This window comes from Sphingosinicella sp. BN140058, from assembly GCF_004135585.1.
Taxonomy (GTDB): domain Bacteria; phylum Pseudomonadota; class Alphaproteobacteria; order Sphingomonadales; family Sphingomonadaceae; genus Allosphingosinicella.
This window is the reverse complement of the sequence record NZ_CP035501.1, coordinates 2,733,846-2,849,188: the sequence shown is the minus strand read 5'-3', so window position 1 is coordinate 2,849,188 and position 115,343 is coordinate 2,733,846. Positions and strand designations below refer to the sequence as shown.

The following is a 115,343-nucleotide window of genomic DNA, read 5'->3' as shown; positions in this document are numbered from 1 at the left end:
CTTGACCGAGAGCTCGGGACGGCGGCCATATTCGGCGAGGACGACGCCGCGCTCCGCCTCGACAATGGCGGGATCGAAGGTGGCGGTGTCGGCCATGCTGGCGAGGATCTTCAGACTGAGTTCCAGCGAGGCCGGGTCGTTCTTCGGCAGATCGAGCTGGTAGACGGTCTGGGTCGGCTGGGTCGAGGCGTTGGTATCGCTGCCGAAGCTCGCACCCAGCCGCTGCCAGGTCTGCCGCGCCTCGCCGTCATGGTATGCGGCGGTGCCGCGGAACACCATGTGCTCGATATAATGCGCCCAGCCGCGCTCCTGATCCCCTTCGGCAAGCGAGCCGACGTCCATGCGCAGACGGATCGAAACCTGGCCCGCCGGCAAGGCATTGCGCCGAACGGCATAGCGAAGACCGTTGGGAAGCGTGCCGAAGGTCCACGCCGGATCGGGCGCGATGTCGCTGCCGCGGTAGAACCAGCCGCTGTCGCCTGCGGCCGCGCGGGCAGGCGCCGTCAATCCCGGGGCGGCGACGGGAGCGGTGGCGAGGAGGAGCAAGGGAAGGATCGAACGGCGAAGAGAGGACATCGGGATCGGGATCTCGTTTCACAGGCTCGGACAAGCGCTGCCCTAGATAGGGAGGGCTGCGCCGCTTTGGAGGACCGCCGCGCTGCGGCGGCTTGCGGGAAAATACCTACGCCTTTGGACTGCTTGACTCCGGCTGAACGACAGCGGAACATAAAGGGAACAAGTGAGTCTGAGTCACCATGGTCCCGATCCCCGCCCGTTCCGAACGCCTGGAAGCCCTGAGAGCCGAGGTGCGCGCGATCGAATCGGCCGGCATTGCCGGAGACCGCGAATGCCTGCCTTTCGGCATCGAGTCCATCGATGCCCGGCTGGCCGGGGGCGGTCTCGCCTGCGCTGCCTTGCACGAAGTGGCACCGGATCGGTCCGGCCTGTCAGACGATGCCGCCGCAACCCTGTTCCTCGCCTCGATCGCGGCCCGCCGCTGCGACGCCAACAACATGGTGTTGTGGGCGCTCTCCCGACGCGATCTGTTCGCCCCCGGGCTCGCCATGGCCGGTCTTTCCCCGGACAACGTCCTCTATGCCGAATGCGGCCGCGACGAGGATGTGCTGGCGGTGATGGAGGAAGGGCTGCGTCACGGCGGCCTCGCCGCCGTCATCGGCGAGGTCCGCAAGGTGCCGATGGCGGCGACGCGCCGGCTCCAGCTCGCCGCCGAGGAAGGCGGCACGATGGCGTTGATGCTGAAAAGATGGCGCCGCCAGGAGGAGGATCCGCTCGCCGCTCCCTCCGCCGCGGTGACTCGCTGGCGGGTCGGCTGCGCCCCGTCCGGGGCGCTGCCGGTCGCCGGCATCGGCCGCCCGCGCTGGCGCCTCGATCTTGCCCGTCAGCGCGGCGGCGAGCCCCACCACTGGATCATGGAGGGCCCAGATGCGAAGGGTCGCCTCGCTCTGCCTGACGGCCCTGAGCACCGACCGCATCCGGCAAGAGCGGCGGCGTAACAGCGGGCCATCCGCCCGTTCCTCCGCTTCGCCTGCCGCGACGCCGCCTGCCGACCGCACGTCGACGATGCCGCTCGGCCGGCCTGCCGGGCCGCGCACGATCGCGCCCGCACCGGCGCCGGATCGGCCTGCAGGGGCGGAACCCGAGCCCGGCACGCGTCTTGGCGATTGCTCCTGCCCGCGCGGCGGCGGCTGGCGCCCCGGTGCGCGCTGGTCGCGCGAAGCGGTGGTGCAGGAAGCGGAGGCGCTGCCCGCGCACCAGCGCCCGACGATGCGCGAGCTCGGCCGCCGCACCGAAGCGGCCGAGACTCCCTTCCGTGCCCGCAACGTCGAGGATATTCAGCGGCGCATCGCCACCCGCGACGTCCTGCCGTCGGTGGCACCGCCACGCGCCAGGTCCAAACCGCAATCCTCGGCCGAGCCGCCGCTCATCACCGTCGCCCGCACCGGCAACCGCGTGCTGGTCGCCTCAGTCTGCGAGAATGCCCGGGCGCTCGGTCTCCACCCGGGCATGGCCGCGACCCAGGCCCGTGCCCTGGTGCCGGGCCTCGACGTTCGCGACGCCGATCCGGACGGAGACAAAGCGCTGCTCGGCGCGCTTGCGCTCTACGCCGCGCGACGCTGGACTCCGCGGGCATCGCTGTCGGGATCGGACGGCCTGTTCCTGGACCTGACCGGGGTCAGCCATCTGTTCGGCGGCGAGGAGCGGATGTGCACGCATATCCTCCGCTTCTGCGCACGGGCCGGTTACCGCGCGCGGATCGCCGTCGCCGGCACGCCCGGCGCGGCCCATGCCCTCGCCCGCTTCGGCCCGGCACCGCTCCATCTCTGCCGCCCGGGCGGTGAAGCCGAGGCGATGGCACCATTGCCGATCGCCGCGCTGCGCCTGGAGGAGGATGCGCTCGCAACCGCGCGGCGGCTGGGCCTGGAACGGATTGGCGACCTCGTCGCAATGCCGCGCGGGCCGCTCCAGCGTCGCTTCGGCCGCCAGGTTCTGACCCGGCTCGATCAGGCGCTCGGCGGCGCGAGCGAGCCGATCGAGCCGGTGGTGCCCGAGGAGACGCCCGGCGCCGAATTGCGTTTCGCCGAGCCGATCGCCACGCCCGAAGCGATCGAGCAGGCGATGACCACGCTGATGACCCGCCTGATCGAGACGCTGGCCAAGGCCGGGCTGGGCGCACGCATCCTCACGCTGATCGGCGACCGGGTCGACGGCGAGGCGCAACGGATCACCATCGGCACCGCACGCGCGACCCGCGACGCCAGGCACCTCCTGCGCCTGCTCAGGATGAAGATCGAGACGATCGAGCCCGGTTACGGCCTCGACGCGCTCCGCCTGATCGCCCTGCGCGCCGAGCCGCTCGGACCGGAAGCGCTGGCCGGCGCGCTGACCGGAGAGGCGCCTTCGGCCGATCTCGCGCCGTTGGTCGACCGACTCGCCAGCCGGCTCGGCGCACGCGCCCTGTTTCGCCTGTCCGCGGTCGAGAGCGACGTCCCCGAACGCAGTGTCCGCCGCACCGCACCACTTGGGGCAACGCATCCCTGGCCGGATTTCCCGCGGCCGGTGCGCCTGCTCTCGCCGCCCGAGCGGGTCGAGAATGTCGTCGCCCTCCTCCCCGATCTGCCGCCCCGCCGCTTCACCTGGCGCGGCCGCCCCTATCGCATCGCCCGCGCCGACGGACCGGAACGGATTTTCGGCGAATGGTGGCGCCGAAGCGCCGAGGCCGATGCGGTGCGGGACTATTTCCAGGTGGAGGACGAAAGCGGCGAACGCTTCTGGCTCTACCGCCGCGGCGACGGTGTCGATGCCGCGACCGGCGATCTGAGCTGGTATCTGCACGGGGTGTTCGCGTGAGGCGGTTGTCGGCCGGGTTCCCGCCTCGCTCCTCCCCAAACACGGGGGAGCAGCGCTCCTTGTCGGCCACGCAATCAGCGCAGAAGGCTTTCTTACGCCCCTCCCTGGCAGGGAGGGGACAGGGGTGGGTAGACGCGAGGCTGCTCGATGCAGCCGAGCGGCTTTCGATCGCACGTAGGCGCTTTCACGCCCATCGAGGGCACTCAGTCGCAACCCACCCCCAACCCCTCCCTACGAGGGAGGGGCTGCTAAAGCCGTGCATCGCGCGCGGCGACATGGCCTGCGCCCGCATAGTCCAGGATCCGTTCGTCTGCGGTGAGCAATGGGCAGGCGAGGAAACGCGCCGTGGCGATGATCATGCGGTCCGCCGGGTCGCCGTGGATGATGCCCGGGAGGCATCCCGCATCGATAGCGATCGCCGACTCAAGCGCGATCAACCTGATCCCGCGTCTGGACAGCAGGGTCTCGATCCAGCGCCGCACGCCGGAGGCGAAGACGATCCGGCCCTTGTCGGCGAGCATCGCGATTTCCCAAAGCGTGATCGCCGAAACGCACAGGCTGCCGGAGGCCGCCGCCGTCTCGACCGCCTCGATCGCTCGAGGGCCGAGCCGGTTGCTGCCTTCGACCGCCCAGATCAGGGCATGCGTGTCGGAGACGATCAGGGCTCCGGCTCCCACAGGCCCTGCTCGGCATCCCAGGGCTTTTCCGATGCCGGATCGAACGAACGATCATGCAGAACGAGCGAGCCCTTCATCGATCCGATGAAGTCCCGCTCTTCCTGTGCCGCGATCGGCGTGACTTCGGCCACGGCGCGACCGCGCTTGGTGATGGTCACACCCTCACCGCTGCGCGCGATCTCATCGAGAATGCGCAGGCAATGCGCCTTGAACTCCGCCGCTCCGATCGTCTTGCCCATCGCCTGCTCCATGGATGTGACCAGTTCATGTAGTCACCCCGCAAAAGGCGGGCAATACGCCACCCGCCCAACAGCCACCCGCTCGAGGGAAAAGGCTCTCTTGCTCCCCTCCCTGGCAGGGAGGGGACGGGGGTGGGTAGACGCGAGGCTGCTCGATGCAGCCGAGCGGCTCTCGATCGCAGGCGGGCGCCTTCACGCCCATCGAGGGCGCTCAGTCGCAACCCACCCCCAGCCCCTCCCTGAAAGGGAGGGGATGAAAGATCGGCGCCTCCCTGCCGGGGAGGGGCGGAGAAGCCGCACCCACGGACATGCGCCGTGACCTACCACGAGCTTCAGGTCACCTCGCATTTCAGCTTCCTGCGCGGGGCGTCGGGGGCGGAGGAATTGTTCTCGGCGGCGGCCGTGCTGGGGCTGCCCGCGCTCGGCATCGTCGACCGCAATTCGGTCGCCGGCATCGTCCGTGCCTGGGAAGCGTCAAAGGCGACCGGCGTCCGCCTGGTCGCCGGTTGCCGGCTCGATCTCGCCGACGGCACCGCTTTGCTCGTCTACCCGATCGATCGCCCCGCTTGGTCGCGGCTCACCCGCTTGCTGTCGATCGGCAAGGCGCGCGCCGGCAAGGGGGCGTGCACCCTGCATTGGGGCGACGTCGAGGCGCATGCCGAGGGGCTGATCGCGATCCATCTTCCCGAAGCGGCGGATGCCGAAAATGGCCGCCTGCTCCAGCGGCTGAAATGCACGTTCGGCGATCGCGGCTACCAGGCCCTGACCATCCGCCGCCGTCCCGGCGACGCGCTGCGTCTCCACCGCCTCGACGGCCAGGCCCGCAACGCCAGGGTAAAGAGCGTCGCCTGCGGCGACATCCTCTATCACAGCCCCGAGCGGCGGATGCTGCAGGACGTGATGACCGCGATCCGCGAGAAATGCACGATCGACCAGCTCGGCTTCCGCCGAGAGCGCCATGCCGACCGGCATCTGAAAAGCCCCGAAGAAATGTCCCGGCGGTTCGCCGCTTACCCGCACGCGATCGAGGCCAGCGCCGAGATCGCCTGCCGCTGCACCTTCGATCTTTCCGAGCTTCGCTATCAATATCCCGAGGAAGCGGTGATCCCCGGCCTGACCGCGCAGGAAGCGCTGGAAAAGATGAGCTGGGACGCGGCGCGCGACAAATATCCGGACGGCGTGCCCGAAGCGACCGCGCGGCAATTGCGCCACGAGCTCGAGATGATCGATCAGCTCGGCTACGCGCCCTATTTCCTGACCGTCAATTCGATCGTCCAGTTCGCCCGATCGAAGGGCATCCTCTGCCAGGGGCGCGGATCGGCGGCGAACAGCTGCGTCTGCTATCTGCTCGGGATCACGTCGATCGATCCGATCCAGCACGAATTGCTGTTCGAGCGCTTCGTCTCGCCCGAGCGGCCCGAGCCGCCCGACATCGACGTCGATTTCGAACATGAGCGGCGCGAGGAGGTGATCCAGTGGATCTACGACACCTACGGCCATCACCGCGCCGCGCTGACCGCCGTCGTCACCCGCTATCGTGCCCGCGGCTCGGTGCGCGAGGTCGGCAAGGCACTGGGTCTGCCGGAAGACATGACCGCGGCGCTCGCCGGCCAGGTCTGGGGCTGGTCGAATGAGGGGGTCGAGGATCGCCATGTCGAAGAATTGAACCTCGACAGCGAGGATCCACGCCTTGCCCTGACGCTCGAATTGTCGCGCCAGCTGATCGGCACGCCGCGCCACCTTTCCCAGCATCCCGGCGGCTTCGTGCTGACCCAGGCTCGGCTCGACGATCTCGTGCCGATCGAGCCGGCGGCGATGGAGAATCGGCGGGTCATCGAATGGGACAAGGACGACATCGAGGCGCTGAAATTCATGAAGGTCGACGTGCTCGGCCTGGGCATGCTCGGCTGCATGCGCCGCGCCTTCGATTTGCTGCGCGATCACAAGGCGATCGATATCGGCCTCGCCGATCTCCAGGATGACGATCCGGAGGTCTTCCGCATGATCCAGAAGGCCGACACGCTCGGCGTCTTTCAGATCGAGAGCCGCGCCCAGATGGCGATGCTGCCGCGGATGAAGCCGGTGCGCTTCTACGATCTCGTCATCGAAGTCGCGATCGTCCGACCCGGGCCGATCCAGGGCGACATGGTCCACCCCTATCTGCGCCGCCGCGAAGGCAAGGAGGTGCCGGAATATCCGCGGCCCGAGCTCCGCGCGGTGCTCGAAAAGACGCTTGGCGTACCGCTGTTCCAGGAGCAGGCGATGAAGGTGGCGATCGTCGGCGCGGGCTTCACCCCGGCCGAGGCCGACCAGCTCCGCCGGGCGATGGCGACGTTCAAATATACCGGCGGGGTCAGCCACTTTCGCGACAAGCTGATCGAGGGGATGGCCGCCCGCGGCTACCAGCGCGAATTCGCCGAGCGCACCTTCAAGCAGATCGAGGGCTTCGGCAGCTACGGCTTTCCCGAGAGCCACGCCGCCAGCTTCGCCAAGATTGCCTATGCCTCCAGCTGGATGAAATGCCATCATCCCGACATCTTCTGCTGCGCCCTGCTCAACGCCCAGCCGATGGGCTTCTACGCCCCCGCCCAGATCGTCCGCGACGCGCGCGATCATGATGTCGCGGTGCGGCCGATCTGCATCAACGAGAGCCGCTGGGACTGCACGCTGGAGGAGCTCGCACATTCATGTGCCGCATCGAGCGCGCCCCTCCCCCTGGCATGTCGACCCGCCGACACCCCATTCCCGACGCGTCCAGCGCGCCGGGAAGATCGCTATCTCCCTCTCCGCCTCGGCCTGCGCATGGTGCGCGGCCTCTCCAACCTCCACGCGGCGCAGATCATCGCCGCGCGCGGAGAGACGCCGTACCGTTCGATCGAGGAGGTATGGCGGCGCTCGGGGGTGCCGCTCGCGGCGCTCGAGAAACTGGCGGATGCCGACGCGTTCGCATCGCTCGGCGTCGATCGCCGCCAGGCTTTGTGGCAGGTGCGCGGCCTCGGCGAGACGCCGCTGCCGCTGTTCGCGGCGCTGGAGGGGCGCGAGCCGGAGGTGGCGCTGACCTCGATGTCCGAAGGACGCGAAGTGGTCGAGGATTATCGCGCCGTCCAGCTGAGCCTGCGCGCCCATCCGGTCGCCTTCCTTCGGCCCGAGCTCGACCGCCGCGGAGCCACACGCTGCGGGGATCTTGCCCGCACCAGGGACGGCAAGGCCGTTGAGGTCGCCGGCGTGGTGCTGATCCGCCAACGCCCCGGATCGGCCAAGGGCGTGCTGTTCATCACCATCGAGGACGAGACCGGTGTCGCCAACGCGATCCTCTGGCCCGACCGTTTCGAAGCGCAGAGGCGGATCGTGCTGTCCGCCGCGATGCTCTCGATCCGCGGCGTCGTGCAGAGGGAAGGCGAGGTCATTCACGTCGTCACCGCCCGCATGGAGGATCTGACGCCCCGGCTCCATGCCGTTGGCCAGATGGACTTCCCGCACCGCACCGGGCCTGCCGACGGCGCCAAGACCGGCGGCTACGATGCCCGTGACCGCAAGACCGGACCGCATGCGCCTCTGCCTCTCCCAGCACCTGCAGCCGATTCCGCGCCGGCGGAGAAAGCGGAGCCGACGATCCGCCTCAAGGCCCGCAACTTCCACTGACCGCCGCCGGAGTCCTCCCCATGTCACACTGTCCGCTTATCCAACGGCTGCGCTCGCGGCGACGGAAACGATCGAAGCCGGATGGGCGCGCGCGAACGCCACGGACGATTGCAATGCTGGAACTCGCCCATCTCTTCCTGCCCCTCGCCCGCCGCCCTTTCTGGATCACGCTCGGCGCCTTCACGGCCTTGCTGACCTTTGGCCTGGTGACCCTGCTGCGCTGACGGCAACGAAGCGGCCGCGCTCCCGCGCACGGGCGCCGCTTGGCTTGATCACACGCTTGGGGTTAACTGCGCCATGATCCCGCTCGACTCGGTCACCCAGCCAAGCGCACTCACCAGCGCCGTTTCGTGGTTCGAAGGACTCCTGCTCGGCTCGGTCGCCACCGCCGTGGCGACGATCGCGGTCGCCGCGATCGGATTCATGCTGCTCACCGGGCGGATCCACTATCGGGATGCAGGGCGGGTGGTGATCGGCTGCTTCATCCTGTTCGGCGCGCCGACAATCGTGGCCGGCATCCATGCCGCTTCCGCGCAGCTTGGCAGAGGCTCAGGGAACGCCCCCGAACCGAGATTCGTCACCGCGCCAGTGTCGGCGCCGATGCCCGCCCCGCTGCCGACCCAACCACGCGGCAATTACGATCCGTTCGCCGGCGCCTCGGCACCGACCAACTACGGAACCTGCTGCGACTGAGCAGGCCCGCCGGCACGCACCATGCCCCCGGCATGACGCGAGTCCTCCTGGCGGCCGCTCCGCGGCCGTGCACCGGCACGCACCATGCCCCCGGCATGGCACGAGTCCTCCTGGCGGCCGCTCCGCGGCCGTGCACCGGCACGCACCATGCCCCCGGCATGGCACGAGTCCTCCTGGCGGCCGCTCCGCGGCCGTGCGCCGGCACGCACCATGCCCCCGGCATGGCACGAGTCCGGTGCACCCGGCAAAAAATTCCTACCTTGGCGCCGCCCTGCGGCCGCCCCGTCCTATGATGTCGTGGAGGAGGCACCAGGCCTCCGATTGATTGGGGCCTTTTCCTTGGACGGATTGCGTAACCTTGCCGCTCAGATCGGCACCAAGCGGCTGATGCTCATGGGCGGAGTCGGCGGAGCCCTGCTCCTTCTCCTCGGCTTTCTCGCGTTTCGCGAGCCGGCGCAGGAACTGGGCTATCTCTACACGGATCTCGATCCGGCCGCGGCCCAGTCGATCACCGAGAAGCTGAAGGCGGACAACATCCCCTTCCAGATCAGCGCCGACGGCACCGGCGTGATGGCGCCGCAGAACCGGCTTGCCGAGCTGCGCATGAGCCTCGCCGGCGAGCAGATGGGCGGCAAGATCGGCTATGAAGTGCTCGATCAGGAAGAGCCGTTCGGAGTCTCCTCGTCGCGCGCCAAATTGAACGAGACCCGCGCCATCGAAGGCGAACTGGTCAAATCGATCGAGAGCCTCGAGGCGGTGCAGAAGGCCCGGGTGCACATCGTCATGCCGGAACGTCCGATGTTTGCTGCCGAAGGCCGCAAGGCGTCCGCCGCGGTGACCGTGAAGACTCGCGGCCACCTGCCCAACCAGAGCATCCAGTCGATCCGCTACCTCGTCTCGTCCTCCGTTCCGGAATTGTCGCCGGAGAGCGTGTCGATCGTCGACCAATCCGGCGCCCTCCTCGCCCGGGCGGGCGAAGCAGGCGGCGCCGACAGCTCCGAGATCGAGGAGCGCCAGGCGGCCATGGAAGCGCGGATGCGCGACCAGATCGAGGCCCTGGTCGAGCCGATCGTCGGCGAAGGCAAGGTTCGCGTCGAAGTCGCCGCTCTGCTCGAGCGCGATCAAAGCCGCGAGGAAGCCAATGTCTACGACCCCGACAAGCAGGTCGTGAAGCACCAGATCACCGTCGAATCCGGCGACGAGAGCCAGGAGAATGACGCCGCCGCGGAAGGCGCCACCGTCGCTACCCAATTACCCGAGAACCAGGGCCAGCCCGGCGGCGCGGCCGGCGACACCCGCCAGTCGCGCAAGAACGAGAGCTCCGAAGACACGACCTACGACAACAGCGCGACGCACACCGTCACCGTTCGTGCGCCAGGCAAGGTCAATCGCCTCACCGTCGCGGTGCTGGTCGATGGCGGCCCCCGCGGCGTACCGCAGGCGCAGATCACCCGGCTCACCCGGCTGGTCGAGAATGCCGTCGGCTTCGATGCCGAACGTGGTGACAGCGTTGCCGTGGAGAGCATGGCCTTCGCCGCGCCGGACGACCTTGGCGAAGCGGACGGCATGCTGTCCAAGCTGCCCTGGGACCAGATCTTCAGTGTCCTGAAGGTGCTGATCGTCGCCGCCGTGATCCTGTTCGGAGCCCGGATGTTGCGCGATCGTCGCCGCGGCGGCGCCCCCGAGGGCGAGGCGGCCACCGCAATGGCCCTCGCCGGTCCGGACGGCCTTCCCGCTCTGCCCGGTGCAGTCGGCCCCGATGGCCAGTCGCTCGAGGAGATGGAAGCAATACGTTCGGCGCAGAGCGAGCTTGCGATGCTCGATCAGGAGATCGCGCTCGCGCAGGTCGACGGCCGGATCAAGCTTTCGGCGCTGAAGCGGATCGGCGACGCCGTCAAGGCGAGCCCCGGTGAATCCGCTTCGGTTGTCCGCCAGTGGATGAACACGTGATGGAGAATATGATGAGCGAGGATTTCGCACCGCGCCAGTTGGTGCCGGCGCAGCTCGAAGGCGAAACGCTTGAATTCCCTGGCGACGACGTTGCAACCATCGGATCCGCAGCGCCGACCGGAACCCCCGAAGGCCTGGAAGCGGTGTTCGACGTTCCCGTCAAGGTTCAGGCCGTGCTCGGGCGTTCCCGGATGGAAATCGGAGAATTGATGCGGCTGAAGCCGGGCGATGTCGTCGAGCTCGATCGCCGCGTCGGCGAGCCGGTCGACATCTACGTCAACAACCGCCTGATCGCCCGCGGCGAGGTCGTCCTGATCGACAATGCGCTCGGCGTCACCCTTACTGAAATCGTGCGGCAGGATCGATGAGCACCCATTCCATCAGCCTGCTGCTCGTCGGCATCGAGGGAAGCGAATTCCGGCTCGCGGCCGAGATGGCTCGCGCCAACGGCGCGGACGTCTCGACTGCGGACACCGTCGACGCCGCTTTGACCCACCTGCGCACCCACGGCGCGGACCTGGTGATGATCGACATCTGCCTCGACGCAATTTCGTTCCTGGAACGGATGCGTTCGGAACGGCTGAGCGCACCGGTGATCGCCTGCGGCATCGATGCTCCGGCCCGGCTCGCCGTGGCGGCGATCCATGCCGGCGCCCGCGACTATCTGCCGCTGCCGCCCGAGGCGGAACTGATCGCAGCCGCGATCCAGACCTTCGCCAACCGCATGGCGGCACCGATCGAGATCGAGGCCCTCGTCGGCCATACGGTTGCCGACGTCGAGCGTGAGCTGATCCTGCAGACGCTGGAGCGCTGCCACGGCAACCGCACCTCGGCGTCGACCATCCTCGGCATCTCGGTGCGAACGATGCGCAACAAATTGCGTACGTTCATCGAGGCAGGCATCCCGGTCTCGCCGGCGGCCTGAGCCATGACGAACCGGCAGTGGGCGGCGTGACCGCCAACCGTTCCGGTTCCTGTTGATTGCGGCATCTCCCAGGCGCTCCCTGCGCCGCCGGACGATGCTTTAGCTGGAGCGAAACATGCCCTCGCAGTTGAACGGCATATTGCAGCGCCTCGGATCCGGCCGCGACCTCGCGCTCGCATTCGGCGTGATGGCGATCATCGGTATGCTGATCCTGCCGATGCCGAGCTTCCTGCTCGATTTCGGCCTGTCGCTGTCGATCACCGTCTCGGTGATGATCCTGATGACCGCCCTGTTCATCGAGAAGCCGCTCCAGCTGTCGTCCTTCCCGACGATCCTGCTGATCGTGACGATGCTGCGCCTGGGCCTCAATCTGGCCTCGACCCGCTTGATCCTCAGCCACGGCCACGAAGGGCATGATGCCGCCGGCGGTGTCATCGCGGCCTTCGGCGAATTCCTGATCGGCGGACAGACGGTGATCGGAATCACCATCTTCCTGATCCTGATCGTCATCAACTTCGTCGTGATCACCAAGGGTGCCGGCCGTATCGCCGAAGTCGCCGCGCGTTTCAGCCTGGACGCCATGCCCGGCAAGCAGATGGCGATCGACGCCGATCTGTCCGCCGGCACGATCACCGAGGATCAGGCGCGCGAGCGCCGCACCGAGATCGAGGCCGAAAGCGGCTTCTTCGGCGCGATGGACGGTGCGTCCAAGTTCGTGAAGGGCGACGCCGTCGCCGGCCTGCTGATCACCGGCATCAACGTCGTCGTCGGCCTCATCATCGGCGTCGCCATTCACGGCGTTCCATTCGGCGAAGCGTTCCAGACCTATACCATTCTCACCGTCGGCGACGGACTCGTCAGCCAGATTCCGGCGCTTATCGTCTCGACCGCGGCCGGTCTGCTCGTCTCCAAGGGCGGCATCTCGGGCAAGACCGGCGAGGCGCTGTTCGATCAGCTCGGCCGCTTCCCCAAGGTGTTCGGCCTTGCCGGCTTCCTGATGATCGCGCTCGCCTTGCTGCCGGGCCTCCCGTTCATCCCGTTCGCCTCGCTGGGCGGCCTCAGCTGCTTCATGGCCTGGAAGATGAGCGAGCGTGCCACCCAGCGCGAAGCCCAGGAGCGGCTGGTCCGCGCCAGCCAGGAGTTGCAGACGGTCGACCCGGAGGAGCCGATCTCCCGCACCCTCGCCATCGACGCGCTGCGCATCGAGCTCGGCTACGGCCTGCTGCCGCTGATCAACGACACCCAGAGCGATCCGCGCCTGGACGATCAGGTCCGCGCGCTGCGCCGCCAGTTCGCCGTCGATTACGGCTTCGTGCTGCCGTCGGTGCGAATCCTCGACAATATGGGGCTGAAGCCCAACGAATATGTGGTCTACGTCAAGGAGACCGAGGCGGCGCGCGGCGAATTGCGCATCGACAAATTGCTGGTGATCACGCCCGGCGGCGCCAATGTCGGCCTGCCCGGCGACGAGACGACGGAGCCCGTGTTCAAACTGCCGGCACTGTGGATCGATCGCGATCTGCGCGACGAGGCGGGCTTCCGCGGGGTGACCGTCGTCGATTGCGGCACCATCATCGCGACCCACCTGACCGAGCTGATCAAGGACAACATCTCCGATCTTCTCTCCTACACCGAAACCCAGAAGCTGCTGAACGAGGTGCACAAGGAGTCGGAGAAATTGGTGTCCGACATCGTGCCGTCGAAGATCTCCGTCTCGGGCGTGCAGCGCATCCTTCAGAACCTGCTGTCGGAAGGAGTGTCGATCCGCGATATTCCGACCATTCTCGAAGGCATCGCCGAGGCGAGCGCGATGACGTCGAACCTCACCCAGATGACCGAGCATGTCCGCGGCCGCCTTGCCCGCCAGATCTCGGCGCAGCAGGCGCGCGAAGGTGCGATCCCGATCATCACCCTGTCGCCGCGCTGGGATCAGGAATTCGCCGAGAGCATCATCGGTTCGGGCGACGAGCGCCACCTGGCCATGGCACCCTCCAGCCTTCATGCATTCATCGGCTCGGTCCGCGAGACCTACGACCGCCTCGCCGGCGAGGGCGAGATACCGTGCATGCTGACCAATCCGATGATCCGCCCGTTCGTCCGCTCGATCATTGAGCGTGTCCGCCCGGCAACGGTGGTGCTGTCGCAGAATGAGATCCACGCCCGTTCGCGCATCCGCAGCCTCGGCATCGTCGGCTGATCGCAACGGATCCGTTCTTTCTTTCTACAATGAGACGAGGCCGCACGGGCCCGAACAGGATGCCCTTATGATGATCGCTTCCACGCCCACCGCAACGACGCCATCGGCCGCTGCAGCAGCTCTCGGCGGCATGGCATCCGGTACCACGGCGGACGGGTTCGCGCAGAGCCTACAGGCGGCGACCGCGGGAACGCCTCCGACGGCGCTCGTCGCCCCCGCCGCCCAGCCGCACGTCGGCAGCCCGATCGTGCCGTCGCTTGCCGCCACGGCGCCGCCGGCACCGATCCTCCAGGCCGTTCCAGAAACCCAGGCGCAGCCCGCCTCCTCCGCCGAGGCGGCTGCGCCTCCGACAACGCCGCAGCCGCAGACCGTTCCGGCCGCCCTGCAGGCCGAAGCGGAGCTCGCTGCCGCGTCGCCGATCGCTTCCCCGATTGCGCAACAGCCGTCGCCGGCCACCGGTGAAGCGCCGGCGGCGATCGCAGAAGCGCGTCCGCAGCCGGCCACGGTCGAAGCGCCGAGCGCCCCCCTAGCGGCGCAGCCGGAGAAATCTGCCGCGACGGCCGGGCCGCAAGTGCAGCTTCGGCCTGCCGCGCCGACCGACGCTGAGGCCCCGCAACTCGTGTCGCCTTCAGCCGACATCGAACCGGCCGCTTCGGCTCAAACCCAGGCACAGGCCCCAGTCGCCGCACCCGCTGCCGGGGCTTCGACAGTCGCCGAGCAGGCCGTTCAGCCAATTGCCGCGAGGCGGGAGCCGGTCGGCGAAGCTGCGCCCAAGAAGAGCGGCAAGGCCGTCGCATCCCTGCCGGCCTCCGGCGCCGCGGCGGCGCCGATCGAGGGCACGAGCGTCGATGCACAACCGGACGCCGTCGCGGCCGTTGCCTCCCTGCCCCTGACCAACCGCGCCCCGAAGCAGGAGGCTGCGGACGAAAGCAGCTTTGCCCAGCAGGACGCCTCGCCTGCCGCGGCGGCCACACCGAATGCGGAGATCGTCCAGCCTGCGCGCATCGCCGACAATGCCGACGCGAAAGCGGCACTTGCCGCCGGCCCGTCGCGCAGCATCGCGGCCGTGGCGGATGGATCCACACCGGCTCCGTCCGTGAATGCGGAGCCGGCCGCGGCCCGAACGGCGGATCGTGCGGAGACCGCGACCTTTGCGCTCAGCGCGGACGATGCGGCGCCGATGCCGGACACGGATGGCCTTCCAACCCCGCTGCTCGGTCAAACCTTGGCACCGTCACCCAACCGTCCGGCCAATGCGCAGCTCGTCTACGCGGCCCAGCAAATTGCGCAGCAGCCACAGCCTGGCACCGTGACGGCGCAGCCCGGCCGCTTCGGCCGCGACATGGGCGTCGAGATCGCGCGCCGTCTCTCGGCGGGCCAGGAAGAGATGCTGGTACGCCTCAATCCCCAGGAGATGGGCCGCATCGACGTCCGGGTCTCCTTCGACGACAGCGGAACCGTCCGGGCCGTCCTGGCGACCGACAGCCCGGCCGCGCTGGACCTGCTTCGCCGCGAATCTGGCGACCTCGTCCGCTCGCTTGCCGATGCCGGGGTCCGCTCCGACTCCCAATCGTTCCGCTTCGACCGGGGCGGCACCGACGGCGGTTCGCAGCGAGGCCAGAATGGCAGCGGCAATGGATCGCACCAGCAGAGCCGCCAGGATGCCCGGTTCGAAAACGCCGCAGCCGACACCGAACACGACAACATTGCCTACCGCCAGCTGCGCAGCAGCGGCCAGGTCGACGTCATAGCCTGAAGGATTTCACCATGACCACGGTCAACACCACGGCCAACACCGCCGACACCAACACGCTGCTCAATCAGGCGGCGCAGAGCAAGAACGGCGTCGGCGCCGACTTCAACATGTTCCTGAAGATGCTGACGGTCCAGATGCAGAACCAGGATCCGCTCGATCCGATGGATACGTCCGAATATACCAAGCAGCTCGTCCAGTTCTCGCAGGTCGAGCAGTCGATGCAGCAGACCGGCGTGCTGAAGGACATCCTCAGCCGCGTCTCCGGTCAGGACATGGCGCAGGCCTCCGCCTTCATCGGCCGCGAAGCCCGCTTCGACACCAACGTTTCGGGCCTCGGCGCCAGCGGCGCTGCAAGCTGGACGCTCGCGCCGGCGCGCACCGCGGGTTCGATGACGGTCAGCGTCACGGACGCTGCCGGCAAGGTCGTTCATCAGTCCACCGTCGATCCTTCGACCAGCCGCTTCTCGTGGGACGGCAAGCTGGCCGACGGAACGCGCGCTCCGGAAGGCGCCTACAAGCTGGCCGTGACCGCAAAGGACAGCGCCGGCGCTGCCGTCAACGTCGGCATCAACGGGGTCGGTATCGTCAAGGACGTAATCACCGACGGCACCAATGTCACGCTCGGCATCGGCGGCGCCCGCATGGCGCTGACCGAGCTGGTCGCCGTTTCCGCGGCAGCTTGAAATAGCGCCTCCAACCCGCACGGCGGGTCGGAACACCTGCTATAATGAAGAAGAGGCGCGCCGGCGGTCTCCCCCAATACCCGCCGCGCGCCTCGACCTTTGCCCTCGCCGCCGATCGCATGCTCGGATCAGGGCGAGTCAATCTGATCCGCCAATCATGCTCTCGCCCTTGGTTCAAAGGCGAAACGCTCCCCTCCCCCGGAGGGTCGAGCCGGCCGGTCTCTTTTCGAAGACGCCGCTGCCGCGAGGCGATTACGCCGAAGCTCCGAACAGCTCATGATCGCCCGACGCGGCACCCCGTTTTCCGTATCCCGCCCTGGCGCATGCCGTCGCGTGAGCGACAAGCCCGCGGAAGCGCAGCTCGCTTGCGCCGGTCGGCGGCTCGTGGATCAGGAATTGCACCGGGCGATCGCTTTCCGACGCGATCAAGGGTCAGATTGCGGCGATCTCGAGGTCTTGCAGCAAGCAGCCGGGTACAGCGACGGGGCCCGTCAGCATCGCGATGCAGCCGGCGATCGAGAGATCCTCGCAGGGACCGATGACCTCGTAGACGTCGGCAGGATCACTGCCTGGAGCGGCAAGCCCGCGCTGTGCCGCGGCCGCTTATAATGCGGCGATATCGGACACCGTGAGCGTCAAGGTGACCTGGTAGCCGGGCCGACCTATGTGCGGTCCGCAAACGTCATTCCATCCCCCTCAGCGGCGCCCGCGAGCCCGATCGGCGCGGCCATGCCATGGCCTGCCGCCAAGTCGATCGGCAATTAAGGGGAACACGTTAGCCTTGCGCCGAGAACGTCGTCGCGGCCGGTGGCGGCACGCGATCATTCGCTGCCGCCCGTCAGGATTAGTGGACGAGCGCCTTGGCGAAGGTGTTGCGGGTGAACTCCCGGGCGTGGGGGATGACGAGGCAGAGCTCGGCGTAGAGCTTGTCCCAGAACGGCGCCGGGATCTCGAGGCTGATGCCGGTCGATTGCTGGCGGATGCGGATCGACACTTTCGGCTCGTGAGTCAGGCTGAGCTCGGAAGGAAAGGCCCCCTCGCAGCGTTCGTCGGGCAGCGGGTGCGGCAGGGCCAGCCGTGCTGCCATGATGAAGCCCGACAGCAATTCACCGCCGTAGCTGTCGAGGTGGACGCGGGGACGCCCCGGCGCGTCGTGGCGCTCCAGGGCGATCATTGCGCCCCTGGGGTGCGGCTCTACGCTGATGCGAAGTCGGAGGCCGAACGGATCGGTAAGCTCCCGGATTCTGGACGGCACGATCAAACTCCTCTCTCCCTTCATTATAGGCGCTAAATTGCGACCTGGCGGGAGTTCGGCAGGCTTAGGATCACTACCTGCGCACGAAGTCTTGCGCGCCTTGAAGCGGTTCTCGGGTCGCTGGCGGCCCGGCGAAAGGGTGCGACCGACATCACGCCGGCGCCGGCCAGGGGCCGCACGCGAGGGCCGGCAGGCGCGCAGCCGATCGGGTTTGGCCGCCTGCAAACGACAAAGGCCGGAGCGGTTGCCCGCCCCGGCCTCTGCCGCCAGCACCTCGGGCCGGAGCCCGAGGAGCCACTTCGTGCCGATTAACGGAACAGCGAAGTGATGGACTGCGGCGCCTGGTTGGCGATCGACAGAGCCTGAACGCCAAGCTGCTGCTTGACCTGCAGAGCCTGCAGACGCGCCGATTCCTTCGCCAGATCGGCGTCGACGAGATTGCCGATGCCGCTCTCGACCACGTCGGAAAGCTTGCTCGTGAAGGCCGACTGAGCGTCGATCTTGCGCGAAGCGGCACCGAGGGTGCTGAGCTTGCCGTTGAGGTTCTTCGCGATCGAGTCCAGATCGTTGACCATGGTCTTCGCAGACGCGGCCGTGTCGATCTTGCTGGTGGTGGTCAGCTTCTCGAACGTGCCACCGGACTTGCCAAGGTCGAGCTCGAGGTTGGAAACCGAGAGCGAATCCGGGGTGTAGGTGCCGGAGTTGCTGTCGGTGTCGGTCAGCGACTGCAGCGCCGTGACGGTGCCGCCCGAAGCCTTCAGAAGGTTCGTGCCGTTGAACGAGGACGAGTCGACGATGGTCTTGATCTGGTCGCGAAGGGCTTCGAAGTCCTTGTTGATCGCAGTGCGGCTCTCGGAGTCGATACCATCGTCAGAAGCCTGCTTGGCCTTCTGCTTCATCTGGTTGACGATGTCCGAGATCGATTCTGCGCCGGCAACCGCAACGTCCGTCACGCTCTTGGCGCGCGACAGCGAGGAGCTGACAGCCTGCAGACCGCCCTGGTCGCCGCGAAGCGTCTGGGCAATCGTGTAGGAAGCGGAATCGTCCTTCGTCGACGCAACCTTCAGGCCGGTGTTGATGCGGCTCTGAACCTGGTCGAGGCCCTTGTTGGTCGCGTTGAGGCTCTGGAGAGCGGCCATCGCGCCGGTGTTGGTGTTCACAGAAAATGCCATGATAGTGTCCCTTCTAGGATGAAGGCCGAGTTCTGCGGCCTGAACCGGAAGCGCCGGTTCTCGACGAAGAGAGTTGCCCCCTCTCGCACTTACATTCTGGGAAGAAAAGCGGGGCCACCCAAATCGGAGAGGTACTTTTTTACGGTTAACAACACGTTAGTGTTCTTTTGTTGATCTTGAGGAAGAACGCAGATCCGAAATCCGTAGCTCTAAGAGAACACAACAGAATGCAATAAGGCCGCGGAGACTTGCGTCTCCGCGGCCTTATTATTTGGAGCAGGCGTTACTTAGAATGGGAACAGCGCATCGTAGATCTGCTGCCCCCAGCGCGCCTGCTGCACGTCCGTCAGCTGGCCGCGGCCGCCGTAGATGACGCGCGCTTCAGCGATCTGGCTGTGCCGGATCGAATTGTCGCGGGCGATATCCTGCGGCCGGACGATGCCGGTGATGACGAGCTCGCGGAGCTCGAAATTGACCCGCACTTCCTGCTTGCCGCGGACCATCAGATTGCCGTTGGGCAGTACCTGGGTGACGATGGCCGCCATCGTCATGTTGATCTGCTCGCTGCGCGTGGTGTTGCCGGTGCCGTTCGAGCTGGAGGTCGATTTGGCATCGACCAGCTTCGACGTGTCGTTGTCGCCCGGCAGGATCTTCTTGAGCGGATTCTCCAGGCCGAGCAGCGCGCCGAGGCCGGCGGTTTCGCCATTCGTCCTCGTTCGCGTCGTCGAATTGTCGACGCTCGCCTTGTCCTGGATGTTGATCCGGATGGTGACGATGTCGCCGAGGCGCGCCGCGCGCTGATCCTGGAACAGGGCGCCGCCGCCCGGGCGGAACAGCGAAGCGCTGCTCACCTGCGCCTGACCCTGGCCGGGCTGACGGGTGCCGTTCGGCCGGGCCGACCCGATCTCGCCGAGCGAGGGTTCGATCTCGCCGGCATAGACTTCCTCGGCGGCGCTGAGCTTCGGGGCCTTGCCGACGGCCTTGAGCCTGCCCACCGAGCCGCAACCGGACAGCAGCAGAGCGATCGTCAATGCGGACGCAATCTTCTTCATGGGAAACTCCGCTTCGGTCAATTGGCGGCGATTCGAACGCTGCCGGTCTTCTCGACGATGCCGTCGAGCGTGCGATTGGTGGTGGTGTTGACGACCCGGATCAGTTCGCCCTTGGCACCGCCCGACAGCGCGCGGCCCTGCGCCGTGATGGTGAGGCCGCCGCTGCGAACGGTGATCGACACCGGCTCGCCGCGACGAACCAGTTGGGGCTTGATCAGATCGCCCGACCGGACGATCGATCCGGCCCGCAACTGGCGGAGCGCTTCCTTGCCGGCGGCACTTTCGATCTCCAGCGCGCCGCGCGCCTGCGACGCCGGACGGGGTTCGATCGCGAAGTCGGACGCGGACAGCAGCTCGCCCTTGGCGACGTCACGGACCAGTACCGGCACCTCGATCTGGGCCGCCGCGCCCGGCGCGGTCTGCGCGGCCGCGGGAACGGCGCCGCCGAGCAAGGCGGCGAGCAGGAAGGCGCGCCGCAGGCTCACCGCAGCTGCGCCGAGGTTGCGAGCATTTCGTCCGCGGTCTTCACGACGCGGCTGTTCATCTCGTACGCGCGCTGGGCGGTGATCAGAGCGGTGATTTCGGAGACCGGATTGACGTTCGACGCCTCGAGGAAGCCCTGAACGACGGTGCCGAAGCCCGGCTCGCCGGCGGCGGCGACGGTCGGCTGCCCCGATGCCGCGGTCTGCAGGAACATGTTGCCGCCGACCGCTTCAAGACCCGCCTCGTTGACGAAGGTGGCAAGCTCGAGCTGTCCGACATCCTGGAGCTCGGCCTGGCCCGGCATCTTGACCTGCACCTGGCCGGTCTTCGAGATGCTGACGTCGAGCGCGCCCTGCGGAATGGTGATGCCCGGCGCCACCGGATAGCCGTCGGTGGTGACCAGTTCACCCTGATCGGAGAGCTGGAACGAGCCGGCGCGGGTATAGGAAATGTCGCCGTTCGGCATCGTCACCTGGAAATAGCCCTGACCGTCGATCGCAACGTCGTAGCGGTTCGATGTCTGGGTCATCGCACCCTGCTCGGCGATGCGGTAGACGCCGCCTGTCTTGACGCCCGAGCCGATCTGGATGCCGGACGGTGCGCGGTTGTCGGCGCCGCCGGCGGCCGCGCCGGGACGCGAGACCTGCTGATAGAGAAGGTCCTGGAACTCCGCACGCTGCCGCTTGAAGGCGGTGGTGTTCATGTTGGCGATGTTGTTCGAGATGACGTCGACGTTGGTCTGCTGCGCGAGCATGCCGGTGCCGGCGATGGAAAGCGATCGCATGGACGTGCCTTTCTGTGGGCTTTAGAGACTTATAGGATCAGTTGGTCCGTCCGAGCCGATTGATCGCGGTTTTTCGCAATTCGTTAAGGCTTTCGGACATTTTCATGCTGCTCTGATAGGAGCGCAGGATCTCGACCATCGCCGTGGTTTCGACGATCGGCTGCACGTTCGAACCTTCGACGCCGCCCACCTTCAGCCTGGTCTCGGCCGCGGTCAGCAAGCGCCCGCCCTGTCCGTTCATCATGCCGTCGCCGCGCGGATCCACTCCGCGTTCGTCGTCGAACATCGTGATCCCGATCCGGCCGGCCGCTCCACCCGGGCCGACGATGGTGCCGTCGGCGGTAATCGCGAGCGCGCGGCGCTGCTCTTCGGGAATGTTGATCGGCTGGCCGTTGTCGCCGAGCACCCGCTGGCCGCCGGACGTCACGAGATCGCCGCTCTCCGCCACCTTGAGCATGCCGGCACGCGTATAGGCGACGCCGCCTTCCGGGGTTTCGACCGAGAAATAGCCGGGGCCGTCGATCATCACGTCGAGCGGATTGCCGGTCGCCTGGAAGGCGCCCTGCGACGCGTCGTGAACGGCGCCGTAATCGAGTACGAACGACGTGTTCTTGGCGTCCTTGACCTGAGCCTCGTCCGCCTTCTCGACATATTCGTGGAACAGCGGCTGCTCGCGCTTGAAGCCGATCGTGCTGGTGTTGGCCATATTATTGGCGGCGACATCGAGCCTGCGGCGGAGCGCCTGTTCATGGCTGAGCAGGACATAGGCTGAAACGTCCATTCGGCACCTTTTCAAAAATCTTCGGCAAAAGCGTCGGTAGGCAAACTTTGCCGCCCACCCATCCTATAATAGCGGGGAAGGGACGAAGAGCGGCGCCGCGCGCACTCTTTTTCCGACAGCCAGAAGGACGAACAGTGTCAGAAGCACTCAAGGACGAAGCGGACGAGACCGTTTCTTTGGAAAAGGTCGAGCCCCCCAAGAAGCACAAGAAGAAGCTCGTGGTGATTGCCGCGGCCGCTCTCGTCGTGCTTGCGGGCGGAGGCGGCGCCGCGGCCTGGCTGATGGGCGGCGAAGGCGGTCACGAAAGTGCCGAGGCTTCCCACGAACCGGCAGAAGCCGGCGCCTATGTCGAAGTTCCGCCGATGACGGTGAACCTGCGCAGCGGCGACGGCAAGCCACGCTTCCTGAAGCTCCGCTTCATCCTCGTCGCGGGCAATCCGGAGAATGAGGAAAAGGTGACCGAGAAGCTGCCGCTCATTCTCGACGGGTTCCAGCCGTTCCTGCGCGAGCTGCGCCCGGAAGACCTTGCCGGTTCCGCCGCGGTCTTCCGCTTGAAGGAAGAAATGCTGTCCCGCGCCGCACGCGTCGCCGGACCCGGCATCGTCACCGACGTTCTCATCCAGGATCTCATCCAGCAATGAGCGAAGCGCAGGACATCAACGCCGATCCGGCGACGGACGAAGCCGCGATCGAGGACGCGCTCGACTTCGCCCGCGGCGCGGCCGAGCCCGAGTTCATCGACGACGTCGCGGTCGCTGCGGGGCCGGCGGCGGATTTCGAAGAGATCCCGCTGCCCGGCGACGAACCGGCCGCGGATTTCGAAGAGATCCCGTTGCCCGGCGACGAGCCGACCGCCGCGTTCGAAGAGATCCCCCTGCCCGGCGATCAACCGACCGCCGCGTTCGAAGAGATCCCCCTGCCGGGCGAGCGCTCGAGCTCGGACTTCGAGGAAATCCCGCTCCCCGGAGCAGCCCGCAGCGCTGCGTTCGAGGAAATTCCGCTGCCCGGCGCCGGGCCGTCCGACGATTTCGACGACTTCGATCTGCCGGAGCCGCCGATCGCATCGCTGGATTCCGACAGCCCGTTCGATCAGGCGGACATCGACGCCCTGTTCGGCTTCGACAGCGCGATGTCGGCGCCGAAGAAGAGCGGCCTTCGTGCCGTTATCGAATCGAAGGTGATCAACCACGAGCGTCTGCCGATGCTCGAAGTGGTCTGCGAGCGCATGATCCGGGTGTTCGCCACCAGCATGCGCAATCTCACCTCCGACGCGATCGACGTCAGCCTGGAAGACATCACGTCGGTGCGCTTCGGCGACTTCATGAGCCGCGTCGCGCTGCCCGCCATGATCGGCGTGTTCAACGTTCGCGAGTGGGAAAATTACGGCGTGATGACCGTCGAATCCTCCCTCATCTACGCGGTCGTCGATGCTCTGCTCGGCGGGCGCCGCGGCAACGACACGATCCGCATCGAAGGGCGCGGCTTCACCACCATCGAGACCAACTTGGTTTCGAAGATGCTGGTCCTGGCGCTGCAGGATTTCGGCGCGGCGTTCGAGCCGATCACGCCGGTGACGATCGATCTCGAGCGCATCGAGACGAGCCCGCGCTTCGCGGCGATCGCCGGTCCGACCAACATCTGCGCGGTCGCGACCTTCCGCGTCGACATGGAAGGCCGCGGCGGCAAGTTCAGCCTGCTGCTCCCCTATGCGACGATGGAGCCGGTCCGCGACAAGTTGCTCCAGCGCTTCATGGGCGAAAAGCTCGGCCGCGACCGGATGTGGGAGGATCACATGGCCTCCGAAATCCGTCAGACCGAAGTCTCCGTGGATGTCGTGCTCGGCGAACAGGTGCTTGCCCTGCGCGACGTGATGAACCTCGAAGTCGGCCAGACCCTCGCGCTCGCCAGCGGTCCGGACGATCCGCTGGAGGTCCATTGCGGCGGCGTTCCGCTCGGCCGCGCCCATATCGGCCAGCGCAACAACAGCATCGCCGTGCGCATCCTCAATGATATTTCGAAGGGGCTCCCGAAATGACGTTCGCCACCTTGACCAACATCGTTCTCATCCTGCTCTGCGGCGCGGTGCTCGTGCAGAGCGTCCGCATGATGCGCAGCTTCGAGACGATGAAGAAGGGCGGCCTCAAGGAGGTCGTCGAAGCGCTCGACAAGGCGACAGGGCAGGCCCGCCACGTGCTCGGCGATCTCAAGGAGACGCTGCGCACCGAAGGCGCCGCCAATGCCCGAACCGTCGCCAAGGGCGAGGAGATGCGCGAGGAACTGGTGATGATGGTCGGCATCGCAAACGCGGTCGCCGAGCGCATCGTTCAGACCGTCGAGGCCGCTCCCAAGGCCCCGCAGGCCGATGCCGAGATCACGGCCGAGAGCGACACCAAGCCGGCGCGGCCGAAGATTCCTGCCAAGCCGGAACGCGCCAAGACCGAACCGGCGAAGCGTGCCCCGCGCCGCCCAGCCGGCAAGTCGGCTGCCGAAGCCGGTATCGCTGGTGAGGCGGAAAGTGCCGCGCCGCTGATGGCTGCCGCGGTTGCTGCCGCCGTGGCCGAGGCGGCGTGATGGCCAAGCGTATTCCTTTGCTGCCGCTGCTCGCCGGTGTCGCCGGCATCGCCATCGTCGCCAACGGTGCGGCGGTGTCGGCGCCGGCCGCCCCCGAGACCCGCATGGGTGTTTCGATCAAGGAATCCGTCACGGAGCGCGATCGCGCTGCGGCCGGGCGCAACCGGGCGCTCGACCTGCGCGAGCAGGCGGCCCGCGCCGCCGAAGAGCGCCTGAAGGCCGACATGCAGGCCCGTCAGACTGCGCCCAAGCCTGGAACCGGCAAGGAGACGGAAGAGGAAGGGCCCTATGACGGCCTTGCCCGCATTTATCAGACGATGAAGCCGGCGAAGGCCGCGCGCGTGTTCGAGCAGCTCGAGCTCGACGTTCAGGTGCAGGTGGCGAAGCGGATGCGCGATCGCGCCACCGCCTCGATCCTCGGGGCGATGAGCGCGGATGCCGCCGCACGGCTGAGCATGGCGATGGCCGGCAAGTCGGCCCACCCGCCGCGCCCCGCGGCGCGGCCGGTGCCCGCGCCCACCGCCACCGCCGCCCGCAAATAAGAAAGGGGGCGCTCCGCGGAGCGCCCCCTTTTTTTGTCCTGCGAAGTTCGATCTTCGCGATCGAGGCGAGCGCCGTCGGATCAGGGTTAAGAAATCCTGACCGGCATGCACGACGATGATTTTGCGCCCGCGCGATTCAGACCGGAAAAGCGGAGACTTCGGTCACCAGCACCCGGCCAACGGCGGGATTGGCCTGCTTCAGTGCCGCGGTCATGTCACCACGCAGCCGCTCGGCGTCCACCGGCGCGAGTGCCGAAGCGTAGAGGCGCGAATATTCGACGGCGGCAGCAAGGGTGGCCGAGCGCAATTCCGGCAGCCGGTCACTGACCTTGGCGGCCTCGCTCTCGTCCTTGGCCTCGATCACCATGCTGACGCGCAGGGTGCCTTCGACACGGTTGCTGCCGATGATCGGCACGACGACCTCGTCCAGCGGCACGAAGGCGGCGCCGACCGGCGCATCGCCGTCCGACGCGGTTGCCATGCCGGCCCCGCCGGCGGCTGCCACGGCGAGCAGGCCCGCAGCGAGGGCGAGACGTTTCGGCTTGAGCGGCACTTCACTTCCCCTGGTTACTCAACGCTGGACAGCCCGAGCAAACGCATGATGCGCACCGGGCCGCCTGCCGCCCTTTTCATCCTATAATAGAAACAAATCGTTACCCGGAGGGCTGGGATGAGCCGCGACCAGAAGCCAGGAAAAGTCAGAGTCATCGGTCAGCGCGACGGCGGTGCACCGCCGCATCCGCTGCGTCGGGCGACCGATTTCGACCCCAACGCCATTGCCGGTTCGATGGACGATCGCGGCACCGGGCTTGCCGGCGGCGCCGCTGCGGCCGATGCCAAGAGCGGGCTTTCGCTGGTCCCGATCTTTCTGTTCCTGATCGCCTGCGCCGCGGGCGCGGTCGGCTTCACCATGTTCATCCTGCCGGGGCTTGCCCGATGAAGGCACAATTGCTGCTCGCAGCCGCGGCGGCCGCTGTGTCGGCGGCGGCGCTCTCCGCCGCCGAGACGAACCCCGGAGCCGAGGGCAACAGCCTGTTCGCGGCCGCCGCGCCCCAGCCGCAACAGCGCCCCGAGGGCCGCCTGCCGGGCTTCGCGACCGAGCTTGCCGAGCGCCCCCTGCCGAAGGGCAACGAAGCCTGGACGGTGATCGGCCACGAGGAAGCCTGGAAGGCGCTCGCCCGCGCCGATGCCGAGAACCGCCAGCGGACACGCTGGCGCTACGCGACCAGCCTGATCGGGCAGGAACTCGGCAGCGAGGCTGCCGGCGTGCTCGAAGTCATGGAATCGGACGATCCCGATCTCGCTCTGGTCGACACCTTCCGCCTCGCAAAGGGCGCCGCTTTTGCGCAGATGCGGCGCCCGCAGCAGGCGCTGGAAGCGCTGATCGGCCCCGCTCTCGCCAACAACGCCGAGGCCTGCGCCTGGCGGCTGCTGGTCCTCGCCGAGGCCGGTTTCGGCGAGCAGGCGCTGGGTCAGCTGAACTGCGCCCTGCCGGCGCTCAACGCGCGCCCGGCGGAACAGCGCAATCGCTTCGTCCTCGCCACCGCGGAGGCGGCGCTCGAAACCGGTCGCGCCGATCTCGCCATGTCGACCCTGCGCCAGATCCGCTCCGGCGACCCGGCCGGCGATCTGCTGCGCGGCCGCGCCTTCTACGCACTCGGGAAGCCTGGAGAAGCGCGCATCCAGCTTCGCCGGGTGGCCAAGAGCGGCACCGAGGAACAACGCCTCGACGCCGAGCTTGCCGGGATCGAAGACAGCGTCGCCCGCAAGGACATCGCGCCCAATGCTGCGATCGAGAAGCTCAACCGCATCCGCTACGGCTGGCGCGGCGGGCCGATCGAGCGCCGCGCGCTCGAACTCAGCTACCGTCTCGCGACCGACTCCGGCGACACGCGCGGAGCGCTCTCGGCGGGTTCGACCCTGTTCAACTATTTCGAGCTTGGTGCCGAAGGGCCGCCGCTTGCGGCCGCGCTCCAGAAACAGCTCGCAAGCGTGCTCGATGCAGCGAACCGGATGCCGCTCGATCAGGCACTCGGCCTGTACTGGGATTTCCGCGATCTTGCGCCGCTTGGGGCGGAGGGAGACCTCCTCGTCAACCACTTTGCCGATCGCCTGCAGAGCGCCGGCTTGTACGCCAAGGCCGCCGAACTGCTGGAACATCAGCTCTATGTCCGCGCCCAGGATCTCGCCAAGGGGCCGCTATCTGCAAAGGTCGGCCGCCTCCACATCCTCGCCGGGCGCCCGGACATGGCATTGAAGGTGATCCGCGACACGGCGAACATCGTCTATACGCCCGAGATGCGGGCCGAGCGCCACCGCGTCGAGGCGGTCGCCCTGACCCAGCTCGGCAAGACCTCGGAAGCGCTGGCGGTGCTGCAGGAGGTGCCGGACGGCGCAGGCCTTCGCGCCGAGATCCTCTGGAAGGCGCGTGCCTGGGCTGCCTTCGCCGCCGAGGCCGCCCCGGCTCTGCCGCCCGCCGGCAAGCTCAGCGAGGTCGGTCAGGCGACGATCCTTCGCCATGCCGTGGCGCTGGCGATGACACATCGCGAGCCGGAGATTGCCGCGCTTCGTGCACGTTATGCAGGCGCCTTCGCGACGCTGCCGACCGCGGCCGCGTTCGACGCGCTGACCAGCGATCCGGCCTCGGTCGATCCGGAGCGCCTCGGCAAGGCAATGGCGGCAATCCCGACGGCAAGCCCGGCCGGCGACATCGCCGACCTGCTCGAAGTCCGCAGGAACAGCTGAGCCCGCTCGCGTCCGAATGCAGTCCAAGGGCCGCGCGGCATTGCTTGCCGCGCGGCCCATTTCGTTTGCGCCCCGCATCCGGGCCGAACATGCGCACGAAAAAGGGCCGGGCGCTTAGCGCACCCGGCCCTTCATAAGTTTCGCGGAGCCGTCGGGATCAGCGCAGATAGTCGGTCAGCGACAGCGTCGAGAGCTGCGAGAAGACCGAGAAACTCGCCTTGAGCGTCGTCTGCTGAATGTTGAGGTCTATCGCAACCTGGGCAAGATCGGCGTCCTCGTTCTTCTTGATCAGGTCCTTGAGCAGCACCGCGCGATCGTCGGCGCGGGTGCCGAGCGTCTCGATCTGCTGCTGCTTGCGGCCGTTCTCCGCATTGATGTTGCGAACGTTGACGAGACCGTCGCCGAGCATGCTCAGCGCCTCGTTGAGCGCCGTGTTCTGGGCATCGGTCGGCTTCTCGCCGATGTCTCCGGCCGCGGCGAGCTTCTGGAAGGCAAGGAACAGCTTGGTTCCGACTTCGTCGGCGCCGGCACCATATTCGACGTCGACGCCGTCGGCGACGTGCGCCGACGCGCGTACGCCGTCGTTCGAGAAAGCGTCGGACGCCGCCATCCCGACCGTGTCCGCCAGTTTGGCCGGCTTGAACGGCAGGGAGTCGGTCTGGGAGCCGGCAAAGAGCGGCAGACCGCCTTCCGACGCGTTGAGCGACGCGCGAAACTGCTGGAACGTCTGCTCGATCGCTTCCTGCAGGCCGACGGACTGACCAGTGCCGACCGCCGTCAGGATAGATTTCTGGAGATCGCTGACCGAGCTGTCGATGGCCGTGATGTTGGCATCGTAGAGGCTGAGGGTCGTGCCGACCGTGTTGGCGACGGTGCTTTGCGCCTCCTGCCGCGAGAGCAGGCTGCGGGCCGAGATCTGGCGCACGGTCTGCGTACCCAGCGCCGCATAATCGCGCGCTTTCTTGCCGCTGGCGAGCTGGAGCTGGGTTTCAGCGAGCTGCTGCTGGCTCTTCTGGATGGCCGTGGACAGGTTACGCTGCATTGGGATGGTGGCGACGCGGTTCATGAAAGCCTCTCTCAGCGGACCATGTTGATGAGTGTGTCGTACATTTCGGTGGCGGTGGAGATCACCCGCGCCGCCGCGGAATAGCTGTTCTGGAGCACCACCATCTGGGCGAGTTCCTCATCGATGCTGACGCCGGAAAAGCCGTCGCGGCGGTTGACCGCATCGTCGCGGCGCGCCGATGCATCTTCGAACGCCTCGGTCGCCTGCGCGGCTTCGGTTCCCGCGCCGCCAAGAAGCAGCCCCGAGAAGCGCTCGAGCGTGGCGACGCCGCCGGAGCCGAAATCGACGAGCTTCGCGAGCTCCTCGACGAAGCCGGTTCCGCCGCGCAGATCGCTCTGCCCAAGCGCGCGCTCGCCGACTGCGACATTGGTCTGCAGCCGGGCCAGCGGCATCAAAGCGGCGTTCATCCCGATGTCGGGACGGACCTGGCCGGTGCCAAGGCCCATCGAGGCGCCGGTGAGCGCGGACAAAGCGGAGAAGGACTGGCCGGTGCCGAGACGATCGGTCGAATCCGAGACGATGGTCAGCGACGCGCCGGATACCGCTGCATCCGGCTGGAACTGGATCCGGCCCTTGCTGTCGAGCGCGAAATCTCCGTAATCGGCAAGCGGACTGGCGTTCAGCTGACCGACGAGATCGTTGAACGTCGTTCCCGCCGGCGACAGCGTGAACTTGGTCAGCGACCGGCCCGAAGCATCGCGCAGCACGATGTCGGTGGTCTGCCCCGGCGCGAAACCGTGCGGGTCCGTGCCGACGAAGCCGGACGGCACAAGCGGGCTGTCCTTGCTGCGGATGAGATCGTTGAGACCGAAATATTGCGAGAAGCCGACGCCGGCGCGGCTGCTCGGATTAGCCTCGTCCTGCGCGAGCGCGACGCCGTTGCCGGAGGCACTCGCGGCGATGACGAGCTTGCCGTCGGCGAAGGTCGCCGTTCCGGCGCCACCGAGCCCGGCATTGATCGCGGCAACCGCGTCGTCGACGGTGGCCATGCCCGAGAAGTCGATCGTGGTCTTGGCGACCAAGTCGCCGTTCGACTTGGTCACGGCGAAGGTGGCCGCGCCGGTGAAGCCGAGGCGGTCGGTGCCGACGACGCCGGTTGGGCGGCCGTCGAGCCGCGCCGGCGGCGGCACGGCGGTGCCGGCATTGGCCGCGGCGTTGAGCGTCTGGGCCAGACCGCCGAACAATTGCCCGAGCTTGTCGGCGAACTGGGGCAGAGCCCGATCGCGCAGATCGATGAGGCCGCCAAGCTTGCCGCCGATCGCCGCGCTATCGATCTTGTCGCCGGTCGCGGCGCCGAGCGTACCGTTGGACTCGGCGAAACGGATCCCGATCGATGGGTAGACGGGCTGGGCGACCCCGGTTCCGGCCGAGGAATAATCGAGCTGACGAAGCCGGCGGTCGAGCAGGGTTGCGCCCTGCGGCGTTTCGAGGATGACTCGGCCGTCCGGCTGATCGCGAACGCTGACCTTGACGAGGGTGCTCAGCTCCTCGAGAGCAGCGACCCGCTGGTCGATCGCGCCGGCCGGGCTCTTGCCCAGGCCCTGCAGGCGGGCGACTTCGTTGTTGAGTTCGTAAACGCGCGACAGCAGGCCGTTGGTGCGTTCGACCGTGTAGCCGACTTCGGATTCCACGTCCGTTCGCAGGCTCGAAACGTCACCGTCGAGGCGACGGATGGAGGTGATCGCATCCTCGACATCGCCGACGAAGGCGGCGACATTCTGATTGGCGGCCTGGCCGCTGGTCAGCCGCACGGCCGAGGCGGAAATGGCATCGAGCCGCGCCGGCAGCCCGGATTCGGACCCCGGCTCACCGAGAAACGCCTGGAGGCGATCCATATAGGATGCGGTGACCTCCGACTGACCCATGTCGCCGGAGCGCTTGTAGACACTGAGTTCGAGGAAGCGATCGGCGACGCGCTCCGGCTCGCCGACGATCACGCCGTTGACACGGCCGTTGGTCACGGCCGTGGTCAGGCCGACGCGCTCGCGCGCATAGCCGGCAGTGCCCACGTTGGCGATGTTGTTCGACACGGAACGCAGCCCCGATTGGGACGCATTGAGGCCGGATATTGCCGATCCGAGGATCTCGTTGAGGGACACGCCGATCTTTCCTTCGAACTTCAGGATAGTGAGGGCCCGGCCGGGATCGGCCGGGCCGATGGCCGCTTAGCGCTTCAGGTTCGACACTTCCTGGAGCATGTCGTCGACGGTCGTGATGATCTTCGACGACGCGCTGTAGGCGCGCTGAAAGCGGATCATGTTGGTGAACTCGCCGGCGAGATCGGCATTGGACGCCTCGAGCGAGCTGCTTGCGATCTGGCCGGCACCGAGGGCGCCCGCCTTGTTGATCGCGTAATTGCCGGAATTGGCCGACATCTGGAAGGCGTTGCCCGACATGCGGGTGAGGCCGTCCGGGTTGGCGAAGGTGGCGATCGGCAGCTGGAACACCTCGCGGGTGGTGCCGTCGTCGAACACGGCGCTGACGCGGCCGGTCTTCGAGACTTCGATCGAGGCGAGATTGCCGAGCATGCCGCCATCGACGATCGACGAGATCAGCGCCGATTCGCTGCCGAACTGGGTGAGGCCGTTGAGCGCATTCGCATCGCCGAGATTGAAGTCGATGGTGAGCGGGTCGGCCTTGTTCTGCCAGCCCAGGGTGAGCTTGTCGAAGCTCGCCGGAAGCGACTTCAGGCTGCCGTCGCCGTTGAACTCGACTTGGCCGGCGGCGATCAGACCCGGGATCGCCGGGGTACCGATGCCGTTGGTCACGTCGGTCGGGGCACCATAGACTTCGGCCTGCCACTTGTTGGCATCGGACTTGATGAAGCCGACGGTCACGCGGTGGGCGGTGCCCTGCGCGTCATAGACGTCGATCGAACGCGTGAATTGCGGCGTAACGGTGCCGTTGGCAATCTGGCCAGCAGCGTAGGTGCCGCCGGTGACGGCAGCGTGAACCGGGGTGGTCGACTGCAGGTTGGCACGGATTTCCAGCTTCGAGGTCGGCATCGCGGTGCCGGTCAGGTCGCTGAGACGCACCGGCTCGAGCGTGTCGAGGCTGCCGGTGTCCACGTAATTGCCCTGGGTGTCCAGGCGCCAGCCCTGCAGCATCAGGCCGCTGGTGTTGCGCAGGAAGCCTTCGGGATCCGGCTTGAACGAGCCGGCGCGGGTGAAGCTGACTTCGCTGCCCGGGCTGTTGTCGGAACGCACGACGAAGAAGCCGGCGCCGTCGATGGCGATGTCGGTGTCGCTCGACGAGGATTGCAGCATGCCCTGCTTCGAGATCAGCGACTGCGGCGCGGCAGTGACGCCGCCGGCGGCGTAGCTGCTCTTGGCATTGCCGTCGGTGACGAGGGTGCGGAATTCGGTCTGTACGGCTTTGTAGCCGACCGTGTTGATGTTGGTGATGTTGTCAGCGACACCGGCCATCGCGCTGGACTGCGCGGAAAGGCCCGAAACGCCGGCATAAAGCGCGGAATAGAGGCTCAACGTAAATCTCCTGAAAATAAGTCGGCCGGCGTTCTGCGCCCATCGTTCCCGATCATTGTAGGATGAGGTTCGGGGCGAACCAACAATGGGCAAAAATTGCCTAGTTCCGCGTCAAGCCTCGGCAACGGTCCTATAATCCAGTCAAACGGCTGAAGGATCGAGACGATGTCGCTTCGTATTTCCCTGCGCGACGGTGAAAAAGTTATCGTGAACGGTGCAGTGCTGCGCTCCGTAGGACGCACCGATCTGCGTCTGGAAAATGGCGCAAGCGTGCTTCGCGGCCGCGACGTGATGGCCCCGGAAGAGGCGAACACGCCCGCCCGCCGGCTCTATTTCGCGTGCATGATGGCCTATATCGATGGTGGCGACCGCACCGTCCATCAGGACAATATCATCGATCTGGTCCGCGAACTGCTCGCGGCGCTCAAGGCGCCCGAAGCCCAGGCCACCTGCGTCAGCTTCGCCCAGAAGGTCGCCTGCCAGCAATTCTATACGGCACTGGCCGATTGCCGCTGGCTGATGAATTACGAAGCCCAGCTCCTCGGCATCGCCGAAGCGGCCTGAATCCGATGCTTGCCGCCGCCGCTTCCGCAATCCGCGAACTCTCGCCCGATCTTCGGTTCGGCCGGGTCGTCGCGGTGCGCGGCGCCCTGATCGAAGTCGAAGGCCTCTCAGGAGCGGCACAGATCGGTGCGCGGATCAGGATCCAGGGCACCGAACAGCCGCTCGAGGCGGAAGTTACCGGGCTCGATCGCGGCATCGCGCATTGCCTGCCGTTCAGCGACCCCCAGGGGATCACGTCCGGCTCGCGTGCCGATTTGATGGCGGGACGCTTCTCGCTTCGTCCCTGCGAAGCCTGGCTCGGCCGCATGGTCGACGGGCTGGGTCGTCCGGTGGATGGCAAAGGCGTTCTTCCGCGCGGCGAAGTGCCGCGCCCGATCAAGGCGGCGCCGCCGCCGGCCGCAGCCCGGACCCGGGTAGGTGCCAAGATCGAAACCGGCGTTCGCGCGCTCGACATCTTCGCGCCGCTCTGCGTCGGCCAGCGCCTCGGCCTTTTCGCCGGCTCCGGCGTCGGCAAATCAGTGTTGCTGTCGATGCTCGCCCGCTGGACGGAGTGCGACGTCGCGGTCATCGGCCTGATCGGCGAACGTGGCCGTGAGGTTCAGGAATTCGTCGAAGACGATCTCGGCGAGGACGGCCTTGCTCGCAGCGTCGTCGTCGTCGCCACATCGGACGAACCCGCGCTGATGCGCCGCCAGGCGGCCTGGACGACGCTTGCCGTCGCCGAGCATTTCCGCGCCCAGGGGCTTCGCGTCCTCTGCCTGATGGACTCCGTAACCCGCTTCGCGATGGCGCAGCGCGAGATCGGCCTCGCGAGCGGCGAGCCGCCGGCGACCAAGGGCTATACGCCCACCGTTTTCGCCGAGTTGCCCCGCCTGCTCGAACGCGCCGGCCCCGGACGGCCCGGCGAAGGCAGCATCACCGGCCTGTTCACGGTGCTCGTCGACGGCGACGATCATAACGAGCCGGTTGCGGACGCCGTGCGCGGCATTCTCGACGGGCACGTCGTGATGAGCCGCCGGATCGCCGATCGCGGCCGCTACCCCGCGATCGACGTGCTCAAATCCGTCTCGCGAACCCTGCCGGCCGCCCACACGCCCGAGCAGAACGTGCTTCGCAATGCGGCCAAGACGGCGCTTTCTACGTATGGCGACATGGAAGAAATGATCCGGCTTGGCGCCTATAAGGAAGGAACCCGCGACGAAGTCGACCGGGCCATCCGCCTCGCCCCCGCGATCGAGACTCTGCTCAAACAGGGCAAATCCGATCAGGGCCATGCCGACGAGAGCTTCGCAGCACTCGAGGCGCTCCTCGCTCCCGAACCGCAGGGTGACGCATGAAGACTCCGTTCGACACCGCACTTCGCATCCAGCAGCGCGAGATCGACCGCGTGGGAATGGCGATCGGCGCGGAGACGAGCCAGCTGGTCGCCCTCGAGCAGGCCAAGCAGGCCGCGCTCGCCACCGCCACCGCAGAAGTGCAGCTGGCCGGCAGCGATCCGATGATGTCCAGCTTCGCTTACGTCAGCCGCATGCGCATGCTGCGCGAGCGTCTGGAGCAGGACCGCTCCGCGTCCGCCGCCCGCCTCGACCGGCTGCGGGATGAAGCGACCGACGTTTACGGCTCGATGAAGGCGATGGAAACCGCCGCCGACGGCTATCGGGCCTCCGCCGCGCTCGCCGCCGCGACCGCCGAGCAGGCGATGATCGACGACATTTCCAACGCGGCGCTGCTGCGCGCGCGTCGCACGGCCGCGCGGGAGCGCCGCCCATGATCGGCCGGATCGAGATCGAGCGGCTCCGCCCCGAGCAGAAGGCGGATCTGATCTACACCCAGGCCCGCAACGATCTCTCGAGCCGCCTCTGGCGGGCGGCACTGGGGGACGGCGGCACGCCGGAAGCGTCTGGCGAACTGGCGCCAAGCGGAGGCGGGCCGAATCTGGAGTCGCTGCTTGCCGTGCTGACGCAGCAACCGGCAGCCGCCCCGCGCCAGCCGGTGGCGACCGCCTCTCCGGGGCTCGGCCGGCTCGAGGGCCTCACCTTGCCCAACACCGAGCCTACGGCCGCTCCGGCCACCGAGGCCGAACCCCAGGAGGTCGGTCGCGCCGGCGGGCTCGGCCCCAACGCGCAGCACCAGGGAAGCCTGGAGCGCGCAGCCGCGCGCACGGGCATTCCTACTGCGGCGCTGGCGGCGATCGTCGATGCCGAGGCGGCGAAGGGACGGGACGGCAGCTGGAAGCTCTACTCGCGCAACCCCCGATCGAGTGCAGCCGGGCTTGGACAATTTCTCGCCGGCACCTGGGTCGGGGAAGCGCAACGCAGCGGTACCTGGCTCAATCAGGTGGCGAAGAATCGCGGCTGGCTGAACGAGTCCGGCAGGGTCGAAAAGGGTGCCCAGGCCGAGCTGCTTGCGCTCCGCTACGACGGCGAGACCTCGATCCATGCCATTGCCGATTATGCCAAGGGCAATCTCGACCGTCTGCGCAAGGCGGGCGTCGACATCGGCGGCGGTGTCGCGAAGGTGGCGCAGGCCGCCTATCTCGGCCATCATCTCGGCGCCGGCGACGCGGTCAAGTTCCTCAAGGGGGGACTCGACAATGGCCGCGCCGCAACCTTGCTGCGCGCTCAGGTCGGCGCGGCAAGCGCGAACGCACGCCTCGCCCAGGCCGGCAACGCCACCACGGCCCATCGACAATGGCTGCTCGGTTTCGTCGAGCGCCACATCCGCCCGGAACGTTTCCAGGCCTGAGTCTTTCGGCTGCGGACGAGATCGCCAGGTATTGGGCGCTTGAGGCCCGGACGACACCAGCCGTGCGACCATCTTCGCGGACCGCATCTCCGCGCTCGTCAGACGGGCGGCTCTCTTGCAGCCATGTGAATCCGGATCTGCGATTCGCGTTCGCTGAACCCCGTCAGAAAAAAGGAATCGGCAACCGGGTCAGGCCCTGCAGCCCATCCTATAAGATAAGCATTAGTACTGAGCGTTCGCCGTCGGGCTCCCCCCGAAGCTGCCAACGCCCTGCAGACAGGCGGTTTTTTCGAGAACCCCTGAGATCCCCCGGGGCCGCTTACGTACAACCCCGCATATAGGATTACCAAGAAGGTTAACTCTCCTCCTGCATTTCAGGGCTCGTAGACGGAGCCGGGGAGCGCAGGGTGCGTTCCGCTCCGGGGGGAGTTACCAATGTCCAAGACCACCATCGCGCTGGAAGCCTTGGTTGCCGACGTCATCGCGAACCGCGCCGCCGAAGGCGCGAAGCAGACTGCCCGCCAGCGCCTCAACACCGATCGTGCCTTCGCCTCGATCCTCAAGCTGATCGCACCCCGGATCCGGCATTTCATCCGCCAGTATGGCCTCGTTGCCCATTGGGAAGATGCCGAGCAGGCGGCAGCCATCGCCGTCCACCGGGCGATCGAAGCCTATGACCCCGAAAAGGCGCAGTTCACCACATTCGTCAATTGGCAGATCCGCGGCGAGATGCAGAGCCTGCGCTTCCGCCTGATGACCGACCAGCGTTCCTCCGCGAAGAAGGTCGAGGCGCTCACCGTCTCCCTTCAGGATCTCGGCCGCAGCCAGGACGGCGAGGACATGGCGTTCGAAGCGACCATCGAGGACGAAGACGCGCTCGACGCCACCGAAGCCGCCGCGTCCGACTATCTCGCCCAGAATGCGACCGGCGCGCTGATCGACGAATATATCGAGCATCTTCGTGCCGTCGGCATCGAGCAGCTCAAGAAGCGGCCGCGCGCCAAGAAGGCGATCGCCAATCAGCCGGGCGACATCAACGACCAGATCCCGTCCCGCCGGCCGCGCTTCCGGGAAGTGGATCCGGTCGAGCTCGCCAAGCTCGAAGAGAAGCTCACCCGCAACCGCGAGATCGTCGAGCGCCGGGTGTTCGACACGGGCACGCTCGATGCGCTCGGTCTCGACACCGGCCTCACCAAGGAACGAGTCCGCCAGATCACCAAGCGGGCGGCCAAGACCATGGGCGAGCTCGTCGCCAGCAGCGCGAAGTTCCAGGTGATGGCCGATTACAAGGTGGCTGCCGCGACCGGCGCCCGGCCGCGTACGGCGTCTGCCCCGACCGCAGAGGCTCCCTCGGCGATCATCGAAGCGCTGCCCGCGCTGCTTCCCGATCCGAGCTCGCCGCACAACCGCCTGACCAGCCTTGTCGCGATCGGCCAAGAGGCCGCGGTAGAGCAGGAGCAGCCGGTGTCGCTCGGCCTCCCCAGCGAGATCGCCCGCAAGGCTGCCTGATCGCAGCGTACGGCCGGTCACCCGAGCCTCGCAAAGGGGGTGACATTGGTTCGGCTGCGGCACGATCCGTGGTCCGAGCACGCCGCGGCTCCCATTCGATCCTATAATGGCCTCAGGCGGGGGCATCGTGCCCTCAATAGGGGGGTTGTAGGTGGTTCCGGGCAAGCCGCAATGGCGATCGGGAGACGTCGACGAGGATGCGCTCCTGCGCGCCTCCTCCGAGCCTGCGCTGCTCGGCGCAGGTCTGGCGATGATTCCGCACGCGGCTCGTTTGCTGACCCGCATCGACGCGCCCCTCCTCACCGTCGCCACGTTCCGGGGCGACGCTACCATCAGGCTGATCCCGTGGAGCGCACGTCTGACTCCGGGCACCGCATTGGACATGAGCGAAGCGGCGTTCTGGCCGGAGGTCGAGCCTCTGGTCGAGTCCGGCTCGGAGGCGCTTCGGCAGATTGCCCTGCGCTGGCCTGGTTACGCGCTGCCGCCTGTTATCGGCTTGGTCACCGACGGCACCGGCCTTGCCGCGTCCGGCGACGATCCGTCGGGGTTGTCGGCGGAGTGGCTCCTAGACCGGGTCCGATCCTCCTCGCCCGCTTCGGTCCTCGTTCCGTTCGCTCCGACTGGTATCTGGTCTCTGTTGTCGCCGGACATGGTACCGGCCAATATCGGCTGCTGTCATTGACAGACTGACAGGAGCGGGAATGACCGTCTCTTCGTCCAGAACAGACATCGGGGGGAGACGATGGCGAGGCGCGGGCTCCGTCAGAGCTTCGAACCATTCAGGATGACTTGCTGCTCGACATCGACAACCCGGCTTCGACATCGCGAGGTGGGCCGGATCAGGCCAGCACGCCCGTACCTTGGACGGCGAGCCCGCCGCGTTCGCAATCTCCGGGACGGGCGCGTGGATCCGCCTATCATGGGACGGACGAAGCCGGATCGTGCCGTATCGAGCATGGCTCTTCAACGATGCGTCGCACCGATTTTCTCGGCAGATGCGATCGGGCTCTATTCAAAAGAGTAAGCCTTAAGGTCTAGGGCAGACGCATGATTCTCTGGATGGGTAGGCCGATGCGGTCATGACCGGCATGGACGAACAGGCAGAAAAGCGCCGGCTCTTCGCCGCCATCGGCGAGACAATGTTCGCGCGCGGTCTCGACCCGAGCCCCGAGAATTTCGCAGCCGTGCATGCCGAACTCGCAGGTGCCTGGGCCCCGCCCGGGACCGCGATCGTGCCGGCCGCGCAGGCGCGCGGGCGGGACGTCGCACAGGATCTCATCCACGTCGCCCGCCGCCAGGTCGAAGCCTTTGCCAACGTCGCTGCCTCGACCCGCGAGGAGGTGCGCGATTATCAGGGCGATCTCCAATTCGGCGCGGAGCAGCTCGCGGCCGGTGCCGGTCCCGCCTCGATCGCGGCCCTGGTCGGCCTGACCGAGACGATGATCGAGCGTAGCCGTCTGGCCGAAGCACGCCTCGAACAGGCCACGGAGGAAGCGAATGCACTCCGGCAGAAGCTGCTCGACGCCCAGTCGGAAGCGCGGACCGATGCGCTCACCGGCCTGTCGAACCGCCGCGCGTTCGAGGATCGCTACGCTGCCCTGAGCGAGGCCGGCGTCCCGATCAGTGTTGCGCTTTGCGACATCGACCGCTTCAAGTCCATCAACGACACTCACGGCCACGATGTCGGCGACCGGGTGCTGAAGCTGGTCGCACAGGTGCTCAAGGCGACCTGCGGCGGCGCGATGGTCGCACGCTACGGCGGCGAAGAGTTCGCCGTCCTGTTCGCGGCAAGCAATTCCGCGGTGACCTCAAGGTTGGTGAATGCGTCTCGTGAGACGGTCGCGGCCAGCCCGTTCAAGGATCGCGAGACCGGGACCCCGATCGGCCAGATCACCTTTTCCGCCGGCGTGGCCACGGCCCGTCCCGGCGAAACCGAGCATGCGGTCATGCGACGCGCCGACCGCCTGCTCTACAAGGCGAAGGCGAGCGGCCGCAATTGCGTGGAGGTCGACACCGGTATCCGACCGCCGCCGAGCGCAAGAGCACGTGCGCCCGGCTGAGCCGGCGCGGCCGATCAGGCGCTCGGCACCAGCCCGGCCGTGAACGCGATGCGCAGGATATCGGACAGGTTGGTGACTTCCAGCTTATCCATCAGGTTGGCCCGATAGATTTCGATCGTACGCGGGCTGAGATCGAGATCGTAGGCGATTACCTTGTTCGATCGCCCGGCGATCAGGCCGTGCATCACCTGGACCTCTCGTGCGGAAAGCTTCTCGATCTTCGCCTTGGCGGCGTCGACCCGCGCAGTCTGCTCGCTGCTTTCCTCGAGCTGGCCGCACGCGCTGTTCAGGACTTCGATCAGTGCGTCATGCTCGTACGGCTTCTCGAGGAAGTCGAGCGCACCGGATTTCATCGCCTCGACCGCCAGGCTGACTTCGCCATGCCCGGTCAGAATTACCGCGACGAACTTCGCCCCGTAAGGCTGGATGGCCTTCAGCACGTCCAGCCCGGTCGAACCCGGCATGTGATAATCGAGCAGGATTACGCCGGGTCCGAGCTCCTCGGCGCGCTCGAGGAAAGCGTCGCCCGACCGGAAGCCCCAGACCAAGGTGTTCGGCAGGACGGAGAGAAGAGACTGGAGAGAGAGACGGACATCGTCATCGTCGTCGACGACATAGATGGTACGCGTGGTCATTCCTGGCCTCCTGGTCTTGTTCGCAGCGTGAACCGGAAGGTCGCGCCGCCATCCTCGTTATTCTCGGCCGTCAGCGTTCCGCCATGGGCCTCCACGATCCGCTTGCAGATCGAAAGCCCGACGCCCATGCCTCCCTCCTTACCCGACACGAACGGCGTGAACAGCCTGTCAAGCATCTCGGGGCTGAGACCCGGGCCGGTATCGCGCACCGCGATGGCGAGACGCTCGGCATCGGCTTCGGGTTGCGCGGAGACGACGATCCGACGCTCTTCCTGCGGCATTTCGCCCATCGCTTCGGCCGCGTTGCGCAGCAGGTTCACCAGAACCTGCTGGATCTGGACCCGATCGGCGAAGACGCGGAGATCGGGATCATCCGCCTCGACCCGCAGATCGACGTCATTGCGGCCCCGGCTTGCCAGCGCCAGCGCCACGGAATCCCCGATCAGTTCGCCGACCGGAGTCAGTTCCTCCTGAACGGTCCCGCGCGAGACGAAGGTGCGCAGGCGGCGGATGATCTGCCCCGCGCGTAGCGCCTGCTGGCTCGCGCCTGCCAGAAGATCGTCAATCTTGCTGTCGTCGCCGGCGCTGCGCAGCACCTTCGCGGTACCGAGAAAATTGACCACGGCGGTGAGCGGCTGATTGAGCTCGTGCGCGAGCCCCGAGGCCATTTCGCCCATCGCGCTGAGGCGGGAGACATGCATCACCTCCTCCTGAAGCTGGGCCAGGCGGCTCTGCCATTCCTCCCGCTCTGTGACGTCGATGTAGAGCGAGATCATCCGGGTCAGCTTGCCGTCCGCATCGTAGAAGCAGGCGGCGCTCGATTCGAGCATGCGCCGGCCGCCGTCCGGAGTGATGAAGCGATAACGGAAGCGGACGCGTGGGGCTTGTCTCGCAATCGCAGCGTTGATCGTCTCGAAGACACGGGCACGGTCCGCCGGATCGACATGCTCGCGCCACGAGCCCAGATCGGCCATGGTCCCCCGCTCCACACCTAGGGTCGGGCAGCTCCCGGTAGACTCGGTGAATCGGCCGGTGACCGCATCCCATTCGAGAATGCCGATGTCGCTCGCTTCCATGGCCAGCATCAGCCGGGCTTCGCTGGCTTTCAATGCCGCTTCGGCCTCGGTGCGCGCGCTGATGTCGGTCATCGACAAGACGTAGATCGGCTCGCCGCCGTGCCGGGGCTCGAGCCGGCGGGCCCGCTCGAGCACGTTCAAGGTCGATCCGTCGCGGCGACGTTCGATCAACTCCTCTTCCCAGCCCTCCGCGTCGGGATCCCAGTCGACGGTGCCTTCCGCCGCACGCGAGCCGAGCAGGTCGTGCTTCTGCCGTCCGCGTGCCTCCTGCTGAGTCCAGCCGTACAGCTGCTCACAGCCCATCGACCAGTGGATCACGGCGCCGGACGTATCGGTGAGCGCGATCGGCGCGGAGTCCAGCGCTCGGGTCAGCGCACGGCGGGCGCGTTGCTCGCGCGACGCCCTGCTCGTCACCCAGATCAGCAGCGCCGCCATCGCGGCAATGTTGAGCGCCGTCTCCAACGCGCCGGAGATGGATGAATCCACGCCCAGCGACTTGACCCGCTCCTCCACCCACTCGGTCGCCACCGGCGTGACGACGAGCAGCGGCAGCACGACCTGCAGGATCGTGCGGTCCATGCCGAGCCCGGAAAATAGCCCTTCCCACACCGAGCCTCTCCAGCCGAGCAGCGCGACCGAGAGCACGGCGCCGCAGATCAACGCGGGCAGAGGCGCGGCGACATAGCGAAGGACGGGATCGCTCACCGGCCCCGAGAGCGGCATCGCGGCGCCGGCGACGGCGATCGTTCCAAAGGCGGCGATCGCGAGAGCGGCCACGGCCTGCCCGGCGCGCAGGCCTGGCCGCATCGCGAGCAGCAGACCGGCCGAGAGAAACAGCAGGGTTACCGCCACGGCAATGGTCGGCCGCCCGGGCGTGGCCAGTTGCTGCTCGGCGACACCCGTCGGGAACAGCCATGAATCGGCGCCGATCGAGGTGCCGGTCGCATCCTGGAGCAAGGTCGTCGCAGCGACCAGCAGGGGCACGATCAGCAATGCTGCGGCCAACCGCGCGTTGCCGCGCAGCGCCGCCAGCATCGCCACGGAAAGACAAAGGTAACCGAGTGCCGACAGCGGCTGCGTCGGGTAAGGGCCGCCGAGGGCAGCCAGGCTGGTGACGTTCATCGCCCAGGCAGCGAGCACGAAGAGCGCACACGTGCCGCCGATGACACAGAGCGCCACCGCCGCCTTGTCCTGCGCCTCTGTTGCCATTGCCGCTCCCCCATCGGCCGAAATGCCGCCCACGGCGGGCGCTGTGGCTGACACTTGCGATTCAAACAACCTACGGGATGTACTGTACAAACCACATAAGCGACGATCCCGGCAAACAAAAGTTCCTGTCAGCTGGCTGCGCCAGGAAGCAGCAACACGCCCCGGCGCCGGCTACGCGCAGCCCAGCGCCCGCGCACGGCACGCAGGGCATCGCCCCCGAACCAGCCGACGCAGCGCAGACCCGCGGTGACCAGAGAGACAGGCGACACCCGGAGGCGCAACCACCCCCGCCGGGCGCCGCGACGCGCCGGCTTGGAGGCCGGGGCGCTACGGGCTGCCGGTGCACTTCCCGGCCAAACCACCCGCAGACCCTTCGGAACGGCTTGCCAATCGCTGCCGGTACGGATCATGTCCTCGCCGCAATTGCGGCAGGTGCTGAAGTAAAAGCCCTGATTGTAGATCGCGCTGGGCTGCGCCTGGTGCTTGCGGAACCGGCACGATGTGGTGCGGCGCGGGCGCAGCGCTTTGCCCGCCGCCGCGTCGAGGCCGGTGGCGATCACCGAGACCCGGATGCGACCGTCCATCGCGACGTCCTGCGAGGAGCCCCAGATGATCTGTGCTTCCGGATGAACGCGGCTGGTAATGTAGCGGGCGGCTTCGTCGATCTCGACGAGCCGCATGTCGTCACCGCCGACGATCGAGATGATCAGGTGATTGGCGCCGTCCAGGGCGCCGTCCAGCAGCGGATTGGCGACCGCCGCCTGCGCTGCCTTCACCGCACGATCGGCACCCTCGCCTTCCCCGGTTCCAAGCACTGCCTTGCCCATGCCTTCCATGATCCCGCGAACATCGTTGAAGTCGAGGTTCACGATACCCGGATTGACGATCAGATCGGTGATCGAACGAACGCCTTGCTCCAGCACCGCGTCCGCCGCCTCGAAGGCTGCGGTGACGGTTGCGTCGGGCGCCGCGCCGTGCAGCAGATTCTGGTTCGGGATCACGATCAGCGTGTCGACCGCGCGCCGCAATTCCTCGATGCCGCGCTCGGCGGCGAGATAGCGGCGGCTGCCCTCGAACCGGAACGGCTTGGTCACGGCTGCGACGGTCAGGATGTTGTTGCGGCGTGCCCAGCAGGCGATGCGGATCGCAGCACCGGTTCCGGTTCCGCCGCCCATGCCGGCCGCGATGAAGCACATCTGCGCACCCCGCAGGGCCTCGGCGATATCGTCGTCGAGTTCGCGGTCGGCGGGTGACTGCCGGCGCGGGTCGGCTGCGATGCGTCCGCTGACCTTTTCGCGCAGCAGGATGCGGGTGGACGCCGGCGACGCATCGAGCGTCTGGACGTCGGTGTCTGCAGCGACGAAGTCGACGCGCTCGAGGCCGTTTCGGATCATGTGCCGGACGGCATTGCAGCCGGCACCGCCGACGCCGACGACGCAGATCCGCGGTCGAAGCTCGGCCATCGCGGCCGGCTCCCGGTCCGCCTGATCGGATGTCGGATTCTTGAACAGCATGTTCAGCACCATGTGCGTGGTCCTTCGAACAGAGTTTCTTGGAGAGACGAGCGACTGCTCGCCGCAATAGGATTTACCCGACTCAGTGCCAGCGGCTGCGTCCATCGGCATCGCCGCGGGCGAGCATCGACAGGCGCTCGAGAAGGCTTGGACCCCGCTGCGGCAGGGCGCGCGTCGCATCGATCCGAGTCACCGGCCGTGTGCGGGCCGGTGGCTGATAACGATGGAAATCGAGGTCTGCCGATCCAGGCTCGGAGAGGATGACGCTATCCTCCGGCACCATCGGAGCAGCGGGCGCGCAGGCGGTGGCTCCGGGCGCCGTCATCACGATCGTGTCGGTCGCCGCATAGCCGTCTTCCCAAGGCGCGGAAATCTGGACGTGGTAGGTGCCGGTTTCGGGCAGGGCCGGCAGGGCGGCCGGCTCCTCGTCCTCGATCGGAAACGCAGTCACAGCCAGCCCGGCCGTCACCGAAACCGCGGTTTCAGGAGGTGCAGTGAAGCCAAGATCGGCCTCTTCGACGGCGCAGGTGCAAGCGGAGTCAATTTCCTCCATCGGCGGAGCAACACTTGCCGCGGGGGCGCGGTGACGCGCCGGCTTCGGCGCGTCGGAATCGATCCCGGTGGCAAGGATCGAAACCCGGATCCGGCCTTCGAGCATGGGATCCACGGCCGAGCCCCAGATGATGTTCGCTTCGGGATCGACTTCGTCCCGTATCCGCATCGCTGCTTCATCGATCTCCATAAGCCGCATATCTTCGCCGCCGGTGATCGAGATGATCAGCCCTCGCGCGCCCTTGATCGCACCGTCGAGCAGGGGGTTCTGAATGGCGCGATGTGCCGCTTCGGTTGCACGGTTTTCGCCGCTCGCTTCGCCGGTGCCGAGCATCGCTTTGCCCATCGCCAGCATCACCGTCCGCACATCCGCGAAATCCAGGTTGATGAGGCCGGGCATGACGATCAGGTCGCTGATGCTGCGAACACCCTGTTCGAGCACCTGGTCGGCGAGGCGAAACGCCTCCCGAAAGGTGGTGTTCGGCGAGATGACCCTGAAAAGATTCTGGTTCGGAATGACGATCAGCGTGTCGACTTCGTCGCGCAGCTCCTCGATGCCGGACATTGCCGACGCAAGGCGGCGGCGTCCTTCGAAGCCGAACGGCGTGGTGACCACTCCGACGGTGAGAATGCCCTTGGCGCGTGCCGCTGCCGCGATCACCGGAGCGGCGCCAGTGCCGGTCCCGCCGCCCATGCCGGCAGCGATGAAGCACATGTGGGCACCATCCAGTGCGGCTTCGATGTCGTCGATCGACTCGAGCGCTGCCAGCCGGCCCGCCTGGGCATCGGCGCCCGCGCCGAGACCTTCCGTTACCATGCGACCGAGCTGAACTGTCCGCTGAACCGGGGATGCATTGAGCGCCTGCGCATCTGTATTGGCGACGATGAAGTCGACCCCGTTTACCCCGCCCTGAAGCATGTTGGCGACGGCGTTCCCACCGGCACCGCCCACTCCAACGACACAAATCCGCGGCAAGATTGCAGTACCGTAAGTGTTGAGGCGATCAGACATCTTGCAATTTCACCCTACAGACGGGATCGGCAAACGCTCACCGACTCCAGCTTCGTTAGTGAAACGTTAACTACTTGCTTGCAGACCAGATCACCTATTGCGGAAACGTACCTAGCGTGATTCTACGGATGGCGACGAGCTTGGCCGTAGCGGCGCAGCATCGCGCCCTCGCTTGCAGAACGCTGTAGTTTTACGGGTGGTGCATTAGGCGTCGGGGAGGTGTAGGCCCCAGCAATGCCAACCTCGTCCGAGACCGGAGGACAGCTGCTCGCCGCAGTGCTCGACACCGCTCTCGATGCGGTCGTCGTGATGCGCTCCGATGGAACCATCGCTGCATGGAATCAGATCGCCCAGCGCATGTTCGGCTGGAGCGCCGCGGAAGCGATGGGTCAGGATCTTGGCGATCTGATCATCCCGGAGCGCCTGCGCGCAGCACACAAAGCTGGGTTGGACAGATTCCTTCGTGCCGGTGAGGTCGGGATCCTCGGACGGCAGATCGAAACGGTCGCGCTGAAGAAAGATGGCAGCGAGATGCCGGTCGAACTGGCGGTGATGCTGACCGGGCGATTTCAGGAAATCCTGTTCCTCGGCTTCATTCGCGACATCAGCGCCCGCAAAGCGGACGAGCAGAAGATTGCCGAGCTCCAGGCCGATCTCATTCACATGTCGCGCGTGAGCGCGATGGGAGCGATGGCGTCGACCGTCGCTCATGAACTCAACCAACCGCTTGCCGCCATCTCCAACTATCTCGCTGCCTGTGAAATGGCGCTCAAGTCGGAAACGCCCGACATCGCGAAGCTGGCCGAACTGGTCGGCTCGGCCAGGCAAAATACCACGCGTGCCGGCCAGATCGTGCGGCGGCTCCGCAACATGACGGTGAAATCGAAGTCGGTTCGAGAGCGTTTCGATGTCGGCGAAGCGATCGAGGAAGCCGCGAACATCGCGCTGATCGGGCCCGAGGGGCGCGACGTGCGGCGGGCGGTTCGCTGCGAGCCCGGTCTGTTCGTGCAGGTCGATCGCGTGCAGCTTCAGCAGGTGCTGATCAACCTCGTCCGCAACGCCGTCGAGGCGATGCAGGGTTCTGAGCGCAAGCAGCTTTCGATTGCGGCCTACCGCACCAACGAAGAAGTGCGGATCGATGTCCGAGACACGGGCTCAGGGCTCAGCGCCGAGATGCGGGAAGCCCTGATCACCCCATCGGGAATTCCCAAGCAGGAGAAGATGGGCATCGGGCTTTCCGTGTCGCGGATGATCATCGAGGCGCAGCACGGACGCTTGTGGGCCGAAGATCCCGCCGAAGGCGGCGCCTGTCTTTCGATCGCAATCCCGGCGGCGAAGGACTGATCGCTTTTCCGAACCCCGTACTACCCCTACCGAAATCCTACTAAGTGCCGGAAAAGATTGCGGGAAAGCCAAACGCGGAGAGCCGGGACGTCTAAGAGGTCAGAGCGCCACCCTTTCGTCCAAGCAGGATCCACCCGTTGATTCATGAACCCGACGAAGTCTTCGCCCGCGGAGCCAGCGCGAAGAATGCTCGTCCCGACATCGATCCCCAGCGCGTGACGCAATTGGTGGACGATCTTGCCAGCCTTTCGGACGATCTTTGCGCCGCACAGCGGATTGCCAAGCTTGGGATCTGGCGCTGGCGCGTGGGCACGCAGGATTTCACCTGGTCGCACGAAATGTTCCGGATCGCAGGGCGGCAAGAAGCGGATTTCACGCCGACGCTCGAATCCTCGATGGCCTGCATCCACCCGGACGACCGCGCTTCGATGCGGGGGCGACTGCAGGGCTGCATCAACAGCCGAACCCATTCGGCGGCGGAGTTTCGAGTCGTCCGTCCCGACGGCGAGATCCGTTATTGCTGGGCCGAAACGCGCCCGATTCTGGATTCCTTCGGCCGGGTGCTGTCGGTCCGCGGCATTTGCCAGGACATCACCGATCGCAAGACGATCGAAGGCGCATTGCGAGAAAGCGAGGAGCATTACCGCTACACGCTGGAGCTCAGCCCGCAGATCCCCTGGGCCGCCGACCCTGCAGGCCAGATCATCGAGGTCAGCGCCCAAGGCTTCGACGCGATCGGCCGGACACCGGACGAAACGCTCGGCGACGGCTGGCTTGCCGTCGTTCATCCGGACGACCGCGCCCGCACCCTCGTCAACTGGCAGCATGCGTTGCGCACCGGCGAGCCGCTCGACACCGCGTACCGGCTGATGCGTCACGACCAGGAATATCGCTGGGTTCGCGCCCGAGCCGGCGCGCGCCGCAGCGCCGATGGATCGATCCTGCGCTGGTATGGCACGCTCGACGACATCGACGACCAGAAAAAGGCGGAGGCGGCCCTGCTCAACATGCAGGAGCTGTACCGCCTGGCGGTGCGCGCGACCGGGCTCGGCATCTGGGACTTCGATCATGAGACCGGGGCGCGGCGATGGTCCGGCGAGCTGCGGGCGATGCTCGGGCTGGGGGCCGATGCGCCGGCCGACGCATCACGGTTCCTCGGCCTCGTTCACCCGGACGATCGCGATGCGGTAATCGCCTCGATGCAGAGCGAGGACGAAGTCCATGCCGAGATGACATTCCGGATCCGCCGCGCCGACACCGGGACGCTGCGCTGGCTCACGATCGACATCCGCGCGATGTCCGCCGAGGGCGACACCGGCGGCAGCGGCAGCCGGACCATCGTTGCGTTTCGCGACGTGACCGATCGCAAGGCGGCGCAGGATCATGTGGAATGGGCGGCACGCCACGATCCGCTTACCGGTCTCGCCAATCGCGTTCTCTTTCAGGAGCAGCTTCAGGCGGCGGTTTCGGCCAGTCTCGCCGGAGGCGAGCGGTCGGCACTGCTGCTGATCGATCTCGACGACTTCAAGCTGGTCAACGACACGCTTGGTCACGATTCCGGCGACCAGTTGCTCCGTCTGTCCGGGCAGAGGATTGAAACCGTCGTGCGCCCCGGCGACACGGTGGCGCGTCTCGGCGGGGACGAGTTCGCGATCGTGCTGCCGCAGATCGGATCGGAAGACGAGGTGCTGGACATTGCGGAGGCAATCCTGGCGGCCCTCGGCGCACCGGCCCGGGTCAATGGTCAGCTCGTCGACATCCGCGCCAGCATCGGGGTCACCACGTCCGCGGATGGCGAGGGCGGCGCCGAGGAGCTGCTGAAGCATGCCGATATCGCCCTCTACGTCTCCAAGGGGGCCGGCCGTGGCCGCGTGACGCTGTTCCACCCCGAAATGCGTGCGTCTATTCAGCAGCGCGCGTCGATGCTCAGCCTCGCACGCTATGCCTTGTCCGCCGATTTGGTCGAGCCCTTTTATCAGCCGCAGGTCGACCTCTCGTCCGGCGCGCTGATCGGCTTCGAAGCCCTGCTGCGCTGGCGGCACCCGCGCCTTGGCCTGCAGCTGCCGGGAAGCGTCGCCGCGGCCTTCGAGGACAATGAACTGGCGACCAGCATCAGCGACCGCATGTTCGAACGAACCATCGCCGACATGCGCTGCTGGCTTCAGGACGGCCTCGATTTCGGCCACGTCGCGGTCAATGCCTCGGCAGCCGAGTTTCGCCGCGACAATTTCGCCGAGCGCGTGTTGACCCTGCTTCGAGCCGGAGACGTTCCGCCGTCGCGGCTCGAACTGGAAGTGACCGAGACGGTGTTCCTGGGCCGCGGCTCGGAGCTCGTCGATCGCGCACTCAACCTGCTTTCCTCGGAAGGGGTCAAGATCGCGCTCGACGATTTCGGCACCGGCTATGCGTCGCTATCGCATTTGAAGCGCTTCCCGGTGGACATCATCAAGATCGATCAGAGCTTCATCCGCGACATCGAAGACGATCCGGAGGATGCGGCGATCGTCAGCGCCTTGATCACGCTCGGCAACAGCCTTGGCCTCAAGACGGTCGCAGAAGGCATCGAGACCGAGCGTCAGGCGAGGTGCCTGACCGCTCAGGGCTGCACGATCGGTCAGGGTCATTATTTCGGGCGGCCGATGCCGACGAATATGGCGCGGCAGCTGGTGGCCGACTGGCCGGCACTCGGCCACCGCCTGACCGCAGCCCGCTGAGATCTGCAGGCCCGCCCGCCACAGCGTCTGGGACGGCAGCCTCAGCCTTGTTCGCCGGGGGCCGCGCGGCGCATGCCGGCGGTCGCAGCGAGAAGTACTGCGTCGGCGAGCGATTTCGCGTTCAGCTTTCGCATCACGCTGGCACGGTGCATTTCGACCGTGCGGATGCTGATGCCGAGATCGTCGGCAATCTGTTTGTTGGACGATCCGTTGAGCAGCGCCTGCAGCATCTGAACCTCGCGCGGGGTCAGGCTCCGGACCAGGGTCAGGGCTTCGCCCCGATCGGCTTCATCCTCCTCTATCGCCCGCAATGCGGTAGCCGCGCGCGCCAGGGCTTCGAGGAGCGCCGTTTCGCGGAACGGCTTTTCGAGAAACTCGATCGCGCCGAGCTTCATCGCGGTCACGGCGAGCGCCACTTCGGCGTGGCCGGTCATCACGATCACCGGCCAGCGATAGCGCCGCGCATGCAGCTCGGAGAGGACCGCAATCCCGTCCGATCCCGGCATCCGGATATCGAGCAGGATGCGGCCCGGCGGCAATTCGGCGAGCGCCGCGAGGAAGGCGTCGCCGGTGGCGAAGCCACGGCATTGCAGGCGGTTGACGTCGAGCAACACGCCGAGGGATGTTCGGATCTGCGCATCGTCGTCGACAATGTACACCGGATATTGGTCGTTCATCGAAGACCCCCCGTTCCTGCGACCCGACCTTCGCCCCAGAAGCACGCGTCGCAGATCAGAGCGTAACCGAGCCTGCGATCCTTCCGAAGCGAAATCGTGCCGGACCCGCGCATTGCGCGCACGCACAATCGGCTCCGAAGTGAACCGGACGTCGTCGTCAGGCCGCGCTCCCCTGCCCGAGGATCTCGAAGCCGCGGGCCAAAGCCGCGAACAGCTCCTCCTCTCGGCATGGCTTCTCGAGGAATTCGATCGCGCCCCGCTTGAGCACGGCAGCGGCGATGCCGGGATCCGGATGTCCGGTCATCACCAGCACGGGCCAGTCGATGCTCTGGTCCGCCATGTGCTGGAGGACGGCGATCCCGTCCATGCCGGGCATCCGCATGTCGAGCACGACGCAACCCGGCGCGAGACCCGCGAGCGACCCGACGAAGGCGCTGCCGGACGCGAATTCGGTAACCTCGATGTCGGCGAGCTGGAGCAAAGCCGAGAGGGATGCGCGAACGGCATCGTCGTCCTCTACCAGGTAGACCGTCGCCGGCACCATGCAGCCCCCTTCATTGTCGAGCTTGAGCATAGCCCAGCCCTCCCGCACCGCAAGACCCGGATCATCAAAGCCACTGCTTTATCGCTGATTTTGTGAGAAAAAGGACCGGCGGAGCGATTTCCCGGGCGATGCCCTCGCTCCCCGACGATCAGGCGGCGAGTTCGCTCGCCGCCGCATCAGCCGCGCGTTCGAGCGGCTCGAGTTCCGCCTCGATCGCCAGCCGGATCACGTCCGACAGAGCATCGCAATTCATGTCCCGCATCATGTTCGCCCGGTGCATCTCCACCGTGCGCGGGCTGATCTCGAACCGGCGTGCGATCTCCTTGTTGGTCATGCCGGCAAGGAGCCCGCGCAGGATCTGGGTCTCGCGCTTAGACAGGCGCGCGAGACGCGCGGTCGCTTCGCTGCGTTGCGCGCGGCGATTCTGGTCGCGCAGCGAGTTCGCCGTTGCCTGCTCGATCGTGGTGACGAGCAGAGTTTCCTGGAACGGCTTCTCGAGGAATTCGAACGCGCCAAGCTTCACCGCCTTGACGGCGGAGCGGACGTCGCCGTGGCCGCTCATGATGATCAATGGCAGATCGACACCGCGGCGGATCAGTTCGGCCTGAACAGCGAAGCCGTCCATGTCCGGCATGCGCAGATCGAGCAGGATGCAGCCGACGCCGAGCCGCGCTTCGGTAAAGAACTCCTCCCCGCCCGAATAGATCTGCGTGGCGAAGCCGTGGCTGCGCAGCAGATAGCTGGTTGACGCGCGGACGGAAGGATCATCGTCGATGATGTGGACTACCGGCTGCAAGATCGTAGGCTCCCCGCGCATTTCAGATCAGCCTATAGCGCGTTCAGGGGTCTCAAAACGATACTGTACTAACCCTGATCAGCTGACAGGCGCTGGCGAGGGCGGTCGCAGCTGCCTGTAGCCCCTTGATTATCTTGACTAACCATTTATTCCGTTTCGGATACAAGTGGTCGGGGCCTCGCCTGGCGCCGTTGCCCCTTCCGGATCAAAGCGCCGCATGAGCCTGAAGACGCTCCTCTACGTCAGCGAGAGCCTCTTGCGGCTCCCCGAAGAAGCTGGTCGACTGCGCAACATCCTCGAAACCTCCCGGTCCCGAAACGCCGCACTCGAGGTCACCGGCGCGCTGGTGGCCGCCCGCGGCCATTTCGCCCAGGTGCTCGAAGGCCCCGACGGCGCCGTCGCCTCGATCATGGCAAGCGTCTCTCGCGATCCCCGGCACCGGCGGGTGACGACGGTGCTCGAACGGGCGATCGCGCACCGCCAGTTCGAAGCCTGGTCGATGTGCCTCGCTTATTCCGGCAACTCCTTCTACGTCGACCGGCACATCGCGCCGCTGCTCGACGCGCCGGGCGGAGGCGCCGGGGCACCCCCGTTGCTGGCCTCCCAGCTTTTCTATCTGATCAGGGAACTTACCCTCGCCGCCCGGCGGTGATCCAGGTCAGGCCGCCTCGAAATAGCCCGAGCGCATGACGAAATCGCCGAAATGCTCGCCGCCCGCACGCTCGGCGGCGTAGCGGCCGAGCATCTCGCCCAGTATCTCGAGGATGGCGGCCTCGCCGATATTCTCGCGATAGAGACGGTTGAGGCGCTCGCCGTGGAAGCCCCCGCCGATGTAGAGATTGTACTTGCCGGGCGCACGCCCGGTGAACGCGATCTCCGCCACATAAGGCCGCGCGCAGCCATTGGGACAGCCCGTCATCCGCATCGTGATCGGCTCGTCGGTGAGGCCGTGCTGCGCCAGGATCGCTTCGACCCGGCCGATCAGATCGGGCAGGTAACGCTCTGCCTCGGCCATCGCCAGCGGACAGGTCGGCATTGCCACGCACGCCATCGAATTGAGCCGGAGTGCGCTGGTCGCGCCGTTGTCCGCCAGGCCGTGCTGGGCGAGGATCGCATCGATCCCGGCCCGGTCTTCGGGCTCGACGTCGGCGACGATCAGATTCTGGTTCGGAGTCAGGCGGAACTTGCCGCGATGGCTGTGCGCGATCGCCCGGATCGCCTCCAGCAACGGCTTGCCCGGACGATCGATGATCCGCCCGTTCTCGATGAACAAGGTGTAGTTGAAGCGGCCGTTGTCGGTGCGCTGCCAGCCATAGACATCGCCGTTCGACGTGAACTCGAACGGGCGTGTCGGCGCCAGCGGCGCGCCGAGGCGGCGTTCGATCTCCGCCTTGACCCAGTCCAGCCCCTTGTCGTCGACCGTATATTTGAAACGGGCGCGGGCGCGCTCCTTGCGGTTGCCGAAATCGCGCTGGACGGAGATGATCGCGTCGGCGGTGGCAAGCAGACGGTCCTTGGGGATGAAGCCGATCACGTCGCCCAATCTCGGATAGGTGCGCGGCTCGTTGTCGGTCCGGCCCATGCCGCCGCCGATGGTGACGTTGAAACCTTCGAGCCCGTCGGCACCGGTGACCGCGATGAAGCCGAGATCCTGCGAATAGACGTCGATGTCGTTGGACGGCGGCACGACGAAACCGATCTTGAACTTCCGCGGCAGGTAGGTCTTGCCGTATAGCGGCTCCTGCTCTTCCGAGGTCGCGACCTTCTCCGCGCCATACCAGATTTCGTGATAGGCGCGGGTGCGCGGAATGACGTGGTCGCTGAGCTGCTTCGAGAGCAGGGCGACTTCGGCGTGCACCGCGCTGTCCTCCGGATTGGCGGTCGCCATCACCGTGCGGGCATCGTCGCCGCAGGCGGCGATCGTATCGAGCAGCACCTCGTGCAGGCCCTGGATGGTGGGCCGCAGATCCTCCTTGACCACCCAGTGGAACTGGAAGGTCTGGCGTGTGGTGAGACGGATCTGGTCGCCGCCATGGGCACGCGCCAGCGCATCGATCTTGAGCCATTGCTCGGGCGTGCAGACGCCGGCCGGAAGCCGCACCCGGACCATGAAGGTATAAGCGGGCTCGAGCTTCTGGCGGCGCCGCTCGTCGCGGATGTCGCGATCGTCCTGCTGATAGATTCCGTGGAACTTCATCAGCTTGTTGTCTTCGAATTTGACCCCGCCCGTGATCCGGTCGAGCAGCCCCTGATCGATCGAGCCGCGCAGATAGTCGCTGTTATATTTGAGCGTCTCGTCCGGGCCGAGACGGTCGAGCGGCTGCGACAGATCGGTGCTGCGATCGACGTCGTTCACATCGGTGGTCATCTTCTTGTTCCCGAAAAATCAGTAGACGTCGCGCTGGTAGCGATGATCGCTGGCCAGCCGGCGGACATAATCCTCGGCAGTGTCGCGGTCGACGCGGCCCTGCTCGGAGACGATCTGGATCAACGTGTCATGGACGTCGCGCGCCATGCTCTTCTCGTCGCCGCAGACATAGACGTGAGCGCCCTCTTCCAGCCAGGCGTAGAGATCCCTCGCCTGCTCTAGCATGCGGTGCTGGACATAGGTCTTGGGCTGGCCGGGATCGCGCGAGAAGGCGACGTCCATGCGGGTGAGCACGCCTTCCTTCAGCCATTGCTGCCATTCGGTCTGGTAGAGGAAGTCCGAGCGGAAATTGCGCTCGCCGAAGAACAGCCACGAGCGCCCCTCGGTGCCGGTCGCCTCCCACTCCTGCAGGAAGCCGCGATAGGGCGCGACACCGGTGCCGGCGCCGATCATGATGATCGGCGCCGCGGTCTTGGGCAGGCCGAAATGCGGGTTGTGCTGGATGTAGACCGGGAGCGTGTCGCCGATCTCGATCCGGTCGGCGAGCTGGCTCGAAGCGACGCCCGAACGCGGCGCGCCGTGCAGGGTATAGCGCACCGGCGCAACGGTGAGATGGGCCTCGTCCGGCGCCGCGGCGAGGCTCGAGGCGATCGAGTAGAGGCGCGGCTGCAGCGGCCGCAGCCCGGCGAGCAGGCTGTCGGCATCCACGCCCGGCAGCGGGAATTTGCGAACGATGTCGACGACATGGTTGTTGCGCAGGTAGAGCAGACGGTCGGCCGCACGCTCCTCGCCCCGCAACGCCTCGAGTTCGGCGGCGCCGGTCAGCTTCGCCCATTGATCGAGGAAGCGCGGGCTCGCCACCGCGACTTCGTATTTCCTGGCAAGCGCTTCGCCCAGCGGCACGGTTTCGCCCTTGACGGTGACCGGAGCCTCGGCGGCAAGGCCGGTCGCCGCCAGCAGCTGCTCGACCACGACGGCGTCGTTGACCGCGGCGATGCCGATCGCGTCGCCGGGTTCGTAGCTCAGCCCCGAGCCTGCCAGATCGACCTCGATGTGGCGCGTCTCCTTGGAGGAGTGGCGGCCGACGATGGCGATATTCTCGATCACCGTCGCCGCGAACGGATTCTTCTTGTCGAAGACGGGCGTGCCGGAGCCGGTGGGGATCGCCGACGGGACGGCAATGCCGGGCAATGCCGTCGCGCTCTGGACGAGATCGGCGGCGAGGCGGTCGATCACCGCCTGGCTCCAGGCAGCGGCGGGCTCGTCATAGTCGATGTCGCAGTCGACCCGGTCGCCGATCCGGGTCGCGCCGAGTTCCTCGAGCCGGGCGTCGACCCGCTTTCCGGCCTCGCAATATCTCTCGTAGGTGGAGTCGCCGAGGGCGAGCACCGAGAAGCGGACCTTGTCGAGCTTCGGCGCGCGCTTGCCCTCGAGGAATTCGAAGAAGCCGACCGACGGCTGGGGCGGATCGCCTTCGCCATAGGTGCTGACGATCACCAGCAGATCCTGCTCGTCCTTGAGCAGGCGCGTCTTGTAGTCGGACATGTCGGCGATCTGCGGCGACAGGCCGCGCTCGGCGGCAGCGGCGGCGAGCGCCTTGGCGAGATCGCGGCTGTTGCCGGTCTCGGTGCCGTAGAGGATCGTGAGCGTCCGCCCCTGCGCCGCCGGCGGAGCGGCGGCCTCGGCCGCGGGCGCGCCGGCGCGCAGCAGGCCGGCGTCGAGGCCGGCGAAATAGCCGCTGATCCAGCGCGCCTGCGCCGGCGTCAGGGTCCGGGCCAGCGCCTCGACATGCTGCCATTGTTCGAGGGTGAGTGCGCCCTCGGCGAAAGTGTTGAAGGCAGTCATCGCGCGTGTCGTCCCCATTCGGTTCGTGGTGCGGCGGCGTGGCTCAGATCACCCATTCGCCCGCCCCTTCGTCTTCGTTCGTTCCAGCCTCGATCCGGCGGCCCGGCTGCGCCTCCTCCGGCGCGGCTTCGAGCGTGACCAGCACGTGCACGCCGGCCCGCGCCATCAACCGCGCGACCTCGCGCGCCCGGCGGATCCGCTCGGCCTCGGCGTTCGCGCCGAGATCGCTGACCAGATCGGCGATCGCCGCCTCGTCCAGCACGAAAGCCGGCCGCCCGAGTGCCGCCAGGCTTTCGGCCGCACGCGCCGCATGCGCGCTCCGGCCGGCGCCGGCAATCCAGAGGATCGATCCCTTGTCCGCCTCATGATGGTCGGCGGTCTTGAGCACGCTCTTCGGGAAGCCCTGGACGAGCCCGGCGGCGACCGTCGCATGAGTCACCTTGTCGATCAGGATGAATCCGCCGAGCCGCCGGTTGTCGGCATACAGCACCGCCGGGATGCGCCGGTCGAGATCGATGTCGACCTGGCCGATGTCGTTCAGCGCGAGGGTAAGGCCGCGGCGCTGCTCCATCGTGTTGACGTCGACGATCGGGCCCATGCCGCCGATCGCGGCACTGACCGTCTGGCTGCCGATCTTCAGCCAATAGGAGCGGTGCGGGACCATCGCCTCGTCCGACATCCACACCAGGGTCGCTTCGAGGCGCGAGACCGGCTCCGGCTCCGCGGCCGCCGACGCGATGATGTCGCCGCGCGAGCAATCCACCTCGTCGGTGAGGGTCAGGGTCACCGACTGACCCGCCACCGCCTCCGCGAGATCGCCGTCGAAGGTGACGATGCGTGCGACCTGCGAGCGGCGGCCGGCGGGCAGCACCGAGACCGTATCGCCGACCCGGATCCGGCCGGAGGCGATGCGGCCGGCATAGCCGCGGAAATTCTGATTGGGCCGATTGACCCACTGCACCGCCATCCGGAACGGCTCGTCGGCCTGCGCCGCGGACTCGACCGGCACCGTTTCGAGATGCTCGAGCAGAGCAGGCCCGCGATACCAGGGCATCGCGTCCGAGCGGGTGGTGACGTTGTCGCCGTTCAGGCCCGAGACCGGGATGGCGGTGAAGCCGGAGATGCCGATCTCGTCGGCGAAGGCGCGGTAATCGGCGACGATTTCGTCGAAGCGGGCCTGATCGAAGCCGACCAGATCCATCTTGTTCACCGCCAGCACGACGTTGCGGATGCCGAGCAGGTGGACGAGGAAGCTGTGCCGCCGGGTCTGGGTCAGCACGCCCTTGCGGGCGTCGATCAGGATCACCGCGAGATCGGCGGTCGAGGCGCCGGTGACCATGTTGCGCGTATATTGTTCGTGGCCGGGGGTGTCGGCGACGATGAACTTGCGCTTTTCGGTGGTGAAGAAGCGATAGGCGACGTCGATCGTGATCCCCTGCTCGCGCTCGGCGGCGAGGCCGTCGACGAGCAGAGCGAGGTCGAGCGCCTCGCCCTGCGTGCCCGAGCGCTTGCTGTCGCTGGCCAGCGCATCGAGCTGGTCCTCGAACAGCATCTTCGAATCGTAGAGCAGACGGCCGATCAGGGTCGACTTGCCGTCGTCGACCGAGCCGCAGGTGATGAAGCGGAGCAGCGACTTGCGGCTGGTCGCATCGAGATAGGCCTCGATCTCGGCGCGCGCAGTCTCGGCCGCCGTGGTCAGTCTGTGTGCGGTGGCCATCTATTCCTCCCCGGTACGGGGAGGGGGACCGCCGGCGTCGCCGGCGGTGGAGGGGTTGGCAGGGACTCCCGGCGCAGTGCCAGCCCCTCCACCGCGCTGCGCGCGGTCCCCCTCCCCCAAGGGGGAGGATTGGCGAACAGGAATCATGTCAGAAATATCCTTCCTGCTTCTTGCGCTCCATGCTGGCGCCGCCGCCGTCCTTGTCGATCGCGCGGCCCTGGCGTTCGGAGGTGGTCGCGACCAGCATCTCCTGGATGACTTCGGCCAATGTTGCCGCCTCGCTCTCGACCGCGCCGGTCAGCGGGTAGCAGCCGAGCGTGCGAAAGCGGACCGAGCGCTCGACCGGTACTTCGCCCGGATGGAGCCGGAAGCGATCGTCGTCGACCATCAGAATGAGGCCGTCGCGCTCCACCGTCGGGCGCGGCGCGGCGAGGTAGAGCGGCACGATCGGGATGTTCTCGGCATAGATATATTGCCAGATGTCGAGCTCGGTCCAGTTGGAGATCGGGAACACCCGGATCGTCTCCTTCGGCGCCTTGCGGGCGTTGTACAGGCTCCACAATTCCGGCCGCTGGTTCTTCGGGTCCCAGCGGTGGCTGGCCGAGCGGAACGAGAAGATACGCTCCTTGGCGCGGCTCTTCTCCTCGTCGCGGCGGGCGCCGCCGAAGGCTGCGTCGAACCCGTAGAGATCGAGCGCCTGCTTCAGCCCTTCCGTCTTCCACATGTCGGTGTGGAGTCCGCCATGGTCGAACGGATTGATCCCCTGCCGCTCCGCCTCCGGATTGCGGTAGACGAGCAAGTCCATGCCGCTCTCCTGCGCGACGCGGTCGCGCAGCTTGTACATCTCCCGGAACTTCCAGGTGGTGTCGACGTGGAGCAACGGGAAAGGCGGCGGCGCCGGGTAGAAGGCCTTGCGGGCGAGGTGAAGCATCACCGCGCTGTCCTTGCCGACCGAATAGAGCATCACCGGTTTCTCGGTCTCGGCGACCACTTCGCGCATGATCTCGATGCTCTCGGCTTCGAGCTGCTCGAGATGGGTCAGCGTCCGGAGGGTGGCGGGAGCATTCATGACAGAGCGGCCTTCGGGAACGGAATAAGCTCGGCCGGCGCACGGGCGAGATCGCGGGCGACCCAGCCGATCAGCACGGTGACCGGCGCGCCGGCGGCGAGGCCCTGGGCGAGATCGTCGATGCCGGCGATGGTGCCGGCGACATGGGCCTCATCGGCGCGGCTGGCATTGGCGACGGCGACCGCAGGGGTCGCGGGATCGAGGCCCTTGGCGAGCGCCTTGCGGACGAACTCGCCGAGCGTTTTGCGCGGCATGTAGAGGATTGTGGTCACCTTGCGGTCGGCCATCGCGCCCCAGTCGATGTCGGCTGGGAGCTTGCCGTCGGCGCCGTGGCCGGTGACGTACTGGATGCGCCGCGCCTTGTTGCGCTCGGTCAGCGAGATGCCGAGCGACGCGGCGGCACCCTGGGCGGCGGAGATACCCGGCACGATCGAGACGGACACGCCGGCCGCCTTGCACGCATCGATCTCCTCGGTCGCCCGGCCGAAGATCAAAGGGTCGCCACCCTTCAAGCGAACCACGGTCTCGCCGGCCAGGGCCAGCTCGACGATGGTGCGGTTGATCTCGCTCTGGCTGCACGAGGGGCCGTGCCCGGTCTTGCCGACCGCGAGCCGTTTGGCCTCGCGCCGGGCGAGCTCGAGCACGCCCGGTCCGACCAGCTGATCGTAGAGGATCACGGTCGCATTCTGAAGCGCACGCACCGCCTTCAAGGTGAGCAGCTCCGGATCGCCGGGGCCGGCGCCGACCAGCGTGACGCTGCCGACCCGGGTCGCGGGCGTGTCGGCGACGAGGGCGTCGAAATCCGTGTCGGTGGGCGCACGATCGATGTTCCGCCAGGCGGCATCGGTGAAACGCTGCCAGAAGCCGCGGCGAGCGCCGAAATCGGCGATCGCGGTCTTGACCCGCGGCCGCCACGCCTGCGCCGCCTTCGCCCAGGCGGAGAGGCCGAGCGGCAGGATGCTCTCGATCCGGGTGCGGATCGACTGGCCCAGCATCGGCGCGGCGCCGTCGGTGGAGATGGCGAGCACGACCGGGTTGCGGTTGACGATCGTGCCGACCTGGAAATCGCACAGATCGGTCTGGTCGATGATGTTGACCGGCGCCCCGGCCGCGCGCGCGGCGGCGATGAAGCGCAGCGCCTCGTCGCGATCGGGCATGTCGGCGAAGGCGAGCGCGGCGCCTTCCAGATCTTCCGGGGTCCAGCCGTTGGTCAGATGAACGATCTCGGCGCCGGCCGCCTCGGCCAGCTCGCGCTTCCAGAGCGCGACGTCCGAGCCGCCGACGACGACGACCTTGCGGCCGGTCAGCTTGTGGAAGACGGGCAGGTTCGGCAGCGTCCCGATCCGCGGCGGCGTCGCAACCGGGTTCAATTCGTCGCTCATGCTGCGGCTCCACTCGGGACGGCCTTGGATGGCGAAGCGGCGGGGGCCGCGCTCCGTACCAGACGCCCGTCCGCGCCGACATGGAGGCCGCATTCCCGGGCCTGGTCGCTCTCCCACCACCAGCGCCCGGCGCGTTCCGGCTCGCCCGGCTGCAGCGCCCGGGTGCAGGGTTCGCAGCCGATCGACAGGAAGCCCTTGGCGTGGAGGGCGTTGACGGGGACCCCGAGCGCCGCGCATTCTGCGGCGACCCGGTCCCGGGTCCAGTCGTAGAGCGGCGCCAGCTTGAGGAGGCCCCGCTCGGCGTCCCAGGCGGCGAGATCGACCGCGGCGCGCTGGCCGGACTGGTCGGCGCGCAGGCCGGTCACCCAGGCAGCGGCGCCAGCGAGCGCGCGGCCGAGCGGCTCGACCTTGCGGACATTGCAGCAGGAAATGCGCGCGTCCTTGGAATAATAGAAGCCGTTGATGCCGGCATCCGCGACCATCGCCGCGACGGCTGCGGCGTCGGGGTGGAAGGATTTGATGCGTACGCCGTAACGCTCCTCGGTCTCCTGCCAGAGCGTGTAGGTCGACGGGAACAGCCGTCCGGTGTCGAGGGTGACGATTTCGATCGGCAGCTTCTCGGTGAAGATGTGGTGCGCAATCAATTGGTCTTCGATGCCGAAGCTGGTGGTGAAGACGAGGCGGCCCTCGATCGCGGCGCAGGCGGCACGCAGGCGATCCGGGATCGTAGCACCGGTGATGCGGGCGATCAGCGCCGCTTGCGGCAGATCCGCGATCACCGGATCGATCGCATCGGGAACGTCGCTGCGGGCGGGTCCGGCCGCGTCGCCCGCACCGTCGCCGCGGACGTCGAACGGGCCTTCTGCTTCGATCACCATGTCGTTCACCTGGGCCCCGTGCGGGGTACCGATTAGAATAATCTTCCAAGCGACGCCGACCACGGGGACCGGAGCCTCCGTGGCCGACGCGCATCTAGGAAGTACTGGAGACGCCCAGATATGCGGCCTTTCCAAAGCGATCAACGGCGCCGCCCGAGATAACAGACTTCTTGCGCAAGCGGGTCGCCGAAGTAGAAGATTATGCTCCGAAGCCGGAGTTTTTTGGATGGACGCCACCGACCGCAAGATCCTCGCCATCCTTCAGGCGGATTCGTCGCTTCCCGTCGCCGAGATCGCGGCACGGGTAAATCTGTCGCAGACCCCCTGCTGGCGGCGGATCCAGCGGCTGGAGGAAGCGGGCGTGATCCAGCGCCGCGTCGCCCTGGTCGACCCCGACCGGATCGGGCTCGGCCTCACCGTCTTCGTCGAGATCGAGACAGGCGACCACAGCGCCGAATGGCTGGAGCGATTCGCCGCCGCGGTCGAGGCGATGCCGGAGGTGATGGAAGTCTACCGCATGGCCGGCGACGTCGACTATCTGCTCCGCATCGCCGTCGCCAACATGGCCGCCTATGACCTTTTCTACCGCCGCCTAGTCGCCCTGCTCCCGCTCAAGAACGTCACCAGCCGCTTCGCGATGGAACGGGTGAAGTTCACCACCGCCTATCCGCTGGACGAGGCGGAGAAGGGGTGAGGCCCGGCCCTCCCGGGCGCCCGGGAGGGCGCTCCGGCGGTGACCGTATTGACCGTAAATACGGTCGATTTTCAGCGCGCGCGGCCATGGCTCCAATCGACCGTATTCACCGTAAATACGGTCGATTCTCACGCTCCGACCGGCGCCCGCGAACCCGACGTCTGTTTCCGCCGCTCGGCCGCCGGCGCGGAGCCGAGGACCAGGGCGGCCGTGCCTACGCTTTGATGATCCAGTCCCCGGCCTTCAAAGACGAGCTTGTGCCCGGCGGCAGAGGAATCCGGGACGCGGCGCGATGGTTCGCAGTGATGGAGTGGCGAGTTCGCGGAGGCGGCGGGTGGCGGAACGTATCATGAACACCGGTGAATTTCAAGTTTCGATTCGTCCTGCACGTTCAGCGCTTCTGACGTGTCGTGATCGCCCGTTTCCCCTGCTTCCAGAGCTGGCTCGGGCTGATGTGGTTGCATGATCCGCTTGACCAATGGCGGTCATCCTTGTCGGAGCCCCTCCCCTGTTGATGCCGGAGGGAAGGGAGGTCCTTCGACGGGCTCAGGACGAACGGCGCAATATCTGGGGACGGTCTTGGCGAGGTCGCCGACCAGCGTCCTGCACTGAGATGCGCACCTCAGCGCATCTCCGAAGAAGATCGCGGCCCTCTGCGTTCCGTTTCGAGGTGCCAGCAGGCCCAGAGCAGCGCGTGCAACCGCGTGCGGACGTTGGAGCTTCGTTCGTCCTCCCTGGTGACGACTGCTGAAGACGCGGCGGCGGACGCACGCTCGGTCATCCCGAACAGCGCGACACGGAGACGCTCCGTTCGTTCCAGCCTGTTCCAGGATGCCAGCAGCCTGTCTCGATCGACATAGCGGTTGGGGCGAGGCTTCAGCATCTCGCCGGCGCCCGCGAGATCGGCAAAACTGAGGTCCGAAGCCCGGCGTGGCGTGGGGCAGGCTTGCTCCGCCCGACGCATCACGTCCGGAAAAGGAGCGGACTCGTCCGGCTGGCCAAAGCGCGGCATGTTCGACAGCCGCTCGGCATGCTCGGCGTAGGTCAGCCAGCCGATATCGCGATCGGCTTGGAGGCCAGCGAGCATGGCGCCGGCACCAGGCCCCGCGGATGCGAGGCACAGGAGGAGGGCCGTGACCACTCGCACGTTCAATCCTGCCTCGTATTGAACAACCGCAAGAACTCTCTCGCGTCACCTGAGCACGCCATCGAACCGAGCTCGGTTGACACCATGATCACGGCCGGGCTCGACATTGGCTCCTCAGCCACGTCTTGGCTGCGGCCTCGGCATCGGCAAGCGCAACCCTGTCGTCGGGAACGATCGGACCTGCGTAGTTCTTGCCGGTACGATCGCGCACCGTCATCGTGGTGATCACCAGGACCGCGCCGTCGCCGAGCGGACTTGTCTCATTCGCGGTCGTGAAGCCTGCGGTCGGAGCGCCGAAGGTGCGAACTCGGGCGCGCCCGAGCAGGGCGATCGCAGTCATTTCGCCCGAACTGGCCGTATTGGGCCCGAACAGAATGGCGAGCGGTGCATCGGCGTGCGCTAGCTTGAAGGCCGGTGGCGCCGCGTCGAATGTCTCCTTGGAAGGGAAGATGTTTCCGAAGGCGCGGACCCATGGCATCGTTGCATTCGCGGACAGGACGAAATGGCCGAAGGGTGCGGTGCCGAGGAGTGGATCGAGGCCCTTCAGCATCGGCCACATATTCCCGCCGCCATTGTCGCGCAGGTCGACGAGCCAGCCGCAGAGCGGCGCCGCATCCATGGTCTGCAGCCCGGATTGACGATCTGGGTGTACTTTGCGGCGATCGCCTCGCCATCGGCAGCGAGGCCGTTGAGCTCCGGGAGCCGAACCATACCGAACTTTCCGTCGAGAAGCTGCCAGCTCGGCAGCGGGGCGTGCTCGCGCGCACCGGACCTGGGCGCACCCCCCTCGGCGCCCTCTTCCGGGCGCGGCTCCCTCAAGAAGCTATGCCTCTCGCCCAATGTTCGAAGCGCGCCGACGATCGCGGGATAGGTGTCCGCCGTCGTTCTTGCGCCGGCAATCTGCGCGCGCGCCGCTTTCTCGATGGCGGGCCAATCCACCCGCGCGCTGTTGATGTGCTTTTGTCGGAGCAGCGAGAGAGCCTGGTCGAGATAGGCTGCTGGTTCCGGGCGGCTGGGCGGCTGCGATGACGCCGCGGTCGATGCGGTGAGAATCAGAAAAATCGCGCCGAGACAACGATGAAGCATGCGAGCCCTCCCCCGCTACCGAAGGATGCACGCCATTGCTGTAAGGTCAATCCGGCGCGAATGCTCGGTGGTTTACCTGCCGGAAGCCTCGGCGATCGTTGCCGAAGCCTGTCCCCGTCCATCTCAAACAGAAGAAGGAAAGTCCTTCGACGGGCTCAGGACGAACGGAGCGTGGGCGTAGAAGGAGGTCCTTCGACGGGCTCAGGACAAACGGGTGTTTCTCGGACACGGGACCTCCAGAACCGCCGGCCAGCGTGCTGGGCTTGCCGGTGGTCCCGTGGTCGGCCGCTTCAGCGTCGCATCACAGTCGCGGATCGACCGGCTCGGTCTCCATCGCCAGCACCCCGAACACCGCCTGATGGACGCGGGTCAGCGGCGCGTGCTCGACGAACAGGTGCAGGGCTTCGAGGCCGAGCGCGAATTCGCGGAGCGCCATCGAGCGCTTGTGGCCGAGCCCGCGCTTCTTCAAGCGTTCAAGATTCTCCGGGCGATCATAATGCGGGCCGTAGATGATCCGCAGATATTCGCGCCCGCGGCATTTGATGGCGGGCTGGAGCAGCCCCTTCGCCCCGCGGGCGACGAAATCGAGCGGCTTCACCACCATGCCCTCGCCGCCGGCGGCGGTCATCGCCTCCCACCAGGCGATCGCGTCGGCGACCTGGGTAGGATCGTCGAGGTCGATGCGGCGATATTGCGTCGCCAGCAGCAGCGCCGGGTCCGCCTCGGCCAGGCGGTGCGCCGCCGCCATGTGCCAGAGGTGATCCTTGTCGTCGTGGACGGCGCCCTCGCTCGCGAGCAGATGGAAGGGCGCGATGCGCAGATCCTCGATCCCGGCGAAGGGCGCGACGTAGCGATTGTAGGCGGCGCGATAGCGGGTCGCGTCGGCGAGGCTCGCAGCGGCCGACGCGGCGAGATCGTCGATTGCGACCCCGCGCGCCTTTGCGGCGGCGAGCGCATCGGACAAGGCGCCGAGACCGGCGACCGCTGCCGCGCCGACCGCCGCATATTGCCCGCGCACGAGCGCGCCGGCCTTCATGCTCCACGGCAGGATCTCCGCGTCCCACAGCACCCAGTCGGTCGCGAGCTCGGCCCACAGGCCGGAAGCGTCCATGGCCAAATCGATCCGGTGCAGCGCCGCCGCCTCGAGCGCGGCGTCGTTGAAGAAGCGCCGGCCGGTGCGGGTGACGATCACGCCGCGGGCGCCGTCGTGCACGCCGAAGCGCCGGGCGGCGACCTCCTGCGTCCGCGCCAGCAGCACGAGGCCGCGCGACCCCATATGCTTCTCCTCGGCGACCAGGATCTTCGCGCCCTTGCTGCCGTAATAAGCGAAGGCCTCCTCGGGGCGCTCCAGCCAGCCTTCCTGCGCGCTGGTCTCCGCCGGCGACATGGTCGGCGGCAGATGGATCAGCCAGCGCGGATCGACCGCATAGCGGCTCATCACCTCGAGCGCGGCCGCAGCATTGTCCTCGCGCACGGTTACGTGATGATAATGCCGAGTCTCGATCACCTGCTTGCCGAGCACGTCGGCAAGGTTGAGCTGGTGCGGGGCCATTCCGGTATCCGCCGCCGGCGCCGCCAGCGGACGGACCGGCTCGTAATAGGTTCGCCGGGCCGGCACGTCGACCAGCTCGAGCTCGGGATAGCGCAACGCCGTCAGCTTGCCGCCGAACACGCAGCCGGTGTCGATGCACAAGGTGCCGTTGACCCAGTTCGCCTCGACGACCGGCGTGTGGCCGTACACGACCTTGGCCTTGCCCTTGTAATCGGCCGCCCAATCCCAACGCACCGGCAGGCCGAACGCGTCGATCTCGCCGGTGGTCTCGCCATACATGCAGAAGCTGCGCACCGCGCCCGAGGCGCGTCCCTGCATCTCCTCCTTGAGGCCGGCATGGGCGACGACCAGCCTGCCGCCGTCGAGCACATAATGGCTGATCAGGCCATCGAGCCAGGTCCGCATCTCAGCGGCGAATTCGGGCGGCTCCTGGGCGAATTGTTCGATCGTTTCCGCGAGGCCATGGCTCGGCTTGACGTTGCGGCCGTCGAGGTGGCGCTTCAATTTGTCGTCATGGTTGCCGACGACGGCCATGGCGGTGCCGCTGTCGACCATGTGCTTGGCGATGCGCAGCGCGTCGGGCGAGCGCGGTCCGCGATCGACGAGATCGCCGACGAAGATCGCGCGGCGGCCGTCGGGCGGCGTGACCGTTACCGCCTTGCCGTTCCAGCTGACCCGGTAGCCGAGCCTGTCGAGCAAGGTCTCGAGCTCGTCGGCGCAGCCGTGGACGTCGCCGATGATGTCGAACGGCCCCGTCTCTTCCCGGCGATCGTTCCAGAGCCGGGTGCGCACGATCCCGACCGCGTCGACCGCCTCGACCGAGCGGAGGCGATGGACGTAGCGTATGCCCTCCCGGTTCATGCCGCCGAGCGAGCGCTTGAGCGCGTGCATGTGGCGGCGCACCGGCCCGGCTCCGAACTGCCGATCCGGCCGCTGTGCGTTGCGCTCGACCGCGATCGCTTCGGGCAGGTCGAACACGATCGCGACCGCGAGCGCGTGCCATTTCTTGGCGAGCGCGATCAGCCCCTTGCGCGATTCCGGCTGGACGTTGGTCGCGTCGACGACGGTGAAGCGCCGTCCCTTCAGGCGCTTTTCGACCACATAGCGGAGCAGATCGAAGGCCTCGACGGTGGCGCTCTGATCATTCTCGTCGTCCGCGACCCAGCCGCGCATGCGGTCCGACGAGACCACTTCGGTGGGCAGGAAGTGCCTGGCGGCGAAGCTCGACTTGCCGGTGCCGGACGCGCCGACCAGCAGCACCAGAGCGAATTCGGGAATCTCGATCTTCATGCCGCCACCTTCGCATCCTCGGCGCGGGTGAACACCGCCAGCTGGGTGGGGCAGCCGTGAACCGGATCCTCCGTCCCGATCCCCTCGAAGCGCACGCCATAGCCATGCGCCAGCGCCACGCTCTCCGCCCAATGGCGGAACTCGGCGCGGCTCCACTCGAAGCGGTGATCGGGATGGCGCAGCGCGTCCGGCGCCATGTTCTCGAACAGCGCATTGTAGTCGCGGTTGGGCGTGGTGACGATCACCGCGCCGGGACGGGCATGGCCGAAGATCGCCGCCTCGAACGCGGGCAGGCGCTCCGCCTCCATATGCTCGATCACCTCGATAACGGCCGCGGCGTCGAAGCCCTTCAGCCGGTCGTCGCGATAGACGAGCGAGCCCTGCAGCAATTCGATGCGGCGGCGCTTGATGTCGGGCATGTGATCGAGCTTGAGGCGGTCGCCGGCTCCGGCGAGCACACGCGGCGCGACCTCGACGCCGGTGATCCGGCCGAGGCCGGGCAGCTTCAGCAATTCGCGCAGCAGGCGGCCTTCGCCGCAGCCGAGATCGAGCACGCTCATCGCGCCAAGCTCGCGGATCAGGGCGACGACGCGGTCCATGCGCTGGTCGTTGAGCCGGATCGGCTTCTCGATCACGTCCTCGGCCGCGTCGCGCCGGGCATGTTCCTCCGCCTCTTCCGCCTCGACGCTCTCGTCGAGCTGGGACCTGGCCTTGCGCACCAGCCCGCCTAGCCCCCGCAGATAGCGGCGCACGATCAGCTCGCGCGCCGGGTGGGTCTCGAGCCAGCCCGCGCCCTTGCGCAGCAATTTCTCCACCTCGGCCTCGCCGACATAATAATGTTTGTCATTGTCGAGGACGGGCACGAGCACGAACAGGTGGGTCAGCAAGGCGGCGAGCCGCACGCGGCCGCGCAGCGTCAACGCCACATAGGAACTGTCGCCCCATTCGGGATGCGCCGGATCGAGCGGGGTCGGCTCCGCCTGCACGGCATAGCCGAGCGGCTCGAACAGGCTGGCGAGCAGATCGGCAGCCCCGCGCGCGGGCAGCGGCGTGATCCTGGCCTCCAGCGGGATCGGCTGCTCCGCGAGGTCCTGGCGGTGCCTGGACCGGCCGCCCATGGCGGTGCCCAGCAGCCGCGCCAGCGCCACCGACAGCAAAGACGAGGCGGCATAGGGGCGGTCGTTGACATATTGGTCCTCGATCCGCCCCTTGCCTCGCACGAGCTCGACCGGATCGACGGAGAGCGTGATCGCCGCCGTGCAGCGTTCCTCGGTGGCCTCGGGATAGAAGAGCGTCGCCGTGCCGAAGCTGAGCTCGACCGAATGGACATTGTCCGGGTGCTTCATCAGCAGGAAGCCGAGATCGGTGGCGGGACGGTGGGTGGTGGTGATGGTCAGGAGCATATCAGGTCCGGATATGAAAAAGCCCCATCGAGGGGCTCGACGGGGCTGCGGTCATGGTCGGTGTGCGGGACGGTTCGACTATGGCGCAGCGCGGGCATAGGGATAGGGAGCAAAGGCGCGCAACGTCGCCGCGCGGATCGCGCTGCAAATGGGGTTGCGGGTCGGTGCCTGGGCCATGGCTTAGCATCGCGGGCGTGGGGGGTGGCGTCAAGGGCGGGCATTGGGTGGGGGGGCAACCCGTCGAAGTAGCCAAGGGAGCACAGAGGAGGTTAGCGTTGACGACAGGTTTTGTGAGCCAGTTCCCGGGTGCATTCGCGCTGGGTCAGGCCATCTTTGAGCTTGCGCAAGGTTGTTATGCCGCTGATGCGTTGTCGCTGATAGCGAGCGGGGTCAGCGGCGAAGAGGCTTACGGGGACGCCGGCGCGGGCGGCGTAAAGGCCAAGCTCAACAGGCTGGATGGAACGAGCATCTCCTATCTCCTACCCCACTATCTATCTCTTGCTACGGATCACCCGTCCATAAAAGAGCACGTTTCTAAAGCGTGGTACGCCGGGGCGCTTATCACTGCAGGAGATATGCTCGCAGCACACGCCTATTTCGACCGTCAGCCTGAGTTTGAGCTGGTTTACCATCTCCGCAACGCAGCGGCCCATGGGAACAGGTTCAACATCACCCAGGCAGGTGCAAACCGGCTCAAATCTCATCCGGCCCACCTCCGCTGGATCTTTGATGACAGCAAGCGCTTTGAGATCAAACCGTCCTTGAGTGGTCAGCCATTGCTGTTCGACTTCATCATGCCGGGCGATGTCGCGGACATTCTGACGTACACGGCGGAGCGGCTGAGACATTTGGAAAAGGGAATCCTCGGGCCGGGGGTCTACACCTCCATCTTCGGATAAGCTCCGCCTGTTCTAACCGGGCTTCTACCGTGCGGCAGGAGCGTCAGTACCGGAAACGCTAATGTAGAAGAGTATATGGCCGAGGTCGTCGGTGACTTCAGCGCGAAATTCCCTGCCCGCCCCAGATCATCGTTCACCCGCGGCCCGGCGCGCTGGTTCACCGACGTCAACTTTGGGACGGATGTCGCGACTCCAATCCCGCTCTGCTATTCCCGCTTGGAAATCCTGGATCCCGACCTGTCGCTCTGAGATGCCGGCCTGACGGTTCTGAATGTCGGCCTGCCTGCTCTGAATTCCCGTTTGTCGATGATTGATACGCAACTGGAAGAAGGCGACGATTACCGCTCCCGCCACGGCAAGCCCCCTGATGAGCGTCGCCGTTGGTTGTGAAAGTAGGGTGTCGGCTGGAGCTGGATGTAGTGCACCGTCGTTTCGCCGGCCGGAGTTGCAGCCGGACCGGGAGCAGCTGGAGCTGGAGCAGCTGGAGCTGGAGCAGCTGGAACTGGAGCTTGCTCGAGGAGAAGCTTCCGCCGGCTGTGTGCAAGCCATTCATATCTCCCCCCTGCGATCATTGCGACGCGCGTGTGGGTCTTGCATCTCCCCACATCGCGGAGCCCGAAGGCTCGTGCTACGGCTGCAAGGTTCACCGTACTCCGCGCGTCGCCCGTATGATTAAGAGGCTGGTCGGCGCGAACGCAACGGCGACCACTCAGTCCTTGAGCTCGCCGACGATCTTCGCCAGCTGGTTACGAAGTTCGTTGGACGCCAGCTCATCCTCCCTGCGGGACATGTCCTCTTGTAGAATCTTGATGATCACAGCGCGAAGAACGTCGTGGTACTTCGCCGCTTCCTCCTCGGTCAGTTCATGAATCGCCTTGCTCAGGACAGCGTATGCCTTCCGGTTCGCGACGACCTCGGCAGGGAGGACACTTCGGAGCGCCTCAATACGCTGATCTGTCCACATCGTCGCATATCCGTCGATTGGCCCGAGGAGATCTTCAGCCTCCTGCCGGTGCCGTTCAAGCATCCGCTCGAAGATTCGCCGCAGGTAGACAAGTGCGCCGATCGTCGCTCCCGCTCCGTTCAACATCGCAGCTTGCCGCAGCTCGTGCTGGTCGACGTCGTCGAGCAGAGCCGCAAACCTCGTCATATCGGCGCTCAAAATATCGGCGGCGGACGGAGACTGGCCGACCTTTGCAATCCCGCCTTTGTAGATCCCGAACATGAACCTGTAGGCGGAGCCGCAGCGAGTGCACTGTACAATCACAGTCTGCCATGGCTCAGGAGGGGGATTTGAACTGACCGACTGCGTGATCATCGGGGCAACCCGGGTGTGAGCCGAAGCCTTTCTGAACGTTCCAGTCTTGCGGCAGTGAATGCAGAATGCGTCTACGGCAATCCCGTCATCTCGCAGCCGCCGCGCGAGAGAGCTGGAGCCCTCCAACCCGGTGATGATCCGCCGATAAAGCGGCCAATCGAAGCAAAGCTCAGCGATGTTCAGTGCGGCAATCCGCTCGAAGATCGCGTCTTTCGTAGCATCGTCGGTCATCAATTTCTCCAGCGGCAGCATAGGAGCGCCTACATATCCAGCTACAAGGCGATTGTCCGTCCGCCAATCCTTGGCTCTGAGGCTTGCGAGAGCAATTGGCTGCCGGATCTTCGCGAAACGCCGAAAGCGGCCTCTTAGCGCCTGTTAGGACCTCTTACGGGCAAGCTCGAGCAACCCGGACCACTCGTTTAATCCTTCGTGGCAACTCCGACTAGCGAAGGCTTGTCAACGCGGCAGCGCGACCGCATGACAGCGAGAGGTCGCACAGGAAGCCTGCGCGTAAACGGACGCACCGCCCGGAGCTCCGATCCCCGTATCGCTGCGGCATGGAACGGACACCGAAGCTCATCACGATCATGCCTGTCGGCGAATTCACGTCCACCAAGGGTATCAAGGTCTCCTTTACCGATCTCTCCGGATCCGCGAACTCGGTGCGCCTCAGATCCTTCGCGCAAGGGCCGCACGGCTCCAACAGGTACTGTGTCCCTGCTCTTTTATTTGAAGATTGCGCAACCCTGACGATGATGCGGCGTGTGAGCCGACCTACGCAGCAGGCTAAGTGTGTTTTCTCAGCAAAAAAACGGCTAACACGTCGGCCCGGACTAGTCGCCGGCCTGGATATACCCCGCCGTTCAACTCAGTGGGTCGGCGTCGCTCACGGGTCGATGATGGTGAAAGCCTCGTAGCGGTCGCCGTCAAGCACCCGCATCGTGAACGCGCCCGGATGCGAAGCCTGGGCTTCGGCGATCAGCGTGACGGCCACGCTGTCGAGCTTAGTCAGCGCCTCGGCACTCGCACCCTGTGCAGCGATGTCGACGCGAAACCGGTCATAGGCGTCAGCGCCGTTATGCTCGATCGCGACGCTAAGAATCTCGGTCAGCGATTCCGCGTCGCCAAGGGCGAATGCGCCGATCGCGGCATTGGACCAGGCCTCCAGGTCGCCCGGCTGCATGAACGCGCATGTCAGAAAGTGCGGGATAGCATCGCAATGCCGTCGCTCGTCGCGGCAATGGATGCCAAGGTTGAAATGCGCCAGCGGATTAAGGCCGTCGATCTCCCGAAGGACTGCGCGAAGCTGCTCGGCGACCTCCGCGCCGTCTGGGCGCATTGCCGCATAGGCCGTCCGGCGCTCGAGCGGCAGCCGATCGCGTCCCGCTAGGTCGCGCAGCCAAGCGCAGACATGCTGCTTGAGCGTTGCCTCCTGGACCACAACCCCCGCCGGATGTTCCGTGGCGACCGTTTCGAATTGAACTTGCGCCGCGTCGAGCGCGCCGGCGCGGAAAAGCGCGTCGCCAAGTAGAAAGGAAAGCATCGGATCCTTGCTCGACCCAAGTGCCGCGCCATATGCGCCCGCCGCACAGCGCGGGTGACCCGCCTCGTAGAGCAGGCCGCCCAAATCCCGCAGGAAATAGCCCGTTTTCAAATAGCTGGGTCGAAGCCGTCGCGCTCGGTTATAGTGCCGCAGCGAACGCAAATAGGTCGCGGGGCGCCGGTAATGGTTGGCGATCGAATAATGGACTGCCGAGACGCTGGCCGAATCATTTTCCTCGGCGGCTTCGAGAGCGGCCGCGAAGAACCGATCGCAGGCGGCATCCTTCACCGGCAAGCCGCACGCTGATCTGCTGATCTCGAACAGAATCGCGCCATAAGACACGGTCTGGCGGTGGAAGCCGTTGAGGATGGCAAGCTCGATCATCGCCGCGGGGTCGCCGGCAAGCGCTTGGCAAGCAGTGAGAGCGAGGTCGTCGCTTGGATGCGCAGCGCCGCGCTGAACAATGGCTCGCGCAATCGTCTCCGCCTGTCGGACCAAGCCTCCTTCCAGGAACAAGCGGACCAGCGCTTACAGCGCCGAGTTGGCGATGAGACCGGCGTCGGCACTTGGCAGGTCAAAGGTCACGGAGGCGATCGTGTCTATCCGTACGGCAAGGAAATCGACTTCCGGTACGATATCCACTTGGACCAGCCGGGTATCGCGTGGACGCGTCAGCACGCCAGCGCAATGGGCGATCGCTTGGCCCAGCACCCGCTCGGTCGCATAGTGCATTTCCGGAGGAAGCCGCGAAAGATCGAGCCGCACCGGCACCGCCGCGCCTTGCGGATAGGAGGAGAGCGCACGCCGTACCTCCAGCGTCCGACGGATCGCGGCTGGCGTCGCCTCGCCCCACAGCTCCGTCTTCTTGTATCGGTAGGTGACGCTAGATTGGCCTTCCTTGGGCCGGACCCGCGAGCGGATCGTAATATCCCATTGCCAGAAGAAGCTGTCGTAAAGGCTGCTGTAGCGCGCAACGATCACCGGAAGGTCGAGTTGGCGATAATAATCGAGCTCGTCGGTCTCAAGCACGACTCGGTCCCCGAGCTCGGCGCTGTCCGTCGCCCGTAGCTGCACCAAGAAGGTCAAGCCGGTCGAGTTGCCTTCCTCATCAAATACCTCCACCTCCCGATCGATGCCATAGTCGGGCAGCTTAGCGCGCGACACCCACTTCGCGGGCAGCAGCGCGTTGAATCGTGCGACGGACAGTTCCTCGAGTTCGTGCGATCGTGATCGTTTTGGCATCGGCTATTCGTATCTGTCTTCCTCAAGTTTGAAATATCAGGCACTTGCGTGGTTGCAATCATCCAAGAGGGTTGATGTCGTTCTACCGCAGCGCAGAAGGTGGGAAATGCCGTGCGACTCCACTTATTTGCGATACGGTGCAACTCCACCCATTTGCTCTCACGTTGCGCACGAGTCTTCTCACCGCCACCAGCTTGCCGCCGGGTGAATTGAGTGGAGTGGCACCGTAACGGCGACCTTGCCTCGTTCGCCTCAGTCGCTCGGTAGCAGGAGGCGCAGCCGCGGCCACAGACGCTGCCATTGCTTTTCCTCGGCCCTCCTGCGGATCACGTCCACTCTGGCTGCAAAGGGAGGCGTGTTGGTGATCAGGAGCCGGAGCAGGTCGTCAAAGCCGTATGGCGCGACGAACTCGATGCGCCCGGTTTCGTCCAGGCGCGCGACGAAGGCGGTGGCCGTCTCCGGCCATCTTGAAATCGCGTCCTCGATAGAGGAATACGGTGGCTCCCTGTTGACCGAGTGCATGCGGGCTTGGTTCTTCACGGACCACCTCGCATTTGGGACGAGTGAAGTGAGGCGCACCCGGATGGCCTCGTCGTGCCGCTTCTCCGTATCGGCCGAGTCGAAGTGGATCACGTCCACGTCGTCGCCGGGCGTTGGTGAGCCGTATCCGTGCAGGTGGTCCCACACGGCGTTGCGGATCATGCCGCCGCCGAGGTAGAGCGCCTTGTCGGTGCTGCGAAGTGCGACCAGCGCGTCCACGATAGCGCGGGACCCCAGCGCGATTGACGAGACGATCCGCTGCTGCTGCTTCCTGTCGAACAGTTGCTGGGGACTGATCGTGATCGTCGGCCTCCGGCTCTCCTTGGTGGCGAGGTCCCGCTTGGCGCGTAGAAACTCGCGGTCCGAATTTGCCGGCAGGTTCTCCGCTATCGCCTCATATCGCGTGCGCACGAGGTCGACCCTCGCCGGGCCCTCGCTGATCACGAGGTTGCCCTTCGAGGTAATGGTGTCCTCGATCTCGTTCGCCAGCGCGGCCAAGGCCGCAATGCCCTTCTCTGCGGAGGACTGCTTCTCGGCGAACCGGAAGACAAGATGCAGCACGCCGACGACGAAGAGTGCGAACACCAGAAGGTTGAACGTGAACTCGGCCCCTTGGCGGCTGACTGAATGGAACCAAGAGAGATAAAGGGTGATCTTGTCGAGGCCCGAGAACCCGATGAAGAGGAGGAGCGACGAGACGGCGACTGTGGCGATGTTCTGCGCCGCGTTGATAACACGGTATCGCCGCGCCTTGTTCGACATAATCTGCTTAAGCAGGGTCGCCTTCTTAAGGTAGTCCTCGATCCTGCTCTCTTGACGTCCCTCGACCTGGGGCGGCTGAACCACCTGGGTCGTCGTCCATGAGATCAGCGCAAATCGGCGTGGGCCTCTCGATTGGTCGGGCAAGCGCAGGTCCTTGATTGTCATCTCCGCAGGATAGCGGGTGGGAGCCTGGCGGTCGACGGCTGTTGGTCGCGAGCGATGGGGCGGTCTTCCAAGTGGCGGGCTGCGCGCGGAATCAGGTCGAAGGACCTTCGTGGATGCTTCAGGCGCCCGGCGGCGGCCGAGCCGTAAATCACCATTGACGAAATTTGGCAGCTCCTGCGGGGATTTTGAATGAATAGCCGTTCACATGCGCCGTCAACCATAACCTGACGGGTCGGTTTCGACCAGGTTTGTCGTTCGAGCCGTGTGAACGAAAGGCCGCTTTTGGGATCAAGTTTCCGCGAGTCGAGCGTCCGAGACTGGCGCTGAGCTGTCGGTTCGCACACGCGCCGGTGAATGAAGAAAGACCATGGACGCAGTCTCTTTGGTCCCTCAGCCGGTACCTCGTATGGCTCGACGGATTGAGCCAGACTAGCGCAACCGACCTCCCCATGGTGAAAGGGCAGCGATGCCAACGACGGCGAAAACGACTCCTGACCAGAACAGGAAGTCTTGACGACCCTCAAGACGCTCGGCAACGACGATGAGGAGGCCTAAACCGACCAGGAGTACTGATCCCTCGGCGTTGACTTGCCTCATCGGCTTTTCTCCTGCGCTAAGTGCTTCATTATGCAGCTGCCAGGCTCCTTGCCTAAACCGGCGCTAGCGATAGATGCTATTGTTCCTGGAGCTCCAGCCAGATGGCGTTATCGGCGCCCATCTTCTCTAGCATGGCCTTCAGCGCGCGACGGTTCCCAAACGACCCGTTTGGTACGCGTCGCAAATCGCCAAGCGTGCATTTCAGCACGGCGTCGAAGAACTGACTTGCACTCAGCACAGGCCATTCCTTCTTCGTTGTATCAGTCGCCCGCACCACGTCGACGCCCGTTCGTGTGTAGATCCACGCCACGGAACCCTTTCGAGTGACATGCATCATGCGGCGACATTGCTTGCTGAGCCCGGCCGGGTCGAGCCTGTCGCGACGCTTCGCCTGGATGAGAACACCCTTCGTTGTCGTCAAACCACATGCGTCCTCCACGGAGAGGGCGACATAAAGGTCAGCGCCCAATGGCTTTTCAAGAGAGCCTCGGCCATGTGAGGTGACAGTCTCGCTGATGACGCGCACACGGTGGCCGGCGAGGATTTGCCCGTCGAATCGATCCTCGAGACGCTGCCCCAGGCGGGACGTGATGTCCGGTTCCTCAACGAGACCGTCCATTCGGTCGCGCACCAGTTCGTCGACTGCTTCGGCGAACGCGGTCGCTACCTTCCGGCGCGCCGCCTCACCATTGATCATCGCTCACCCCCAATCGCCTCATTTCTTACGGTCCCCCGGCGTTAAAGATATATGCAACTTCTCGAAATACTGGGGGAATTACGATGCCACTCCACTCATTGCTCGCACATCGCGCACGAGTCTTCTCGCTGCCTCCAGCTTGCCGCCGGAGAAATTGAGCGGCGTGGCACCATAAACCCAATTCCGTGGAGCGCGCGTCGGCCCTTATTCTGAAGAGGCAATGCAAAGCACAGCACCGCTCCCCCTCACCGTGCAGCCTTCAGATATCGGTCGAACCAGTCGAGCGTCCGCCGGCGGGCATCCTGCTGGTTTTCGGCTTTCGAAAAGCCGTGCCCCTCGGCGGGATAATAGATCGCCTCGACCACGCCGCCATTGGCCTTGACGGCCTTCACGACCTCCTCCGTCTGTCCGCGCGGAACCCGGACGTCATTTTCCCCCTGCAGATTGAGCAAGGGCGCGCGGATCTGCTTCGCATAGGTCAAGGGCGACTGCCGTTCGTAGGCGGCCTTGTCCGCGACCGGGTCTCCGACCAGGGCACGCTGATATTCGCGGAGGCCGCCGACCGAATTCTCCCACATCGAGAACCAGTTGATGATGCCGTACTGGTTCACGCCCGCGGCGAAGATGTCGGGGCGCTTGCCCAGCGCCATCAGGGTCATGAACCCGCCATAGCTGCCCCCGGTGATCCCGATGCGCTTGGGGTCGACGAAGCCGGTGGCGGCGAGGAACTTCGCGCCGGCGACGACATCCTCGAGGTCGCCCCCGCCCAGATCCTTGACATTGGCATCCTGGAACGCCTTGCCGTAGCCGGTCGAACCCCGGAAGTTCGGACGGAGGACGAGATAGCCGCGGCTGGCGAACATCGTCGCCAGGCTTGAAAAGCTGTCCTGCGCCTGGCTCGTCGGCCCGCCATGCGGGATGACGATCGCCGGGTTGGAACCGTCCCGCTTCAGATTGAACGGCATGGTCAGGATGCCGCTGATCGGCGTTCCGTCGCTGCTTCGGAAGGCGACGAGCCGGCTCTTCGGAAGGTTTTTCGAATCGAGGCTTGCGGTGGCCAGCCTGGTCATCTGCTCGGCGGCGCCCGTGCCCGGATCCACCGACCAGAAATCGCCGGGCGAGTCGCTTCCGTTCCGCAGCACGAGCAAGTGCCCGTCGGCGGACCAGGATTGCACCGCATTGGGCGTGGTGTTGACCCCGGGCGGGAAGGGCAGCGGCCGCTCCATGCCACTCTCAACGTCCACGATCGACAGATCGGAGCGTCCGTCCGCATTCGTTTGGACGGTGAGCAGCCGCCCGTCGGGAGAGAAGGTGCCGGCCGTCTGCTCCCACGGCGTGTCGCGCAGCCAGCGCGTCTTTGCCGTCTTGAGCGCCATCAATCCGGCGCGATATTGGCCGCTTTTCTCGTTGGAACTGATCGCCACGGTGCGTCCGTCCGGGCTCACCGCTTCGGCCCTGATCGCGAGACCCGCCGCCTCGCGGGTCAAAGCGCGCGCCTGCCCGCCGGCGAGATCGATGGCGTAAATGGTCGATCGGCTGCCGACGATGTCCTGCCGATTGGCGATGAGCGTTCGACCGGCATCGGCAAAGCCCGCCGAGGACCAGATCCGCGACGCATCCTTTTCGGCGGTCAAGGCCCGCACCTTGCCGCTCGCACGATCGAGGAGCGCGAGATCGATCGAGGTTCCGGTCTTCGCCCGACGCGCGAAGACGATGGTGGTCTCGTCCGGGGTGAGGCGCGGCTGCGTCTCGGTCACGTCCGGCGATTTGGTGAGGTTGACGACCGCCCCGCCGGTGAGCGGCACGGTGAACAGATCGTACAGCTCATCCCCGCCGCGATCCTGGGTGAACAGCACCAGTCCGTCGCGTGTGACCAGTTCCGGGGACTGGGCCTCGTCCGACGTCGTCAGCTGAACCGGGAAATTGCCGCCGCGATCGACCCGCCAGAGATTGTAGCGGCCCGTCAGGTTCGGTGCGACCACCAGGGAACCGTCGGCGGCCCAGGCCGCACCGGCGGAGCCGCGCACCGCCGCGAGATCGGCGAGCGGGACCGGCTTGGCCGCCATGTTCACCGGCGAGGTGAGACTTGCCGGATCCGTGAGCTCCGAGATCGGGGTCGGGACCGGCGCGGCGAGCGCCTGGCCGGCGGCCAACAGGGTGATCGTCAGCAGACATGCGCGCATGGTCTTCCCCCTTTGGGTTCGAGGCTATGCAAGGCGTGAGCCGGGGGCAAGGCTTTCCGGCGCGTCGCCGATGGAGGGGCTGGGGTTCGGGTCGGCATCGTGCCGATCACCGCTTGCCATTGGCCCGGGATGGAACGCCAGTTCCGGCGAGATGATCGTTAGCTCGCGCGCGCTTCGGCTGATCGCGAACACAGAGACGGTGGGCGACGTGAGCCCGCCTGTGCACCCGGTCGATGTTCGATCAGCGGGTGGAATTGCGTATCATGCCCCCGGAACTTGGGGCGGGAGCGGACTGGCAGTTCTTGGAGCTGGAAAGGTGAAGAGGGCACATCCAGGACCGCCACGCGCATGAGCTGCCCCTCTTTCCCAGAGCGCCGGCGAGTTCTAGCTTTCTTTGAAAGAGGGGGAGCAGACGATGCACGAGGGGCGATACATCGAAACCGAGGAAGGCGTTTTCCTTCCAGAAGATGACCCGGACAGCGCCGCCGGTCGAATGTCGGCTCATGAGATCAGCATCCGTTATGCGGTCGGGCAGTGGCTCATCATCGAGGAAACATCCGCACCTGTGGGAGAGCTGAGTGAGGGCCGTTGGCTGCCGGTCACAGATCAGCCGCCAGCGGCGACGCTTCGCCTCAAGCTGAAGAATGACCGGCGCCGCCTCCACACCATTCGGGCGGAAGGCAGTGCGCCGATAAAGGCTGACTTCGAGCTAGTCGTTCGCCCGAGTTCCGACGGCAACAGCGGCGGCTACGTCCGCCATCTGCCGCCGAAGGAACGAGCTGATCCCGACGAAAGCGATGACGAGGCGCTCACCGGCACGCTCGCAATCCCGGCGAAACGATTGGAGTACATCGTCGGCTGCCTCAAGCACCCCGGCGCTCGCCTCAAACTCTCCCTTGAACTGCCGCTCTACAAGCCTGCCATCGCCCATGACTTCGACCGCGACTGGTATTCACAGGACTTCTATCTCAGACATGACGCGACGACCCCGATCACGGGCTATCACCTCAATGTGCTGGTTGGTCCGCTGCGAACGGAAGATGAGGAACGTGAAGCCGAACTCGCGCGAATGCAGGCTGATGACGAGCCGCAATACGGCGGCGATGAGGTCAAGCCGGACGCTCCTGCTGAGCATCTATCGAGGCCGGCGCCGGACCGCGACCCTCGGCTCACATGGATAATCGCCTTACTAACCCTCTTGGTGATTGCAGAGCTTTTCGGCCGTTAGTCGAACGGGATGAGAAGGTCTTGCCTTCGCAGCGCGTCGCGAACGTGCGGCGTGGCGGTGGATGCTGGTCCGCGCCCGCCTCAGCGTTGAACCATGAAGACTTGGCGCCCGGGAGCACAAGCAGATATTCCCGGGTGGCATTCCAAAAAGTCGCCTGAGGAGACGCCATGTACGCGAAAGACGTTCCACCGGGGACCCGCTTCTACCACGGGACCAAGGCCGAGCTCGGCGTCGGCGACCTGATCGTCCCGGGTTTCGGCAGCAATTTCGTCGAGCGCGGGCTCAAGCACGTCTATTTCTCGGCGCAGCTCGATGCGGCGACATGGGGTGCGGAACTTGCGAGGGGCGAGGGCCGCGGCCGCATCTTCCTCGTCGAACCCACCGGCCCGTTCGAGGACGACCCCAATCTCACCGACAAGAAGTTTCCCGGCAACATGACCGCCTCCTACCGCTCGGCGGCGCCGCTGCGGATCACCGGCGAGGTCGAGCATTGGGTCGGCCACTCTGCGGAGCAGGTCGAGGCGATGAAGGCCGGTCTCGCCCGTCTGAAGGAAGAGGGCCGCGACACGATCATCGAGGACTGATCTGGCGGCCGTCGCAACCCGGAATGGCGGCGTGGGCGATGGCGCTAATCAGGTTGGTGTCCCCGATTTGAAGGTTTCGCCTCACGCCACGGCGGCAGGATCGAGCGTGAAGACGGTGCGCTCCGCCAGCGTGCCGATCGCTGCCAGATAGGCCTGGAAGTGCGGCGTGGCGCGGTGGGCGGCGACGGCGTCGGCGTCGGCGTAGAGTTCGTCGAGGACGAAGCGGCCCGGCTCGGCTTGGTCCTGCCAGAGATCGTAGCGCCGATTGCCGGGCTCGGCGCGGCTCGGGGCGAGCATGGAGTCGAGCAGGGCACGGAGCGCTTCGGCCTGGCCGGGGCGGGCGGTGAGCACCGCGATCAGTTTGACGGGATTGGACATCGTATCGATCCTGGTTTCAGCGGTTGAGGGAGGTGGGAAGGCCGGCTGCGCGCGCCGATCGGCGAAGTGACGGCAAGCCTTTCGATCTCCACCTGTTGCACGATCAGTCGCCGGAGGGCTGGTCGGCGGCTGCGGCGGAACGGCTCAGTGTTCTGCTGCGCTGTGGTCCCCGGACGTCGGCGCCACGCGCCTCGGGATCCAGATCGAGCAGGAGAGCCCGTCCTTGGCGCCCGTGCCGTCGGCCATGCGGGTGCGCTTGAAGCAGGCGCCGAGCGGGAAATCGCGGCTGAGCCAGACGCCTTCGTCGCCGGCATCCTGTTCCCAGGGCTCGATCCCGGCGCGCTCCAGGAAAGACCAGAAGCGTTCGGCCGGCTCGCCGACGCACAGATATTTGTGGCTGTCGTCGGTTTCGCTGACCCCGTCCGTTTCAAGGGCATTCGCAAGGCAATCCTCGATCAGAGCGGGGGTGCGCTCAGGAAACGGAGCGGCTGCGGGCTCGGCGAGGGTCATCCAGGCGATCAACAGGAACATGGTGCTTTCCCCCTTCCGACGACGGTGTCAGGCGGCTGCGCAAGCGCAGTCCGCCGGTCGCGGGTCGGCGCTCTGTAGCAGCCACCACGAGGTCTGTAGAGCGACGGTGGTGGTGCGACAGGCGCCCGTCGATCGAACCCGCGGCGCGGCGCCCCAGCTTGATAAGAATGAACCGCGCATCCTTGCGAAGTCTTGACCGGAACGCCTCCCTCGGAGCGGCGTTACGGGGGCGTAAGCATTGGGAGCTTTTCCTTGCCAGCGCCGCGCCTCACGCCCTCCGATTTCCGGAACCCTGCCGTCCTGCTCGCGGGAACGGTCGACTATGCCATGTACGAGGCCTTCCGCACCCAGCTCGCCGGGGCGCCCGCGGAGGGGTTGATCGTGATCGAATTGTCGACGCTCGGCGGCGATCCAGAGGTTGCGCGGATGATGGGCGAGGACGTGCGCTTCCACAGCGCGGTGGAGCCCGGGCGGCGCTTCGTATTTCTTGGCAAGGCGGCGATCTATTCGGCCGGAACGACCTTCATGAGCTTCTTCGCGCGCGAGAATCGGTACCTCACCCGCGGCACCAGGCTTATGATCCACGAGCGCAAGATGAACACCACCCTCAACGTCGAAGGGCCGCTGACCACCTGCATCGCCAGCCTGGAGGCCACCCTGAACGAGATCCGCGCCTCGATCGAGATCCAGAACGAGGGCTTCCAGAATCTGGTGGCAGGATCGATGGTGACGCTGGAGGAGGTGCTCGAGCGGGCACCGAGCAACTGGTATATCGAGGCCGCCGAGGCCGAGGCGCTGGGCCTCATCGAAGCGATCGTGTGAGCGAGAGCTGCCCGTCTGGGGCCCCTGTGCCCGCAGCGTCGGTGAGGCCCTGTCGCTGGATCGGGATCGGACTTCACGCCGTGGGCTGATCGGCGGGAGCGATGCCCCCGCTCCCGCGTCAGAACAGGAAATCCGACACGCTCAGCATTTCGATCGGTCCGGCGGCCGCTGCCAGGGAATTCCCAGCGTCGGCGGAGTCCGCGAACCAATGGCCGGCGGTCGTCGTTGCGGCCTGATCGGCCTCGCCGAAGAACAGGCTGTCCTCCACGCCCGCCGCTGTGTGCAGGATGTCGCTGCCGGCGTCGACGACGGTCTCGACGGCGGCGGCCGCCACCGCCGAGATCGTGGATCCGGCGCCGGTGACCAGGGTCTGCACCAGGCCGGTGGGCGTGCTGGTGACGACGTTCAGATCGAAATCGTTGATCCGGATCGAGCCGTTGCCCGAAATCACTTCGGAGCCGAGGCTGATCGCCGCCAGATATTCGTCGTCCGAATAGTAACCGAGCGCCTGGAGGTGATCGACCATCTTCGTGATGTCGATGGTGCCGGTGAGCACGTCCTTGTCGGCGATGATCGCGGTGTAATGGCCGTCGCGGTAGATGGTGCCGGTGAAGGCCCCGTCCGAATAGGTGCCGATCACCTCGCCGAAAGGCTTCACGTCGCCCTTGTGCAGCCAGATCATCAGTTCGTTGGTGACGGTCGGCTCGTTGCCGTCCGGCTTGGTGGTGAACCAGATGTCGTAGGCGACGTTGAAGCCGCCGACATTGCCCTTGGCGGTGATGTCGAACGTCGCCTTGAGCGAGGCGAGATCTCCGACCCGCGCCGGGAAGACGTGGCTGGTGTCGGTCGGGTTGAGCTGCTCGCCGTGCGGGCCGATGCCGAACATCACGTTGGGATAAGCGCGGATCGGCGCGGTCATCTCGGTGGTGTAGGGGAAGGACCAGTTGAAGGTCGCGCCCTTGGTCATGTCGTTGCGGCTGTAGATGGTGTCGATGCTGAAATCGGTGCCGTATTTCAGGCTGCCCGGATTCCAGGCATTGGTCATCACGTACCAGCCATGGGCGTTGTAGCCGCGATCGGGTCCGTGCATCTGATCGAAGCCGCCGGGCACCGCGCTCTTGGGAAGCTTGAAGCCGAAATCGGCCGGATCGAGCCATTCGAGCCGAATGTCGCGAAGCACCAGGCTCTGGCCGTCGGTGAGGCCGATCTTGAGATCGCTGCCGACCTGCTGGGCGCGCGCGACGATCTGATCGAAGCCGGTGATGCCGTAGCCGCCGAGCCGGACGACGTCGTAGCCGGGGCGGAAATTGTAGATTGCGTCGGAGCCGTTGCCGGTGGTGACCACGAAGATGTCGCTGCCGCTGCCGCCGACGAGGACGTCGTTGCCGGACAGGCCATTGATCGTCGCGCCCGCGGCGCCGGCGACGATGATGTTGTCGAGCGCATTGCCCGACGCGGCGGTGATTCCCGGCGAGCTCACCACAAGATTCTCGACATTGCCGCCGAGGCCGGCGCTGCCCCAATAATAAGCGTAGACGGTGTCGATGCCTTGGCCGCCGGATTCCACCGCATTGGCCGTGCTCGCCCACATATGATAGGTGTCGTCGCCGAGGCCGCCGACCAGGATCGTCCCGGCAATCCCCTGAAAGGCATCGGCGCGGCCGGTGCCGTTGCGGACGTTGGTCGCGCCTTCGGCAGGAACCCAGTTCACCGGTTTCGTAGACAAGCGCAGTTCGACGCCAGTGGCCGTGATGTACATGATACGCCATCCCCCTCGGATGACCCTTTCTAACCGTTAACCACGCGCGTCGTCATTTTCGTAATAGTACCTATTAACCGCAGTATATCCCCTTACTTCTCATGGACTTGCCCTCTTCCGGCACACATTGCTGCAGATCATTCGCCGGCGGCGGGTTCGCGTTGTCCACGGCCGGCGCGCCGGAAGAACGCCGTGATGATAGGGGGAGTCAGCCGCGCCGGACGGGCTGGCGAAGGATGGTCCGGAGCCTTTCCGGCGGCAGCTTGCGCGGATCGCCGAGATAGATTTCGTGGTGGCGACCGGCGAAGGCATAGCCCCCGGCCGGCATGATCTCGTCGTGGAGGGCGGCGAGCAGAGGCCCCTCGTCATCATAGCTGCCGACATGGAGCGCCTGGAGACACAGCCCCTCGTGCAAGGTCTCGAGGCGGAGGCTGGGCGACAGGTCAGCGCGCTTGGCGGCGGCCTTGGCCCGGGCGCGACCAAATGCGTCCTGGTCGACGAAATCGGGGACCATGATCATCATCGTCCAGTCCCATTCGTGCTTGCGGCGGGCGGTGAAGCTTTCCGGATCGGCGGCCCACCACAGGCCCTCGAGCGGGGCGACGACGAAATCCCGCCCCTCCGCCTTGGCCATGAACTTGAGCGCGTAGGCGGCCGAATAGAGGCTCTCGACCGCGATCCGGTAGGCCGCGCCGGTGTTCGGATCGCCGTGACCGTCCGCCATCAGATATATGAGCGGCGGCACCTCGATCTCGACGAAGCGGCCGGCCGGGGCGGTGAACAAAGTCTTCCTAGTTTTTTTCAGATCCAGCTTGTCCATCGTCCCCTCCCAATTTTGCAACGATCGTGTCGAGCCATGCGAGCTCCGCCTTGGCCTGGCCGAGACCGTAAGCGAACAGGGCATCGACGAAGGGCGGCAGCGGCTGCTGCGAGTCATGCCGCGCGCGCAATCCGCGCTGCCGATCGCGCAAGGCCTGCCGGCGCTCGGCGAGCGCGGCGAGGGCCGCGGCCGGATCGAGCGCCGGCCAGTTCGCGAGGCCGACAAGCACGGGCGGCGGCGCTCCGGCGGGCTCTGCAAGCAGCTTCAGGCACGTAGCGGCGAGGCTCTCCCGACCCGCCGCCGTGATTGCGTAGGGCTTTCGGCCCTTGGCGGAAGCCGGCACCGGATCCTGGCGGATCAGCCCCTTCTTCTCGAGCTTGCCGAGCAGGAAATAGATGGAGGAGAAGCCGATCTCCGTCCACGCCCGCACCCCGCGCGCCTCGATCACCTCGTCGAGCTCGTAGCCGTGCAGAGGGCGCTCGGCGAGCAGGCCGAGGATCGCGGCTTCGGAGGGGGTGAGGTGCTGCATATTCTAGTTATAGAATACGTCTCATGCACCGAAGATCAAGTGGGTTCGAATGCGCTTCGATCAGGCTTTCAGTCGTCCACCAGCCAGGCGAAGGCGCGGCTGAGGCGGGCGGCGCCGTCGTCGGCGAAAAAGCGGCCGTGGGCGAAGATCACGCGGGACGGCGCGGTCGCGACCATCGCCGCGACCGCCTGACGTGCGGCCTTGCGCTCGAGGAGCAACAGGCTGCGGACGTGGAAGGCGGTGCTGTCGCGGGTGGCGCCGGTCAGGCGCATCGCCCAGCGCGTCAGCGGCGGCAATTTGGCAGGCTCGACGTTCTCGATCAGATCGACGAGGACGAGCGTGGACGAGGCGCGGTGGAAGAACCAGGCTTCGCGGAAGCCGCCCGCCCCGGCGACGATCCCCTGATCGATCTCGCCCTGCCAGGCGTCCGGCGGCGCCGGGCCGAGATCCCGATCGACGACCAGACCGGACTCCCGCACCTCCTTTCGGTCGCGAAGACCCGGCACGGCCCAGACCGTCGCGTCGGGAAAGGCGCGCTGCCAGTCGCTGAGAAAGGTCCAGTGGGCGACATTGGGCGCGATCAGGTGGCGGATCGTGCCGAGCGCCTCGATCCGGCGGGCGAGATCCGGCGAGAACCGGACTGGCGAATGGAGGAGGAGATCGCCATCGCCGAGACGGATGATCGTCATCCGGACCGGCAGCGAGAGACAAGCGACGACGATCGGACCGCTGTCGACGATCCAGATGCCTTCGGCGACCTGCTTTGGCTGATCGCGCGGCGGATAGGTGACCTCGTCGGGCGAGACCGGGTGCTGCCGTGCGGCGCGCACCGCCAGCAGGACGGCAGCACCGGCAAGGCCTGCGCCGAGCAGGATCGGTGCGAACCGCGCGGCGCTGCCAGTGCCGTGCCTGCGGGTGTTTCCGTTTGCGGGATCGTCGGTCATGCGGCCCTCCTCTGCTGCCGGTCAGCGCAGCGTGTGCCGCGAAGTTCCGAGGTTCGCACGGTTGCGACGGCGCAACCAAGCCGCCTCTCGTGGGTTGATCCAGGTTGGAAGGGGAGCCTGATGAAGACAGCCTTGCTTGCCGCTTTTCTGCTGACGGGAGCGACACCGGCCGCAGCCCAGGGCGTGTTCGATATGGGCCAGCTCACCGGCACGCTGTCGCAGGATGCCGTCACCCAGAGCGAGGAAGCCCGCGCCGACAAGGAGAGTGCGGCCGAATCCCGGCGCAAGACCCGGGCGAATTGCGCGAAGGTCTCGCAATTGCGCAAGCGCTACGGGCCGAGCGATGCCCGGATACGATGGCTGACCGACACGTGCCGGAAGCTCGGGCATCCGACGGGGTGAAAGTTACGGGTTCCTCCCCGCGACGGGGAGGATGGCGGAGGGGTCATGAAATGCAATTGATCCTGTTCCGAAAAAGCGCCGAGTGGGTCTCGACACCCCCTCCACCACCGCCTCCGGCGGCGGTCCCCCTCCCCGAGCAAGCTCGGGGACGATCCAGGCAATCGCCGCTCCTCAGCTCGTCAGGAACGGCGGGTCCGGGATGGCGCGGGTGGCGTCGTGGAGGAGGTCGGACCAGCGGGCGGAGAGATCGTTGAAATAGGCATCGTTGCTTTCGATCCGGCGGGTCTGGATCGGCGACGAGGGGTCCGCGCGCATCACCATCAGATCGAGCGGGCGCGCCACCGCCAGATTGGAGCGCATCGAACTGTCGAAGGAGAGGAAGCCGATCTTCACCGCCTCCGCAATCGGGGTGTGGCCCCGGATCACGCGATCGAGAATCGGGCGGCCATATTTGGTCTCTCCGATCTGGAAGAAGGGAAGCTCGCTCTTGCACTCGATGAAATTCCCGGCCTCGTAGACGAGGAACAAAGACGGCGGGCCGGAGCCGATGCGGCCGCCGAGCAGCAGGCTGGCGCCGCCGGCGATCTTCAAAGAATTGAGCGCCTCGCCGACGGTGCGGTTGGCGATCTGCAGCGCGTCGCCGACGAGCTGCGCGGCGCGGAACATGCTGGCCGCGCCGCCGAGGGTGCGGGCAATCCGCCCTTCCTCCTCGTCGGCCGGCAGCCCTTCGCGGATCAGGCTGATCACCGTCTGGGTGATCGAGAGGTTGCCGGCAGCGGCGACGAACAACTGCCGTTCGGGTTCGTCGATCAGGCAGTGGAGCTTGCGATAGGAGGAGAAATTGTCGACGCCGGCATTGGTCCGGGTGTCGGCGATCATCACCAGCCCCTCGTCCAGCAGCATGCCCAGGCAATAGGTCATCTCAACTCTGTACCTGCCATTGCGACTGGGATCGCGCCTGATGGACGGCGACCTCGACCGCAAGTTCCTCGATGCCGCCGCCGGAGCGGGCGCCGACGATCGGCGCAGCTTCGCGATAGTCGAAGCCGCAGGCGACGCGAAGATAGGCATCGTCGGTGCTGATGCCGTTGGTCGGATCGAAGGCAACCCAGCCGAGATCGTCGACGAAGGCTTCGACCCAGGCGTGGGCGGCAGGCTGCCGGTGGGCGCCGTCGCGCCGGAACAGATGGCCTGAAATGTAGCGGGCGGGTATGCGGAGCCGGCGCGCCACGGCGATGAAGATGTGGGCGAAATCCTGGCAGACGCCGTGGCCGGCACCGAAGGCGTCCTCGGCGCTGGTGCCGACTCCGGTCGCATCGACGTCGAACCGCATCCGTTCGTAGATGCGGCGGTTGAGGCCGTGCAGGGTGTCGAGCCGGGCGCCGCCCTCGTCGGCGATGTCCATCGCCAGCCAGTCGAGCGCCTCGCCGGCGGCGGTCAGCGGCGTTTCCCGCAGGAAGACCTGGTGCGGCAGATCGCCGGGCACGGCACGGACGATGCCGGCATTGTCCTCGGTCAGCACCCGTCCGGAAACCGACAGGGTCAGCGCCTGCACCGGCTGATCGACGTAGAGCATGTGGGTGACGTTGCCGAACCCGTCGCGGCCCTCGCGAAGGCGGGCGTCGCAATCGACGTCGATCCGCCAGCTGAGCACCGTCTGGCCCTGAAAGCTCGACGGGGTGACGCGGAGCAACTGGATGATCCGCCGTGTCGGCTCCGAATAACGATAGCGGGTGATATGGTTCACGGACAGGCGCATCAGGCGAACCGGAACTGGTTGGCGATCGCGGCATCGATCGCGGCATTTTCGCGCATGAATCCATTCAGGGATTCGTGCAGCCCGTACGCCAGCAGATTCTCGATGCTGCCGTCCTCGAGCCGGGTGAGGCGACGGCGGGCGAGCCGATCCGCTTCGCCCTGCAGGCCCGACATGTCGCCGAACTGCGCGAGCATCGCCACCGTTTCGCTCGCCGCGGCCGCCAGCGAACGCGGCAGTTCCTTGCGGAAGATCAGCAGATCGGCGATCAGCCATGGCTGCAGCGCCTGGCGGTAGATGGTGCGATAGGCGGTGCGTCCCGAAACCACGTGGAGCAGGGTCATCCACTGGTCGCGGTCGCGCAGGCCGCCGACCTGCTCGCCATCGGGCAGCAGCAGATAGTATTTGACGTCGAGCAGGCGCGCGGTGTTGTCGCCCCGCTCGATCAGCGATCCCAGGCGCAGGAACCAATAGGCTTCGTTGCGGAGCATGCGGGCGAGCGCGCCTTCGAAGCCGCGCGCTTCCGCCTTCAGCTCCTCGACCATGTTGAGGGTCGACTGGGTGCCGCCCGGGCTCGCGCGATCGCGGATCAGCAGCCAAGCGCGGTTGATCGCCTCCCAGATCTCCTGAGTGAGGACGTTGCGGGCGGCGCGAGCATTGTCGCGGGCGGCGGACAGGCAGGATTTGACCGAGCTCGGATTGTCGAGGCTGAGCGCCAGGAAGCGGCGGCCGCCGAACGCACCGAGCGCTTCGCTGGCCGCATCGGGCGCGGCGCCGACGACGGCGAGTGCGCTCTTCCAGGCTTCCTCCACCTTTGGCTGGGCGAGCAGCGAATCGAGCCGGATCGTCGCCTCTATGAGCCGCGTGGTGAACTCGGCGCGCTCCATGTAGCGGCCGATCCAGTACAGGTTCGAAGCGGTCCGGGAGAGCATCAGACCCCTCCCGCGGCGTTCGGCGCACGCTCGCCGTCGAGGACGAAACTGTCCTTGGTGCCGCCGCCCTGGCTGGAATTGACGACCAGCGATCCCTCGCGCAGCGCGACCCGGGTAAGGCCGCCGGGAACTGTGGTGACTCCGGACGAGCCGGTGAGGACGAAGGGTCGGAAATCGACATGGCGCGGCGCGATGCCGCGATCGGTGATGGTCGGGATCGTCGACAGAGCGAGGGTCGGCTGGGCGATGTAGCGCTGCGGCTGCGCGATCAGGGCGGCCCGGAACGCCTCGATCTCGGCGCGCGACGCGGTCGGCCCGACCAGCATGCCGTAGCCGCCGGAGCCGTCGACCAGCTTCACCACCAGCTCTTCCAGATGATCGAGCGTATATTGGAGCGAGGCCGGCTCGCGGCACCGCCAGGTCTCGACGTTGGGGAGCTTCGGCGCTTCGCCGGTATAGTAACGAACGATCTCCGGCATGTAGCTGTAGATCGCCTTGTCGTCGGCGATGCCGGTGCCCGGCGCATTCACGAGGGTGACGTTGCCGGCGAGGTAGGCGGCCATCAGCCCCGCGACCCCGAGCATCGAATCGGGCCGGAACAGCAGAGGATCGATGAAGGCGTCGTCGATCCGCCGGTAGATGACGTCGACCCGCACCCGTCCGTCGATCGTGCGCATCCAGACGATGTCGTCGTCGACCTCCAGATCGCGGCCCTCGACCAGCTCGATGCCCATGTTGTTGGCGAGGAAGCTGTGCTCGTAAAAGGCCGAATTGTAGTGGCCCGGCGTCAGCAGCACGCAGCGCGGCTCGACGGCGCCCTCGGGCGCGACCGACTGAAGGGTGTCGCGGAGCAATTCGGGATAGGTATCGACCGGGCGCACCGGCAGCCGCTCGAAGAGCTCGGGGCAGAGGCGCAGCATCGCCTCCCGATTCTCGATCATGTAGGAGACGCCCGACGGGGTTCGGGCATTGTCCTCCAGCACGAAGAATTCGTCCGGCCCGGTGCGGACCAGATCGATCCCGCAGATGTGCGCATAGATGCCGTGCGGCGGCCGCGCGCCCGCGACCGGGACGCAGAATTGCTCGTTGCCGAGCACGATATCGGCCGGGACGATGCCGTCGGCGAGGATCCTGCGGGCGCCGTAGACGTCGTCGACGAAGGCGTTGATCGCCTGGACTCGTTGTTCGAGCCCGGCCGACAGCCGCGCCCACTCGCCCGCCGACAGGATGCGCGGAATGATGTCGAACGGGATGATGCGCTCTGCCGCATCCTCCTCGCCATAGACGTTGAAGGTGATGCCGAGGCTGCGGAAGGCGGCTTCGGCGGCATGCTGGCGCCGGTCGAGCTCGGCGGCGCTGGTCTCCCGCAGCCAGTCGCCGAGCGGTTCGAAGCCGGGGCGCACGGCGTCGCCGCCGCTTGCGCCCCAGAGCTCGTCAAATGCCGTGCCGGCTGCCACCGATCGAGACCGTCTCCGCTCTATGCCCGTTCACCTTCTCATCGATATACTCGTCAGTACGCCCGCGGAGCCGATCGGTGCCGGATCCTGTTCAGCTCACCGCCGTCAAAACATTGTCGGCGGCGTGCGGCTCCGCGGCAGCAAGCAGATCCGCCTGCGGCCTGAACAATTTGCGGGTGATCTCGACGTCCTTGAGGCCCGCCAGCTTGAACGTGCCCATCTTCGCCTCGCGCGGCTTCTGGCCATCGATCTCGACGGTCACGCCGCGGACGAAAAGATCGCCGTGACGCTCGAACATCTGATGGGGCGCGACGATCACAGTGCGCTTGTTGTACACTGCTGAGACGCAGCGTTTGCGGGCGATTCCCTCGCGAAGAGCGGTCTCGGCTCCGTTATCGTTTTCGAAAAGCATGCTACTCCAGAATTCTTCTTCCAGCCCGCACTAGAGACGGGCTCCGGCCGGAACGCCCGCACCTAGCATCTCGATCTTGCAGTTCAGGGACAGCCTGAGACTCTGCAGGACCTGTGCGACGGTGCGGCAGCCTTCGACCTGCTCATCGCTGATGCGCACGCCGAACGCTCTTTCCAATCTTAGGACGAGCGCCAGCACGTCGAGCGGATCGGCACCGAGATCCGCAAGCGCGGCCGCGTCGACGACCATCGCCGGCGCGACGCCGAGATGGTCTGCGATGATTGTGCGGGCAAGGGTCTCGTCCAACAAAGCCGAAGGTCCAAGGCACGGAATGTGCCGGAACGGGAGCGTTGCAGAGCGCGCGGGCGATGGTCGAGGTGAAATCTTCGCGAGCGCGATCAATCGGGCGGGCGGAGATCGACGCGCGGCGCGTCGGGCGAAGCACCGTCGCCTTGCGCGGCGGCGTCGACCTCGCTGGCCGGCAATTCCGCCGCGTCGCCCTTGTCGAGGATCGTCTCGCCGCCCCGCCATTTGGCGCGCGCTTTCGCTTCATCGTGGAGCGGCAGCTTCTCTTCCTCGGGCATCGCATGCCTCCTTCGGGTCAGAATTCCACCTGCGCGCGCAGGCCGAACGTGTCGACATCGTAGCCGCGCTCGTCGAGCGGCTCGGCGGACCCGGCGACGACCGTCGCCGCCCGCGGACCGCCTTCGATGCTGAGGTGGGTATATTGCGCCATGAACCGCAGATAGTCGGTGGGGTTCCAGATCAGGCTCGCCGCATAGCCGAGCTGCCGACCGCCATTGATGAAATCGGGCGCCAGCAGGGAGGTGCCGGCGACGCGATCGGTGAGATCGACATATTCGATCCGCGCATTGGCCTGGAGCGCGCCCCAGCCGCCCTTGTCGAACGGCCGCCTGACCTTGACCCGGTCCCAGCGGCCGCCGCGATAGCCGCGGCTCTCGCCGGTGAGATAAAAGCCGATCTCGCCATAAGCCGATCCGAACACCGGATCGGCCGAGTAGAAAAGGCCGTTACCGGCGCCGTCGTTGGGGCCGAACGCATGGCCCGGGCGGAAGCCGCGCACCCAGACACGCTGTGCCTCGGCGACCGCGTGCAAGGGGCCGTGGATCGCGGCGAGCTCGACACCGAAGATGTCATCGCCGTCGGCCGCGATCGCCGCCGTGTCGATGAAGCGCTGATCGGTCAGCTGGGTCATCGGCCGAACGCGATATTGCACGTTCTGCGCATCCTGCTGGGCGACGCGGTGCTGGAAGTTCGCGCCGAGGTGGAGGCGGGTGTCGTCGCCGAGCTTGGGTGACCACAAGGCGCGGGCGCTCGCCTGCCAGCCGGTGCGGGCGGCGTTGGTGTTGTTGATCTCCTGCCCGAAGATACCGGCCGCGATCATGTAGGAATCGTTCTTTGGATCGGCGTAGGCGAGGCTGACCCCGAGCCGGCGATTGAGACCGAACGTCTCGGTATTGGCGCTTCGCTCCAGCATGGTGGTGACTCGCGAGCTCGTCACCGAATCGAGCCCGGACAAGGGAAAGAAATTGCCGATCGTCACCAGCCACGGCGATCTGGGTCGCTGATAGGTGATGATGATGTCCTCGTAATCGACCTGCCCCTGGGTGAAATTGAACTCGGCATTGTAGGCGAAGCCGCCGGGAAGCGTGCCCTGGGCGCCGAAGACGATCCGGCGGGACCGGCTGTTCCAGCCCAGATTGTTGTAGTTGAGGCCGCCGACGATGCCCTCGCGCTCCGGACCTGGCGTCGAGACGGTGCCGGCGTCGAACTGGACGAAACCCCGCGGCTTGAAGCTGAAGCCGTCCTTGCCGACGAATTGCGGCGCGCCGCGCCAGACCGGACTTTCCGGCGCGTCCTTGGGCGTAGCAACCGGCGCAGCCTGCGCCTGTGCAGTCGCCGGAGGCGCGGCCGCCGGCGTCGCCGCCTGGGCGGCCTTCAGCGCGGTCACTTCCGCTTCGAGCTGTTCGATCTTCGCCCGCATCGCGGCAAGCTCCGCTTCGATGCCGCCAATGCCCTGCGCAGAGGCGGGTGCGGCGGTCACGGTGGCGAGGAGGCCCGCGACGAGAGTCTTCCTGAACATGCGCGTCTCCTGTTCTGCAGGGCTTTGCGAAAGCGGTAAGTCGGTATGGTTGCGGTTAGAAGGCGAAGCGATGACACTTATGTGACGGTTCGCGCACTTTGTGCGTTGCGGCATGTCGCGCTAGGAGGAACGCGATGCGCCTTCCCGTTCGTTTCCTCTCCGCCGCCGCCATCGTCGCGCTCGTCCTCATCGCGGCGCAGAGCGTCGACGCCCCCGTCTGGGGGGCGTTGCTCGGCCTGCTCGGCGGCGCTGTGGCGGTGCTGATCTGCTGGAACGCCTATTTCTTCCCGGAACCGATCCGGGCGCCCGAGGCGGGCGCCGAGGATGTCGAGCGGCTCGCCCGCGAGATCGTCCAGCCGCTGCCGGAGCCGATGATCCTGCTGCAGAGCGGGCGAGTGCTGGTGGCCAATCCGGCGGCGCGGATCCTGTTCGGCGAATCGGTCGAAGGCCAGGACGTCCGCCTCGCCGTCCGCCATCCGGCGGTGCTCGAGCGCCTCGCCGCCCACCAGGGCGAAACCGTCGAGCAGATCGAGGTGACCGGGCTCGGTGAAGCCGACCGTCGCTGGCTGATGACGATCGCGGCCCTGCCCAGCGGCCTGCGCCTGGTGCGGCTCGCCGACCGCAGCGAGGCAGTCGCGGCCGAGAAGATGCGGGTCGATTTCGTCGCCAATGCAAGCCACGAGCTTCGAACTCCTCTGGCCACCGTGCTCGGCTTCATCGAGACCCTGCGCGACGAGAGCGCGGGCGGCGATGCGGAGCTGCGCGAACGGTTCCTCGGCATCATGGATGCCGAGGGCAAGCGTATGCAGACGCTGATTGACGATCTGATGTCATTGTCCCGAATTGAGGCAGAGCGTTTCCGTCCGCCGACGGAACCCCTCGACCTCATCCCTTTGGTCGAAGAAGTCCGCTCCGGCTGCGGTGCGCTGCTCGCCGAGCATGGCAATGTTCTGGAGATCGCGAATCGCAGCCACGGCACCATCGTCGCCGGCGATCACGGCCAATTGCTCCAGTTAATCCGCAACCTCGTCGTCAACGCGGTCAAATATGGCAGCGCCGGGACGCCGATCACGGTGACGTTCGAGGATGCGCGGGAGATGGTGCGAATGATCGTCACCGACCGCGGCGAGGGCATCGACCCGGCCTTCCTGCCGCGTCTCACCGAGCGCTTCTACCGGGTCAATGCCAGCCGCAGCCGGGCGCAGGGCGGAACCGGGCTCGGCCTCGCCATCGTCAAGCACATCGTCTGGCGCCATCGCGGGCGGCTCGACATCCGCAGCACGCTAGGCGAGGGAACCTCCGTCCACGTGCTGCTGCCACGGCCTCCGGCGGACGGCCAAGTCGTGTCATGAAAGTGTCATGCGAGTGTCACAGGAGACTCTCTAAACCGGCCTAGTCAGGCTGCAGGTCCCGATTGCGGGACATGTTTGGGAGGCTCAATTGAACAAGCGGTTTATCGCGGCGTCGCTGGCGGCGCTGGCACTCGCGGGCTGCGGCGGCGGCGGACAATCGGGCGGCAGCGGTGCCGGCCAGCAGCTCCAGATCGTCGGCTCTTCCACCGTGTATCCGTTCACGACAGCGGTCGCGGAGCAATTCCAGCGCGCCAATCAGGGGATGAGCGCGATCGTCGAATCGACCGGCACCGGGGCGGGCATGAAATTGTTCTGCGCGGGCGTCGGCGACACCTTCCCCGACATGACCAACGCCTCGCGCCGGATCAAGAAATCCGAGTTCGACGATTGCGCCAAGAACGGCGTCAAGACGATCATCGAGGTTCCGGTTGGGATCGACGGCCTCGCCCTCATCGAGGCGAACAACGCGCCCGGCTTCCAGCTCAGCACCGCCGACGTCTACAAGGCGGTCGCCGCCAATCCGTTCGGCAAGCCGAACACCGCCAAGACCTGGAAGGACGTCAATGCGTCGCTGCCGGCGATTCCGATCCGCGTGTTCGGGCCGCCGACGACGTCCGGCACTCGCGACAGCTTCGCCGAGCTGATCCTCGAAAAAGGCTGCGAGAGCGATCCGGCGATGAAGGCGCTCAAGGACACCGACAAGGACAAGCACAAGGACCTGTGCACCAAGGTCCGCGAGGACGGCGCCTGGGTCGATGCGGGCGAGAACGACAACCTGCTCGTCCAGAAGGTCACCCAGGATCCGGGAGCGATCGGCATCCTCGGTTATTCCTTCCTCGAGGAAAATACCGACAAGGTCCGGGGCATTCCGTTGAACGGCACTGCGCCGACCGCGGAGACGATCTCCGCCTTGACCTATCCCGGCGCGCGCCAGGTCTACGTCTACGCCAAGGGCGAGCATGTGAATGCGGTTCCGGGCATGAAGGAGTTCCTCGCCGAATATAGCCGCGCCTGGGGCAAGGGCGGCTATCTGGAGCGCCGCGGCCTCATCCCCTCGCCCGCCGACGTGCAGGCGAAGGCGGTCCAGGCTGCGACCCAGCTGACGCCGCTGAACGGCGCCGACCTCAAGTAACCCGTCGATTGTCGCATCTCTGTCGCGGAGAGGCGCTAGCCGCCTTTCCGCAGATGCTCTTCAACAAGGACCACGCCCGAACGTGACGTCGCTCGCACTTTTCGTGATCGTCCTCGGCCTCGCCGCCCTGGGCTGGCTGATGGCGCGGGCGCGGGCGATCGCCTTTCGCCGCGCGGCGGGGGCGGAGCGTGCCCATTCGCTGCCCAATTATCATGGCTGGTACGTCGCCCTGTGGGCGGCGGTGCCGGCCTTGCTGTTCCTGGCGGTCTGGACCCCCGTGTCCGGCAACCTCGTCACCGAGCAGGTGATGACGAGCCCGGCCGCTGCCACCCTGCCGCCGTTCGAGATGCAGCGCGCGGCGATCCTGCGCGAAGCGCGCGAGATCGCCGAGGGCGACCGTCCCGGCGGGTTCAACCCGCAATCGAGCGAGCTTGCGCCGGTCTACAGGAGCGCGCTCGGCCATTATCGCACGATCGGCGCCGTCGTCGCCCTGCTGCTCGCCTTCGCCGGCGGCGCATTCGCGTTCAGCCGGGTGTCGCCGCATTTCCGCGCTCGCACCAAGGTCGAGCGGCTGGTGATGGCCGGGCTGCTCGCCGCGTCGACGATCGCGATCCTGACCACGGCGGGGATCATCGCCTCCCTGCTATTCGAATCGATCCGCTTCTTCTCGCTGGTCAACCCAATCGAATTCCTGTTCGGAACCCATTGGAGCCCGCAGATCGCGATCCGCGCGGACCAGGCTGGCTCCTCCGGCGGCTTCGGCGCGATCCCGCTTTTCTGGGGCACGATCTTCATCGGTGCGATCATCGCCATGCTGGTGGCGATCCCGCTCGGGCTGATGAGCGCGATCTACCTCACCCAATATGCCAGACCCGCGGTGCGGCGCTGGATGAAGCCGATGCTCGAGATGCTCGCCGGCGTCCCGACCGTCGTCTACGGCTATTTCGCGGCGCTCACCGTGGCGCCGCTGATCCGCGATTTCGGCAAGGCGATCGGAGTCGCCAGCGCCACCTCGGAAAGCGCGCTCGCCGCCGGCCTGGTGATGGGAATCATGATCATCCCGTTCGTGTCTTCGATGGCCGACGATTCGATCACCGCGGTGCCGCAGGCGATGCGCGACGGATCGCTGGCGATGGGCGCGACCACGTCGGAGACGATCCGCAAGGTCATCGTCCCCGCCGCCCTGCCCGGCATCGTCGGCGGCGTCCTGCTCGCCGTCAGCCGCGCGATCGGCGAGACGATGATCGTGGTGATGGCGGCCGGCCTCGCCGCCAATCTTACCGCCAACCCGTTCGCAAGCGTCACCACCGTGACCACCCAGATCGTCCAGCTGCTGACCGGCGATCAGGAATTCGACAGCGCCAAGACCCTGGCCGCGTTCGCGCTGGGGCTGGTCCTGTTCATCGTCACCCTGCTCCTCAACATCGTCGCCCTGCGCGTCGTGAAAAAGTATCGCGAAGCCTATGAGTGAGACCGTCCTGCGCGCCCCCACCGACTGGAAGGGCAATGCGATGCAAAGGCGGATCCGCCGGCGCTATGCCACGGAACGCCGCTTCCGGTGGTTGGGCCTCGCCGCCATCCTGATCTCCGCCGCCTTCCTGGCCTTCCTGCTGGTGACGATGATCGCCAAGGGCGCCGGCGGTTTCCGCCAGACCGAGATCCGGCTCGAACTCGATTTCCCGCGCAGCGCCCTGCTCGCGTCCAGCACCGGCGGCGAGATCGAAGGTGCCGTGGCGGCTGCGGCGGACTCGCAATATGGCCGCAACGGCGCCCGCTTGCTGTCCGACACCGCCTGGCTTCGGGTCGAGCGGGCTATCGAGCAGGATCCCGCCCTGCTCTCCCGCAAGGAGACGATGTGGCTGCCGGCGGCAACCAACGTCGACACCGCCTTCAAGGGCAATGGCGACGCGACGTCCGAAGGCATCGTCGCGTCCCTCGACGGCCGCGACGCGCTGCGCACGACGTTCAACACCGATTTCCTGGTCTCGGCGGACGCCACCGACCCGGCCTCGGTCGGGATCTGGGGTGCGTTCAAGGGTTCGCTGCTGACGATGATCGTCACCCTTGGCCTCGCCTTCCCGATCGGCGTGCTGTCGGCCGTCTATCTCGAGGAATATGCGAAGCGGAATCGCTGGACGGACTTCATCGAGGTCTCGATCAACAATCTTGCGGCGGTGCCGTCGATCATCTTCGGCCTGCTCGGCCTCGCCGTGTTTCTCAACACGATGCACCTGCCGCGTTCGGCCCCACTCGTCGGTGGGCTTACCCTCGCCCTGATGACGATGCCGGTGATCGTCATCGCCGGACGCAACGCAATCAAATCGGTGCCGCCGTCCATCCGCGACGCCGCCCTCGGCATCGGCGCCAGCAAGGTCCAGGTCGTCTTCCACCACGTGCTGCCGCTGGCGCTGCCGGGCATCCTCACCGGGACGATCATCGGCATGGCCCGCGCGCTCGGCGAGACCGCGCCGTTGCTGATGATCGGCATGCGCGCGTTCATCGCCACGCCGCCGTCGGGCATCACCGCTCCGGCGAGCGTGCTTCCGGTCCAGATCTTCCTCTGGTCGGACGAGGTCAGCCGGGGCTTCGTCGAGAAGACGTCCGCGGCGATCATCGTGCTGCTCGTCTTCCTGCTCGCGATGAACGGGCTGGCCATCTACCTCCGCAACAAGTTCGAACGCCGCTGGTGACAGAGATGAACGATATGCAGACCATGACCACGGAGACACGCCTCTCCAACGACGCCGCGCCCAAGATGACGGCGCGCGACGTCAGCGTCTATTACGGCGCCAAGAAGGCGATCGACTCCGTCTCGATCGACGTCAGCCAGGAACATGTCACCGCCTTCATCGGCCCCTCGGGCTGCGGGAAGTCGACCTTCCTGCGCACCTTGAACCGGATGAACGACACCATCGCCAACGCGCGGGTGGACGGCGCGATCGAGCTGGACGGCGAGAATATCTATGCCCCGTCGATGGACGTGGTGCAGCTGCGCGCCCGGGTCGGCATGGTCTTCCAGAAGCCCAACCCGTTTCCGAAATCGATCTACGAGAATGTCGCCTACGGCCCCCGCATCCATGGCCTCGCCGCGGGCCGGTCCGAGATGGACGGGATCGTCGAGCAATCGCTGAAGCGCGCCGGCCTGTGGGAAGAGGTCAAGGACCGCCTTCAGGAAAGCGGCACCGCCTTGTCGGGCGGACAGCAGCAGCGCCTGTGCATCGCCCGCGCGATCGCGGTCGAGCCGGAAGTGATCCTGATGGACGAGCCGTGCAGCGCGCTCGACCCGATCGCCACCGCCAAGATCGAGGAGTTGATTCACGAGCTGCGCGGCCGCTACGCGATCGTCATCGTCACCCACAACATGCAGCAGGCGGCACGCGTGTCGCAGCGCACCGCCTTCTTCCACCTCGGCAACCTCGTCGAATATGGCGAGACGTCGGAGATATTCACCAATCCTCGGGTCGAGCGTACCAAGGATTACATTACCGGCCGCTACGGCTGAGGAGAGCTTGAATGGGCATCACGACCGGTCACACGATCAAGGCGTTCGATCAGGATCTCAACCAGCTTCGCGCCAACATTGCCGAAATGGGCGGCCTTGCCGAAGCGGCGATCGCGGATTCGATGCGCGCGCTCGTCCGCCGCGACCCCGATGCGGCGGCGACCGTGATCGCCAACGACGCGAAGCTCGACGTGCTCGAAGTCGAGGTCGAGCGACTGGCCGTGCAGATCATCGCGTTGCGCGCGCCGATGGCGGACGATCTGCGGGAGGTGGTCGCGGCGCTGAAGATCGCCGGCCTGGTCGAGCGGATCGGCGATTATGCCAAGAACATCGCCAAGCGGGTTCACGCCATCGAAGGCAGCTCCGAGCTGCGCCCGCTGTCGCTGCTGCCGGAAATGGCGCGGATCACCGGCGAGATGGTCCACATGGTGCTCGACGCGTTCGTCCAGCGCGACGCGAAGAAGGCGGTCGAGGTCTGCGAGCGCGACCGTGCCGTCGACGATTTCTACAACAGCCTGTTTCGGACCCTGCTCACCTTCATGATGGAGGATCCGCAGAACATCACCGCCGCCACCCATTTGCTGTTCGTCGCCAAGAATCTGGAGCGGATCGGCGACCATGCCACCAACGTCGCCGAAATGGTCTATTTCGCGGCCACCGGCACCCATCTCGGCGAGCGCGAGCGCGGCGAGGACCCGTCGGCGATCAGCTGAGACCCGGCTGGAGCAGGTGCTTCTGCACCTTGCCGGCGGCGGTGCGCGGGAATGCCGCGACGAACTCGAAGCTCTTCGGCACCTTGTAGGCGGCCAGCCGGGCGCGGCAGAAGGCGAGGAGTTCGCTCTCGCTCGGCCTCACCGCATCGTTGGCGACGCACAGGAAGGCGCAGCCGACCTCGCCCCATTGCGCGTCCGGCACCGGCGTCACCGCGGCTTCGGCGACCGCCGGATGGAGCGCGAGAACGGCCTCGACCTCGGCCGGAAACACATTCTCCCCGCCCGAGATGAACATCTCCTTGCGGCGTCCGGCAATGTAATAGAAGCCCTCGGCATCGCGGCGGGCGAGATCGCCGGAGCGTAACCAGCCGTCGTCGGTGAAGGCGGCGCGCGTCTCGTCCGCATCGTTCCAGTAGCCCGGAGTCACGGCCGGGCCGGCAAAGAGCAATTCGCCCACCTGCCCGTCGGCGACGTCGTTGCCGGCGCCATCGACGATGCGAGCACGGACCAGCATCTGCGGCTTGCCGACGCTTCCGATCCGATCCCAGGCGTCGGCCGGAGAGGACAGCAAGGCGGTGGGACCGGTCTCGGTCATGCCCATGCCGTTGCACAATCGTATGCCGAGATCGCGGCAGCGAAGCGCGGTACGAACCGGCAAAGGCGCGCCGCCGCAGCCCCAGTGTCGGACCCGGGAGAGCGGCGCGACGGCGAAGCGCGGATGATCGAGCAGGGCCTGGTAGACGGTCGGCACGGCGAACATCGTGTCGAGACGCTCGGCTTCGAGCAGCGCTACGATCTTTTCGGCATCGAAGCCCGGCAGGATCAGCACCCGACCGCCCTGCATCAGCGTCGGCAGCGCATGCAGATTGATGCCGGCGGTGTGAAAATTGGGGAGGAAGGCGGCGGTGACATCCGCGGCGGCGATGTCGATCGCCGTTCCGATGTTGACGAAGTTCGCGACCGCCATGCCGCGGGTGTAGATCACGCCCCTGGGCCGGCCGGTCGTTCCCGACGTGTAGATCAGATACCAGATCGCATCCGCCGGCCAGGACTCGCGAATCGGACCATCGGGGGCAGCCGCCACCAACGCCTCGAATTCGGCGTCCAGGTTGATGGTGGCGGCGGCGCCCGCCAGCGCCGATGCCGCCGGCGCTGCGTCATCGTCGTGGAACAGCAGTCGCGGCGTGCAATCGGCGAGCAGGTGAAAGAGTTCGGCCGGCGGCATCCGCCAGTTGAGCGGGACCAGGATCGCGCCGATCCTGGCGCAGCCGAACAGCAGTTCGAAGAAGCCGATGCGGTTGCGGCACAGGATCGCGACGCGGTCGCCTTCGCCGACGCCGTGCGCGCTGAGCAGGCCGGCCACCTTCCCGGCGCGGGCATCGAGCGCCGCATAGGTCAGCGTGCGCCCAGAGCCGATCTCCTCCAGCGCCACGCGATCCGGCGTCAGGATCGCGCGTTTGCGGAGAAGATCGGGGAGATCGGCGCACGGCCGCTGCGCCGGATCTCCGGCGTACCGCGAGGGATCGCACCCGATGAACGCTTCCTGGACCGGCTGCTGCGCCATCTCCCCTCCCGTGGAGAGGCTATCGCGATTGCGCGTGGGAAAACAGGCCTAGCGGCCGGTTTCGAGCGCCTTCAGCACCGCCGGCGTGATCCCGCTGACGACGCGCTTGATCCCTTGAAAGTTGGGATGGACCCGATCGGGCAGGTTGAGCGCCATGTTTCCGGCCACTCCGGCAAGGAAGAAGGGGTAGAGCGGCGACCCATATTTGCGGGCGAGATCGGGAAAGATCGTGTCGTAGTCCCGGCGATATTGCGCCCCGAGATTGGGCGGCGCCAGCATGCCGACGACCAGCACCGAAATATTGCGCCGCTTGAACTCCGCCAGGATCGCGTCGAGATCCTCGCGCGTCTGCCGAGGCGGCAGGCCGCGCAGCATGTCGTTGGCGCCAAGCGCGACGATCGCGAGATCCGGCTTCTGCTTCAGCCCGTCGAGCGTCCAGGCGAGCCGTGCCCGCCCCTGACCGGCGGTGTTGCCGGACACGCCGGCATTGGTGACGAACGCGCGGACGCCATGCCGCCGCAAGGAATCCTCGAGCTGAGGCGCGAATCCCTGGCCCGGCGGCAGGCCGTAGCCGGCCGTGAGGCTGTCGCCGAAGGCGAGGACGTGGACGTCGCGCGCCGCGGCTTCGGCCGGGATTCCCGCGGCCATCAGCAGCAGCGCGTAGACAAGCCGCGCCGCCACACCATATGCGAACCGAAACGACATCGGATTTCTCTCCCCAACATGACCGGCTCCTACGTTATCGACGCTTCGAATGTCACGCTGTCGCTCGGCTCGGGTGCGGGCCGGGTCGAGATCCTGCGCGGCATCGGCCTTCAAGTCCCGAGCGGCCAGAGCGTTGCACTGCTCGGCCCCTCCGGAAGCGGAAAATCTTCCCTGATGGCGGTGCTTTCCGGTCTCGAGCGGGCGAGCGGGGGAAGCATCCGGATCGCGGGCGAGGACTTCACCAGCCTCGGCGAGGATGCGCTCGCCCGGGCCCGCCAGGGGCGGATCGGCATCGTTCTCCAGGCCTTCCATCTGCTTCCGACCATGACCGCGCTCGAAAATGTCGCCGTGCCGCTCGAACTTGCGGGCCGCGCCGACGCTTTCGAGATCGCGCGGCGCGAGCTCGAGGCGGTCGGCCTCGGCCACCGGATCGGCCATTACCCCGCCCAGCTTTCGGGCGGCGAGCAACAGCGGGTGGCGATCGCCCGCGCGATGGCGCCGAGCCCTCAGATCCTGTTCGCCGACGAGCCCACCGGAAATCTCGACGCGGCCACCGGTCACGCCATCCTCGACCTTCTGTTCGCGCGCCAGCGCGAGACGGCGGCGACCCTGCTCGTCATCACCCACGATCCAAGCCTCGCCGAACGATGCGAGCGGGTGCTGGAGATGCAGGACGGGCAGATCGCGCGGGATTCGCGGTCGTGAGCGCGGGGAAGTTCATCCTCCCTGTGAGCGAAGCTCATGGGGAGGGGGACCATTCGAAGAATGGTGGAGGGGCCAGCCGCGCGGCGAGCCCCTCCACCGCGTTTCACGCGGTCCCCCTCCCCATCCGCTTCGCGGACAGGGAGGATGAAGCGTGATTGCCCTCCGCCTCGCGTTGCGGGACCTTCGCGGAGGGCTGGCCGGGCTGCGGCTGCTGGCGGTCTGCCTGTTTCTCGGCGTTGCGGCCTTGGCCGGCGTTGGATCGCTGTCGGCGGCGATCGTTACCGCGCTGGCCGATCGCGGCCAGGAGATATTGGGAGGCGACGTCCAGCTCACCGTCGGTGGCCGCGAAGCGACGGCCGAGGAGCTGCAGGCGTTCGGCCGTGCCGGGCGTCTAGGGCAGGTCACGCGGATGCGGGCGATGGCGGCCACCGTCGACGGCGCGGAGAGCGTGCTGGTCGAACTGAAGGGCGTCGACGAGACCTATCCGCTGTTCGGCACTTTTCGGCTTCAGCCCGGCGCGCTGGCGGCGCGGCCGCACGGCAACGAGGTCGCGATCGGCGCGGAGCTCGGCGATCGCCTGTCGGTGCGGCCGGGCGGCACGATCCGGATCGGTGCGGCGAACCTCAAGGTGGTCGGCTTCATCGCCGAGGAGCCGGACCGGGTCGGCCAGGGCTTCACCCTCGGCTCGACCGCGCTCGTCGATCGCGCCGGGCTGCAGGCGACGGCTCTGGTGCAGCCCGGCAGCCTCTACACCAGCGCCTATCGCCTCCGCCTTCCCGCCGGCAGTGACCCGGAGGCGGTCGGCAAGCGCCTCGCCGACCGCTTCAAGGATGCCGGCTACCAGGTCCAGGATCGTACCAATGGGGCACCGGGCACGCGGCGCTTCATCGAGCGGCTCGGCCAGTTTCTCACCCTTGTCGGGCTGACCGCCTTGATCGTCGCCGGGATCGGAGTCGGCAACGGCGTCACCTCGTGGCTGGACCAGAAACGCGGCACGATCGCGACCTTGAAGCTGCTCGGAGCGTCCAGCCGCACGATCTTTCTGTCCTACCTGATCGAGATCGTTCTGGTCGCCGCTGCCGCGATCATCGCCGGCCTTGCCGCCGGTGCGCTGGTACCCGCGATCGTACTGCAGATTGCCGGCAATGCCCTGCCGGTGCCGCCCACCCTGTCGCTCTATCCGATGCCGCTGCTGGCGAGCGCCGGTTACGGGCTGCTGATCGCGCTGGTGTTCGCACTGGTGCCGCTGGCCAGAGCGCGAACGGTGCCCGCCGCCAGCTTGTTCCGCGGTAGCCTGGAGCCGCTCAGGCGGCCCGGCTGGCTTGCCATTGCGGGCGCTGCGTCGGCTGCTGCGGCGATCGCGGGCCTTGCCATCGGCACCGCGCGCGAACCGGCTTTCGCGGCCGGATTCATCGGCGCTGCACTCGGCCTGCTGCTGCTGCTCGTTCTGCTCGGGGCTGCGATACGCTCGCTCGCTGCCAGGCTGCCGCGCCCGCGCAGCCCCCTGTTCCGGCTCGCGCTCGCCAATCTCCACCGCCCGGGTGCGCAAACCGGAAGACTGGTCGTGGCGCTCGGGCTCGGCCTCACCCTGTTCACCACCCTGGCAGTGATCGAGAGCGCTCTGTCGGGGCAGATCCGCTCGACCATTCCCGCCAAGGCACCGAGCTTCTTCATGCTCGACATTCCCTCGGAGGAGGTCGGGCGCTTCCGCGAGATGGCCGGGCGCGCGGCGCCGCGCGGCGATCTCGTCACCATTCCGTCGCTGAGGGGCTCCGTCGTCGCGGTGGCGGGGAAGCGCGTCGCCGACATGACCGATCTGCCGCCCGAAGCATGGTTCCTGCGCGGCGACCGTGGGCTGACCTATGCCGCCGACCTTCCCGAAGGCTCGCGTATCGTCGACGGCAAATGGTGGCCGCGCGACTATCGGGGGCCGCCGCTCGTCTCGCTCGACGTCGAGGCTGCACGCTCGGTCGGCCTCAAGGTCGGCGACAGCCTCACCGTCTCGGTGCTCGGCCGCGACATCGAGGCGAAGATCGCGTCCCTGCGCGAGATCAACTGGGACACGATGGGGTTCAATTTCATCCTCGTCTTCTCGCCCGGCGCGCTCGAGAACGCGCCGCACAGCTTCATGGCCACGCTGTCGATGCCGGCGGCCGAGGAGCGCCCGTTCGCCAATGCTGTTTCGCGCCAGTTTCCGACCGTGTCCGCAATCCGGGTCAAGGATGTGGTCGAGACGGTGGCGAACATGCTCGGGCAATTGTCGGTGGCGGTCCGTGCTGCGGCCTCGGTCGCGATCCTCGCCGGGATCGCCGTCCTCGTCGGCGCCCTCGCCGCCAGCCGCCGCGCCCGCACCTACGACAGCGTGATCCTGAAGATGCTCGGCGCCACCCGCGCCCGAATCCTCGCCGCTCAGGCACTGGAGTTCGGCGCCCTCGCCCTGATTGTCAGCGGCGTCGCCTTCGTCCTCGGCACCGGTGCCGGCTGGTATGTGGTGGTCAAGGTGCTGGAGCTGGAATGGGTGCCGGACTGGGCCATCGTCGCCGGCACGCTCGGGGCCGGCGCACTGGTCACCCTGGTGCTTGGCCTGCTCGGCTCGCTCCCGGCGCTTGCCGCTCGACCGGCCCGGGCGCTCCGCAGCCTCTGATCTCACCGGGGCTGGACGGCGCTGGCGTCCCTGGGCCAAGCTCGCATCGATCACTCCGTGAAAGGCCCGAGTCCATCGTGCGAGCTTTCCTGACCGTCGCCCTGTCAGCAATGCTTACAGCCGCTGCGCCTGCGCCGACCGATCAACAAGCGCAGCTTGACGCCGCACTCGAGCGGGGGCGCCGTCTCTACGAGATCGACATTGCGGGATGGGTCAGCACGGACGCGATGTTGGCAAAAGCGCCCGAGACGCGGCAATGGCCGATTCGAGGTTGGCTGGTTGAACCTGACCCGGACCGTTCCGGCACATGGCTGGTAACCTATTATCTGCTTCCTCACGGTCCCGACGGTGAGGCCCTGCCGGCCTTCCGGGCGCGCGTCGCCAATGGTCAGGTGTCCTCGGCCGAGGTGGTGCCCGTCGTTGCCAGAACCGCGCTCCAGCCGGCGCAGATGCGTATCGTCCGCGCCATCGAGGCCGCGCGGAAGCTCGACCTGAAATCATGCACCGGCGCGCGACTGAACGTCACCGTGATCCCGCCCGCATCCGCGACGGCGCCCCTCGAAGTCTACCTTCTCACGCCGCAGACCGACGAGAAGGTCTTCCCGGTCGGAGGCCATTACAAGGCGGTGTTCGCTCCCGACGGGCATCTCGTCTCCCAGCGCAAGTTCAGCAACGCCTGCCTCAACATGGACGGCCGGGCCTCTCCGAAAGGCGCTGCCATGTTCGTGACGCATCTTCTCGACAAGATCCCGACAGAGATCCACGTCCTTCTCTCGATCCAGACCGGAACCCCCCTCATGGTGGGAATGACAAACAAGGATATCTGGTCCGTAACCCCGCAGAGGATCGAAAAGGTGGGCCGCCTTTGAAGCCCGAACTCTTTCGCCCGTTTGCGTGAAGCGTGTAGAGGGCGAGCATGAACGAAATCTCTCGCATCGCCGCCCAGCCCGCTTATTCCGAAGCCGCGCAGCGGAGCCTGGCCCGCGCGCCGGCTCTGTTCATCGACGGCGCCTGGGTCGCCTCGAGCGGCGATGCCACCATTGCCGTGCACGATCCCTCGACCGGCCGGCAGATCGCGACGATCGCCGATGCCACGGATGCGGACGTGGATCTGGCGGTCTCGGCGGCCCGGCGCGCCTTCGACGACGGACGCTGGACCGGCCTCTCCCCCTACCAGCGCGAGCGGGCGATCCACCAATTGGCCGACCTGATCGAACAGCATGCGGCGGAGCTGGCCGAGCTCGAATCGATCGACAACGGCAAGCCGCTGGCATCGAGCGCCGGCTACGACATTCCACGCAGCGTCTCGACGCTGCGCTACATGGCGGGCTGGGCGACGCGGCTGACCGGCGAACATCTCGATCCGGCCAATTTCCCGTCGGGCGCCGTCCATGCCTACATCCGTCGCGAGCCGGTCGGCGTCTGTGCGCAGATCGTGCCGTGGAACTATCCTTTGATGATGGCGGTGCAAAAGATTGCGCCGGCACTCGCTGCCGGCTGCACGATGGTGCTGAAACCGGCCGAGCAGACTCCGCTCACCGTTCTCCGCCTCGCCGACCTGATCGCGCAGTCCGATATCCCCGCCGGCGTGATCAACATCGTCACCGGCTATGGCGAAAGCGCCGGCGATCGCATGGTCCGCCACCCGGACGTCAACAAGATCGGCTTCACCGGATCGACCCATGTCGGCAAGCTGATCAGTCGTGCCGCGGTCGACACGCTGAAGCGGGTGACTCTGGAGCTTGGCGGCAAGTCTCCGGTGATCGTGCTGCCCGACGTTGACATCGGCCAGGCCGCGAACGGCGCGGCGCGGGCGATCTTCTCGAATGCCGGCCAGGTGTGCATCGCCGGATCGCGGCTGTTCGCTCATCGCAGCATCTTCGACCAAGTGATCGAGGCGGTGGCCGAGGATGCAGGCCAGTGGACGGTCGGCCCGAGCCTCGCGGCCGGAACCCGGATGGGCCCTTTGGTCTCGGCGGAGCAGCATGCGCGCGTGCTCGGCTATATCGAGGCCGGGCGGCAGGAAGGCGCCTCCGTGCTCGTCGGGGGCGACACGCCCGGGGGTGACGGCTGGTTCGTCAATCCGACCGTGCTCGTCGACGTAAAACCCGAGATGAAGGTGGTGCGCGAGGAGATATTCGGACCGGTGCTCGCGGCCCAGCGCTTCGACGATCTCGACGAGGTCGCCAGAGCCGCGAACGACACCCAATATGGCCTGTCCGCGAGCATCTGGACTCGCGACCTCTCGGCCATGCACCGCCTTGCCGGCAAGCTGAAGAGCGGCATGGTGTGGGGCAATTGCACCTCCGCCGCGGACAGCTCGATGCCGTTCGGCGGCGTCAAGCAATCGGGACTCGGCCGCGAGGGCGGGCGCGTCGGCATCGAAGCCTATACCGAGCTCAAGACCGTCGGCATCATGCTCTGACGTTGGTCCCGGCCCGCGGGCCGGGGAGCATTTGGCCGGTTGCGGCGCCTTCCGAGCTGAGGCACGATGCCTCTCGGCTTTGGGGGAGGCTGTCATTCGCGAACGGACCAGAGCATGGCAGTGCCGACCGGCAGGGGCTCGCGCCCCGCTGCGGTTCCTTGCGCTGGTCGCCGCCCTCCTGCTTTCGGCACCGGCAAGCGCGGCAACGGCCGATCTGCTCTGCGGCGGCGGGACCGGGCCAGGCAGGTTCCCATCCGATCGCGCGCTGATGATGGCAGCCGAGCGGGCCGAGCAACTGCTGCGCAGCGACGATCCGGAGTCGCTGCAGGAGGCGACGCGCATGCTGGAGATCGGCATGGACGATGCCGTCCCGCCCGCCGCTCGCAGCCTTGCTCGCTATTGCGCGGCGGCCGGCGAGACGATGCGGCGCTCGCCGGAGGGGAGCCAGGCGCAGGCGCAGAGCTTCCTGACCACGGCGTTTCGAACCGTCGGGCCGGAGGCTCCCGAGCTGTCCGCGCTTGCCGCCTACCGGCTCGGGCTGGTCGCGCTCGCTGCCCCGGGATCGGGCACAAGCCGCGGCAGCAAAGACGAGGCCGAGACGCCGCGCCAGGCGAGGTCGGTGACGGCTGCCGATCTTGCCGTCGCCGAGCGGAGCGAGATCGACAGCTGCGGCGACCTGTCGGATCGCAATCTTGCCAGAACCACCAACGCCTATTTGTCGATGATCGCACTCCAATGCGCCGCGGCGCGGGCGCTGCGCAACGGCGACACGGAGCTGTCGGCGCTTGCCGGCCTCCGGCTGGTGCGGTTCTGGCTGGCACTCAGCCGCAATCCGGCGGAGGATCGTGCCGCGATGCGCCGCTCGGGACTCGAGGCGGCGATCCGCACGCTGCCCGCAGCGGCTGTCATCCCGGCGCCGGATCGCCGCGCCGAGGTGCTCGGGCGCCTGCTTGCGACGATGCTGGATCTGGGCGGCGCCGAACCACAGATTTTTTCACGCGGCCTCGCAACGATGCGAGAGGGCCAGCCCACAGGCGCCGCCGCGCACGCTTATGCAGACGAGATCGAAGCGCGGCTGGCGCTGGCCGGGGGCGATGCCGCACGGGCGGTCGCGCTTGCCGAACGGGCGCTGCTTCTGGAGAGCAGCCGGCCATTGCCGGCGCGCCTCCCGGGCCTTTATCTCCTGCTCGCCGCCGCCGATCCGGCAGATCGGGACCGGCACAACGCCGCTGCCCTTGCGGCGCTCGAAACGCTGCGCCCGCTGCTTCCCCGGCTCGATCCGCTGACCGAGGAATCGACCTTCTCACTCTACATGCGCGACGTCTTCGAGCAGGCGGCCGACGTCGCACTGACCGGTGCCGCGGCGGATCCCGCGCGGATCGACGCAGCACAGATCATCATCGAAGCGTCGCGCCAGGCCGAGTTGCAGAATGCGGTCGGCAGCGAATGCCTGCCGCCTCGCGATGCGCTGAAGCCGCAGGATCTCGCCGCCGGAGAGATCGTCCTGTATCCCCTGCTGCTGCCGGACCGGATCGAACTGCTGACCCTCTCCGGTAGCGAGGTGCACGGAACGCGCCGCTTCCGCCGACTGCCACCGGACCGGAGCGCCAATCGCGACGAGGTCGCGCGCCTGGTGGAAGCGATGGTGCTCTCCACCACCTATGGCGACGACACCGCCTGGCAGGCTCCGGCGCGACGGCTGTATCAGTTGCTGATCGCCCCGATCGAGAACCAGCTCGGCCCGGAGTCGGTGATCGCGATCATCCCGGATGGACCGTTGCGGGCCTTGCCGTTCGCGGCGCTGGTCGACGCCGACGGCCGCTTCCTTGCCGAGCGAAGCCGGATCGTCGTCGCGCCGGCGCTCGGCTACCTGCAGCCCGGAGAGATACGGGGCAACCAGCCAATGCGGGTGGTCGCCGCGTCCCTGCAGCACCGCGTGCGCCTTCCCGCCGGCGCGTTCCCGGCGCTGGCGAGCACCGCGGCGGAGGCCGAGATTGCGGCGGCGAGCGGCGCCCCGGGCGAGCATCTCGCCAATTTCCGACGAACCGATCTCGCCCGATCGATGGCGGCAGGGCCGGTCGACATTCTCCATCTCGCCACCCACGCCTCATTCGATGGGCGTTCGGACCGAGCCTTCATCGTCGCCGACGGCGAGGTGATCCGCCTGCGCGAGCTGCGCGACATCATCGGCAACAACCTCCGCCGCGGCGACTCGCTCGATCTGCTGGTGCTCAGCGCCTGCGAGACCGCGGTCGGCGACGACGAAGCGAGCATGGGCCTCGCCGGCGCCGCGGTGCAGGCCGGCGCCGTCAGCGCTCTGGCGTCGCTCTGGCAGGTAGACGATGCCGGCACAGCAGAGCTGATGCGGCTTTTCTATGCAGCCTATGGTGCCGGCCGATCCCGATCCGCCGCCCTCCGCGAGGCGCAGATCGCGATGATCCGGAGCCGCGGCGAACAGGCGCGGCCGCATATCTGGGCCGCATTCACTCTGCTCGGCGCCTGGCGATGAAAGCCCTGCTCGCAGCAGCCATGCTTCTGGCCACCGGCGGCCGCGCGATCGCGCAGGCGCCGGCGGCGACGACGATCACCCCCGATACCGCCGGCGGCCTTGCGCTCGGCACCGTCGTGACCCGCAGCGGATCCGTGGCCTCGATCGATGGCGGACAGGTGTCGGGCGCCAATCTGTTCCACAGCTTCTCGCACTTCGATGTCGCCGCCGGCGACACCGCCCGCTGGACGCACGCCGCCGGCAATGCCGATGCGATCGCAAACGTCGTCAACCGGGTCACCGGTGGCGATCCCTCGCGACTGTTCGGCACCCTCGACAGCAGCGCGCTGCCCAACGCCGATTTCTATTTCCTCAACCCGGCCGGAGTGATCTTCGGCGCCGAAGCCCGGTTGAACGTGCCCGCTGCCGCCCATTTCTCGACCGCGGGCACGCTTCGCTTCGCGGACGGTACCGCCTTCATCGTCGCCACGCCGAGCGGGTCGACGCTGTCGATGGCGGCTCCTGAGGCGTTCGGGTTCCTCGGCAACGAGGGCGCGATTCTGGTCGACGGCACCAATGCGGCGTTGCTTCCCGACGATTCCACGCTCTCGCTCAGCGCCGCCGATATCCAAATCCGCGACGCGACTCTGACCGGCGGCGGAATCCGGCTCCACGGCGCCGGTGCCGGAGCGAGCATCGTCCCGCTCTCGGCTGAAACGCCGGGCAGCGGATCGGTCAGTCTGGACAATTCATTCCTGATCACCACCGCTACCGCCGCTGCCCGCGGAGAGATCGTTGTGGCCGGCGGCGACGTCTCGTTGAACGGCAGCGCTCTTTCGGCTTATTCGTCTCCGGACGCGGCCGGCGGCGCCATCGATGTGACGGCCGATACGCTGACGCTGTTAGAGGCATCAAACCTCATGACGACGGGGATCGACGGGACCTCCGCAGGCGACATGACGATTGCGGCGCGCCGGATCGACCTTCGCGGCGGATCGGTGATCGCCTCGCGCAGCACTGCCGAGGGCGCGCCCGGAACGATCAGCCTGACCGGTGAGCAGATCCGGCTGTCCAACGCCGACATCGTCTCCGAGGCGTTCGGCAGCGGCGACGCAGGCGTCGTGCATCTCGCCGGTCGCGACAGCGTCACCCTCGAAGATTTGTCGTCGATTTCGACCGACTCGAACGGCTCGGGCGACGGCGGCGCCGTCCTGATCGAGACGTCGAACCTTCGCCTCGCCGACAGCTTCATCTCCGCCGATGCGCTGGGGGAAGGCGACGCAGGCGGGGTTCTGATCGACAGCGAGAATGCGGAGCTGGTGCGATCCTACATGACGTCGGATTCCTACGACACCGGCGATGGCGGCCTCGTCCAGCTGAATGTTCCGGGAACCCTGGCCCTCCGCGACGAATCCTATCTGACCTCGAACGCCTATTCCCAAGGCGATTCCGGCGGCGTGCTGATCGGAGGCGGCACATTGCTGCTCGATCGCAGCAGCATCCTTGCCAGTGCCTCGGGCGACGGCGAGGCGATATTGGTCGGAATCGATCTCAGCGATCGCCTGCGACTCGAAAACGGAGCGAGGATCGCGTCGAACACGTCCGGGCGCGGAGAAGCCGGCGGCATCCTGATCGAAGCGCCGCGGGTGGAACTGGTCGGGGGTGCCATCGCCTCCGAGGCGCTCGGCGAAGGCGATGGCGGGCTGATCTCCATCGACGCGAGCCACTCGGTCACGCTCGAAGGCGGGGCCACGCTCAGCTCCGACAGTCGCGGCGCCGGCGATGCCGGCGGCATTGCGATCACCACGCCCTCGCTTCGAGTAGCAGACAGCCGAATCTCCTCGGACGGGCTCGGCGACGGCGATGGCGGCGACCTTGCGATCGATGTCGCCGGCGCCCTCGTCATCGACGACGGCACGATTTCCGCCGGCATCGAGGGAAAGGGGCTTGGCGGCGACATCACCATCGCCGCGCGGGAGATCGAGATCGGCTTCGGCGGCATCTCCGCCAACAGCGGTTTCTTCGCCAGCGGCGACGGCGGCGACGTTACCATCCGCACCGACAGCCTGGCGATGAAGGCGCTGAGTTCGATCACGTCGAATTCGGGCGACCGCGGCAACGGCGGCAATGTCGTCATCCAGGCCGGACGCCTTACGATGGACAGCCAGGCGACGATCACCTCTCGCAGTCATGGCAGCGGCAATGGCGGCTCGGTGTCGTTGCGCGGCGGCAGTGCGCGCATGACCGATTCGTGGATCGATTCGGATGCGTTCGGCGCCGGCAATGGCGGCGCCGTCACGGTGGAACTCGCATCGCTGGAAATGCTGCGCAGCCGGATCAGTTCGGAAGCGGGCGATGTCGGCAATGCCGGCACCGTCGACATACGGGTGAGCGGCAGCATGACCCTCGACAACACCGATATCGGCACCAGCACGGCCGGCTCGGGCGCAGCGGGAGATCTGACCATCGAGGCGGGCACGCTGCAGGCATCCGGGCGGACGCTGATCGGATCGGATGCGAGCGGAGAAGCAACCGGCCCCAGCGGCAATGTCGAGATTGTGGCCCGCGCGCTGACGCTGACCGAGGGATCGACGATCACCACGTCCTCGGTCAACTCGAATCCCGCGGGTAGTGTCGGCGTCGAAGCCGAAGACCTGCTGGTCTCCGGCACAGGCTCGCAGATCGCCAGCGAGAATCTGAGCGACGGCGGCGGTGCTGCCGGCAACGTCGTCCTGAGCGGCGCGCGCATTACGATCGCCGAAGGCGGTCGTTTGACCACCAACTCGGCGAACGGCGCGGCCGGCAACATCCTCATCGACATGCCGCCGACCGGCTTCCTCACCCTCATCGGCAGCGGCCAGCCCGGTGCGATCGAGACATCGTCCGGACCCGGCACTGGCGGCCTGATCATCATCGCCAGCCCGTTCGCGATCGTCTCGCACGGCGGCGAGATCCTCGCGCTCGGCGAGAGCGGCGGCGCCAACGTGCTCATCTCCAGCAACTACTTCATCACCTCGGCCGATCGGCTGAACCGGGTGGAAGTGGATGGCGATCTCGAGTTCGACAACGCCATTTACGACGTCAGCGCCGGCACCGTCGCACCCGATCTGTCGGTAATCGACGCGTCAGGAATCCTGCGCGGGCAATGTCCGGCGCTCCGGGCCGGCGGCCGCTTCAGCCAGCTTTCGGTGCGGCCGACCGGGCCCTATGCGCTTCCGGCCGCCCTCCCCACGGGGACGACGTCCCGGCCGAACACGTGCCGGTGAGCCTCGCCCACGTCGGCGGCCTGCTGCTGAGCCTCGCCGCACCCGTGCACGCGCAGACGGCGGCCGACGCGCCGCATGAACGCACCGGGCCCGGAGCAGAGCCGCCGATCCTCCCGGCATGGGCGAGCCCGCACGCTCTGCCGTCGCAAGCCCCGGCAGCAGACGACAAATCGCAGCCCGTGACGGGGGGAGAACAGCGGGTCCGATCGATCGTCGTCGTGGGCGACTTCGCCCGGGGCGGCGGCATTCCCGTTTCCAGCTGGCGTCCTCCCGAAGGCAGCGCCGCCGCGCTCCGGCTCGATCATCGTCCCGGCGAAGCCCTGGATGCGGCGTGGATCAGGCGGCAGTTCGCGCTTAACGGCCTTCCCGGCAGCGAGGGCCGCGTGTCCGCGGCGCTGGCGCTGGTCCAGTCGATCAATCGTGCGCTGGTCACCGCTGGCTTCGTCAATTCCGGCCTGATCGTATCGGAGAGTTCCCGGATCAGCAACGGCGTCCTGGAAGTGCGGCTGGTCGAGGGCCGGCTGGTCCCTCCCGCCAACGACGAAGAGGCGATTAGCGTCGCGTTCGCGGACGACGATCCGAACGGACTCACCGCCGGATTCATTCGTCGCCGCTTCCCGGCCGCGGCGCGAACGCCGCTCAGCGCCGTTGCGATCGAGCGCGATTTCCGCCTACTGGCGGAGAGCCCGGCGATCCGCACGATCAACGCCGATCTTCGCCCCGGCGCCCGTCCCGGAGAAGCAAGCCTGCACCTCCTGGTCGAACCCGCGCGGCGCGGCGACGTCAGCTTCGGCTACGCCAACGATCGCTCGCCGGCGGTTGGCAGCGAGCGTCTCTCCGCGGCGGGCTACTTGCGTAACGCACTGACCGGCGGAGACCTGATCACCGCCGAGATCGGCTATACGAAGGGCGTGGAGGATGCGCAGATCGCTTATGCGACGCCGTTTCTCTCCCCGCGGACCAGCCTGAACCTGCGCGGCAGCTACAACGATGCCGCGGTGGTGGACCGCCCGTTGCTTCCACTCGACATCCGTGCCGAGGAGCGCGCGGTCGAAGGCGGCATCGTCCACCGCTTGATCGAGGAGCCGCTCGCGCCGACCGCCGTCGCCGGCCGGTGGACTCCGTCGCGAACCCTGTCAGCCGGGCTGCTGGTCGCCTATCGCGATCAGCGCAGCTTCCTGTTCGGCGAGCCATTCTCCTTCGCGCCGGGATCGAAGGACGGGCGCAGCCGCTACGGCGCGCTGCGGCTGACCGGCGATTATCTCGTGCGCGGGGTGCGGGAGGTGCTTGCCGTCTCGGCGACCGCGACGATGGGCCTTGGCGGGACCCGGTCCGACATCCCGGGCATCCTCAATCCGGACCCAAACTTCCTCGCCGGCCTGGTGCAGATCAATTATGCGCGGCGGCTCGGCGGATCGGGGCTGGAAGTGCGCGCACGGCTTGCCGGTCAGCTGGCCAGCGGCATCCTCTATTCGGGCGAGCGGCTGTCGATCGGTGGCCAGAGCAGCGTCCGGGGCTATCGAGAGAATCTCTTCCTGGTCGACGAAGGCGCGATCGGCGGAGCTGAGCTTGCGTGGAACTTCAACCTTGCCGGCAGAGCGGCGGCGCAGCGCCGGTTCGAATGGGGATCGTTCTCGCTTTCCGGATTTGCCGACGCCGCATTCGCGCACAATCAGGCGGACCCGCAGCCGCCGCGGCGGTTCATCGCCAGTCTCGGCGCGGGCCTCGCCTGGACTCCGTCGGATGCGCTGCAGCTGTCGATCGTGCGCGGCGAAGCGCTGCGCGACGTTCCCCGCTCCGGCTCACGAGACCTGCAGGACCGCGGCTGGCACTTTCGCCTGACGGTCCGCCCGCTCCGGCTGCTCGGCACGTGAGGGGCCGAGCGCCTTCGGCTCAACGATCGCAGCGGGAATAATCGGGCTCGCGATCCTGCCTTGCCGCCTTCTTCTGCTCGCGCCCGATACATTCCTCCTGCTTGCGGATCTGACGTCCGCGCTTCTGATCCGCTTCCGACTGACTGGTCGTGACCGCATCGACGCCGCTGCCGACGGCGCCGACGGCGGTACCGGCCGCGCGCACCGGAAGCGTGACGATGTCGAGCGCCGTCTTGGCGACACAGCCGGTGAGGCTGAAAGCGAGAATGAAGGCGGCAACGACGCGCATGCTGAGATCCCGACGAGAGAAGCGACGATCCTATTCTAGAAGCGATTATCGGCGGCTGAACGCCTCATCTCGCTTTTCGCAGCGTCGCCGAATCCAGATCGAGTTCGGCCAGTGGGATCACCTCGACATCAGGGCGTATCGCCTTGATCTTGCCGAGGAACTTGGCGGAGTCGCCGACGATCACCAGGCTCGCCCGCTGCCCGGCGGCGATGCGCGCGGCCACCGCGGACGCGGCAGCCGGAGTCACCCTTTCCATGCGGCTGACATAAAGCGCGGCCTCCTCCGGCGGCAGGCCCTGCTGGACGAGATTGGCAAGCACCCCGCCAAGGCCGCCGCTAGTCTCCACCTGGCGGTTGAAATTGCCGGTCAGGAAGGCAATCCGCTTCGCTGCGGCATCGCCGTCGAGCGGCTCCCGGCCGAGCCGATCGAGCTCGGTCAGGAAGATCTGGGCGACGTCGGCCGCGCTCTCATTCTTGGTCTGCGCGCTCGCGGTCAGCACCGAGGTGTCCATTCGCGCCGGCATGGCGCTGTACGCGCCGTAGGAGAGCGCGCGCTTGACCCGCACCTCCTGGAACAGGCGTCCGTTCGATCCGGCGCCGAGCACCGCATTGGCCAGGGTGAGCGGGTAGTA

100 protein-coding genes (2 of these 100 cut by a window edge) are annotated in these 115,343 nt (G+C 66.8%); 46 read left to right on the top strand and 54 right to left on the bottom strand.

The window, feature by feature from the left end:
- Positions 1-576, bottom strand: the 5' portion of a protein-coding gene (locus tag ETR14_RS12950; RefSeq protein WP_129385117.1) for a pitrilysin family protein. The gene continues 2,349 nt to the left of window position 1, outside the view; 576 of the gene's 2,925 nt are visible here — the first part of the coding sequence; its start codon is at positions 574-576; the stop codon falls past the left edge of the window.
- Between the two features lie 179 nt (positions 577-755).
- Between ETR14_RS12950 and ETR14_RS12945 the strand changes: the two genes are divergently transcribed.
- Positions 756-1,514 (top strand): ImuA family protein, encoded by a 759-nt coding sequence (locus ETR14_RS12945; RefSeq protein WP_129385115.1) that lies wholly within the window; start codon positions 756-758, stop codon positions 1,512-1,514.
- Positions 1,444-3,369: a DNA polymerase Y family protein gene (locus tag ETR14_RS12940; RefSeq protein ID WP_243455891.1), complete on the top strand. Its 1,926-nt coding sequence runs from the start codon at positions 1,444-1,446 to the stop codon at positions 3,367-3,369. Before ETR14_RS12945 ends, ETR14_RS12940 begins: the two co-directional genes overlap by 71 nt.
- Before the next feature lie 248 nt (positions 3,370-3,617).
- Here ETR14_RS12940 and ETR14_RS12935 read toward each other — a convergent pair whose 3' ends face one another.
- Positions 3,618-4,046, bottom strand: a complete 429-nt coding sequence (locus tag ETR14_RS12935) for a type II toxin-antitoxin system VapC family toxin (RefSeq protein WP_206186037.1) — start codon at positions 4,044-4,046, stop codon at positions 3,618-3,620.
- On the bottom strand, positions 4,028-4,285 hold the full coding sequence (locus ETR14_RS12930; protein WP_129385113.1) for a type II toxin-antitoxin system Phd/YefM family antitoxin: 258 nt from the start codon (positions 4,283-4,285) through the stop codon (positions 4,028-4,030). Before ETR14_RS12930 ends, ETR14_RS12935 begins: the two co-directional genes overlap by 19 nt.
- A 315-nt stretch (positions 4,286-4,600) precedes the next feature.
- Here ETR14_RS12930 and ETR14_RS12925 point away from each other — a divergent pair, with 315 nt between their 5' ends.
- The 8 genes from ETR14_RS12925 to ETR14_RS12890 all read left to right on the top strand — a co-directional run bounded on the left by ETR14_RS12925 (position 4,601) and on the right by ETR14_RS12890 (position 16,131).
- Complete coding sequence (locus ETR14_RS12925) at positions 4,601-7,927, top strand: error-prone DNA polymerase (protein ID WP_129385111.1); 3,327 nt, start codon at positions 4,601-4,603, stop codon at positions 7,925-7,927.
- Positions 7,928-8,224: 297 nt separating this feature from the next.
- Positions 8,225-8,620, top strand: coding sequence for a TrbC/VirB2 family protein (locus ETR14_RS28820; protein WP_206186036.1), 396 nt, complete (start codon positions 8,225-8,227; stop codon positions 8,618-8,620).
- 387 nt (positions 8,621-9,007) lie between these two features.
- On the top strand, positions 9,008-10,570 hold the full coding sequence (gene fliF / locus ETR14_RS12915) for a flagellar basal-body MS-ring/collar protein FliF (RefSeq protein WP_129391809.1): 1,563 nt from the start codon (positions 9,008-9,010) through the stop codon (positions 10,568-10,570).
- The gene (fliN, locus tag ETR14_RS12910) at positions 10,570-10,938 is read left to right on the top strand and encodes a flagellar motor switch protein FliN (RefSeq protein ID WP_371416815.1); all 369 of its coding nucleotides are present in this window, start codon (positions 10,570-10,572) and stop codon (positions 10,936-10,938) included. Before fliF ends, fliN begins: the two co-directional genes overlap by 1 nt.
- Positions 10,935-11,495 carry a helix-turn-helix domain-containing protein gene (locus tag ETR14_RS12905; RefSeq protein ID WP_129385109.1) on the top strand — a complete coding sequence of 187 codons (561 nt, stop codon included), beginning with the start codon at positions 10,935-10,937 and terminating at the stop codon, positions 11,493-11,495. Before fliN ends, ETR14_RS12905 begins: the two co-directional genes overlap by 4 nt.
- A gap of 115 nt (positions 11,496-11,610) precedes the next feature.
- Complete coding sequence (flhA, locus tag ETR14_RS12900) at positions 11,611-13,692, top strand: flagellar biosynthesis protein FlhA (RefSeq protein WP_129385107.1); 2,082 nt, start codon at positions 11,611-11,613, stop codon at positions 13,690-13,692.
- A 67-nt stretch (positions 13,693-13,759) separates the two neighbouring features.
- Positions 13,760-15,448 (top strand): flagellar hook-length control protein FliK, encoded by a 1,689-nt coding sequence (locus tag ETR14_RS12895; protein ID WP_165356426.1) that lies wholly within the window; start codon positions 13,760-13,762, stop codon positions 15,446-15,448.
- Positions 15,449-15,459: 11 nt separating this feature from the next.
- On the top strand, positions 15,460-16,131 hold the full coding sequence (locus ETR14_RS12890) for a flagellar hook assembly protein FlgD (protein ID WP_129385103.1): 672 nt from the start codon (positions 15,460-15,462) through the stop codon (positions 16,129-16,131).
- An 844-nt stretch (positions 16,132-16,975) separates the two neighbouring features.
- Here ETR14_RS12890 and ETR14_RS12885 read toward each other — a convergent pair.
- The 6 genes from ETR14_RS12885 to ETR14_RS12860 all read right to left on the bottom strand — a co-directional run bounded on the left by ETR14_RS12885 (position 16,976) and on the right by ETR14_RS12860 (position 21,658).
- Positions 16,976-17,386 carry a hypothetical protein gene (locus tag ETR14_RS12885; RefSeq protein ID WP_129385101.1) on the bottom strand — a complete coding sequence of 137 codons (411 nt, stop codon included), beginning with the start codon at positions 17,384-17,386 and terminating at the stop codon, positions 16,976-16,978.
- Positions 17,387-17,694: 308 nt separating this feature from the next.
- Positions 17,695-18,558, bottom strand: a complete 864-nt coding sequence (locus tag ETR14_RS12880; protein WP_129385099.1) for a flagellin — start codon at positions 18,556-18,558, stop codon at positions 17,695-17,697.
- Between the two features lie 287 nt (positions 18,559-18,845).
- Positions 18,846-19,610, bottom strand: a complete 765-nt coding sequence (gene flgH / locus ETR14_RS12875; protein WP_129385097.1) for a flagellar basal body L-ring protein FlgH — start codon at positions 19,608-19,610, stop codon at positions 18,846-18,848.
- A 17-nt stretch (positions 19,611-19,627) separates the two neighbouring features.
- Complete coding sequence (gene flgA, locus ETR14_RS12870) at positions 19,628-20,095, bottom strand: flagellar basal body P-ring formation chaperone FlgA (RefSeq protein WP_243455889.1); 468 nt, start codon at positions 20,093-20,095, stop codon at positions 19,628-19,630.
- Positions 20,092-20,877, bottom strand: a complete 786-nt coding sequence (flgG, locus tag ETR14_RS12865; protein ID WP_129385095.1) for a flagellar basal-body rod protein FlgG — start codon at positions 20,875-20,877, stop codon at positions 20,092-20,094. Before flgG ends, flgA begins: the two co-directional genes overlap by 4 nt.
- Before the next feature lie 37 nt (positions 20,878-20,914).
- A complete protein-coding gene (locus ETR14_RS12860; RefSeq protein ID WP_129385093.1) occupies positions 20,915-21,658 on the bottom strand; it encodes a flagellar hook-basal body complex protein in 744 nt (247 codons plus the stop codon).
- A gap of 134 nt (positions 21,659-21,792) precedes the next feature.
- On the opposite strand from ETR14_RS12860, the gene fliL reads away from it, so the two are divergent.
- From fliL to ETR14_RS12840, 4 genes are all read left to right on the top strand, one after another.
- Positions 21,793-22,299, top strand: a complete 507-nt coding sequence (fliL, locus tag ETR14_RS12855) for a flagellar basal body-associated protein FliL (RefSeq protein ID WP_243455888.1) — start codon at positions 21,793-21,795, stop codon at positions 22,297-22,299.
- Positions 22,300-22,652: 353 nt separating this feature from the next.
- Positions 22,653-23,693 carry a flagellar motor switch protein FliM gene (gene fliM, locus ETR14_RS12850; protein ID WP_243455915.1) on the top strand — a complete coding sequence of 347 codons (1,041 nt, stop codon included), beginning with the start codon at positions 22,653-22,655 and terminating at the stop codon, positions 23,691-23,693.
- The gene (locus ETR14_RS28815; protein WP_206186035.1) at positions 23,690-24,229 is read left to right on the top strand and encodes a DUF6468 domain-containing protein; all 540 of its coding nucleotides are present in this window, start codon (positions 23,690-23,692) and stop codon (positions 24,227-24,229) included. The genes fliM and ETR14_RS28815 overlap by 4 nt, the downstream gene beginning before the upstream one ends.
- Positions 24,229-24,771 carry a MotE family protein gene (locus tag ETR14_RS12840; RefSeq protein WP_129385089.1) on the top strand — a complete coding sequence of 181 codons (543 nt, stop codon included), beginning with the start codon at positions 24,229-24,231 and terminating at the stop codon, positions 24,769-24,771. The genes ETR14_RS28815 and ETR14_RS12840 overlap by 1 nt, the downstream gene beginning before the upstream one ends.
- Positions 24,772-24,907: 136 nt before the next feature.
- Here the strand turns inward: ETR14_RS12840 and ETR14_RS12835 are convergent, their stop codons facing one another.
- Positions 24,908-25,324, bottom strand: coding sequence for a flagellar basal body-associated FliL family protein (locus tag ETR14_RS12835; RefSeq protein WP_129385087.1), 417 nt, complete (start codon positions 25,322-25,324; stop codon positions 24,908-24,910).
- A 117-nt stretch (positions 25,325-25,441) separates the two neighbouring features.
- Here ETR14_RS12835 and ETR14_RS12830 point away from each other — a divergent pair, with 117 nt between their 5' ends.
- Together ETR14_RS12830 and ETR14_RS12825 are read left to right on the top strand one after the other, a co-directional pair.
- Positions 25,442-25,711 (top strand): hypothetical protein, encoded by a 270-nt coding sequence (locus ETR14_RS12830; RefSeq protein WP_129385085.1) that lies wholly within the window; start codon positions 25,442-25,444, stop codon positions 25,709-25,711.
- Positions 25,708-27,516 (top strand): hypothetical protein, encoded by a 1,809-nt coding sequence (locus ETR14_RS12825; RefSeq protein WP_129385083.1) that lies wholly within the window; start codon positions 25,708-25,710, stop codon positions 27,514-27,516. The genes ETR14_RS12830 and ETR14_RS12825 overlap by 4 nt, the downstream gene beginning before the upstream one ends.
- Positions 27,517-27,673: 157 nt before the next feature.
- Here ETR14_RS12825 and ETR14_RS12820 read toward each other — a convergent pair whose 3' ends face one another.
- The 3 genes from ETR14_RS12820 to ETR14_RS12810 form a co-directional block, all read right to left on the bottom strand.
- Positions 27,674-28,582 carry a flagellin gene (locus tag ETR14_RS12820; RefSeq protein ID WP_129385081.1) on the bottom strand — a complete coding sequence of 303 codons (909 nt, stop codon included), beginning with the start codon at positions 28,580-28,582 and terminating at the stop codon, positions 27,674-27,676.
- Between the two features lie 11 nt (positions 28,583-28,593).
- Positions 28,594-30,681 carry a flagellar basal body rod C-terminal domain-containing protein gene (locus ETR14_RS12815; RefSeq protein ID WP_129385079.1) on the bottom strand — a complete coding sequence of 696 codons (2,088 nt, stop codon included), beginning with the start codon at positions 30,679-30,681 and terminating at the stop codon, positions 28,594-28,596.
- Between the two features lie 66 nt (positions 30,682-30,747).
- On the bottom strand, positions 30,748-32,067 hold the full coding sequence (locus ETR14_RS12810) for a flagellar hook protein FlgE (RefSeq protein WP_129385077.1): 1,320 nt from the start codon (positions 32,065-32,067) through the stop codon (positions 30,748-30,750).
- A 165-nt stretch (positions 32,068-32,232) separates the two neighbouring features.
- Between ETR14_RS12810 and ETR14_RS12805 the strand changes: the two genes are divergently transcribed.
- From ETR14_RS12805 to ETR14_RS12775, 7 genes are all read left to right on the top strand, one after another.
- Positions 32,233-32,631, top strand: coding sequence for a flagellar biosynthesis repressor FlbT (locus ETR14_RS12805; RefSeq protein ID WP_129385075.1), 399 nt, complete (start codon positions 32,233-32,235; stop codon positions 32,629-32,631).
- A 5-nt stretch (positions 32,632-32,636) separates the two neighbouring features.
- Positions 32,637-33,968: a flagellar protein export ATPase FliI gene (gene fliI / locus ETR14_RS12800; RefSeq protein WP_129385073.1), complete on the top strand. Its 1,332-nt coding sequence runs from the start codon at positions 32,637-32,639 to the stop codon at positions 33,966-33,968.
- The gene (locus tag ETR14_RS12795) at positions 33,965-34,402 is read left to right on the top strand and encodes a hypothetical protein (protein WP_129385071.1); all 438 of its coding nucleotides are present in this window, start codon (positions 33,965-33,967) and stop codon (positions 34,400-34,402) included. Before fliI ends, ETR14_RS12795 begins: the two co-directional genes overlap by 4 nt.
- Positions 34,399-35,376, top strand: coding sequence for a peptidoglycan-binding protein (locus ETR14_RS12790; protein WP_129385070.1), 978 nt, complete (start codon positions 34,399-34,401; stop codon positions 35,374-35,376). The genes ETR14_RS12795 and ETR14_RS12790 overlap by 4 nt, the downstream gene beginning before the upstream one ends.
- Positions 35,377-35,811: 435 nt before the next feature.
- Complete coding sequence (locus ETR14_RS12785; RefSeq protein ID WP_129385068.1) at positions 35,812-36,885, top strand: sigma factor; 1,074 nt, start codon at positions 35,812-35,814, stop codon at positions 36,883-36,885.
- A 151-nt stretch (positions 36,886-37,036) separates the two neighbouring features.
- On the top strand, positions 37,037-37,567 hold the full coding sequence (locus ETR14_RS12780; protein WP_129385066.1) for a hypothetical protein: 531 nt from the start codon (positions 37,037-37,039) through the stop codon (positions 37,565-37,567).
- 397 nt (positions 37,568-37,964) lie between these two features.
- Positions 37,965-38,945 carry a GGDEF domain-containing protein gene (locus tag ETR14_RS12775; protein ID WP_129385064.1) on the top strand — a complete coding sequence of 327 codons (981 nt, stop codon included), beginning with the start codon at positions 37,965-37,967 and terminating at the stop codon, positions 38,943-38,945.
- 14 nt (positions 38,946-38,959) lie between these two features.
- Here the strand turns inward: ETR14_RS12775 and ETR14_RS12770 are convergent, their stop codons facing one another.
- From ETR14_RS12770 to ftsZ (ETR14_RS12755), 4 genes are all read right to left on the bottom strand, one after another.
- Positions 38,960-39,580 carry a response regulator transcription factor gene (locus tag ETR14_RS12770; RefSeq protein ID WP_129385062.1) on the bottom strand — a complete coding sequence of 207 codons (621 nt, stop codon included), beginning with the start codon at positions 39,578-39,580 and terminating at the stop codon, positions 38,960-38,962.
- Complete coding sequence (locus ETR14_RS12765; RefSeq protein WP_129385060.1) at positions 39,577-41,865, bottom strand: PAS domain-containing sensor histidine kinase; 2,289 nt, start codon at positions 41,863-41,865, stop codon at positions 39,577-39,579. The genes ETR14_RS12770 and ETR14_RS12765 overlap by 4 nt, the downstream gene beginning before the upstream one ends.
- Positions 41,866-41,993: 128 nt before the next feature.
- Positions 41,994-43,391, bottom strand: a complete 1,398-nt coding sequence (gene ftsZ, locus ETR14_RS12760; protein ID WP_165356425.1) for a cell division protein FtsZ — start codon at positions 43,389-43,391, stop codon at positions 41,994-41,996.
- A 70-nt stretch (positions 43,392-43,461) separates the two neighbouring features.
- A complete protein-coding gene (gene ftsZ / locus ETR14_RS12755) occupies positions 43,462-44,907 on the bottom strand; it encodes a cell division protein FtsZ (RefSeq protein ID WP_371416803.1) in 1,446 nt (481 codons plus the stop codon).
- A gap of 270 nt (positions 44,908-45,177) precedes the next feature.
- Between ftsZ (ETR14_RS12755) and ETR14_RS12750 the strand changes: the two genes are divergently transcribed.
- Together ETR14_RS12750 and ETR14_RS12745 are read left to right on the top strand one after the other, a co-directional pair.
- Entirely contained in the window at positions 45,178-46,287 is a 1,110-nt protein-coding gene (locus ETR14_RS12750; RefSeq protein ID WP_129385054.1) for a sensor histidine kinase, read from the top strand.
- Positions 46,288-46,424: 137 nt separating this feature from the next.
- On the top strand, positions 46,425-49,001 hold the full coding sequence (locus ETR14_RS12745) for an EAL domain-containing protein (protein WP_129385052.1): 2,577 nt from the start codon (positions 46,425-46,427) through the stop codon (positions 48,999-49,001).
- A 41-nt stretch (positions 49,002-49,042) separates the two neighbouring features.
- On the opposite strand, the gene ETR14_RS12740 is transcribed toward ETR14_RS12745, so the two are convergent.
- From ETR14_RS12740 to ETR14_RS12730, 3 genes are all read right to left on the bottom strand, one after another.
- Positions 49,043-49,678 (bottom strand): response regulator transcription factor, encoded by a 636-nt coding sequence (locus ETR14_RS12740; RefSeq protein ID WP_129385050.1) that lies wholly within the window; start codon positions 49,676-49,678, stop codon positions 49,043-49,045.
- Between the two features lie 157 nt (positions 49,679-49,835).
- Positions 49,836-50,252 carry a response regulator transcription factor gene (locus tag ETR14_RS12735; protein ID WP_129385048.1) on the bottom strand — a complete coding sequence of 139 codons (417 nt, stop codon included), beginning with the start codon at positions 50,250-50,252 and terminating at the stop codon, positions 49,836-49,838.
- A gap of 118 nt (positions 50,253-50,370) precedes the next feature.
- Positions 50,371-51,039: a response regulator transcription factor gene (locus ETR14_RS12730; RefSeq protein WP_129385046.1), complete on the bottom strand. Its 669-nt coding sequence runs from the start codon at positions 51,037-51,039 to the stop codon at positions 50,371-50,373.
- Between the two features lie 196 nt (positions 51,040-51,235).
- Here ETR14_RS12730 and ETR14_RS12725 point away from each other — a divergent pair, with 196 nt between their 5' ends.
- Complete coding sequence (locus ETR14_RS12725; protein ID WP_129385044.1) at positions 51,236-51,670, top strand: BLUF domain-containing protein; 435 nt, start codon at positions 51,236-51,238, stop codon at positions 51,668-51,670.
- A gap of 6 nt (positions 51,671-51,676) precedes the next feature.
- On the opposite strand, the gene cysI is transcribed toward ETR14_RS12725, so the two are convergent.
- From cysI to ETR14_RS12695, 6 genes are all read right to left on the bottom strand, one after another.
- Complete coding sequence (gene cysI, locus ETR14_RS12720; protein WP_129385042.1) at positions 51,677-53,386, bottom strand: assimilatory sulfite reductase (NADPH) hemoprotein subunit; 1,710 nt, start codon at positions 53,384-53,386, stop codon at positions 51,677-51,679.
- Positions 53,387-53,404: 18 nt separating this feature from the next.
- Positions 53,405-55,231: an assimilatory sulfite reductase (NADPH) flavoprotein subunit gene (locus ETR14_RS12715; protein WP_129385040.1), complete on the bottom strand. Its 1,827-nt coding sequence runs from the start codon at positions 55,229-55,231 to the stop codon at positions 53,405-53,407.
- Between the two features lie 43 nt (positions 55,232-55,274).
- The gene (gene cysN, locus ETR14_RS12710; RefSeq protein ID WP_129385038.1) at positions 55,275-56,948 is read right to left on the bottom strand and encodes a sulfate adenylyltransferase subunit CysN; all 1,674 of its coding nucleotides are present in this window, start codon (positions 56,946-56,948) and stop codon (positions 55,275-55,277) included.
- A gap of 148 nt (positions 56,949-57,096) precedes the next feature.
- Positions 57,097-58,017 carry a sulfate adenylyltransferase subunit CysD gene (gene cysD, locus ETR14_RS12705; RefSeq protein WP_129385036.1) on the bottom strand — a complete coding sequence of 307 codons (921 nt, stop codon included), beginning with the start codon at positions 58,015-58,017 and terminating at the stop codon, positions 57,097-57,099.
- The gene (cysG, locus tag ETR14_RS12700; RefSeq protein WP_165356424.1) at positions 58,014-59,399 is read right to left on the bottom strand and encodes a siroheme synthase CysG; all 1,386 of its coding nucleotides are present in this window, start codon (positions 59,397-59,399) and stop codon (positions 58,014-58,016) included. The genes cysD and cysG overlap by 4 nt, the downstream gene beginning before the upstream one ends.
- The gene (locus tag ETR14_RS12695; protein ID WP_129385032.1) at positions 59,396-60,277 is read right to left on the bottom strand and encodes a phosphoadenylyl-sulfate reductase; all 882 of its coding nucleotides are present in this window, start codon (positions 60,275-60,277) and stop codon (positions 59,396-59,398) included. The genes cysG and ETR14_RS12695 overlap by 4 nt, the downstream gene beginning before the upstream one ends.
- A 226-nt stretch (positions 60,278-60,503) precedes the next feature.
- Here ETR14_RS12695 and ETR14_RS12690 point away from each other — a divergent pair, with 226 nt between their 5' ends.
- Positions 60,504-60,971: an Lrp/AsnC family transcriptional regulator gene (locus ETR14_RS12690; RefSeq protein WP_129385030.1), complete on the top strand. Its 468-nt coding sequence runs from the start codon at positions 60,504-60,506 to the stop codon at positions 60,969-60,971.
- A gap of 622 nt (positions 60,972-61,593) precedes the next feature.
- Here ETR14_RS12690 and ETR14_RS12685 read toward each other — a convergent pair.
- The 4 genes from ETR14_RS12685 to ETR14_RS12670 form a co-directional block, all read right to left on the bottom strand.
- Positions 61,594-62,058 (bottom strand): hypothetical protein, encoded by a 465-nt coding sequence (locus ETR14_RS12685; RefSeq protein ID WP_129385028.1) that lies wholly within the window; start codon positions 62,056-62,058, stop codon positions 61,594-61,596.
- Positions 62,059-62,206: 148 nt separating this feature from the next.
- Positions 62,207-62,737 carry a S41 family peptidase gene (locus ETR14_RS12680; RefSeq protein WP_129385026.1) on the bottom strand — a complete coding sequence of 177 codons (531 nt, stop codon included), beginning with the start codon at positions 62,735-62,737 and terminating at the stop codon, positions 62,207-62,209.
- Positions 62,738-63,505: 768 nt separating this feature from the next.
- Positions 63,506-66,046 (bottom strand): polynucleotide kinase-phosphatase, encoded by a 2,541-nt coding sequence (locus tag ETR14_RS12675; RefSeq protein ID WP_129385024.1) that lies wholly within the window; start codon positions 66,044-66,046, stop codon positions 63,506-63,508.
- The gene (locus ETR14_RS12670) at positions 66,043-67,449 is read right to left on the bottom strand and encodes a 3' terminal RNA ribose 2'-O-methyltransferase Hen1 (RefSeq protein WP_129385022.1); all 1,407 of its coding nucleotides are present in this window, start codon (positions 67,447-67,449) and stop codon (positions 66,043-66,045) included. The genes ETR14_RS12675 and ETR14_RS12670 overlap by 4 nt, the downstream gene beginning before the upstream one ends.
- Before the next feature lie 275 nt (positions 67,450-67,724).
- Between ETR14_RS12670 and ETR14_RS12665 the strand changes: the two genes are divergently transcribed.
- Positions 67,725-68,348, top strand: a complete 624-nt coding sequence (locus ETR14_RS12665) for a hypothetical protein (RefSeq protein WP_129385020.1) — start codon at positions 67,725-67,727, stop codon at positions 68,346-68,348.
- 75 nt (positions 68,349-68,423) lie between these two features.
- On the top strand, positions 68,424-68,597 hold the full coding sequence (locus ETR14_RS28350) for a hypothetical protein (protein ID WP_165356423.1): 174 nt from the start codon (positions 68,424-68,426) through the stop codon (positions 68,595-68,597).
- Between the two features lie 460 nt (positions 68,598-69,057).
- On the opposite strand, the gene ETR14_RS12655 is transcribed toward ETR14_RS28350, so the two are convergent.
- The 6 genes from ETR14_RS12655 to ETR14_RS12630 all read right to left on the bottom strand — a co-directional run bounded on the left by ETR14_RS12655 (position 69,058) and on the right by ETR14_RS12630 (position 77,395).
- Positions 69,058-69,897, bottom strand: a complete 840-nt coding sequence (locus tag ETR14_RS12655) for a hypothetical protein (RefSeq protein ID WP_129385016.1) — start codon at positions 69,895-69,897, stop codon at positions 69,058-69,060.
- A gap of 655 nt (positions 69,898-70,552) precedes the next feature.
- Complete coding sequence (locus ETR14_RS12650; protein ID WP_129385014.1) at positions 70,553-71,593, bottom strand: hypothetical protein; 1,041 nt, start codon at positions 71,591-71,593, stop codon at positions 70,553-70,555.
- A gap of 144 nt (positions 71,594-71,737) precedes the next feature.
- A complete protein-coding gene (locus ETR14_RS12645) occupies positions 71,738-72,451 on the bottom strand; it encodes a DUF4365 domain-containing protein (protein WP_129385012.1) in 714 nt (237 codons plus the stop codon).
- Positions 72,452-72,703: 252 nt separating this feature from the next.
- Positions 72,704-73,918, bottom strand: a complete 1,215-nt coding sequence (locus ETR14_RS12640; RefSeq protein ID WP_129385010.1) for a nucleotidyltransferase family protein — start codon at positions 73,916-73,918, stop codon at positions 72,704-72,706.
- 673 nt (positions 73,919-74,591) lie between these two features.
- Positions 74,592-75,212, bottom strand: coding sequence for a hypothetical protein (locus ETR14_RS12635; protein WP_129385008.1), 621 nt, complete (start codon positions 75,210-75,212; stop codon positions 74,592-74,594).
- A gap of 245 nt (positions 75,213-75,457) precedes the next feature.
- A complete protein-coding gene (locus ETR14_RS12630) occupies positions 75,458-77,395 on the bottom strand; it encodes a S9 family peptidase (protein ID WP_129385006.1) in 1,938 nt (645 codons plus the stop codon).
- 415 nt (positions 77,396-77,810) lie between these two features.
- On the opposite strand from ETR14_RS12630, the gene ETR14_RS12625 reads away from it, so the two are divergent.
- Both ETR14_RS12625 and arr read left to right on the top strand, forming a co-directional pair.
- Positions 77,811-78,623 (top strand): hypothetical protein, encoded by an 813-nt coding sequence (locus ETR14_RS12625; RefSeq protein ID WP_129385004.1) that lies wholly within the window; start codon positions 77,811-77,813, stop codon positions 78,621-78,623.
- Positions 78,624-78,790: 167 nt separating this feature from the next.
- The gene (arr, locus tag ETR14_RS12620) at positions 78,791-79,207 is read left to right on the top strand and encodes an NAD(+)--rifampin ADP-ribosyltransferase (protein WP_129385002.1); all 417 of its coding nucleotides are present in this window, start codon (positions 78,791-78,793) and stop codon (positions 79,205-79,207) included.
- 81 nt (positions 79,208-79,288) lie between these two features.
- Here the strand turns inward: arr and ETR14_RS12615 are convergent, their stop codons facing one another.
- Together ETR14_RS12615 and ETR14_RS12610 are read right to left on the bottom strand one after the other, a co-directional pair.
- Positions 79,289-79,585, bottom strand: a complete 297-nt coding sequence (locus ETR14_RS12615; protein WP_129385000.1) for a putative quinol monooxygenase — start codon at positions 79,583-79,585, stop codon at positions 79,289-79,291.
- Between the two features lie 144 nt (positions 79,586-79,729).
- Positions 79,730-80,116: a hypothetical protein gene (locus ETR14_RS12610; RefSeq protein WP_129384998.1), complete on the bottom strand. Its 387-nt coding sequence runs from the start codon at positions 80,114-80,116 to the stop codon at positions 79,730-79,732.
- A gap of 252 nt (positions 80,117-80,368) precedes the next feature.
- On the opposite strand from ETR14_RS12610, the gene ETR14_RS12605 reads away from it, so the two are divergent.
- The gene (locus tag ETR14_RS12605) at positions 80,369-80,938 is read left to right on the top strand and encodes a peptidase S14 (protein WP_129384996.1); all 570 of its coding nucleotides are present in this window, start codon (positions 80,369-80,371) and stop codon (positions 80,936-80,938) included.
- Between the two features lie 118 nt (positions 80,939-81,056).
- On the opposite strand, the gene ETR14_RS12600 is transcribed toward ETR14_RS12605, so the two are convergent.
- The 4 genes from ETR14_RS12600 to ETR14_RS12585 form a co-directional block, all read right to left on the bottom strand.
- Complete coding sequence (locus tag ETR14_RS12600; protein ID WP_129384994.1) at positions 81,057-82,697, bottom strand: hypothetical protein; 1,641 nt, start codon at positions 82,695-82,697, stop codon at positions 81,057-81,059.
- Between the two features lie 208 nt (positions 82,698-82,905).
- Positions 82,906-83,517: a GyrI-like domain-containing protein gene (locus tag ETR14_RS12595; RefSeq protein ID WP_129384992.1), complete on the bottom strand. Its 612-nt coding sequence runs from the start codon at positions 83,515-83,517 to the stop codon at positions 82,906-82,908.
- Positions 83,489-84,046: a PadR family transcriptional regulator gene (locus tag ETR14_RS12590; protein WP_129384990.1), complete on the bottom strand. Its 558-nt coding sequence runs from the start codon at positions 84,044-84,046 to the stop codon at positions 83,489-83,491. Before ETR14_RS12590 ends, ETR14_RS12595 begins: the two co-directional genes overlap by 29 nt.
- A 68-nt stretch (positions 84,047-84,114) precedes the next feature.
- Entirely contained in the window at positions 84,115-84,990 is an 876-nt protein-coding gene (locus ETR14_RS12585) for a DUF4336 domain-containing protein (RefSeq protein WP_129384988.1), read from the bottom strand.
- A gap of 120 nt (positions 84,991-85,110) precedes the next feature.
- Here ETR14_RS12585 and ETR14_RS12580 point away from each other — a divergent pair, with 120 nt between their 5' ends.
- On the top strand, positions 85,111-85,392 hold the full coding sequence (locus ETR14_RS12580; RefSeq protein WP_129384986.1) for a hypothetical protein: 282 nt from the start codon (positions 85,111-85,113) through the stop codon (positions 85,390-85,392).
- Positions 85,393-85,563: 171 nt separating this feature from the next.
- Here ETR14_RS12580 and ETR14_RS12575 read toward each other — a convergent pair whose 3' ends face one another.
- The 8 genes from ETR14_RS12575 to ETR14_RS12540 form a co-directional block, all read right to left on the bottom strand.
- Positions 85,564-86,313, bottom strand: a complete 750-nt coding sequence (locus ETR14_RS12575; RefSeq protein WP_129384984.1) for a peptidase — start codon at positions 86,311-86,313, stop codon at positions 85,564-85,566.
- A gap of 1 nt (position 86,314) precedes the next feature.
- Positions 86,315-87,151 carry a transglutaminase family protein gene (locus tag ETR14_RS12570; RefSeq protein WP_129384982.1) on the bottom strand — a complete coding sequence of 279 codons (837 nt, stop codon included), beginning with the start codon at positions 87,149-87,151 and terminating at the stop codon, positions 86,315-86,317.
- On the bottom strand, positions 87,151-88,080 hold the full coding sequence (locus tag ETR14_RS12565; protein ID WP_129384980.1) for an alpha-E domain-containing protein: 930 nt from the start codon (positions 88,078-88,080) through the stop codon (positions 87,151-87,153). The genes ETR14_RS12570 and ETR14_RS12565 overlap by 1 nt, the downstream gene beginning before the upstream one ends.
- Entirely contained in the window at positions 88,080-89,537 is a 1,458-nt protein-coding gene (locus ETR14_RS12560) for a circularly permuted type 2 ATP-grasp protein (protein ID WP_129384978.1), read from the bottom strand. Before ETR14_RS12560 ends, ETR14_RS12565 begins: the two co-directional genes overlap by 1 nt.
- Before the next feature lie 91 nt (positions 89,538-89,628).
- On the bottom strand, positions 89,629-89,949 hold the full coding sequence (locus ETR14_RS12555) for a hypothetical protein (protein WP_129384976.1): 321 nt from the start codon (positions 89,947-89,949) through the stop codon (positions 89,629-89,631).
- Positions 89,950-89,979: 30 nt separating this feature from the next.
- Positions 89,980-90,255 (bottom strand): phosphopantetheine-binding protein, encoded by a 276-nt coding sequence (locus tag ETR14_RS29185; protein WP_129384974.1) that lies wholly within the window; start codon positions 90,253-90,255, stop codon positions 89,980-89,982.
- A 92-nt stretch (positions 90,256-90,347) separates the two neighbouring features.
- Complete coding sequence (locus tag ETR14_RS29180) at positions 90,348-90,533, bottom strand: hypothetical protein (RefSeq protein ID WP_129384972.1); 186 nt, start codon at positions 90,531-90,533, stop codon at positions 90,348-90,350.
- A 17-nt stretch (positions 90,534-90,550) separates the two neighbouring features.
- On the bottom strand, positions 90,551-92,053 hold the full coding sequence (locus tag ETR14_RS12540) for an OprO/OprP family phosphate-selective porin (protein ID WP_165356422.1): 1,503 nt from the start codon (positions 92,051-92,053) through the stop codon (positions 90,551-90,553).
- Positions 92,054-92,187: 134 nt separating this feature from the next.
- On the opposite strand from ETR14_RS12540, the gene ETR14_RS12535 reads away from it, so the two are divergent.
- The 6 genes from ETR14_RS12535 to phoU all read left to right on the top strand — a co-directional run bounded on the left by ETR14_RS12535 (position 92,188) and on the right by phoU (position 98,752).
- A complete protein-coding gene (locus ETR14_RS12535) occupies positions 92,188-93,405 on the top strand; it encodes an ATP-binding protein (RefSeq protein ID WP_129384968.1) in 1,218 nt (405 codons plus the stop codon).
- Between the two features lie 88 nt (positions 93,406-93,493).
- The gene (locus ETR14_RS12530) at positions 93,494-94,537 is read left to right on the top strand and encodes a substrate-binding domain-containing protein (RefSeq protein WP_129384966.1); all 1,044 of its coding nucleotides are present in this window, start codon (positions 93,494-93,496) and stop codon (positions 94,535-94,537) included.
- Between the two features lie 82 nt (positions 94,538-94,619).
- Positions 94,620-96,008 (top strand): phosphate ABC transporter permease subunit PstC, encoded by a 1,389-nt coding sequence (gene pstC / locus ETR14_RS12525; RefSeq protein ID WP_129384964.1) that lies wholly within the window; start codon positions 94,620-94,622, stop codon positions 96,006-96,008.
- Positions 96,001-97,227: a phosphate ABC transporter permease PstA gene (gene pstA / locus ETR14_RS12520; RefSeq protein ID WP_243455887.1), complete on the top strand. Its 1,227-nt coding sequence runs from the start codon at positions 96,001-96,003 to the stop codon at positions 97,225-97,227. The genes pstC and pstA overlap by 8 nt, the downstream gene beginning before the upstream one ends.
- 23 nt (positions 97,228-97,250) lie before the next feature.
- Entirely contained in the window at positions 97,251-98,039 is a 789-nt protein-coding gene (gene pstB, locus ETR14_RS12515; RefSeq protein ID WP_129384963.1) for a phosphate ABC transporter ATP-binding protein PstB, read from the top strand.
- A gap of 11 nt (positions 98,040-98,050) precedes the next feature.
- Positions 98,051-98,752: a phosphate signaling complex protein PhoU gene (gene phoU, locus ETR14_RS12510; protein ID WP_129384961.1), complete on the top strand. Its 702-nt coding sequence runs from the start codon at positions 98,051-98,053 to the stop codon at positions 98,750-98,752.
- Here the strand turns inward: phoU and ETR14_RS12505 are convergent.
- Positions 98,745-100,316: a long-chain fatty acid--CoA ligase gene (locus ETR14_RS12505; protein WP_129384959.1), complete on the bottom strand. Its 1,572-nt coding sequence runs from the start codon at positions 100,314-100,316 to the stop codon at positions 98,745-98,747. The two genes, phoU and ETR14_RS12505, sit on opposite strands and share 8 nt — an antisense overlap.
- Before the next feature lie 48 nt (positions 100,317-100,364).
- On the bottom strand, positions 100,365-101,021 hold the full coding sequence (locus ETR14_RS12500; RefSeq protein ID WP_129384957.1) for an arylesterase: 657 nt from the start codon (positions 101,019-101,021) through the stop codon (positions 100,365-100,367).
- A gap of 18 nt (positions 101,022-101,039) precedes the next feature.
- On the opposite strand from ETR14_RS12500, the gene ETR14_RS12495 reads away from it, so the two are divergent.
- The 7 genes from ETR14_RS12495 (at position 101,040) to ETR14_RS12465 (ending at position 114,423) form a co-directional block, all read left to right on the top strand.
- Positions 101,040-101,726, top strand: coding sequence for an ABC transporter ATP-binding protein (locus ETR14_RS12495; protein ID WP_129384955.1), 687 nt, complete (start codon positions 101,040-101,042; stop codon positions 101,724-101,726).
- A 151-nt stretch (positions 101,727-101,877) separates the two neighbouring features.
- Entirely contained in the window at positions 101,878-104,370 is a 2,493-nt protein-coding gene (locus tag ETR14_RS12490; protein ID WP_129384953.1) for an ABC transporter permease, read from the top strand.
- A gap of 77 nt (positions 104,371-104,447) precedes the next feature.
- Positions 104,448-105,239 (top strand): hypothetical protein, encoded by a 792-nt coding sequence (locus ETR14_RS12485; protein WP_129384951.1) that lies wholly within the window; start codon positions 104,448-104,450, stop codon positions 105,237-105,239.
- A gap of 47 nt (positions 105,240-105,286) precedes the next feature.
- Entirely contained in the window at positions 105,287-106,795 is a 1,509-nt protein-coding gene (locus ETR14_RS12480; protein WP_129384949.1) for an aldehyde dehydrogenase, read from the top strand.
- A gap of 268 nt (positions 106,796-107,063) precedes the next feature.
- Positions 107,064-109,304, top strand: coding sequence for a CHAT domain-containing protein (locus ETR14_RS12475; RefSeq protein ID WP_129384947.1), 2,241 nt, complete (start codon positions 107,064-107,066; stop codon positions 109,302-109,304).
- Positions 109,301-112,549, top strand: coding sequence for a filamentous hemagglutinin N-terminal domain-containing protein (locus ETR14_RS12470; RefSeq protein WP_129384945.1), 3,249 nt, complete (start codon positions 109,301-109,303; stop codon positions 112,547-112,549). Before ETR14_RS12475 ends, ETR14_RS12470 begins: the two co-directional genes overlap by 4 nt.
- Positions 112,546-114,423 carry a ShlB/FhaC/HecB family hemolysin secretion/activation protein gene (locus ETR14_RS12465; protein WP_129384943.1) on the top strand — a complete coding sequence of 626 codons (1,878 nt, stop codon included), beginning with the start codon at positions 112,546-112,548 and terminating at the stop codon, positions 114,421-114,423. The genes ETR14_RS12470 and ETR14_RS12465 overlap by 4 nt, the downstream gene beginning before the upstream one ends.
- Positions 114,424-114,442: 19 nt before the next feature.
- Here the strand turns inward: ETR14_RS12465 and ETR14_RS12460 are convergent, their stop codons facing one another.
- Entirely contained in the window at positions 114,443-114,712 is a 270-nt protein-coding gene (locus ETR14_RS12460) for a hypothetical protein (protein WP_129384941.1), read from the bottom strand.
- A 64-nt stretch (positions 114,713-114,776) separates the two neighbouring features.
- Positions 114,777-115,343 carry the 3' portion of a pitrilysin family protein gene (locus ETR14_RS12455; RefSeq protein ID WP_129384939.1) on the bottom strand. The gene runs 2,295 nt beyond the window's last position, so the window shows 567 of its 2,862 coding nt (coding positions 2,296-2,862); the start codon falls outside the window, past its right edge; its stop codon occupies positions 114,777-114,779.

Excerpts from the sequence above, each read along its gene's own strand:
- ETR14_RS12580 (WP_129384986.1), top strand. The coding sequence starts at position 85,111 with ATGAAGACAGCCTTGCTTGCCGCTTTTCTGCTGACGGGAGCGACACCG.
- fliI (WP_129385073.1), top strand. The coding sequence starts at position 32,637 with ATGCTTGCCGCCGCCGCTTCCGCAATCCGCGAACTCTCGCCCGATCTT.
- ETR14_RS12615 (WP_129385000.1), bottom strand. The coding sequence starts at position 79,585 with ATGTCCAATCCCGTCAAACTGATCGCGGTGCTCACCGCCCGCCCCGGC.
- ETR14_RS12685 (WP_129385028.1), bottom strand. The coding sequence starts at position 62,058 with ATGCTCGCTGGCCTCCAAGCCGATCGCGATATCGGCTGGCTGACCTAC.
- ETR14_RS29180 (WP_129384972.1), bottom strand. The coding sequence starts at position 90,533 with ATGCCCGAGGAAGAGAAGCTGCCGCTCCACGATGAAGCGAAAGCGCGC.
- ETR14_RS12695 (WP_129385032.1), bottom strand. The coding sequence starts at position 60,277 with ATGGTGATCGAAGCAGAAGGCCCGTTCGACGTCCGCGGCGACGGTGCG.
- pstA (WP_243455887.1), top strand. The coding sequence starts at position 96,001 with ATGAGTGAGACCGTCCTGCGCGCCCCCACCGACTGGAAGGGCAATGCG.
- ETR14_RS12610 (WP_129384998.1), bottom strand. The coding sequence starts at position 80,116 with ATGTTCCTGTTGATCGCCTGGATGACCCTCGCCGAGCCCGCAGCCGCT.
- flgH (WP_129385097.1), bottom strand. The coding sequence starts at position 19,610 with ATGAAGAAGATTGCGTCCGCATTGACGATCGCTCTGCTGCTGTCCGGT.
- ETR14_RS12905 (WP_129385109.1), top strand. The coding sequence starts at position 10,935 with ATGAGCACCCATTCCATCAGCCTGCTGCTCGTCGGCATCGAGGGAAGC.
- fliN (WP_371416815.1), top strand. The coding sequence starts at position 10,570 with ATGGAGAATATGATGAGCGAGGATTTCGCACCGCGCCAGTTGGTGCCG.
- ETR14_RS12630 (WP_129385006.1), bottom strand. The coding sequence starts at position 77,395 with ATGCGCGCATGTCTGCTGACGATCACCCTGTTGGCCGCCGGCCAGGCG.
- ETR14_RS12645 (WP_129385012.1), bottom strand. The coding sequence starts at position 72,451 with ATGCCAAAACGATCACGATCGCACGAACTCGAGGAACTGTCCGTCGCA.
- ETR14_RS12495 (WP_129384955.1), top strand. The coding sequence starts at position 101,040 with ATGACCGGCTCCTACGTTATCGACGCTTCGAATGTCACGCTGTCGCTC.
- ETR14_RS12820 (WP_129385081.1), bottom strand. The coding sequence starts at position 28,582 with ATGAACCGCGTCGCCACCATCCCAATGCAGCGTAACCTGTCCACGGCC.
- ETR14_RS12765 (WP_129385060.1), bottom strand. The coding sequence starts at position 41,865 with ATGGCAACAGAGGCGCAGGACAAGGCGGCGGTGGCGCTCTGTGTCATC.
- ETR14_RS12655 (WP_129385016.1), bottom strand. The coding sequence starts at position 69,897 with ATGACCGACGATGCTACGAAAGACGCGATCTTCGAGCGGATTGCCGCA.
- fliF (WP_129391809.1), top strand. The coding sequence starts at position 9,008 with ATGCTCATGGGCGGAGTCGGCGGAGCCCTGCTCCTTCTCCTCGGCTTT.
- ETR14_RS12940 (WP_243455891.1), top strand. The coding sequence starts at position 1,444 with ATGCGAAGGGTCGCCTCGCTCTGCCTGACGGCCCTGAGCACCGACCGC.
- ETR14_RS12770 (WP_129385062.1), bottom strand. The coding sequence starts at position 39,580 with ATGACCACGCGTACCATCTATGTCGTCGACGACGATGACGATGTCCGT.
- phoU (WP_129384961.1), top strand. The coding sequence starts at position 98,051 with ATGGGCATCACGACCGGTCACACGATCAAGGCGTTCGATCAGGATCTC.
- ETR14_RS12860 (WP_129385093.1), bottom strand. The coding sequence starts at position 21,658 with ATGGACGTTTCAGCCTATGTCCTGCTCAGCCATGAACAGGCGCTCCGC.
- ETR14_RS12825 (WP_129385083.1), top strand. The coding sequence starts at position 25,708 with ATGAAGGCACAATTGCTGCTCGCAGCCGCGGCGGCCGCTGTGTCGGCG.
- ETR14_RS12730 (WP_129385046.1), bottom strand. The coding sequence starts at position 51,039 with ATGCGCGGGGAGCCTACGATCTTGCAGCCGGTAGTCCACATCATCGAC.
- ETR14_RS12775 (WP_129385064.1), top strand. The coding sequence starts at position 37,965 with ATGACCGGCATGGACGAACAGGCAGAAAAGCGCCGGCTCTTCGCCGCC.
- ETR14_RS12830 (WP_129385085.1), top strand. The coding sequence starts at position 25,442 with ATGAGCCGCGACCAGAAGCCAGGAAAAGTCAGAGTCATCGGTCAGCGC.
- ETR14_RS12575 (WP_129384984.1), bottom strand. The coding sequence starts at position 86,313 with ATGACCTATTGCCTGGGCATGCTGCTGGACGAGGGGCTGGTGATGATC.
- ETR14_RS12690 (WP_129385030.1), top strand. The coding sequence starts at position 60,504 with ATGGACGCCACCGACCGCAAGATCCTCGCCATCCTTCAGGCGGATTCG.
- ETR14_RS12460 (WP_129384941.1), bottom strand. The coding sequence starts at position 114,712 with ATGCGCGTCGTTGCCGCCTTCATTCTCGCTTTCAGCCTCACCGGCTGT.
- flgG (WP_129385095.1), bottom strand. The coding sequence starts at position 20,877 with ATGCGATCGCTTTCCATCGCCGGCACCGGCATGCTCGCGCAGCAGACC.
- ETR14_RS12675 (WP_129385024.1), bottom strand. The coding sequence starts at position 66,046 with ATGAAGATCGAGATTCCCGAATTCGCTCTGGTGCTGCTGGTCGGCGCG.
- ETR14_RS12500 (WP_129384957.1), bottom strand. The coding sequence starts at position 101,021 with ATGTCGTTTCGGTTCGCATATGGTGTGGCGGCGCGGCTTGTCTACGCG.
- ETR14_RS12795 (WP_129385071.1), top strand. The coding sequence starts at position 33,965 with ATGAAGACTCCGTTCGACACCGCACTTCGCATCCAGCAGCGCGAGATC.
- cysD (WP_129385036.1), bottom strand. The coding sequence starts at position 58,017 with ATGAATGCTCCCGCCACCCTCCGGACGCTGACCCATCTCGAGCAGCTC.
- ETR14_RS12750 (WP_129385054.1), top strand. The coding sequence starts at position 45,178 with ATGCCAACCTCGTCCGAGACCGGAGGACAGCTGCTCGCCGCAGTGCTC.
- flhA (WP_129385107.1), top strand. The coding sequence starts at position 11,611 with ATGCCCTCGCAGTTGAACGGCATATTGCAGCGCCTCGGATCCGGCCGC.
- ETR14_RS12570 (WP_129384982.1), bottom strand. The coding sequence starts at position 87,151 with ATGCGCCTGTCCGTGAACCATATCACCCGCTATCGTTATTCGGAGCCG.
- ETR14_RS12535 (WP_129384968.1), top strand. The coding sequence starts at position 92,188 with ATGCGCCTTCCCGTTCGTTTCCTCTCCGCCGCCGCCATCGTCGCGCTC.
- ETR14_RS12740 (WP_129385050.1), bottom strand. The coding sequence starts at position 49,678 with ATGAACGACCAATATCCGGTGTACATTGTCGACGACGATGCGCAGATC.
- ETR14_RS12470 (WP_129384945.1), top strand. The coding sequence starts at position 109,301 with ATGAAAGCCCTGCTCGCAGCAGCCATGCTTCTGGCCACCGGCGGCCGC.
- pstB (WP_129384963.1), top strand. The coding sequence starts at position 97,251 with ATGACCACGGAGACACGCCTCTCCAACGACGCCGCGCCCAAGATGACG.
- ETR14_RS12585 (WP_129384988.1), bottom strand. The coding sequence starts at position 84,990 with ATGACCGACGATCCCGCAAACGGAAACACCCGCAGGCACGGCACTGGC.
- ETR14_RS12945 (WP_129385115.1), top strand. The coding sequence starts at position 756 with ATGGTCCCGATCCCCGCCCGTTCCGAACGCCTGGAAGCCCTGAGAGCC.
- ETR14_RS12600 (WP_129384994.1), bottom strand. The coding sequence starts at position 82,697 with ATGTACATCACGGCCACTGGCGTCGAACTGCGCTTGTCTACGAAACCG.
- ETR14_RS12805 (WP_129385075.1), top strand. The coding sequence starts at position 32,233 with ATGTCGCTTCGTATTTCCCTGCGCGACGGTGAAAAAGTTATCGTGAAC.
- ETR14_RS12895 (WP_165356426.1), top strand. The coding sequence starts at position 13,760 with ATGATGATCGCTTCCACGCCCACCGCAACGACGCCATCGGCCGCTGCA.
- ETR14_RS12555 (WP_129384976.1), bottom strand. The coding sequence starts at position 89,949 with ATGCTTTTCGAAAACGATAACGGAGCCGAGACCGCTCTTCGCGAGGGA.
- ETR14_RS12670 (WP_129385022.1), bottom strand. The coding sequence starts at position 67,449 with ATGCTCCTGACCATCACCACCACCCACCGTCCCGCCACCGATCTCGGC.
- ETR14_RS12475 (WP_129384947.1), top strand. The coding sequence starts at position 107,064 with ATGATGGCAGCCGAGCGGGCCGAGCAACTGCTGCGCAGCGACGATCCG.
- ftsZ (WP_165356425.1), bottom strand. The coding sequence starts at position 43,391 with ATGGTGCTGAACATGCTGTTCAAGAATCCGACATCCGATCAGGCGGAC.
- cysI (WP_129385042.1), bottom strand. The coding sequence starts at position 53,386 with ATGACCACCGATGTGAACGACGTCGATCGCAGCACCGATCTGTCGCAG.
- ETR14_RS12840 (WP_129385089.1), top strand. The coding sequence starts at position 24,229 with ATGGCCAAGCGTATTCCTTTGCTGCCGCTGCTCGCCGGTGTCGCCGGC.
- ETR14_RS12785 (WP_129385068.1), top strand. The coding sequence starts at position 35,812 with ATGTCCAAGACCACCATCGCGCTGGAAGCCTTGGTTGCCGACGTCATC.
- ETR14_RS12595 (WP_129384992.1), bottom strand. The coding sequence starts at position 83,517 with ATGGACAAGCTGGATCTGAAAAAAACTAGGAAGACTTTGTTCACCGCC.
- ETR14_RS12640 (WP_129385010.1), bottom strand. The coding sequence starts at position 73,918 with ATGACAATCAAGGACCTGCGCTTGCCCGACCAATCGAGAGGCCCACGC.
- ETR14_RS28815 (WP_206186035.1), top strand. The coding sequence starts at position 23,690 with ATGACGTTCGCCACCTTGACCAACATCGTTCTCATCCTGCTCTGCGGC.
- ETR14_RS12725 (WP_129385044.1), top strand. The coding sequence starts at position 51,236 with ATGAGCCTGAAGACGCTCCTCTACGTCAGCGAGAGCCTCTTGCGGCTC.
- ETR14_RS12480 (WP_129384949.1), top strand. The coding sequence starts at position 105,287 with ATGAACGAAATCTCTCGCATCGCCGCCCAGCCCGCTTATTCCGAAGCC.
- ETR14_RS12565 (WP_129384980.1), bottom strand. The coding sequence starts at position 88,080 with ATGCTCTCCCGGACCGCTTCGAACCTGTACTGGATCGGCCGCTACATG.
- ETR14_RS12735 (WP_129385048.1), bottom strand. The coding sequence starts at position 50,252 with ATGCTCAAGCTCGACAATGAAGGGGGCTGCATGGTGCCGGCGACGGTC.
- ETR14_RS12505 (WP_129384959.1), bottom strand. The coding sequence starts at position 100,316 with ATGGCGCAGCAGCCGGTCCAGGAAGCGTTCATCGGGTGCGATCCCTCG.
- ETR14_RS12890 (WP_129385103.1), top strand. The coding sequence starts at position 15,460 with ATGACCACGGTCAACACCACGGCCAACACCGCCGACACCAACACGCTG.
- ETR14_RS12590 (WP_129384990.1), bottom strand. The coding sequence starts at position 84,046 with ATGCAGCACCTCACCCCCTCCGAAGCCGCGATCCTCGGCCTGCTCGCC.
- ETR14_RS12680 (WP_129385026.1), bottom strand. The coding sequence starts at position 62,737 with ATGGATGCGGCGCCGCTCTGCGGCTGGCTCGTCGACCTGCGCGACAAT.
- ETR14_RS12930 (WP_129385113.1), bottom strand. The coding sequence starts at position 4,285 with ATGGGCAAGACGATCGGAGCGGCGGAGTTCAAGGCGCATTGCCTGCGC.
- ETR14_RS12540 (WP_165356422.1), bottom strand. The coding sequence starts at position 92,053 with ATGTTCAGGAAGACTCTCGTCGCGGGCCTCCTCGCCACCGTGACCGCC.
- arr (WP_129385002.1), top strand. The coding sequence starts at position 78,791 with ATGTACGCGAAAGACGTTCCACCGGGGACCCGCTTCTACCACGGGACC.
- ETR14_RS12635 (WP_129385008.1), bottom strand. The coding sequence starts at position 75,212 with ATGATCAATGGTGAGGCGGCGCGCCGGAAGGTAGCGACCGCGTTCGCC.
- ETR14_RS12625 (WP_129385004.1), top strand. The coding sequence starts at position 77,811 with ATGCACGAGGGGCGATACATCGAAACCGAGGAAGGCGTTTTCCTTCCA.
- ETR14_RS12715 (WP_129385040.1), bottom strand. The coding sequence starts at position 55,231 with ATGACTGCCTTCAACACTTTCGCCGAGGGCGCACTCACCCTCGAACAA.
- ETR14_RS28820 (WP_206186036.1), top strand. The coding sequence starts at position 8,225 with ATGATCCCGCTCGACTCGGTCACCCAGCCAAGCGCACTCACCAGCGCC.
- cysN (WP_129385038.1), bottom strand. The coding sequence starts at position 56,948 with ATGGCCACCGCACACAGACTGACCACGGCGGCCGAGACTGCGCGCGCC.
- cysG (WP_165356424.1), bottom strand. The coding sequence starts at position 59,399 with ATGAGCGACGAATTGAACCCGGTTGCGACGCCGCCGCGGATCGGGACG.
- ETR14_RS12650 (WP_129385014.1), bottom strand. The coding sequence starts at position 71,593 with ATGATCGAGCTTGCCATCCTCAACGGCTTCCACCGCCAGACCGTGTCT.
- ETR14_RS12790 (WP_129385070.1), top strand. The coding sequence starts at position 34,399 with ATGATCGGCCGGATCGAGATCGAGCGGCTCCGCCCCGAGCAGAAGGCG.
- ETR14_RS12880 (WP_129385099.1), bottom strand. The coding sequence starts at position 18,558 with ATGGCATTTTCTGTGAACACCAACACCGGCGCGATGGCCGCTCTCCAG.
- ETR14_RS28350 (WP_165356423.1), top strand. The coding sequence starts at position 68,424 with ATGGCCGAGGTCGTCGGTGACTTCAGCGCGAAATTCCCTGCCCGCCCC.